The sequence below is a fragment of the Variovorax sp. M-6 genome, from assembly GCF_052114385.1.
GTDB lineage: Bacteria > Pseudomonadota > Gammaproteobacteria > Burkholderiales > Burkholderiaceae_C > Variovorax.
In genome coordinates this window covers 1-111218 of record NZ_JBFREQ010000007.1, presented here as the reverse complement: position 1 = coordinate 111218, position 111218 = coordinate 1, and the positions used below count along the sequence as shown (strand labels likewise).

Genomic DNA, 111218 nt, shown 5'->3' with positions numbered 1-111218 from the left:
GTGATCTCCGTCTGCATGTCGGCGAGCTTCTTCTGCACCAGTTGATTGGCAGCCAGCGGACGGCCGAACTGCTTGCGATCCAGCGCGTACTGGCGGGCGGCGTGCCAGCAGAACTCCGCCGCGCCCATGGAACCCCAGCAGATGCCGAAGCGCGCGTTGTTCAGGCAGGCGAACGGCGCGCCGATGCCGTGCGCATCGGGCAGCCGCTGGGCGTCGGGCACGAACACGTCGTCCATCAGGATCTGGCCGGTCGGCGATGCGCGCACGGAGAACTTGCCTTCGATCTTGCTGGTGGCGAGGCCCTTCATGCCGCGTTCGAGGATGAATCCTCGCACCACGCCCTCGTCGTCCTTGGCCCAGACGATCATCAGGTCCGCGATGGGCGCATGGGTGATCCAGGTCTTGGTGCCCGACAGGCGCCAGCCGCCCGCCACCTGCCTCGCGCGGCTTCCCATGCTGCCTGGATCGGACCCGTGGTCGGGTTCGGTCAGTCCGAAGCAGCCGAGCCTCTCGGCGCGCGCCATCGCCGGCAGATACCGCTCGCGCTGCGCCTGGCTGCCGAAGAGGTAGATCGGCGTCATGCTGAGCGTCGTCTGGACGCCGAGCGCGGAGCGAAAGCTGGTGTCGACGCGCTCGAACTCGCGCGCGATCAAGCCATAGCCGACATAGCTGATGCCCGCGCAGCCGAAGCCCTCTATGGTGGCCCCCAGAAAGCCGAGGTCGGCCATCTCGCGCATCACGTCGATGTCGAAGCTCTCGTTCCGGTTCGCCTCCAGGATGCGCGGCATCAGCCGCTCCTGGGCATAGTCCCGTGCCGTGTCGCGGATCATGACCTCCTCGGGCGTGAGCAGCGCGTCGAAACGCAAGGGGTCCTTCCAGTCGAAGGGCACCTGCCGCATGCCGGCCTTGCGCAGCACCTGCGCGTCGGGCACCGGCTCGACGGTCGCGGCGCTCATCGGCCGATTCCCGCGGGCCGGAACTTCGGGATGCCGGCGTCGTCGCTGATCGATTCGAAATGCACCTCGACACGCATGCCGACCCGAATCTCTTCCGGCGCGCAGTCCGTGACCTGCGCATACATGCGCGCGCCGTCGTCGAGATCGACCAGGCAGAGGATGACCGGCAGGTCGGCCGTCCAGCCGGGGAAGTTCATGGCCACCGAACGCGACACGGTGTGTGAATACACGGTGCCCCCCGGCTGCGCGTCGGTCCAGGCGAGCTCGCGGCTGCCACACTCGATGCACCAGGGCTTGGGATGGAAATTGAAGGTGCCGCACCGCTGGCACTTCTGGAGCACCAGGCGCCCTTCCTTCGCCGCCGTCCAGAACGGGCGCGTGAGGTCGGTGATGACCGGGAGGGGCTTGGCGTTCAATGAGGTGTCGCTCATGGTCAGGCTTCCGTTCCGAGGATGAGGGAGATGCAGCTGCGACCCGGGCGGCCGTAGGGAATGCCGCCGAAGCCGCACGCGGCCCCGACCGTGGCGCCGCGCACCTGGCGCTCGCCCGCTTCGCCACGCAGCTGCGTGACGGCTTCCACCAGCGGCATGAAGCCGCCGATGGCACCGCCGGGCTGGCCGCCGGACAGCTGGCCGCCATCGGTCGACAGCGGAAAGTCGCCGTCGAAGCGCAGGTCATGCTCTTCCACGAAACGGCCGCCCTCGCCCTTCTTGCAGAAGCCGTGGTCCTCGATGGTCATCATGGCGATGAAGGGATAGTCGTCGTACGGCTGCAGGAACTGGATGTCGCGATGCGACACGCCCGCCATGGCCATCGCGCGCGGCGCAGCTTCCGCAAAACCGGTGGTCGTGATGTCGGGCAGCGCGCGGCTGCCGTGGTAGTAGTTGTTGGCTTCGCCGAAGCCGCGCAGGTACACCGGCTTGTCGGTCAGGGTGCGCGCCGTTTCGGCCGACGTGACGATGTAGGCGAGGCCGCCGTTGACGATCGGCACGCAGTCCAGCAGGCGGATCGGGTCGGACAGCATGCGCGAGGACAGGTACTCCTCCAGCGTGAACGGCTTGCGATAGATGGCCCCCGGATGCAGCGACGCGTGGTAGCGGGCATTCACGGCGATCTTTCCGAGCTGCTCGAAGCTCAGCTTGTGTTCGTGCATGTAGCGCGTCAGCACCAGCGCGAACTGCGCGCTCGCGCCCATCACGCCAAATGGGCCCTGGAAGTCCCAGTACACCCCCCGCGTGCGTTCAGGCGACAGCGGCAGCCCGGGTGCCACGGAAGGAATGTTCAGTGGCGTGTCGGCCCCCACCACCAGCACCCGATCGACGATGCCGGCGCGGATCATCGCTGCTGCGCGGATGAGCATGGCCGAAGCGGAGGCACCGCCCTGGTCGGCACGCAGCAGCAGTTGCGGGCTGATGCCGAGGTTCTCGGCCGTGGCAGCCGACCAGTTGACCGTGTGCGCCACTTCCGCATGCGCCACGCCCAGGCCCTGTCCGTCGAAGTCGTTCTTCGACATCCCGGCTTTCTGCAGCGCGAGGTCGGCGGCCCACGCGATGTATTCGTCGACGTTGAGCTGAGGTTCGCCCGGCTTGGCCCGGCTGTAGGGCGTTCGGCCATAGCCGACGATGGCAACTTCGGATCGCATTGGATTGCTTCCTTCTTTTCTGGAGTGGGAGAGGCGCGCCAGGTCTAGCGGCCGGCGAAGATGGGGGGACGACGCTCCGCAAAGGCCTGCATGCCTTCCTTCTGGTCCGCGGTATCGAAAAGCAGTTCGAAGGCTCGGCGCTCCAGCAGCAGGCCGGTGGCCAGCGGTGCGTCCGCACCGGCCAGCGCGGCCTCCTTGAGAAGGCGCAGCGCGATCGGGGGTCGCGAGGCGATCAGCGCGGCGAGCGCCAGCGAGCGCGCCTCCAGCAGGTCGTCGTCGACCACCTCGCTGACCATGCCCATCGCCAGTGCTTCCTCCGCGCCGACGGGTTCGCCGGTGAGCATCAACTTCATCGCGCGGTACTTGCCGACGGCCTTCATCAAGCGTTGCGTCGCGCCGCCGCCCGGCATGATTCCCACGCTCACTTCCGGTTGGCCGAAGCGCGCGCTGCGTGCCGCGAGGATGATGTCGGCGTGCAGTGCGAGCTCGCAGCCGCCGCCGAGGGCCGGTCCGGCCACGGCGGCGATCAGCGGCTTGGAGAAGTCGGAGATCGCCTTCCAGTAGCGCAGCACGCCCAACCCGGACACCGCGGCCGGTCCCAGCGCGGCGATTTCCTTCAGGTCCGCGCCGGCGGCGAAATGCGTCGGGCTGCCGCGCAGCACCACGCAGCGCACCGCGGGGTCGTCGTCCAGCGCCGCGAAGGCTTCGGCCAGTTCACGCCGCAGCGCCGTGTTCAGGGCGTTGCGCGCCTCGGGTCGGTTCAGTGTCAGGCGTGCCACGCCCGTGCGTGGGTTGTCCCTCTGCAAGAGGGCCGCGGCCTCTGTCATGTGCTTGTCTCCAATCGTTCTGGAGGCATTGTGGAAGCCGCCTCAACATTCCACTACTTTCCTTATCAAATGGTGAATATTCATATTCCAAATAACATCGGGACATCGCAACGCCCATCGCCGTCCATGAATCTGCGCACCCTGGATCTGAACCTGCTGGTGGTTTTCGACGCCATCTACAACGAGCGGAGCATCTCGAAGGCCGCACTGAAGCTGCACCTGTCCCAACCGACGGTGAGCAATGCGCTGGCGCGGCTGCGCGAGCGGCTGCAGGACGCGCTGTTCGAGCGCAGTTCGCAGGGCATGCGTCCGACGCCGCGTGCGAAGACGCTGGCCGAGCCGATCCGCCAGGCGCTCGACGTGCTGGAGCGGGGCTTTCGCGGCGAGGACAACTTCGACTTCGCGCACTCCGATCGCGAGTTCGTGATCGCCGTGGAGGACTACGGCGAAACCATCATCCTGCCGCGCTTCATCGACTGGCTGGCCAAGGTCGCCCCGCGGATCCGCATCCGCATCCGTCCCGAAGCCGCCGCATTGCTCAAGGGGGAGATGCGCGACGGTGCCGTGGACCTGGCACTCGACTATTTCGCGCTCCAGGAGCCCGGCTACCGCAGCGAGTGCGTGATGACCGAAACGCTGCTGAGCCTGTCACGACGGGATCACCCGACCGTGGCCGAGCGGCTGAGCCTGGAAACCTTCCTGTCGCTGCGGCACGTGGTGCTGGCGCCGCGCACGAGCACCATGCCGATGATCGACCTGGCGCTGTCCAAGCGCGGGCTGCAGCGCCACATCTCGGTGACGGTGCCGCATTTCCTCTCGATGCCGATGATGGTGCAGACCTCCGACATGATCTGCACGCTGCCCCGTCGCATGGCGCACCTCTATGCCGATCACTTCCACCTGAAGTCGCACACCGTGCCCCTGCGCATCCCGCGTTTCCCGGTCTATGTCATCTGGCACGAATCGACGGCCGTCGACGCCAGCCACCAGTGGTTCCGCAAACACCTCATCGAGTTCTGCCAACGGCTGTGAAGGCGCTCAGACCAACGCGCCCATGCGGGCAGCCGCCGCCTTGAGCGCGTCGAGCCGGCTCAGCGCATCTTTCAGCGACATCCGCGCGGCGGGCGCATGCACCGCGATCGCCGCCCGCACTTCGCCCGCCGCATTGCGCACCGGCACCGCCACCGCCACCAGACCCGCGATGAATTCCTCGTTGTCGCAGGCGTAGCCGCGCTCGGCGATGGCGTTGCACTCCGCATGCAGTTCGGTGGCACTGACGATGCTGTTGGCCGTCATGCGCGTGAGCGTGATGCCGCCGATCACCGCTTCGCGATCCTGAGGCGACATCTGCGCCAGCATCAGCTTGCCGCTGGCCGTGCAATGCAGCGGCACGTGCGAGCCGACATCCAGCGTGAGCCGTAGCGGCCAGTGCGCCTCGACGCGGTCCAGGTACAGCACCTGCGTGCCGTCCAGCGTCGTGAAGTTGCAGGTCTCGCCGACCTGGCGGACCAGTTCGGACAGCACGTCATGGCGCAGTCCGCGCACCACGCCATGGTTGAGCGTGTCGAAGGCCAGTTGGCGAAGCGCCGGCCCGACGACGAACGAGCGCTCGTCGACGTCCCGCGCCAGAAAGCCGGCCGCCAACAGCTGCGTGCAGATGCGATGCGTCGTGCCCTTGGGCAGCGTCAGCCGCGCCGCGAGATCGGCCAGCGTGAGCGCTCTTCCCTCGGCGGCCAGCAAGGCCAGCAGGCGCAGGCTGCGCCCTGCCGACGAACTCGACGCGAATTCGCCGCTTTCCGCCTTGTCCGGGCCTGTTTCAGGGGTGTCGATGGGAACCGCGGCCGTTTTTCGCCGGGAGGTCGTCATAGGGTAAATCTCTAAAGTGGAACATTGCGTTCCGAAAATCAACACCATACGATCGGCGTCGAGACAATCGTGATTGTTCCATCGCGAGATGAACGGAATCCATGACCGATCCAGAGTTCGACTACATCGTGGTGGGCGCCGGTTCAGCCGGCTGCGTGCTGGCCAGCCGGCTGAGCGAAGACCCCGGAACGCGTGTGCTGCTGCTCGAGGCCGGACCGCGCGACACCTCGCCCTGGATCCATCTGCCGATCGGCTACGGCAAGACCATGTGGAGCCCCGCGGTCAACTGGCGCTTCGAGACCGATCCCGATCCGAACATGAACGGCCGCCGCATCTACTGGCCGCGCGGCAAGACGCTGGGGGGGTGCAGCTCGATCAACGGACTGATCTACATCCGCGGCCAGCGCGAGGACTTCGACCACTGGGCGTCGCTGGGCAACCCCGGCTGGGGCTACGAGGATGTGCTGCCCTACTTCATCAAGTCGGAAGGCAACGAGCGCGGCGCCATTCCCCTGCACGGCGGCGACGGCCCGCTGAAGGTGTCCGACATCGGCGCGAAGCACGAACTGATCGAGGCCTTCATCAGCGGCGCCGAACAGATCGGCGTGCCGCGCACCGACGACTTCAACGGCGCCCGGCAGGAAGGCGCGGGCTACTTCCAGCTCAACACGCACAAGGGCTTGCGCTGCAGCACCGCCAAGGCGTACCTCCCGCCTGCGGTGAAGCAGCGGTCCAACCTGCGCATCGAGACCGAGGCCTTCGCCGCCGGGGTGGTGCTGGAGGGCCGACGCGCCGGCGGCGTGCGCTACCGGCAGGACGGCCAGATGAAGATCGCCCGCGCACGCGCCGAGGTGCTGCTGGCGGCCGGTGCCATCCAGTCGCCGCAGTTGTTGCAGCTGTCGGGCATCGGCCATCGCGACCTGCTCGAAGCGCGCGGCGTGCCGGTGGTTCATCACCTGCCGGGCGTCGGTGAAAACCTGCAGGACCACCTGCAGATCCGCCTGGGCTACGAGTGCACGAAACCCATCACCACCAACGATCAGCTCAACTCGTGGACGGGCCGGGCGAAACTGGGCCTCGAATGGCTGCTGCACCGCACCGGCGCGCTGGCCATCGGCATCAACCAGGGCGGCTGCTTCATGCATGCGCTGCGTGACGAGCAAGGCCGGCCCGTCGCAGCCACGCCGGACACCCAGTTCCACGTCGCCACGCTGTCGGCGGACATGGCGGGTGGGAAGGTGCACCCGTACTCGGGCTTCACCATGTCGGTGTGCCAGCTTCGACCTGAATCGCGCGGCCATATCCGCATCCGTTCGACCGATCCCTTCGAGCCGCCGGAGATGCAGCCGAACTACCTGTCGACCGACCTCGACCGCCGCACAGCCGTTGCGGCCGTGAAAGCCGCACGCGCCATTGCCGAGACGCCGGCGATGCGCCCGTACGTCAGGCGCGAGGTGAAGCCCGGCGGCGCGATCCTGACGGATGCGGACCTGCTCGAGTTCTGTCGCAACAACGGCGCCACCATCTTCCACCCGAGCGGTACTTGCCGGATGGGCAACGATCCGCTGGCCGTCGTCGACGCGCGCATGCGCGTGCACGGCATCGGCGGGCTGCGCGTCATCGACTGCTCGGCCATGCCGACGCTGGTCTCCGGCAACACCAATGCAGCCGCCGTGATGATGGCCGAGAAAGCCGTCGACCTGATCCGAGAAGACGCAAGGACCCCACAGAGTCAAGCCAGGGCCAGGCCGAAGGCCCATCACAACAACACTTCATTGGAGACAACGACATGAGTGGAACGACGGTGGTAGACGAAAGAAAGATCCGTAGGGCAGTGATCTCGGCGCTGGTGGGCGCCACGATCGAGTGGTACGACTTCTTCCTGTACGGCGTGGTCGCCGGGATCGTTTTCAGCAAGCTGTACTTTCCCGGCAGCGATCCGGTGGTGTCCACGATGCTCGCGTACACGACCTTCGCGGTCGGCTTCGTCACGCGGCCGCTGGGCGGCGTGATCTTCGGCCACTTCGGCGACAAGATCGGGCGCAAGAGCATGCTGGTCATCACGCTGATGATCATGGGCGTTGCCACCTTCCTCATCGGCCTGGTGCCGACCTACGCACAGATCGGCGTCGCGGCGCCCATCCTGCTGCTGCTCCTTCGAATCGGCCAGGGCATCGGCCTGGGCGGCGAATGGGGCGGCGCGGTGCTCATGGCCTATGAATACGCGCCGAAGGAAAAGCGCGGCTTCTACGCATCGCTGCCCCAGATCGGCCTGGCCATCGGCCTGTGCCTCGCATCCGGGGTGGTGGCACTGCTGTCGTGGCTGCTCACCGACGAGCAGTTCATGTCATGGGGCTGGCGCATCGCCTTCCTCCTCTCCGGCGTGATGGTCATCGTGGGCATGTACATACGGCTGCACGTGCAGGAAACGCCGGAGTTCTCCGCCGTGAAGGCCAGGAACGCCGAACTGCGCATACCCTTCATCGACATGATCCGGCGCTATCCGGGCAACGTCCTCAAGGGCATGGGCGCGCGCTACATCGACGGCGTGTTCTTCAACATCTTCGGCGTGTTCTCCATCAACTACCTCACGAGCACGATCAAGGTCAGTCGCACCGGCGCCCTGCTGGGAGTGATGGCCGCCGCGGTGGTGATGTGCTTCTTCATTCCGTTCTTCGGCCGCATGTCCGACCGCCTCGGTCGCCCGAAGGTCTACATGTGGGGCTCGCTCATCACGGCTGCCGCGTCGTTCCCGGCCTTCTGGCTCATCACGACCAGCGGCGGCAACATGTTCCTGATCTGGCTGGCCATCATCATTCCCTTCGGCATCCTCTACGCCTCCGTGTATGGACCGGAGGCCGCGCTCTTCTGCGACCTGTTCGACGCCAAGGTGCGCTACACGGGCATCTCCTTCGTCTATCAGTTCTCGGGCATCTTCGCCTCGGGCATCACGCCCATCATCGCGACCGCACTGCTCAAGTCGGGCGCCGGCGAGCCGTGGCAGATCTGCATGTACGTGATGTTCGCGGGCGCAGTGTCGGCGTGGTGCGCCTGGCTGATCGGCCGTTCCCCGAGCGCCGACGAAACCATCGACGGAGAGTCCGGCCTCAGCGCCGGCCAGCCGGTGCGGCGAGCGGGTGCCGCCTGAGCGGGGCGGTCGCCACCCGCGGGCGGCCGCTGCCCAGCGCGGGCAGCGCCGTCACATCCGGCCCTTCCAGGGCACCAGCCGGCGCTCGAGCCACCGCATGAGAAGGTCGAAGAGGTAGGCCACGACGCCGATCACGATGATCCCCATGATCACGATGTCGGTGCGCAGGAAATTGGACGCGTTCAGCACCATCTGCCCCAGACCCATGTTGGCCGCCACCATCTCGGCCGCCACCAGCGTGGTCCAGCCGAAGCCGATGGCGATGCGCATGCCGACCAGGATGTCGGGCAGCGCCGAAGGCAGGATCACGTGACGAATCACCTGCATGTAGCTCGCGCCCATCGAGTACGCGGCGTTGATCTGCTCCTGCGATGCGCTGCGCATGCCCGAGCGGGCGGCCAGCGCCAGCGGCGCAAAGCAGCTCAGAAAGATCAGCAGCACCTTGGGCAGCTCGTCGATGCCGAACCAGATGATGATGAGCGGCAGGTAAGCCAGCGGCGGCAGCGGACGGTAGAACTCGAGCGGCGGGTCGAAGATGCCGCGCGCCCAGCGGCTCATTCCCATCGCGATGCCGACCGGAATGGCCGTCACGCAGGCGAGCAGAAACGCGGAGAACACGCGAAACATGCTCGCCAGGAAATGCTGCCACAGCGGCTTGTCGTTGGCCTGGCCGGTGACATATTCGTAGAACTGCTGGAAGACCGCCTGCGGCGACGGCAGGAACATCGGCTTGATCCAGCCGATGTTGGTGATGAGGGCCCACAGCATCAGCAGCACCAGCACGGTGACCACGCTGATCGTCCCGCTGGCGCCCTGACCCGGCACCTTGAAGGCACTGGTCTTGAGGGTGGGGCCGGTCGTCGGCGCGGCGGGTGCCGAGGGAGGGGTCACGGGTTTCACGGCAACGTGGACGGCGGCGACGGCGTCAGGCATGGGCGGGCTCGCGATCGTGGATGATGGAAAGCACTTCCTCGCGCATGCGGATGAAAGCGGGCTCGGACTTCACCCGGCGCGAGTCGCCGTGCGAGAGAAACTGGCGCGAGAACGGCACATCGTCGTAGACATGCGAGATGCGCCCCGGACTCGGGCTCATCACGACCAGGCGGGTGCCGAGGAACAACGCCTCTTCCACCGAATGGGTGATGAAGAACACCATCTTGTTCGACTTCGCCCAGGCCTTGAGCAGGATCTCCTGCACCTGCTCGCGGGTGAAGGCGTCGAGCGCGCCCATGGGCTCGTCCATCAGCAGGACGGCGGGGTCGCTGGCCAGCGCACGCGCAATGCCCACCCGCTGCTGCATGCCGCCCGAGAGTTCGTAGACGGCGCGGTCGGCGTACTGCGTCAGGCCGACCAGCCCGAGCTTTTCCTCCGCGGTGCGAACCCGCTCGGCACGCCCCACGCCGGCCATGCGCAGGCCGAGCGCCACGTTGTCGCGCACATTGAGCCAGGGCATCAAGGCATGCTTCTGGAACACAACGCCACGGTCGGCCCCGGGCCCCACGACGGGCTTTCCGTCGAGCAGGATCTCGCCGGTGGACGGCGGCAGGAAGCCCGCGATGCTGTTGAGCAGCGTGGTCTTGCCGCACCCTGAAGCGCCGAGCGCGACGACGAAATCGCCGTCCTGCATCCTGAGGTTGACGGGTGCCAGCGCCTGCAGCGTGCCGCCCTTGACCGCGTAGTTGACCGTCAGGTCGCGAATGTCGAGCGTAGGCATGGTGGTCTCCCGTCCGGTCCGCCGCCTACTTGCCCATCGCCTTGTTGACGTAGGTCGTCGTGACGAATGCGCTGTAGTCGGGCTTGACCTCCTGCACCCGGCCCTGTTCCTTCAGGAAGGCGGCCGTGCCGGCCATCGCCTTCGCGGCACCGCCGCCGAGCCAGGTCGGCGACACTTGCTCGGCCATGGTCGGGAAGCTGTAGAGGCTCATCACCGGCAGCACGTCCTTCGGGTCGGCCTTGGTCCACTTGGCCATGGCCTTCACCTGGGCCGAATCGGCAGTCCAGCCCTTGGCCGAGGCCTTGTACTCTTCGTTGGCACGGTTGAGCGCCTTCACGAAGGCGACCATGAAGGACTCGTTGGCGGCGGCCCATTTGGAATTGACGACGATGCCCTCGAAGGTCGGCGCCCCCCGCTTGCCGATGCTGCCCGAGGTGGCGACCGCCTTGCCATTGGTCTTGATCTTCGACAGCACCGGATCCCAGATGAACGTGGCGTCGATATCGCCCCGCTCCCAGGCTGCGGCGATCTCCGGCGGCCGCATGTTCATCACGTTGACGGTCTTGGCGTCCACGCCGTCCATCTTCATCACCGACATGAGCTGGTAGTGCGCGGTCGACACGAACGGCGTGGCGACCTTCTTGCCCGCCAGATCCTTGACGCTGTTGATGTTGCTGCCGTTGCGCGCGACCAGCGCCTCGGCGTCGGCGATATCGGCCGAGATCCAGAACAGCTGGATGTCCTGCCCCTGGCTGGCGGCGGCGGTGAGCGGGCTGGAGCCGGTTTCGCCCATCTGCACGTCACCGGAGGCCATGGCGCGGATCACGTCGCCGCCGCCCGCGAACATGCGCCAGTTGATCTTGTAGCCGGTCGCCTTTTCGACCTCCCCCGACTCCATGACGAGCCGCAGCGGAACCAGCATGTCCTGGTGCGCGAAAGTCAGCTCCTTGGACTGGGCCAGGACCCCGCCGCACAGCGTGGCCGCGGCCAAGGCGACGGCGCATTGAAGTTGGAAGCGCTTGGAACTGTTCATTTGGTTGCTCCTAGAAGTAGGGAGGAATGCATCGCAGGATCACGCAGAAGCACGCGATTGTTGACGCCGCCGGATGCGACTGTGCACGCAACGCACCGGGGTCGGAAGTGCCAGCGTCGCAGCGTGCATGGAGCCAGCAGCTACGGACTTACCCTCGTATGGTGCGCCCCGGTGCCCGCCCGTGCACGCACCTAGGGCCTGTTCACACTATTTCCGGGGTCGCGAAGGCCTGCCAGGACGGGCCAATCAAGGCGCGCGACGCGGCATGTGCGTTGGCACATGCGAGGAGCGCAACGCCGAGTGGCTCGTCCTGGCAGGCCTTCCCTTCGGGTTGCCGGGCGAAGGGGCCGTCTGCGGCGTTGCCCGCGCTTGCAAGGCGATAGCCTTGCTGCGCACGGGCGCCTTGCATCCAGCCCCTTCGCCCGGCAACGCGATCCCCGGAAATAGTGTGAACAGGCCCTAGTGCGCGGCGCCGCCTCAGTGCGCTCGTGTCGTCGGCGCGCGACGCTCGCCGCGCGCCGCGGCGAGCTCCTCCACGGCCTGGCCCAAGGCGCGGATGCCGGCCGGGATCTGCGACGCGGCGATCGAGGAAAGTCGCAGGCGAAACAAGGGGCACGGGTAGGGAGGCTTCGCGAAGAAGACATCGCCCGCCTCGATCAGCACACCGTGGCGACGTGCCATCAGCGCCAGTTCGGCCGCATCCACCCACGCGGGCGCCTGCACCCAGATCGACGCTCCGCCTTGCGGAAGCCGGAAATCGAAATCCGGCAGATGGTTGCGCAAGGCCTCCGCCGCCAGGGCCAGGCGCTCCTGCATCGCGGCATTCACGCGCCGGGCATGCGATTCGTGATGCCCCAGCGACAGAAAGAGCGCATAGGCGTGCTGCAGGAACGCGCTTGGATGGCGCACCATTGCATGCCGGATGGCACGCAATTCGCTGATGAGCGCGCGCGGCGCCACGATGTACCCCAGCCGAAGCGCGGGCGACAGGCTCTTGGACACCGAACCCACGTAGATCACGCGCCCGGTCTTGTCGAGGCTCTTGAGAGCCGGCATGGGCGCGCCTTCGTACAGGTTCTCGGCTTCGTAGTCGTCCTCGATGATGACGAAATCCTGCAACTCGGCCTTGCGCAACAGCCACTGGCGACGCTCCAGGGTCAGCGTCACGGTGGTCGGGCTCTGATGCGACGGCGTGATGAAGAGATAGTCGACCGCGGGCAGCGCATCGACCACCAGACCCTCCTCGTCCACCGCGACTTCCACCCACTTGGGATTGCGCATCGAGAAGCTGTTGCGCGCGTGCGGATGGCCCGGCTCTTCCAGGCCGACGGACGTCCGCTCGTCGAAAAGCGCTTCCGCCAGCAGGTAGTAGGCATGCTGCGCACCGACCGTGACGAGAATTTCCTGTTTCAGCGCGAACACGCCTCGCTTGGGCAGCAAGCGGGTGCGGATCTGCTCGATCAGATCCGGCACGTCGTCCGTTTCGAAGTCCGGCGTCCAGTGCGGCAACTGCGAACGCGCCAGGGTTCGGGCGCAGCATTCGCGGAATGTCTCGGTCGGGAACAGCTGCGGGTCGTAGGTGCCGTAGACGAAGGGGTAGGGGTAGCCGCGCCACTGGTCCGGCTTGGCCAGCGTCGGCTGGTCGACCAACGAGCGCAAGACTCTCGCCGACCATTCCGGCGGTTGCCCGGATTGGCCGCTGCGGCCGATCAGGGGTTCGGCCGCGACCGCCGTGACGGACTTGGCGTTGTGCGCCACGAACACGCCGCTGCGGGGACGGGCTTCGAGAAAACCCTCGTCCATCAACTGGAGGTAGGCCGAAGTCACCGTGTTGCGACTCATGCCGAGCAAATCAGCCAGGACGCGCGATGACGGCAGCGGCGCACCGGAGCCGAGCCGCCCATCGAGGATTGCCTGCACGACGGCTGCCCGCAGTCGCCCTTGCAGGGGCAGTCCGGATTGATCGGACAGCGCAAAGAGCTGCGCCCATTGGGTTGATCGCGAAGAAGACATGCGTGGCGCAGTCTAGGGCTTCTGCGCACCGATATGAAGTGGAAATCTCCGCTGCGTGTCTTTCTGGCTCGGTCGAATCCCTGCATCTGGCCCTACCACCTCTGCGGCCGCCTGCCTACGCTTGCAACATTCAATCAGGAGTCATCGCGTGACCGCTCATTCTTCCCCCGTCACTACCGCCACCCTCGCAGCCTTCAGCGATGCATGGAACAGGCACGACATCGATGCACTCATGAGCTTCATGACGCCGGACTGCATCTTCCAGACCGCCGCCGGACCGGACGCATGCGGCACCCGACACATCGGCACCGAAGCCGTGCGAAAGGCCTTTGCCGCCGCATGGCAGGCCGTGCCGGACGCGCAGTGGCGAGACGGCGTGCACTTCGTGCAGGGCGACTTCGGCACCTCGCAATGGACCTTCACCGGCACGGCAGCCGACGGCAGCCGGATCGAGAGCGACGGCATCGACGTCTTCACCTTCAAGGACGGAAAGATCCATCTCAAGAACGTGTTCCGCAAGGCGCGCCCGAACATTCCCGCCGCCAGGTAGCCGGAACCCTCTCATGACGATCACTGCTCGCGCCTCATTCGTCGCCCCTGGTTCGGTGCCTGCCGCCAAGCCGTACGACCCGCGCTACGACCCGCTGGTTGCGGCCAATCCGGGTGCGGGCCGCGCCTACGCGCCCACGTACTGGGTCGCCAGTGCCGGCACGCCGCCGCAAGACGATGGGCCCGTCGTGCGAGACATCGACGTCGACGTGGCGGTCATCGGCTCCGGTGCGACGGGCATGTCGACGGCGCTCTACCTGGCGCAGGAGCACGGCATTCAAGCCACGGTGCTGGAAGCCAACCAGGCGGCCTGGGGTTGCTCCAGTCGCAGCGGCGGACAGGGCCAGAACGCGAGCGGTCGACTGAAGCGTTCGCAATGGATCGCGCGCTGGGGCCTGGACACCGCCAAGCGGCTCGATATCGAAATACGCTCCGGTTTCGAGAACTTCAAGGATCTGACGACACGGATCGACTGTGACGCCTTCGACGGTGGCCACCTGTTCCTCGCCCACCGGCCTGAGAAGTTGCCKGCTCTGAACGCCGAGGCAGCGCTGATGCGCGACACCTTCGGCTACCGCACCCGCATGATGGGCGCCGAAGAAGTGCGGCGCGACTACTGCGACGAGCGGGAGACCGTCGGTGCCTTGTTCGAGGCCGAAGGCGTCGGCATCCATCCGCTCAAGTTCACCTTCGGCCTGATGCGCAAGGCGCGCGAACTGGGGGTCAAGGTGCACACCTCGAGCCCGGTGCAAGGCTGGGAAACCATCGGCGGCGTTCATCATCTGCGCACGCCGGGCGGTGTCGTCCGCGCGAAGCGGGTCGCCGTCTGCACCGGCGGCTACACCGGCCAGGCGCTGAACCCGATGCTGAAGAACCGGATCATGCCGATCCTCTCGAACTCGGTGGTGACCCGGCCGTTGACCGATGCGGAACTGGCGGCGACGAACTTCAAGTCGCTCACTTTCCTGACCGACACGCGAACGCTGCGCTTCTACTACCGGCTGCTCAAGGACAAGCGCCTGCAGCTCGGCAGCCGCAGTTCGGTGAGCGGCGCCGATGCCGAAGACCCGACGCACCTGAAACTGCTCACCGACGCCATTGCCCGCAAGTTTCCACCCCTGGCAGGCATTCAGATCGACTATTCCTGGTGGGGCTGGGTCGACGTGAGTCACGACATGATGCCGCGCATCACCCAGCCCGAGGACCACAAGACGGTCTGGTATGCCGTGGGCTACGGCGGCAACGGCGTGTCCTTCTCGACGTGGGCGGGCAAGCGCCTGGCAGAGCGGGTGGCAGGCAAGGACGGCGGACGCGAGGTCTTCGAGCTTCCGATCTATGACTCACCGCTGCCCTATCCCAACGTCCTGGGCCTGGTGGAGTCGCCGCTTTTCGCGCCGTTCCGCCGCATGGGCCAGCGCGTTCTCTACAAGTGGTACTGGCTGCGCGACGAGAAGTAGGCATTCAAAGGGGCAAGCGGGCGCCGGCGCGCCCAGCGCCGCCATCGGGGATGGAGGCGATCGGCCAGGCGCCGCATCGCGGGGATCAGGCGGCCGCCGGCGCGGCGGGCCAGCGCAGCATGTGGCCGGTGCGCTTCGCGAAGCGCTCGAGGTCTTCCGGCGTGTCGATGTCGACGCGAAAGCGCTGGTTGTCGGTGTCGAGCCAGAACACCCGCTCGGGGTGCGCCTCGCGCCAGCGGCGGCAGGCGGCATTGGCGTCGCCGGCCAGCCATTCGTCGCGCAAGCCCGCCTCGAAGATGACCGGGTTGCCGGGCTCGCCGGCCACCCGCGGCACCACCATCGACGCCTCCCCGCGCTTCTTGAAGGCGCCGATCAGCGCCGTGATGTCCTGCGCGTTGATCATCGGCTGGTCGGCCAGCGCGACGACGACGGCATCGAGCTTGCCCGTGAGCGCCTGCAGACCGATGCGCACCGACGAGGCCTGGCCGTCGTCCGGCGCCGGATTGCGTGCCAGCGTCACCGGGAAGTCGCGCACCGCGGCCTCGATCGCCTCGGCGTGGTGGCCGAGCACCACGACCACTTCGTCGACACCGGCGCCCGACAGCGCGATCAGCTGCCGCCGGATCAATGGCACGCCGCCGAGTTCGAGCAGCGACTTGGGCCGCCCGCCGAGCCGGCTGCCCGCGCCTGCGGCCAGCAGCACGGCGCCTACCACCAGGCGCGCATAGAGGCCGCCACCCCCCTTGAGAATGCAACCCATGTCAGCCTCCGCAGCAAGGCGCCCTGGCCGGCAGCGCAGCCAACGCCGGGCGAGCAATCATGGCGTCGTCCGCGGCGCGGCCCGCAGGCCGCGTGGCGGCCTGGCGCCGGTTCGACACCACCGCCGCCAGCACCGACAGCGCGATCTCCTCGGGCGTCGATGCCGAGATCGGGTAGCCGGCCGGCGCAACGATCGCGGCCACGGCCGCCGCGTCGGCCCCTGCGGTGATCAGCGAATCCTTCAGCACCTGGGCCTTGCGCGCGCTGGCGACGAAGGACACCTGCCGTGCCTTCAACGAGAGCGCCAGTCCCAGCGCCTGCAGGTCGCGGCGGCCCTGCGTCGCGATGACCACCCAGGCCCCGGCGCCGACCTGCGGCAGCACCGTGGCGGCGTCGTCGCGGTCGATGACCCGGTAGGCGTCGGGATAGTCCGCCGCCTTCGCGCCCTGGGCCACCAGCGTCACCGCGAAGCCGACGCGCGGCCCGAGTTGCACCAGGCTCGCGGCCACCGGCGAGCTGCCGACCACCACCAGCTCGGCGCGCGGCAGCAGCGGATCGACGAACAGCTCCAGCGTGCCGCCGGAGTGGCAGGCCATGCCGAACTCGAGCACGTCGCCGAGCTCGCGCTCGCGGGTCTCCTCGGCCGGCGCAATGCGGATCATCCGCGCCCGGCCGTCAGCCAGCGCCTGGCGCACCGTGCGGATGACGGCCGGCTGTGCGCAGCCGCCGCCGACCCAGCCATTCATCTCGCCGTCGGCGGTGACGATCGCCTTGTCGCCCGGATGCGCGGAGGCAGGCGGCAGCGCCTTCACGACGCTGACCAGCGCGCAGGGCGTGCCGGCCTGCTGCAGCCGGCGCGCGGCCTCGAGGACGGTGTCTGCGTTGCCCATGTCGTTCTCCTTCGTGAGGTCGCCCTGCGAATCAGCGCAGGTGCTTTGCAAGGTCGGCGAGATCGCGCAGGCTGTTGAGCCGCGAAAAGCCGTCGACCAGCATGCGTTGCCCGATCACGGCCTGCATCGACTCCGAGGCAGGCCGCGCGTCGGACGGATGGAACCAGTGCAGCCTGGCGCCGCGTGCCCGCACACGCGCCAGCTCCTCGGCCAGGCGCTGCGGCGGATCGGCATCGAAGCCGTCGGAGAGCACCCAGACGCGCGCGTTGCGCTGCAGTTGGGCGCGCGCATGCACGGCATGGAAGTCCGCCACGCTGGTGGCGATGCGGGTCCCGCCGCCGAAGCCGGCCGTCACGGCATTGACCTTCTCCTGCACCGCGACCGAGTCGCTGCGCAGCAGCGGCGTGACCTCGGCCAGCCGCGTATGGAACACGAACACCCGCGCATTCAAGGCCGCGACGAAGGCGCGCGCGATGCGCAGGAAGAGTTGCGCGTGGGTCTCCATCGACCGGCTGACGTCGACCAGGATGAAGAGCCGCGGCCACTCGCGCCGCGGCGCGCGCCACACCGGATGGATCGGCAGACCGCCGGTGCGCAGGCTGGCGCGCAGCGTGCGCCGCACGTCGAGGCGACGGCCGCGCGCGTCGTCGTGCCAGCGCCGCGTGAGGCGCTTGCGCAGGCGCCGGGCGATCTGCTCGGCCAGGCTCTGCAGCAGCGCGAGGTCCTGCGGCAGCCATTGCGACAGCGAGCGGTCGTGCAGCGCGTCGGTGCGGCTGGCGCCGCCCTGGGCGCGCTGCAGCGCGGCCTCGTCCTCGATCACGGGCGGCGCGTCCAGCGCGGCGTCCGCCGGGCCGGAGCGGGCCGAAGGCGCGGCGCCGTCCATGCGTTCGTGCAGGCTCTGCACCACCTGTTGCAGGCTTCGGCTCGGCCGCGTCTGGCCACCGACCTTGGCACGCCCCTTGACGCGCTGCGGATGCCAAAAGCTGTCGAACAGCTCGGGCCAGCGCTGCCAGTCGCGCGCGTCGTGGCAGGCGATGGCACGCCAGGCCGGATCGAGCCGGGCCGCGCGCTCCAGCGGCAGGCGCAATGCCGCCTGCACGAAGGCCTGCTGCTCGGCGATGCCGACCTTCATGCCATGGTCGCGCAGCAGCGCGGCGAATCCCGCGATGCTTTCGAGCGGGCGTGCGACGGTGTTCATGGACGTGCCGCCGCCGGTTGCGGCGCCTTCTCTGCGACGCCGACCGCGCGCCGCCCTTCGATCAGCTGGCGCAGGCGCTCCTCGCCGAGCTGGAAGCGGTCTTCGCGCGTCTTGACCAGGCAAGCCAGCGTGGCCGCGAGCGCATGCGGATCCTCGGGCAGCGCCTTGAAAGACAGGCGGTGCAGGGCGCGCACCCAGTCGAGCGTCTCGGCCACGCCGGGCGTCTTGGTCAGGTCCTCGCGCCGCAGCCGCTGCACGAAGGCGACCGCCTGTTCGACCAGCGCACCCTCGGCGTGCGGCAGGGTCGTGCGCACGATCGCGATCTCGCGCGCCAGGCTCGGATAGTCGAGGTAGTGGTACAGGCAGCGCCGGCGCAGCGCATCCGACAGCTCGCGCGTGCCGTTGCTGGTCAGCACCACCTGCGGGATGTGCCTCGCACGCAGGGTGCCGAGCTCGGGCACGGTGATCTGGTAGTCGGCCAGCACTTCGAGCAGGAAGGCCTCGAAGGCCTCGTCGGCGCGATCGATCTCGTCGATCAGCAGCACGCAGGGTTGCTCGCTCGAGATGGCCTGCAGCAGCGGCCGCTCCAGCAGGTAGTCGCGCCCGAACAGGTCGGACTCCTTCAGGCCCTGGGCCTGGGTCTCGCCAAGGCGGATCGCGAGCAGCTGGCGACCGTAGTTCCACTCGTAGGCGGCCTGCGACAGGTCCAGCCCTTCGTGGCATTGGAGCCGTACCAGCGCCTGTGCGCGAGCCCGCGCCAGCGCGCCGGCCAGCGCGGTCTTGCCGACGCCTGCGTCGCCCTCGATCAGCAGCGGACGCTCCAGCTCGCCGGCCAGCCACAGCGTGGTCGCGAGGCTCTCGTCGGCGATGTAGCCGGCCCGGTGGAGCGACTCTCGCAGCTCGGCGTCGGTCATGGCGGGCTCAGGCGCGCCTGCCGAACAGACCGGCCACCCAGCCCTTGACCAGGTGCCAGAAGATCGCGAGCGCATTGATCTCGTGGGCCTTGACGGGTACCGACGCAGGCGCGGAGGCGTCCGCCGCCTGCACCGGCGCCGCGGCGGCGGGCTCGACCGCGGGCGCCGCCTGCGGCACCGGCAAGGCCGCCGCCGCCACGCGGAAGTTGTCGACGAACTGCCCGAGCAGCATGTCCGACACCTGCACCATCAGCCGCCCGCCGAACTGCGCGAACTTGCCGTTGACGATGACCTCGGCATGGCCCACCAGCACCGAGGTCTCGGCTGTCTCCCCGGCCTCGATGGTGGCCGTGAGGTTCATCGAGGCCGACGATCCGCTCCGGTCCGAACCCTTGCCCAGCAGTTGCAGGGTCTTGCTCGCCTCGTCGAGCGCGAGCACCTCGATGTCGCCCGCGAAGGCCGCGTTGGCCGGCCCGACCTTGACCTTGACGCTGCCCTTGTAGTGGGTGTCGTCTATCTTCTCGGTGATGGCCGCGCCGGGCATGCAGCCGGCCGTGGCCGGCACATCGGCGAGCAGCTGCCAGGCGCGCCGGGCGTCGACGTCGAGCGGATAGCGTTTGTCGAGTTTGACTTCCATGTGTCTTCGGCCCGGTGCAGCGCCTCAGAGCGCGACGCCGCTTTCCTTGAGTTGCTGCCAGACGCGGTACGCGCTGTGCGGCATGACCATGTGCTTGACGCCGAGGTGCGCGAAGGCGTCGACCACCGCCGAGGTGAAGGTCGGGATCGACCCGACGTGCGGCGATTCGGCCACGCCCTTGGCGCCCAGCGGGTGGTGCGGCGACGGCGTCACGGTGTGGTCGGTCTCCCACCTGGGCGTCTCGACCGCGGTCGGCAGGAAGTAGTCCATCAGCGTGTTGCCCAGCAGGTTGCCCTGGGCATCGAAGGGCATCTGCTGGCCCATCGCAACCGCATAGCCCTCGGTCAGGCCGCCGTGGATCTGGCCCTCGATGATCATCGGGTTGATGCGCGTGCCGCAGTCGTCGAGCGCGTAAAAGCGCCGTACCTTCGTCTCGCCGGTGCCGCGGTCGATGTCGACCACGCACAGGTAGACGCCGAACGGGAAGGTGAAGTTTGGCGGGTCGTAGTAGTGCACCGCTTCCAGCCCCGGTTCGAGCCCCGGCGGCGCCTGGTGATAGGCCGCCCAGGCGATGTCCTTCATCGACTTGAAGCGCGCATCGTCGCCCTTGACCTTGAAGCGGTCGATTTCCCAGTCGAGGTCGTTCTCGCCGACCTCGAGCAGGTGGGCCGCGATCTTGCGCGCCTTGGCATGGATCTTCCGCGAGGCCATCGCGATGGCCGCGCCCGCCACCGGCGTCGAGCGCGAGCCATAGGTGCCGAGCCCGTAGGGCGCGGTGCTGGTGTCGCCCTCCTCGACCTGGATCACTTCCGACGGGATGCCGAGTTCGGTCGCGATGATCTGCGCGTAGGTGGTCTGGTGGCCCTGGCCCTGCGTGATCGTGCCCATCCGCGCGATCGCGCTGCCGGTCGGATGGATGCGGATCTCGCAGCTGTCGAACATGCCGACGCCGAGGATGTCGCACATCTTGCTGGGCCCGGCGCCCACCACTTCGGTGAAGGCGACCAGTCCGATGCCCATCAGGGTCGGACAGGCCGGATCGGCCCGCTTGGCCGCCTGCTCGGCACGCAGCCCCTTGTAGTCGCAGGCGGCCAGCACCTTGTCGAGCGCGGTCTGGTAGTCGCCCGAGTCGTACTCGAAGCCGAAGGCCGAGGTGTAGGGGAACTGCTCCTTGCGGATGAAGTTCTTCGCGCGGATCTCGGCCTTGTCCATGCCGAGCCGCTGCGCCAGGATGTCGACCATGCGCTCGATCACATAGACCGCCTCGGTCACGCGGAACGAGCAGCGGTAGGCCACGCCGCCGGGCGCCTTGTTGGTGTAGACGCCTTTCACGCTGCACCAGGCCGCCGGGATGTCGTAGGAGCCCGAGCAGATGTGGAACATGCCCGCCGGGTACTTGGTCGGATCGGCGCAGGCGTCGAAGGCGCCGTGGTCGGCGACCACCTCGACGCGCAGGCCGAGGATCTTGCCGTCGGCCGTCGCGGCGATCTCGCCGTCCATGTGGTAGTCGCGGGCAAAGGCCGTGCTCGAGATGTTCTCGATCCGGTCCTCGATCCACTTCACCGGCTTGCCGAGCACGATGCTGGCAACGATGGCGCACACGTAGCCCGGGTACACGCCGACCTTGTTGCCGAAGCCGCCGCCGATGTCGGGCGAGACGATCCGCACCTTCGACTCCGGGATGCCCGACAGCAGCGACACCACGGTGCGCACCACGTGCGGCGCCTGCGAGGTCATCCAGGTCGTGAGCTCGCCGCGGATCGGATCGAACGAGGCCACGCAGCCGCAGGTCTCGAGCGGGCACGGATGCACGCGCGGATAGAAGATGCGCTCCTTCACCGTGACCGGCGCGGCGTCGAAGGCGGCGTCGGCGGCGGCCTTGTCGCCCGCCTCCCAGGTGAAGATGTGGTTCGGATGGTCGCGCTTGCCGTGCGCGCCCTCGGTCTTGCCGGCCAGGTCTTCGCGCAGCACCGGCGCATCGGGCGCCAGCGCGGCGTAAGGGTCGAGCACCACCGGCAACTCGTCGTACTCGACGATCACCGCCTCGACGCCGTCGGCGGCCGCGTAGCGGTCCTCGGCGATCACGACCGCGACTTCCTGCATCTGGAAGTGCACCTTCTCGTCGGCCAGCACGGCCTGCACGTCGCCGGCCAGGGTCGGCATCCAGTGCAGCTTGAGCGGCTTCAGGTCTTCGGCCGTGAGCACCGCGATCACGCCGGGCACCTTGAGCGCCTCGGACTTGTCGATCTTCCTGATGCGCGCATGGGCGACCGGCGAACGCACGATGTCCATGTGCAGCATGCCGGGCATCTGGATGTCGTCGACGTAGTGGCCCTTGCCCTGGATGAAGCGGGCATCCTCCTTGCGCAGACGGCTGTCGCCCATGCCCTGCAGTGCGGCCGTGCGTTCGAGCAGTTCGGGGTGGATCGGGGCGTTCATGCGGCCACCTTTTCAGTTTGCTGCAGCTTCGCCGCCGCATACAAAACGGCCTTCACGATGTTCTGGTAGCCGGTGCAGCGGCACAGGTTGCCGCCGATGCCGGCACGCACTTCCTCTTCGGTCGGATTCGGGTTCTCCTGCAGGAAGCGGTAGCTGCGCATCAGCATGCCGGGCGTGCAGAAGCCGCATTGCAGGCCGTGCTCCTTGTAGAAGCCTTCCTGCACCGCGTGCAGCAGCGGGCCCTGGGCCAGGCCCTCGACGGTCAGCACTTCCGAACCGTCGCACTGGATCGCCAGGTGGGTGCAGCTCTTGACCGACTGGCCGTCGAGATCGACGGTGCAGGCGCCGCAATGGCTGGTCTCGCAGCCGATGTGTGCGCCGGTCAGGTGGCAGTCCTCGCGCAGGAAATGGATCAGCAGCGTGCGCGGCTCGACCGCCTTTTCCACGCGCTTGCCGTTGATGGTGAGACTGATGATCTGCTTGCCCATGGGTCGGCTCCTCGTTGTACTTATTTGCAGCGCGACAGTGCCAGGCGCAGCGCGCGCTGCACCATCTGTCCGGCCATCGCGGTCTTGTAGTCGCGGTCGCCGCGCAGGTCCTCGGCGGGATCGCAGATCGCCATCGCACGCGCGGCGGCATCGGCGATCGCGGCATCGGTCAGCGGCTTGCCGAGCAGCGCGGCTTCGGCGTCGGTGGCCCGCAGGGCCGTCGGCGCCAGGTTGGTCAGGGCAATGCGGATGTGGCTCACGTTGCCGCCATCGATCCGCAGCACCACCGCCGCGGCCGCGGTGGCCCAGTCGCCGGTCTTGCGCTTGAGCTTCTGGTAGGCGTAGCCGGTGCCGGGCGCGAAGGCCGGCATGCGGATCGCGGTCATCACCTCGTCCTCGGCCATGTCGGTCATGTAGGTGCCCTGGAAGAAGCCGTCGGCAGCGACCTGGCGCGTGCCGCCCGGCCCTTCGAGCACGAACACGGCGTCCAGCGCGATCGACAGCGCCGGGTGGTCGTTGCCGGGGTCGCCATGCGCGATGTCGCCGCCGATGGTGCCGCGGTTGCGCACCTGCGGGTCGCCGATCTGCCTGGCGGCCTCGGGCAGCAGCGGCAGCTTCTGCTGCAGCAGCGCCGAGCGGATCAAGTCGTTCTCGACGGTCATCGCACCGATGACGATCGTCCCGCCCTCCTCGCGGATGCCGCGCAGGCTCTCGATGCGATTCAGGTCGATCAGGTGCGCCGGCTGCGCGAAGCGAAGCTTCATCATCGGCAGCAGGCTGTGGCCGCCGGCCAGCAGCTTGGCGTCGCCGCCGTACTGCCCGAGCAGGGCGATCGCGTCGCCGACCGAGCGGGGCGCGTGATAGTCGAATCCGGATGGGATCATTGTTCTTGTCTCCAGTCGAAGGGGTCGCCTGCAGAACTTAGAACGAGACGCGTCCGCCGGACGGGCCGGACGCACGAACGACCGCTTCGGACGCACGAATTGCAGCGCTGCGCGCATGAACGGCGTGCACCGGATCGCCGCTTCGGGTTATCCCCAATCCGCGGCGTGGCGCGCGGCCGGTCAGTTTCTCATCGTGTCGGCCTCGCCGATGCCGAGCTGTTCGAGCAGTCCGGCCACGCTGGTGCGCGCCACCGGCAGCGCAGTGGGTTCGCCGCGCAGCTTCAGACTGACCTTGCCTTCATCGCGCAGGATCTGCTCGGCGAAATCGAGGTTCGCGAGATAGCTGCGATGAATGCGAAAGAAGGACGCACCGTCGAGCCGCTCCGCCAGGTCGCTGATGTTGAGATTGCAGAAGCTCGAACCCTGTGCCGTGCTGACCCAGGTGTAGTGCCCTTCCGAGCGGATGTACGTCACCGCCTCGACGTCGACCAGCACGATGCGGTTCTGCGAAACGGTCGGGATCTTGTGCAGCTGCCGCTTGGCGGGCGGGGGGTTCTCCGCGGTGAGGCTCGCCGGCGTCATCGCGAGCGCCGGCTCCTTGTCGCTCACCTGGTCGGTGATGTCGTAGAAGATCAGCGTGTAGCCGGTGGTGTCGCCGCGCAGGTCGGACAGCTTGGTCACCTTGATCAGCAACACCCGTTCCGGGATGTTGATGATCATGGTCATCGGCGGCGGGTTGCTGACCGGGCACTCGGCCTGGTCGAGCAGGAACTTCACCTTGGCCACGGAGCGCTCGGGGTGGAACGACAGCACCACCTTCTCGAACGGCTGCTTGTCCTCGACCGGCAGCAGCCGCCGGGCCAGGCTGTTCATGGCGATGACCCGAAGCTCGCTGTCGAGCTGGACCACGCCGGGATCGAATCGTTCCAACAGATAGAGCGGGCTGCGCACGGGCATCTGAGTCTCCAGCGGCGTGTGGTCCGCCCTGGCACGATTGGATCACTGTTTGGTGCACGACGCATTGGAATCCCAGCCGACCGGCGAAGAGGCCTCAGGGCGAGGTCACCAGGATCGCGGTGGCCTGGCTCGAAAAAAGGACGCCGCCGTGGCCGTGCACCAGCGCGCGCTTTCCAAACACTTTGTGGCGGCTGAAACGCACCGATTCCACGAGCAACCGCTGGTGGGTGGTCCACGTCCGGTCCCAAGGCGTAGAGTGTCTGGGTTGGACTTCCTGTGCGCCTCTCAAGGCAAGCGTGACCTCACGTCAGGCATACGCGGCATGAAGGAAGTCCGGGCCCAGCGGCGAACCACCGCTGGGCCTCGTGACTTGCCACCGGGCGCTGGCGGGAGTTGACCTTTGGCCGGGGCGGCTCGGAACGAGAAGAAACACCGGAGGCTCGCCATGCCCATGGACTATCTGCGCACGATCGAGAACGCGGAATTTCCGTTGGTCGTCACCGACATCAAGGACATCGGGTGCGTCGCGATCCTCAAGACGGCCGGCCTCGTGGAAGCGATGGTTCCTCTCCCGTATCGAGACAAGGACGGCACCTCCGTTCAAGAGCCGGCAATCATCTCCGAGATCACCCAGAAAGGGCGCGAGGAACTGGCGCAACTCGGCGACAGGCCGCCGCTTCCGTAGTTGCCTGCCTCCGGAATCCGCGCCGGAGCCATCCCCGTTCGAAGCGGTCGTCGAACGGTCGTCGGGGCTCGGGCGCGGCGTGCTTCATCGGTCAGACGGTCACGCAGCAAATCCTCCATGTGCGCATGCGTGACACCGAAGGCCAGTGCGAGCCTGACCAACGGACGGTGGCAACGCCCCGTTACCAACTGGACAGCAACATGCGCCACTGTCTTACAAAGCAAGTGCACATCGCCATAGGACAAGAGTACGATGGATGTGACGTTTTCACATCTGCCGCACTTCCAAAGGGGAAAGAGATGTCAAAGCCAGTCACACGCAGAAGAAAGCCGGCGGCGCGGAGGAGCAAGCGCCCGACGGGTGCCTTGCGGCGGTGCAAGAGCGCGCCCGCGCGAGCTCCGATCGGCCTTCGAAAAATGAGCGCGCAAGCAGCCTGGGCAGCCGCGGGGCACGCCAGGAAGGCCGTGCAGGACCGCATCGTGCGCGCCTTTCGAAATCAGCTTCACGGTTCGGGCCCCGGACCTTCGGACGCGGAGTTGCTGATGTTCGCTAGGCTCGCTGTCGCAGAGCAACGATTGGGGCGCAGGCTCGCCCAAACCAAAGTGGCGTGGCGCTGCAGCAAACCGCAGACGCCCCATGGTCCTGCATCAGTCCTTCGCCAAGGAGCGCACCCATGACCGCCGTTTCAATTGCCTTCGCCGAGCCTTCGGATTCCTCTTCGGGGATCGCGTTCGGGAGCCTCATCGATCTTGCAAGACTGCAAACGGGCACGCCCGAGGGCGAGATCTGCGAGGCCTGCAGCACCATCAACATCGGCTCCGCACGACTTTGCAAAGGCTGTTCGCACAAGCTGCCGGCCTTCTATGCAGCCGGGAGTTCCGGGGAATCCATGCCATCGGCCGCGCAGCCGCGGGTCGGGTCGCAACGGGCGTCGGCATTGGACTTTGCGTTCTTCTGGTTCGTGATCATTTCATTGGTGGTCATCACGAGGTTCATTCCCATCGGGTAGCACGCCTGCGCCGACCGGGCGGCCGGCCGCGCTCCGGACGGTGCCCACGGCCGCGATCTCCTTCGTTCGCGATCGACTGCAAGGGCGCGTTCGATCAGCGGCGCCGCGCGACTATGTCAGCTTGTCGATGCGATGTCTGGCTTCGGCCGCGGCCTCTGTCACCGCGGCGGCCTCAAGCCTGTGGCCAGGCTGAAGTTGTTCAGCGAACACCAACTGTTCGTCGATTTCAAATCGCCATCGCCAAGTCCCGGTTGCCCGGGTCGTGGTGATCGCCACCGCATGGCCTTTGTACTCAAAGCGTTTTTTCAACGTCTGCATCTGAGTCATCCCTGCTTCAGGGAAACAGTATGACGGTGGGCGCAATCCCTTCTCGGCAGCGATGATTCGCGGCGAAAAGCGGCAGCATGCTCCTCGGGAGGCCTCGACGTCTTGCCCCCGTGCGGGTTTCACCCCCCGAGCGCGATGACCGCGGCCACCAGAGCGGTGCCAAGCCCGGCCATCATGAAACCCACCCTCCAGCTGCCGTAGCCCGCGTAGCGTCCGAGAGCGACACCTCCGACGAACAGCATCGCCAGCGCGATGGCGCGAGACAAGGCCTTGGCGAATCCGACGTCCTGGATCAGCATGAAGGGCAACACCACCGGAAAGGTCGACGCGACCACGATCAGGAAGATCCCCAGCGCGGCGAGCAGGTCGCCCCGAAGCAGCTTCGGGCGCGCCGGCACGGACGCCAGCGCGAGGATGCGCCCGCGAATGGCTTCGAGTTCCGCAGACATCACGAACCTCGCTCCGACCCGCGACAAGTCGCCCGCGATGAGCCGGCGACCGCTTTCCGCGTCCGCGGCCGCGCGAACGGAGCGCACCAGCGTGAGCCACCTGCCGCGATCGGTGACCGTGCGCACCAGGTACATGACCGCGTCGACGAGGCCCCAGGCGAGATTGCATCCCAGGGCGGCGACGAACAGCTTCCGGATGTCTTCGCGCCCGGACTCCGCGACCGACACCGCGCCCACGAAGGTGAGCGCCATGAACAGGCCGAACAGCGACTCCGACACTCGGTCCACGGGACTCAGCACCGGCGTGCGCGCCGCACCGGCGTCCTTTTCGCTTTGCTCGCTCACCGTCCGTCTCCACCCGGCGCCTGGACCAGCAGCACCCGGACATTCACGGCCCGCATGACCTGCTCGGCATCGCTGCCCCACAGGATCCGCTCGATGCCTCGACGACCGTGCGTCCCGATCACGATGAGGTCGGCGTGCCAGTCGGCGGCCTCGTCCGCGATCATTTCCGACAGTCCGCCGGTCAGCGAACTGAGGAGCTTGGTCTCGGCCTTGGCGCCGCCGCGTTCCGCGCGCTCGCGGGCCTCTCGCAGCAGCTGTTCGCCCTCTTCCTTCATGCCCGGCAGCAGTTCGGAGTACGAGGCGTGGGAGGCGAAGCCGGTCGTTCGCCGGAACTTGTTGAGGACATGGACGAGGCGCAGTGTCGCGCCGTCTCGCAAGGCCATGCGAACGGCCTCGTCCAGCCCCTGCAACGAGGTTTCGCTTCCGTCCAGTGGAACAAGAATGCGTTGGTACATGGCAGCCCCTTCCGTCGGTTGAAGCAGGTCGCCCGACGTTTCCGCGCGCGACCGATGTTCGAAATGACGCGCCTCAATGCGGGCGTACCGAATCCGCGATGCTCAGCAGATTGTCCGGCTTCACCCGAATGACGCCGGCGCGCGGGCTGTCGATATCCGCAATGAGAAGAAAGGAAATGGACATCACCAGCGGCAGCACGAGCAGCAGGCTGCGCTCCGCCCTCGGATCCCGAACGCCATAGCCGACGAGCACGTGGCAACAGACGGCGATCGCGATCATGAGGACCCACGCCGCCGGAGGAATCCGGTTCCACCACGCGGCCTGGGTGTAGCCCTGGGCGTTGAGGACGTCGTTCATTCCGATGACCACCACGGCCATCGTCGGCGACGGCGCCGCGGCCGCCGGCACGGCGACCGCCGACCACAGCGCGGCCTGCAACTGCGCGGTGCGGGCATTGACCTGCTTGAGTTTCTCTTCGTCGCGGACCGTGTAGAACAGCACGCGCTGGTCGAAGTAGTCGCGCAGCAGCGCGCGAACCTTGGCGGCATCCGCGGCGGGCAGCAGATCGGCCCTCAGGAACTCGGTGCCGATCGCATTGGCCTCCGCTTCCTCGAGGTTCTTGCGCTGGTCGTAGCGGTTGATGGCCATCGAGAAGGTGAACCCGATGATGAGTCCCAGCAGCGTCAGCGCCGCGGCCTGGATGACGCCGAAGTCTTCCCGCATGCTCTCCTGGGGCTTCCACCGTCTCCTGAGGATGCTGACCCCTGTCCATACCGAGAGCAACAGGAGCGCCAAGGACACCACGAAGACGATCAGCGGATAGTCCGTCAGCCTGATCATTGCACCTGCGGCGAGGCCGTCATTTCGCTTCTCGCGTGCGGCCGTGCCGCATTGCCGATGTCAATGCGATTCCGCATAGGCGATGCCATCGGCATCCGCGGAGATCGTCGTTCCCGCCTCGCCGGCGATGATGCGGCCGAGGTCGGCGAGCTCGCCGATGGCGGCGCGCCTGCCGGTCGCCCGCGCGAAGCGGCATGCGGCCTGGACCTTGGGTCCCATCGAGCCGGCCGCGAACGGCAGGGCCGCCAGCGCTTCCGGGGCAGCCCTGCGGATCGCCCGCTGGGTCGGCTGCCCCCAGTCCATGTAGACCGCGTCCGCGTCGGTGAGCATGACATAGAGGTCGGCACCCAGTTCGCGCGCCAGCAATTCGGTCGCGAAGTCCTTGTCGATCACGCACTCGATGCCGGCCAGCTTGCGCTCCGCGCCCGGCCCGTACGCGGCCGGAATGCCGCCGCCACCCGCGGCGATCACGATGGTGTTGTGCTCGAGCAGCCACTTGATCGGACGCAGCTCGAAGATGCGCCTGGGTTCGGGCGACGCCACCACGCGGCGCCACTTGTCGCCGTCCTGCTTGAAGACCCAGCCCTTCGCCAGGGCGATCCGGTCGGCCTCGTCCTTTGCGTAGACCGGGCCGATGAACTTGGTCGGATTCGCAAAGGCCGGGTCCTTCGGATCGACCTCGATCATGGTCAGCAGCGTGGCGAACGGGCGCTCGAAGGGCAGCAGGTTGCCGAGTTCCTGCTCGATCATGTAGCCGATCATTCCTTCGGTCTCCGCGCCCAGCACATCGAGAGGGTAGGTCTCGACCTCCGCGTACGCCGAGCCCTGCAGCGCCAGCAGGCCGACCTGCGGCCCGTTGCCGTGTCCGATCACCAGGTCGTGCTGCCGCGCGACAGGCGCCAGCGATCGTGCGGCGACGCGCACGTTCTCGCGCTGGTTCTCCGCGGTCATCGGCTGACCGCGCCGCAGCAGCGCGTTGCCTCCCAGGGCGGTGACGATCAGCACGGTCAGTCTCCCAGCGTCGCGACCAGGATCGCCTTGATGGTGTGCATCCGGTTCTCGGCCTGCTCGAAGGCGATGTTCCATTCGGATTCGAAGACCTCGTCGGTCACTTCGAGCCCGTCGGAGATGCCGTAGGTCTCGGCGATCTGCTTTCCCAGCGTGGTCTCCGTGTCATGGAAGGCGGGCAGGCAATGCATGAACTTGACGTGCGGATTGCCGCTCGCCTTCATCAGCGCCGCGTTGACCTGGTACTTCATCAGGAGTCCGATGCGCTCCTTCCAGACCTCCTTCGGTTCGCCCATCGACACCCACACATCCGTGTGGATGAAGTCGACGCCGGCCACCGCCTCGGCGGGATCGTCGGTGATGGTCAGCCTGGCGCCGTAGCGCGCCGCCAGGTCGCGCGCGATCGATGTGAACTCCTCCGCGGGCCACAGCGTCTTCGGGCCGCAGATGCGCACATCCATCCCCATCAGGCAGCCGACGATCATCAGCGAATGGCCCATGTTGTTGCGGGTGTCGCCGAGGAAGGCGTACTTGATCTCGGTCGGCGGCTTGTCGCAATGCTCGCGCATCGTCAACACGTCGGCGAGCATCTGCGTCGGGTGGTACTCGTCGGTCAGGCCATTGAAGACCGGCACGCCGGCGTACTTCGCAAGGGTCTCGACACCGCCCTGGCTGGCGCCGCGATACTCGATCGCGTCGTACATGCGCCCGAGCACCCGCGCCGTGTCCTTGAACGACTCCTTGTGGCCGATCTGCGAGCCCGCCGGGTCGAGATAGGTCACGTTCGCGCCCTGGTCGTGGCAGGCGACCTCGAACGAGCAGCGGGTGCGCGTGGAGGTCTTCTCGAAGATCAGGCAGATCTCCTTGTCCTGCAGGTGCTTCTGCTCGGTGCGGGCGTACTTGGCGCGCTTGAGATCGCGCGCCAGGTCGAGCAGGTAGCGGAATTCGCGCTGGGTGTAGTCCTGTACCGTCAGCAGGGAGCGGTTGCGAAGATTGAAGCTCATGTCGTTCTCTCCAGGAAAAGGTCGGGTCAATCGGCCGGGTCGCGCGAGATCGGGCAGGTCATGCAATGCCCGCCGCCTCGCCCGCGTCCCAGTTCGGAGCCGTGCACGGTGATGACCTCGACACCGGCCTTGCGCAGCAGCGTGTTGGTGTGGGGATTGCGGTCATAGGCGACGACGACGCCGGGTTCGAGCGCGACCACGTTGTTGCCGTCGTCCCATTGCTCGCGCTGCGACTGCCAGGCGTTGCCGCCGGTCTCCACCACGCGCAGTTCCTTCAGGCCGAGCGCATCCCGCACCACCTCGAACAGGTGACCCGGGTCCTGGCGGACTTCGATGCCGCCCTTGCCGTCCGGGCGCGCGCTGTAGCAGCGCACCTGATCGACGACCTCCCTGAAGGAGGTCACCAGGTCGCGGTCGCAGAAGCTGAACACCGTGTCCAGGTGCATTGCCGCACGGCTCTTCGGCATCAGGCAGCCGATCACGCGCGTCGCGCCGTTCTGCTTGAACAATTGCTCGGCAAGCTGGTAGACGGCCTGGCGTGTGGTGCGCTCTCCCATGCCGACCAGCACCACGCCCTTCCCGATCGGCATCACGTCGCCGCCCTCGATCGTTGCCGCGCCGAAAGGCTCATCGGAATCGCCCCACCAGATGGTGAAGTCGGCGCCCTTGAATCGCGGGTGGAACTTGTAGATCACGCGCTGCAGCAGGGTCTCGGGCTGGCGCGCCGGCCAGAACATCGGGTTGCAGGTCACGCCCTTGTAGATCCAGCACGACGGGTCGCGCTGGAACAGCGTGTTGGGCACCGGCGGCGTGACGAAGTCCGTTTCGCCGAAGGCCTCGATCATCATCGTGGACACCTCGCTCTTGGGCAGGTCGAGCAGCGCGATGCCGCCGATCAGGTGTTCGGCCAGCTTCGCAGCCGCCATCTCGTCCAGCCAGGGCCGGATCGCGCTGCGCACGCCGAGGCCGACGTCGTTGACGGTGATTCGCCGGTCGAGCACCCAGTCGCGGGCCGCCTTGTCCTGCAGCGTCTCGGCCAGCATCTCGTGCAGGTCGATCACTTCGGTCCCGCGCTCGCGCATCTTGAGAACGAAGTCGTAGTGGTCCTTCTGCGCCTCCTGAACCCACAGCACGTCGTCGAACAGCAGTTCGGCGGCGTTGCCGGGCGTCAAACGCTGATGGGCCAGGCCCGGCCGGCAGACCATCACGGTCCTCAGCTTGCCGACTTCACTGTGAACGCCTAGGGCTTGCATGCGATGTCTCCTGTGGTTGAACCGGAACCCGTCCGGTCATTCCGGCAATGCCAACGCCTGGAAGAACTCGAGCGTGTCGGCATCGGGCCGGCCGAAGAAGCTGGTGTAGAACGCTGCGAACTCCTTCGAGCGGAACAGCCGGCTCAAGCTGCGATCCACCACCAGCCGGAACGGGGCGTCGCCGCGGGCCATGGCCAGCGCCAGCGGCTCCCGCGTGAGAGCGCGATCGAGCACGGTGAGTTCGCTGAAGGAGGCGCCGTTTCTGGCCGCGTCGAGCAGCACCGGCCGGTCGCCGAACAAGGCCGTGGCGCGGCGGTCGACGACCATCTGCAGGCCGGTCGGGTAGTCGGGCGCCGGCACCACGCTGACCTCGATGCGCCGCGCCTTCAGCCCGTCGATCAGCGAACGCTCGATGGTGGTCCCGCCGACCACCGCCAGCGTCGCCCTTTCGGTCATGAGTCCCGGCGAGCCGCGCCAGATCGGCTGGGTGGGGTCCGGCCGGTTGGCCAGCGCATCGCGCAGGCGGCGCGACACATCCTCGCGCACGATCGCGCCGATGCCCGCGTAGAAGATGGGGATCGAGAAGTCGACCTTCGCGCGCCGCGCGAGCGTCGGGGTGGCCGTGCCGCACAGCAGGTCGATCTTTCCCTGTTCCACGGCATCGAACCGGTTCTCGGCCGTGACCGGCACGAAGTCGACCGCCAAAGCGGGCAGCTTGAGTTCTTCCTTCACCGCATCGGCGATCCTGCGGCACAGCGCGACGGAAAACCCGTTCGGCTTGCCCGATTCGTCGGCATAGGAGAACGGGCGCGCGTCGGCGCGGTAGCCGAAAGTCAACTTGCCGCTCTCGCGGGCCTTGTCGAGCGTGCCGGCGGCCAGTGCCGGCATGGCGACGGCCACGCACAGCAGCGGGCCGATCAGCACCCTGCGAAGGCGCGCAGCGAAGGGATGATCGTCGAGCGCATCGAGGTAGGTCATGGGTTTCCTTTCGCGTCCGGATTCAGGCCGGGCGGTCGGTGGAGGCGCGCATCTCGCGGAAGCGCGGCGCGATGAAGCCACAGACGATGTAGCCGATGGCCATCACCAGCATGCCGCCCATCACCGCGTCCTTGCCGGCGGCATAGAGCGCATAGACCGAGTACAGCATCGCAACGACGGCGACGATGCCGTTGCGCCGGTACACGGCCGGCTCCACCTTGGCATTGCGCATCATCACGAACAGCGCCGACAGCGAGATGATGTAGGGCACCACGTTGGTGACGACGGCCAGGTTCACCAGCGCCGCGAACTGCTTGCTCAGGTCGGGCGAGATGGTCGACAGCGCCATCACCGACTGCACCACGCCCATGATCACCATGCCCGCGATCGGCGCGCCCATCGAATTGGCCTTGCCGAAAATGGCCGGGAACATCCGCGTGTCGGCCGCGTCCTTGGCCGTTTGCGAGAGCGTGAACTGCCAGCCGAGCAGCGAGCCCACGCAAGCCATGGCGGCGAGGGCCATGACGATCGAGCCGATCGCCGGCGTGAACATCTTCGCGTAGGCCAGGCCGAAGGGGCCGGTCGACGCCGCCAGTTCGGCATTGGGCACGATGCCCTGGATCACGGTCGTCGACAGGATGTAGACCAGCGCAGCGCCGGCCGTGCCGAACATGCAGGCCAGCGGCACGTCGCGCTTGGGGTTCTCCACGGCCGATGCGTTCTGAGAGGCCGACTCCATGCCCAGAAAGGCCCACAGCGTGAGCGAGATGCTCGAACCCATGCCTTCGAAGAGGCTCAGGCCCTTGGGATTCCAGGCCGCGGTGAAGGTCTGGCCGCTGAACCAGATCCAGCCTGCGACCGAGATGAAGCCGACCGGCAGGATCACCCCCCACACCGTGATCGAGCCGATCTTCCCGGTCAGGCTCGGCCCGCCGAAGTTGGCCACCGTGGTCAGCCAGAGCAGCGCGATCACGCTCACGCAGCTGATGGCCGGCGTGGACGACAGCACCGGGAAGAATGCCGCCAGGTAGCCCAGCGCCGAACTCGCGACCGCCACGTTGGCAATGGCGAGCGAGATGAAGTACAGGAAGAAGACCTGGAAGTAGCCGTCCTTGCCATAGGCCTCCTCGGCATAGGCGGCCAGACCGCCGGTGCGCTGGTTGAAGATCCCCGCCTGCGCGAACCCGTAGGCGATGGCCAGCGAGCCGATCGCCGTCACGATCCACGACAGCAGCGAGATCGCGCCGACCTGCGCCATGTTGGCGGGCAGCATGATGATGCCGGAGCCCATCATGTTCACCGTGACGATGAACGTCAGCTGCGTCACGCTCATCTTCTTCTTCGGGTCTGCCATGGCGTTGTCTCCTGGGTTGAGAGATGGCGCAGTCACTCGCGCACCACGTAGGTGTGGAACCGGATGCGGCCCTCGACCTTCTCCTGGAACACGCCCTGGACTTCGTAGTTGAAGCCCGGAAAGCGGTTGAACGATTCCTCGAAGGCCAGGAAGTAGTCGAGCATCGGCTGCGCGCGCTCGTCCCAGCGCTCGCCCGGCACCACGACGCCGATGCCGGGCGGATAGATCAGCGCCAGCGTGGCCGAGATGCGGCCCCTGACCTGGTCGAGCGGGAGGTAGTCCACGTTGTTGTCCACCAGCGCCTCGTAGGCGTCCTTGGGCGACATCGCGAGTTCGGGGAAGCACTCGCCGCGGAAGCAGCGACCTTGCAGGTCCTTGACCCGGCGCGTGCGATAGAAGTCGTGCATCTCGTTGCAGGCCTGCCGCAGGCTGTAGCCGGCGTAGCGCTGGCTGTGCGCGGCATACAGCGTGGGCAGCACCTCCGAAAGCGGTGCGTCCTCGTCCCACAGGTTCTTGAACTTGACCAGCTTGGCGATCAGCGTGTTGAGCTTGCTTTCGTCCTCCGCCGGCGTCATCAGGAACAGGATGCTGTTCAGGTCGCACTTCTCGGGCACGATGCGCTGTTCGCGCAGGAAGTTGGCCACCACGGTGGCCGGCACGCCGAAGTCGAGGTAGTCCCCGGTGGCGCGGTCGATGCCGGGTGTCAGCAAGGTCAGCTTGTTCGGATCGACCATCACGTAGCCCGGCGCATAGCCCTGGTAGCCATGCCAACGGCCTTCGGGGTGGAAGTTCCAGCACTGCTGCTCGTGCTTGATCAGCTCGGTGGGCAGGTCTTCCCAGGCGACGTCGTTGGCATCGGCGGCGAAGCGCGAGCGGCTCACCGTGACGCGGTCGGGTACGAAGGGATCGAAGAACCACTGCTCCTGCGCGCCGCGGCCGACCTTCTCGTAGTGACGGCCGAACTCGCGCAACTTCTTGCGCACCTCGATGCCGAGGTCGATGCAGCGGTCCCACAGCATCTCGCCGGCCTTGCCCGCGTGCAGCCGGGCGTTGACATCGAGCGACGCAAACAGCGGGTAGAACGGCGAGGTCGAGGCATGCATCAGGAACGACTCGTTGAATCGCTTGTGCTCGATGTACCGGCGCTGGCCGTGGATGTGCTCGTCGCGCTTGTGGATCTGCGAGGCCTGCGAGAACCCCGCGCCCTGCTTGTGCACCGACTGGGTCGAGAACAGCCCCGGCATCTGCGGCCCGAGGTCGGTCACTCGCATCGGGCTGTGGTCCTCGAACAGCGGATGGAAGGCGTTGTAGCCGATCCAGGCCTCGTCCCACAGCACGTAGTCGCACAGGTGGCCGATCTTCTCGAGCACCTTGCGCACGTTGTAGATGGTGCCGTCGTAGGTGGCGAGCTGAATGCAGGCCAGGCGGAAGGGCCGCTCGGCCTTGTGCAGCTCCGGGTCCTTGACCAGCGGGTTCTGGCGGATCCGCTCACGCAGGTAGGCCTCGTCCCAGGCCTCCCAGTCCACCGCGCCGATCATGCCGAAGGCATTGCGCGCCGTCGGGAGGAAGACCGGAATGGCGCCTGCACCGACCAGTGCGCCCTGGTGCAGCGACTTGTGGTTGTTGCGATCGAACAGCACCAGGTCGCCGCGCTTGAGGACCGCGTTGGTCACCACCTTGTTCGAGGTGCTGGTGCCGTTGAGGACGAAGTAGGTGCGGTCGGCGCCGAACACCTTGGCCGCCTCCTTCTGCGCCTGCAGCGCGGCGCCCTCGTGGATCAGCAGGTCGCCCAGGTCGACGTCGGCGTTGCACAGGTCGTTGCGGAAGATGCTCTCGCCGAAGTACTTGAAGAAGATCTGCCCGGTCGGCGACTTCTGGAAGAACTGCCCGCCCTGGTGCCCGGGGCAGTCGAAGGCAATGTTGGCCGCCGAGTCGTAGGCCATCAGCCCACCAAAGAACGGAGGCAGCAGCGACATGCCGTAGTCGACCAGGCTGGCGATCACCTGCTTGGCGTAGAAGGCCGGCGTCTGCTGGCCGAGGTAGATGTAGCCGTCGACCTCCCCCGTCATGCCGAACACGGCGACATCGGCGATGCGGTGCGAGTCCGCCAGCGCCCACAGCGGCGTGCGAAAGCCCAGCGCGCGCACCGCCTGCGCCGCCGAACGCGCCGCGTCGCGATGCTCGCCGTCGACCAGGGCGATGTAGGCGCCGACCGAGGCGTCCTCGGAGAGATCGCGCTCGAAGCTGTCGCAGACCTCGACTTCGTAGTTCTCGGCCCGGATGTGGTCGATCAGCTGCTGCGTCTGCGGGCTGTGGCGATCGACGACCGCCACCACTTTCAGCAGCCGGTGGAACGGAATCGGGATCGTGGGTGCCTTGACGGAACGCGGGATCATGGCGGGCCCCTTCCTATTCCTTGACGCAATCGACGAGCCAGCGCTTGTGGCCGGCCTTGTCGATCTCGTAGCGCGGCCCGTGGATGTCGGCCTCGAAGCCGGGGAAGCGGTCGTCGGTGTCGCGCGCGAACTTCAGGTACTCGATGATCGAGTCGGTCACGAAGCGCTCGCCGGGCATGATCAGCGGGATGCCCGGCGGATAGGGCACCACCATCACCGCGGCGATGCGGCCCTTGAGCGCCTCGATCGGCACCGGCTCCACGCCGCCGTGGACCAGCCGGTCGTAGGCATCGGACGGCTTCATCGCCGGCTCCGGCAGCTCGGTGTACATCGCGTTCATGGCGATCGCGGTGTCGTTGTCGCGGTAGCAGGTGTGCAGGGCCTCGCACAGGTCTCGCAGGCCCCAGCCGGCGTACGCATGGCCACCTGCCGCGGCGACGCTCGGCAGCGTCTTCGCCAGCGCCGCATTGCGGTCGTAGTCGCTCTTGAAGTCGGCCAGCGCGTCAACCATCGTGCTCCACTTGCCGCGCGTGATGCCCAGCGAGAACAGGATCAGGAAGCTGTAGAGCCCGGTCTTCTCGACCACCAGGCCGCGCTCCCACAGGTACTTGCTGACCACCGCGGCCGGAATGCCGGTCTTGCCGAGCTTGGCGCCCTTGCCCAGGCCGGGCGTGAGCAGCGTGACCTTGATCGGGTCCAGCATCACGTAGTCGCGGGCCAGGTTGCCGAAGCCGTGCCAGGAGGCCTTGGGCTCGAGCACCCAGTCGTCCGTCTGCGGCGACTTGTCCAGATCGAGGCCTTCGGGCTGCCAGACCTTGAACCACCAGTCCGGGTGCTTGAAGTTCTCGCCGATCGCCGCCAGCGCATGACGGAAGTGCATCGCCTCGTCATGCGTTTCCTGCACGATGGAGCGTCCGCTCGCGCCTTCCATCATCGCGGAGCTGACGTCGAGCGAGGCGATGATCCCGTAGTGCGGCGAGGTCGAGCCGTGCATCATGAAGGCATCGTTGAAGCGCGTCGTGTCGATCTTCCGCTTGTCCGATTCCTGGATATGGATCATCGAAGCCTGCGAGAACGCAGCCAGCAGCTTGTGCGTCGACTGGGTGGCGAACACCAGCGTGTGGTCGGCCCGCGGATGGCCGCGCGGCACGCCCATCGCGTGCCGGCCGGCATAGAACTCGTGGAAGGCCGCGTAGGCGTACCAGGCCTCGTCGAAATGCAGCGCGTCGACCTGGTCGGAGACCTCGGCCTTGATCTTCTCGGCGTTGTAGCAAAGGCCGTCGTAGGTCGAGTTGGTGACCACGGCGATGCGCACGTTGCCCTTGGCGCCGCGCGCGATCGGGCTGGCGGCGATCTTCTTGCGGATCGATTCGGGCGAGAACTGGTCCAGGCCGATCGGGCCGATGATCCCGTAGTCGTTGCGCGCCGGCGTGAAGTAGATCGGCGTCGCGCCGGTCATGATCAGCGAGTGCAGCAGCGACTTGTGGCAGTTGCGGTCGACGATCACCAGGTCGTCGCGCCCCGCCATGGAATGCCAGACGATCTTGTTGGCGGTCGACGTGCCGTTGGTCACGAAGTAGGTGTGGTCGGCGCCGAAGACCTGCGCCGCGTAGGCCTCGGCCTCCTTGACCGGCCCGGTGTGGTCGAGCAGCGAACCGAGTTCGGGCACCGAGATCGACAGGTCGGAGCGCACCGTGTTCTCGCCGAAGAATTCGTGCAGCGCGTAGCCCACCGGCGTCTTCAGGAATCCGACCCCACCGGCGTGTCCGGGCGTGTGCCACGAGTACGCCGAGCGCTCCGCATGGCGTGTCAGCGCCTTGAAGAACGGCGGCAGCAGGTTCTCGAGATAGTCCTCGGCGGCACGCATGATCTGGCGAGCCAGGAAGGACACCGTGTCCTCGTACAGGTAGAGGATGCTGTGGAGGTTGCGCAGCGCCTGCACCACCTTCGGCGATTTGCCCTCGAAGGTGGCCGTCTCGCCCAGCGCGATGATCGGCAGGGCCGATGCGCGCTGGTGCACCGCTTCCATGAGCTCGATGAGCCGCTTGCCCGCGGCCGGATCTCCCTTCGTCGCATCGACACGGAAGACGATCGCCGACAGCCCGCGATGCGCGCCGGCGACGATGCCGGCATCGGACTCGTTGTTGACCGCGATTGTCTTCCAGCCACCCTGTTCGAGCTCATGCTGAATCTGCCGCAGGCGCACACCTGCAACGCTCTGCGCGCCGACATCGCGATGTGCAATCAGGATCGGAAAGGTCGATTTGAACTGCATGGGCTTGTCCGTTGAGTGGGTGGGAAAGGGGTCAGAAGGTGACCTTCGTCGAGAACTGCAGGCGGTAGTCGTCCGCCGCCAGTCCGGCCTTGTTCTCGAGCCGGCCCCACACGAACTCGGTGCCGATCAGGAGGTTCTTCTCGAGCGCGTAGAGCAGGTTGACCGACGAGTAGCTGCCCTTGCGGAAGGCCGTGGCGAGCTGTCCGCCGGTGTTGTTCTGGCGGTGTTCGCTGTAGCCGACGGAGCTGCTCCACTTGTCGTTCCAGTAGTGGTTGTAGAAGACCAGCCATCCCACCGACGGCACGGTCTCGGCGCGCAGATCGGTTCCCGGCGCCAGGTCGACGCCGCCGTCGTTCATGTAGCTGGCGATCGCCCTGCCGCCGACCAGTTGCCAGCTCAGCCGATCCTTGCCGAAGGCGTTGAGGGCACCGCTGAGGTTCAGGCCGTATCCGGTCTTCGTGCCCGAGGGGTTGCCGTCCGGTGCGGCCGGGTTCTGGAAGCCGACCTGGCGCACGATGGCGGCGGAGCGCACGTGGCCCCAGTCGCGTTCGAGCTTGAGCGAGGCGACCGCGTCCGGCGCGCGGTTCCAGCCCGTGATGCTGGCGCCGAGCGCCGGGTCGATCCGGTTGATCCTGCCGGTATCGAGTGCCGAGTTGGGCGCTTCGAGCGAGAACGCCGCGCGCAGGCCGTCCTTGTCGTAGGGCGAGATGCGCAATTGAGGATTGCGCACGAAGACCATCCCGTTCGGTCCCCAGTAGTCGATGGTGTTCGGGAACACGTCGATGTCCATGAAGTTCGAGTAGGTCTGGCCGGCGCCGTACATGCCCAGCTCGGCCCAGGCGTTGAGCCAGTGGACCTGGGTGCTGCCGTTGGTGCCGAAGAGGTCGAAGCTCAGGTCGGTCTTGATCTGTCCGTACGACGTGGGGATGAACGACTTGAAGCCGAGGCTCGACTGGCGGATGCTGAGGACGGTTGCGCCGTCCTTTCCGCAGCCGGGCGAGCCCGGGCAGATGACCGGAATCTGCGACGGCCGCATCGTGGCGTTCCAGTCGGGATTCATGCGCTTGAAGTCATAGATGGCGTCGAACATCGCCTGGCCGTAGAACTCGACGCGCGCCTTGTCCGCGTCCGGCGCGCCGTCCATGCCGCGCGTGCCCACCGAGACCACCGGCGCCCATGCGGCGGGCGCGGAGGGCGCGGAAGGTGCGGAAGGTGCGCCCGCCACGGCCGGCGCACTGGCAGCGGGGGCCGGCTCCTTCTTCTGTTCCAGGGCCGTCACTCGACCCTGCAGATCCTGGATCGTCCTCATCGCCTGTTCCAGCAGGCCCTTGAGTTCCTCGTTGGACTGGGCGTGCGCCGGGCCGCACAGTGCGAATGCGAGAGTAGCGACGGCCGTGGGTCGATTCATGTCGTCTCCTTGCTCTCAGTGGGAGGCACTTCGAGACAAGTTTCCGCTTCGTGGCCGACGTTCCGATTGACATCAATCAATCGCCGCGCATTTTTTTTCCTCGCCGGCACTTGATATTTCTCAATTGGAGGTGTCGCGACTTCTCTAGCATTTGCTGCATCGCCGCGGCGCAGGTCGACCTCGCCTCGCACAGGAGCCAGCCATGCATTCCGCGCCAAGACAAGCCGAAGGGACGCCGAAGCGCCGAACCCCGGGACTGGTGTCCGCCTGGATCGGCGGGATCGGGCTCGCAGCGCCCTTCGAGGCGAGCGCTTCGTTCCTCCCGCACGACATGATGACTTCCGCGGCGACGGGCCTGGCGTGGTTCATCATCGTCGTGGTCCCCATTGCCGGGATCGTGCTGTTCTGGCTGGTGCACGTCATGCCGGAGAAGATCGCCCACAAGCGGCATCATCCCCAGCGGGACGCCATCAAGACACTGTGTCTTCTGTCGCTGGTCTTCGGCGGCATGCTGTGGCCAATCGCCTGGCTCTGGGCCTTCGTGAAGCCGATCGGCTACCAGTCGGCGTACGGCACCGAGAAGCACGAGGACTACTTCCATGAACAGGGCCGCAGGGCCCTCAATGGCGAACTGCTCGCGTACGAAATTGCGCACCTGCGCGAGGAACTCGACGCGATGGATGCCAAGGGAACGCTGACGTCCGACCTCAAGCTGCTGCGCGGCAGCCTCGCCGCCGCGACGCCAAGGCTCGAAGGCGACACCGTCGCCGCAAGAAATGCGAGTGCCTGATGGAAGCACTGCTGCTCGGCATCTACGCCTTCTTCGTCTGGCTCTTCTTCATCAAGCTGAAGTGGCTGCCCTGGAACACCACGACGCAAGTCACGGTGGTGATCATTCCGATCGTCGCCCTGACCGCGCTGGTCCTGACGCTCAACGTCGTCGCCCCATCCTCTGCCGATGTGCGGGTCATCAAGTATGTGGTGCAGGTGGTGCCGCAGGTGCGGGGGCGCGTGCTCGAGGTGCCGGTCGAGCCCAATCGCCTGGTCCGCAAGGGTGAGCTGCTGTTCCGGATCGACCCGACCCAGTACCAGAACGAACTGGATGCGGCCAAGGGGAGGCTGGCCGCGGACGAAGCCAAGTTCGCGCAGGCGGGTGCGGGCCTGGTCGACGCTTCGGCCGGCGCCCGGCAACTGCAGGAGCAACTCAAGGCCAGCACCGGACAGGTCAGGGCGCTGCAGCCGAAACTCGAGCTTGCACGAATGAGGGTCCGGCAAAACCGGGAACTGGTGGCGACCGGGGCCGGCGACCGCTTCGCGCTGGAGCAGGCAGAGTCGACGCTGGCCGAGTTGCAGGGCCAGTTCGCGACGGCCGCGGCCAACGAGGCACAGGTGTCGCAAAAGCTCTCCGGGCAGGTCAACGGCGAGCAAGCCTCCGTCGCGGCGGCGCGCGCCCAGCTCGCAACCGCCAAGGCGCAGGTCGACATCAGCCGCGCGGACCTCGGGAATGCACAGTGGAACCTCGACCAGACCGCCGTCTTCGCGCCGGCCGACGGCTATGCCATCAACGTCCAGTTGCGGCCGGGCTCCTACGTGGTGGCGGTACCGCTGGTGCCGGCGATGAGTTTCGTCGAGGAGACCTACCAGGTCATCGCGCTCTACGCCCAGAACGAACTGCGGCTGGTCGAGCCCGGCAACCTGGCGGAGTTCACGCTCGGGACCTACCCCGGCCGCGTGATTGCGGCCAAGGTCGACTCCATCGTCTGGGCCCAGGGCCAGGGGCAGGTGCCGCAGTCGGGCACGCTGCCGCAGACCGGCGCCTACCCCCAGGTGCCCGGGCGCTTCCCGGTCAAGCTGCTCGTCGATGAAAAAGACAGCGCGCTGTTCCTTGCCGCCGGCGCGGACGGCCAGGGCGCGATCTACACGGAGCACGGCGCCGCGATCCACATCGTGCGCATGGTGATTCTTCGTGTCGGCGCGATCGCCAACTACCTTGTCCTGAAATTGCACTGATGCGCACTCCGTCGCTTCATCGAGGGATCCTCTTTACGGCCTTGGCAGCCGCGGTGGCCGGCTGTGCACTCAAGGCCCCGCCGACGACAGCCGATCTCCAGAAGGAGGTGCTGCCCCAGGCGCCGGCACCCGCTGCATTCAGGGCGGGCGGGGGCGTCGCGGCGCCGGTGGCCGATGGCTGGCTCGCGGCTTTCGAGGAACCTGCGCTGACGGCGCTCGTCAACGAAGCCCTGGCCTACAACGCGGACCTGAGGGTGGCCGCGGCTCGGGTCGAGCAAGCCGCCGGCTACGTGAAGGTGGCGTCGGCCGCCTTGCTTCCTTCGGTGGGGGTGCTCGGCCTGGGAGGCGGCAAGTCGGGCGGTGGCGGGGGTCTGGACGGGATCTTCCTGAACGCCTCGCTGGAACTCGACGTCTGGGGCCGCCTGCGCTACGGACGGGCGGCGAGCCGCGAACAGTCCGCGGCCGCCGAGGCCGACTACGCGTACGCGCGGCAATCGTTGGCGGCGATGGTGGCCAAGGCCTGGTTCCTGGCGGTCGAGGCCGAGATGCAGCGCGTGATCGCGCAGGATGCCCTGAGCTCGTCGGAGACCCTGCTTCGGATGGCCGACGATCGATTGCGGGTCGGCAACGGCAACGCGCAGGCAGTTGCGCAGGGACGCGCGAACGTGGGCACCTATCGCGACACGCTGAAGCAGGTCGAGCTCGCGCGCGAGCAGGCGGGCCGTTCGCTCGAACTCCTGCTCGGCCGCTATCCGGCGGCCGAGATCGCGGTCGCGGACCGCCTGTCGCCGACGCCCGCACCACTGCCCGTGGGCATGCCGTCGGAGCTGCTGGAGCGACGGCCCGACGTGGTGGCGGCGGAGCGCCGCGTCGCCGCCGCCTTCGACCGTGTCGGCGAGGCCAAGGCGGCACAGCTTCCCAGGATCAGCCTGACGGCGGGCGGCAGCAACGTGTCCAGCGATCTGATCGTCCTGAAGGACGTCAGCAGCCCGGTCTGGAGCCTCGGCGCCAACCTGATCGCGCCGCTCTACCAGGGCGGCGCGTTGCGCGCGCAGGTCGAGATCCGATCGGCCGAGCAGAAGCAGGCAGTTGCCGAGTACGCGCGCGCCGGGCAGAAGGCCTTCGGCGAAGTCGAGAACGCCCTGGGCGCGGAGTCGGTCTTGCGCGAACGCGACGCCATCCTCGCGGCGACCGTTCGCGACAGTGCAGAGGCGCTCGAACTGGCCCGGGTCCAGTACCGCGTCGGCACCGTCGACTTGCGTGCGGTCGAGCAGAGTCAGCTCGCGCTCTATGCGGTGCGGACCTCGCGACTGCGTGTTCAGGCCGAGCAGTTGGCACAACGCGCCAACCTCGTTCTGGCCTTGGGCGGCGGATTCGACCTGCCGGCCATGGCAGTGGCAGCTCCGCCATGCTGTACCGAATGATGAGTCGGAGCGAGCGTTCAACGACTCCTATGGAGGTGAATGATGACCAAGAGACTGAGTTTGAGTTGGCACCTGACGATCGTCCCGGTGCTCCTCGCGGCGGTGCTGGCAGGCGGCAATGTCCGCGCGCAGGAGGTGCCCCTGATCACGGGTGAGCACTGGACCCGATCGAACGAGCAACTGAAGAAGGTCTACCTGATCGGCGTCGCCAACGTGATCCAGATAGAGAGCGCCTACAACGCCGGCAATGCGCCGCCTGACAGCCAGACCATCATCCCGAGGGCAGTCAAGGGGCTCAAGGGACAGACGCTCGACACCGTGCGCGACGGACTCGACCGCTGGTATGCCGCGCATCCGGACCGGCTGCAACGCCCGGTCATCGAAACCATCTGGTTCGAGATGGTCGTGCCCGGTCTCAAGAACTAGGCCTCAAGGAGAAAGCCATGAAGCACATCGGACTCATCGTGTCGATCGGAGCCGCCGTGATCGCGATCGGCTGCACGAACATGACACCACAGCAACAGGGAACGGCAAGCGGCGCGGCCATCGGTGCCGCGGCGGGCGCCGGCATCGCGGCCATCTCCGGCGGCAGTGGCTGGACCGGTGCGGCCATCGGTGCCGTGGCCGGCGGTGTCGCCGGCAACATCAAGGGCAGCAAGCAGCAGCAATGAAGCTGCCCGACAGTTTGCAACAACGTCGTCCCTGACGGCACCCACCGAGGAGATCGCGATGAACACGACCCGCAGAAACTTTTCGTTCGCTGTCGGCACACTGACCCTGGCCGCAGTGCTCGGCAGCCTGCCGGCCCGGGCAGCCGATGACGCCGACGCCAAGGCGCTCGTCCAGAAGGCGCAGGCCACGGTCAACGCCTTCTCGAAGAGCAAGGACTTCACCGAGTTCGGCGCTGCCCTCGGCAAGGCCAGGGGCGTGCTGATCTTCCCGCAGATTCTCAAGGCGGGCTTCGTGCTCGGCGGCTCGGGAGGCTCCGGGGTCCTGATGGTGCGCGATGAAAAAACCGGAAGCTGGAGCGGCCCGGCCTTCTACACGATGGGCTCGGCCAGCTTCGGGTTCCAGGCCGGCGCGTCGTCGGCAGAAATGGTGATGCTGGTGCACAGCCAGAAGGCGCTCGACTCGCTGTATACGAGCAAGGTCAAGCTCGGCGGCGATGCGTCGGTGGCGGTCTGGAAGTCGGGCATGGGCGCCAGCGCCGCACTCAACACCGACTTCGTCGCCTTCTCGATGGTCAAGGGCGCATTCGCGGGTCTGGCGGTGGATGGCTCGGTGATCGACGTGCGCGATTCGCTCAATGCCGCCTACTACGGAAAGCCGGTCACGCCGCTGGAGATCCTGGCAAAGCACGAGGTCAGCAGCCCGGCATCCGCGGGCCTGCGGGCGGCGTTGAAGAAGGCCGCGAAGTAGTGCCGCCGGCTCGCCCTCGGGCGACATGTTGAACGTCAGCGGCGGCGTTCACATCTTGGCGTAGCAAAGTCAGTCCGCAAGGAGATTCGAAATGGCACGGCTGTTGTTGGGAAATATCGAAGCGGGCACGACCGATGACGAGGTCAAGGCCTTCCTGGTGAAGTACGGCTTTCCGGAGTTCGACGAGATCCAGCATGTCGAGGGCGACGGCTCGCGGCCTGCGGTGCTGCTCACCTTCCGTGGTGTCCATCCCGACGGGCTTCACAAGCTGAAGGAAAGGATCCACGACATGTTCTGGAGAAAGGGACGGATCAGCGCGCAGATCCTGAGCGACGACTTCGCCTGATCCTCCAGGAGGAGCCCGCCATGGGAATCATCGGCCGCCTTTTTGGCGACAAACGCAAGCACGCGCCGCGGGACGAGGAAGTCGAACGGATGGTGGCGCGCGTCGTCGGCCTGAGCCCACGCCTGCGACTGGCGCAGGGCCACGAAGCGCGCTTGACATCGGCAATCGCGAAGGCGGCGGCTCACCTGCGCGAACTCGTGGCGGCATTCCCCTCGCCACGCGCCTTGAGCCCGGCGAGTTGGGCTGCCGACTCCTACGTCCGGGCGTTCTTCGGGGCTGCGGACGATGTCGGGCCCGCGCTCGGCCGTTCGACGGAGCTCTACACCTTCTTCGAACAGCAGCCGGGCCTGAACGAGGCCTTTGCCGTGCTCGGCATGGCAATGAACGAACGCCGCACGCTGGGCGTTGCACAGGAAGGCGATGTCACGCGCTCGGATGTTGCGCAAACGACTTTGAGCTTCAGCGATCACCAGATCAGGATCTGCGCACCTTCGGACGCCGAACTCAGGCAGGAGATCGGGCGCCGGATGGTCGACCAGCTGGCGATCGAAGGGCTCGCGCGGATGGCCGCGGACACCTCCCGCCGGGACGATCTGGAGCAGGAGCGCGCGCTGGTCGCGGCCCGCTTGCGGCTGCTCGAGCGGCAAGGCGTGGGAATGCAATCGGTGCTTGGCGGCGGCGGCGAGGTCGACACCGGCGAACTGGCACGCCTTCGCGTCCAGCTGGAAGAGAACGACAAGGAACTCCAGAACCTGGGCTCGCGTTCCGAGGCGCTGGACCGCCAGCTCGATCGGGTGTGCGAGGTGTTCGCGGACGCGGGCGCGCTGATCCACGTCAGCGCCAGGAGCCTGCGCCTGAGCCGGATGAATGTCGTGCTCCCGGAGCAGGGTGCGGACGATGGCCACACGCTCGATCTGGAGATCGCCAGGGTCCCGGGCGACCCGCCGCGCGAGCGCGCGTTCGCGCTGGTGCGGGTGGCCCGGGTCGATGTGCCGAAGCCGAGGAACCTGCTGGACGAAGCCGCGCGGCTTCTGTGAGACGAGGCCGCCAGCGCAGGCGCCGACTGGATTTCAATCAACCGATGGAGGCAGCGATGTCGAAGAGCGAAAAGAAGCACAACCACGGAAAGCCGACCCACAAGGAAGAAGCCCAGGCGCAGGAAGCGCAAGGACACGAAGGCGACGCGAAGCCTGCGCCGGACGAGCCGATGTCGAGAAAGGAATACGACAAGGCGCTGCGGGACCTCCACGTCGAACTGGTCAAGCTGCAGGAGTGGGTGCAGCATGCGGGCCTCAAGGTCTGCGTGATCTTCGAGGGGCGCGACGGTGCGGGCAAGGGGGGCACCATCAAGGCCATCACCGAGCGTGTCAGCCCCCGGGTGTTTCGCGTCGTGGCACTGCCGGCGCCGACCGAGCGCCAGAAGTCGCAGATGTACCTGCAGCGCTACATCAGCTATCTGCCGGCCGCGGGCGAGGTCGTGATCTTCGATCGCAGCTGGTACAACCGCGCCGGCGTGGAACGCGTCATGGGGTTCTGCACCGAGGCGCAGGCGAAGGCGTTCCTCGCTGCGGTTCCCCCGGTGGAGCGGGCGATCATCGATTCCGGCGTCATCCTGCTGAAGTACTGGCTCGAAGTCAGCCCCGAAGAGCAGACCCGCCGTCTGGAAGCGCGCATCGAGGACGGGCGCAAGATCTGGAAGCTGTCGCCCATGGACCTCAAGTCCTACAGCCGCTGGTTCGACTATTCGCGCGCCCGCGACGAGATGTTCACGGCCACCGACCTGCCGACGGCCCCGTGGTTCGTGCTGCGCTCCGACGACAAGAAGCGCGGGCGCCTGAATCTGATCAAGCACCTGCTGGCGCACGTGCCCCATGAATCCGCGCCGCGCGAAAAGGTCAAGCTGCCGAAGCGGCAGGGGCGCGGCGACTACCAAGAGGTGGATCACCCGATCAGGTACGTCCCCGAGGTGTACTAGCCGTGCAGGACCCGGCCGATCTCCCGCCGCCGCCCGCCCTTCCGGCGACGCTGCCATTGCGCGACGGCCGGCGCGTGACCGTGCGCGAGATCCTGCCCGAGGACAAGGAGGCCCTCCAGGCCGCCATCGGCCACATGTCGACGGACTCGCGCTACACGCGCTTCATGGGCACGGTACGGGACCTTCCGGACACCATGCTCGAAGCGGCGACCCACCCGGTTCCCGAGCGGGAATTCGCGCTGGTCGCCGTCGCCGCAGAGGGCTCGGGCGAGTCCATCATCGGCGGCGCGCGCTACGCCTCGGCCGCCGGCAGCGACACCTGCGAGTTCGCCATCGCGATCGTCGACGGCTGGCAAGGCCAGGGCCTGGCGCCGCGACTGATGGAGACACTGGTGGCGGCGGCCGAGGCGCACGGCTTCCGCTGCATGGAGGGCTATGTCCTGTCGACCAATGCGCCGATGCGCGGACTCGCCAAGCGACTCGGGTTCCAGGAATCGCAGGTTCCCGGCGACGCCACCGTGCGGATGGTGAGGCGCGTGCTCGGGCAAGGCCATGAAGCAGCACCGGGTTGAGCCTCGCAGTGCGCGTCGTTCGCACGGCCGCCTGCACCTTCCCCTGCCCGACTGGATGCTCGGCTACCAGGGCGCCTGGCTCACGGCGGACGTCGTCGCCGGCCTGATCGCCGCGGCGGTCGTGATTCCCAAGGCGCTCGCCTACGGGACGATCGCCGGACTCCCGGTGCAGGTCGGGCTGTACACGGTGTTCGTCCCGATGACGATCTACGCCCTGCTCGGGACTTCGCGTCCTCTCAGCGTCAGCACCACCACGACGCTGGCCATCCTGACGGCGACCGCGCTCGGGGCCGTCGCCGCGGACGGCAACCCGGCCGATCTCGCCACGGCCGCCGCCACGCTGACCCTGCTGACAGGCGTCATCCTGGTGCTGGCGAGCGTGCTCAAGCTGGGTTTCGTCGCCAACTTCATCTCGGAGCCGGTGCTCGTCGGGTTCAAGGCCGGCATCGGGATCGTCATCGTGGTGGACCAGCTTCCCAAGCTGCTCGGCATCCACATCCAGAAGGGCGGGTTCTTCGAGAACCTGCTGTCCATCGTGCAGGCCAGTCCGGAAACGTCCGTGCCGACCTTGGCCGTCGGTGCGATCACGGTGCTGGTCCTCGTGGCGATGGAGCATTTCACGCCGCGCGCGCCCGCTCCGCTGATCGCCGTGGCGGGCGGGATCGCCGCCATGAAGTTCCTGGGCCTCGAGCGCTACGGGGTCTCGGCCGTCGGCACCGTGCCGACGGGCCTGCCGCCGTTCACGGCGCCGAGCCTGCACCTGCTGGTGCAGCTGTGGCCGGCGGCGATGGGCATCGCGCTGATGAGCTTCACCGAGACGGTCGCGGCAGGGCGTGCCTTCCTCCGCGGCGGAGAGGCCGTACCGCAGCCCAATCGGGAGCTGTTGGCGACGGGCCTCGCGAACGTCGGCGGCGCGCTGCTGGGCGCGATGCCGGCCGGCGGCGGCACCACGCAGACGGCCGTCAACCGCCTGGCGGGCGCACGCACCCAGCTGGCGTCCCTGGTCACGGCGGCGGCGGCGTTGGGCACGGCGCTCTTCCTCGCGCCCTTCATCGGGCTGATGCCGAACGCCACGCTGGCGGCGGTGGTGATCGTCTACTCGGTCGGCCTGATCAAGCCGGTGGAGTTCCGGGACATCATCAGGGTGCGGCGCACGGAGTTCGTCTGGGCGCTGGTGGCGCTGGTGGGCGTGGTCCTGCTCGGGACGCTGCAAGGCATCGTCGCCGCGATCATCGTGTCGCTCGTGGCGCTGGCCTATCAGATGTCCGATCCACCCCTCTATGTGCTGGGGCGCAAGCCCGGCACGAACGTGCTGCGGCCCCGCAGCGACGCGCATCCGGAAGACGAGACCTTTCCCGGCCTGCTGCTGCTTCGGCCCGAGGGGCGCATCTACTTCGCCAACGCGCAGCGCATCGGACACAAGCTGCAGGCGCTGATCGAGACGGCCCGGCCGAAGGTCGTGGTCCTGGACATGGGGGGCGTGTTCGATCTCGAGTACACCGCGCTCAAGATGCTGACCGAGGGCGAGAAGAAGCTGCGCGGCGACGGCATCGTGCTGTGGCTCGCACGTCTCAACCCGGGCGTGCTGGCGATGGTGCAGCGCTCGCCGCTCGGGGAGACGCTGGGCCGCGAACGGATGTTCATGGGCGTGGACCAGGCCATAGCCCGGTATCAAGCCTCCGTCTGACCCGGCCGCGGGGTTTCGCCTTCCCGCTCTTCCCGATCGACAGGGTGGCTGCGCAAGTAGGCCCGCACGGCCTCTTCGAGCGTCGGGTAGAAGCTCTCGGCGCCCAGGCGCGCGAAGAGTCCGAAGCGCTTGAGCTTGTCCTTGACCGGATCCTTCATTTCCGCGAAACACAGTTCGATGTCCTCGGCGAGCAGGCTGTCGTCGAGTTCCGCCACGATGTCGGCGGCGGTCACGTCGACGCTCGTCACCGGCTCGGCCGCGACGACGACCCAGCGCACCGGCGTCGGCGAACTCGCCACCGCCGCACGCACACGGTCGCGAAAGAGCTCCGCGTTCGCGAAGAAGAGCGGCGCATCCCAGCGGAACATCACCAGGCCCGGAATGCGGCTGGCCTGCGGATAGCGGCTGGTGTCGTGATAGCCCTCGACGCTGTCGACCCGCCCCAGCACGGCGGAATGAGGGCGCCAGCCGTCCCAGAGGAATTCAATCACCGCGATGACGACCGCGATGCCGATGCCGGGGATCGCGCCGAACAGTGCAACGCCGGCGAAGCAGACCATCGACAGCCAGAATTCCCACTGCTGGATGCGATAGATGCGACGCAGATCGGCGACTTCGATGAGACCGATGGCCGCCGCGATCACGACGGCCGCAAGGGCCGCACTGGGCAGATCCTGCAACAGGTTCGGTGCCACCAGCAGCAGCGCCGTGATGGCAAGGGCGCCGACCACGCCGGTGAGCTGGGTGCGCGCACCGGCGGCTTCGGCCACCGGTGTGCGCGACGCGCTGCTGCTGATCGGCAAGCCCTGGAAGAAGCCGGCCGCCAGGTTGGCGACGCCGAGGCCGATCATTTCCTGGTTCGGTGCCGGCGTCGTGCGCATCCTCGCCGCGTACACGCGCGAGAGCACGCTCGTATCCGCGAAGGACACCAGCGCCACGGCCAGGCCCCCGAGCAGAACCGGTGCGATGTCGTCCATGCCGATGATCGGCAGGGTCGGCGTCGGCAGGCCCCGCGGCATGGCGCCGAGCACCGAAATGCCGGCGCGGGTGGCGAGGTCGAGCACACCGGCGGCCACCGTGGCGCCCACGACCGCGAGCAGAACGGCCGGTACGCGCGGCAGCCGCTGCAGGACAAGAATGGCCGCCAGCGTGCCGGCGCCGATCACGAGGGCGGTCGGATTCGGCTTGCCGGACAGCAGGCCTTGCACGAACTCCCAGGCTTGCCGATGCGGACCTTCGCCCTCGACGGAGAAACCGAACAGCTTCGGCATCTGGCTGACGATCACCGTGAGCGCGATACCGTTCATGTAGCCATAGCGGATCGGCTTCGACAGCAGCTCGGTCACGAAGCCGAGCCGCGCCAGGCCGGCGCAGATGCAGACGACGCCGGAGACGATCGCCATCGCGCTCGCGAGTGCGATCGCGCGCAGCGGGTCGCCGCCGGAGAGCGGCGCCACGACGGCGAGGATCAAGGCCGCGAGTGCGGAATCCGGGCCCAGCACCAGGATGCGACTGGGCCCGAACAACGCATAGGCAAGCAGGGGAACGATGGTCGCGTAGAGGCCGTAGATGCCGCCCACGCCCGACGCTTCGGCGTAGGCGATGCCGACGGGCACCAGCATCGTGGTCAGCACGAGCCCGGCGGTCAGGTCGTGGCGCAACCAGGCAAGCTCGTAGGAGCGCAGCGTGCGCCAGCCCGGAAGCCAGCGAAGCGGCGATGCGCCTTCACTGTCGCCGGGAGCGGGATTCACCTCAGTGTCCAGGCACGCTCACCTTGCGCCAGCTCGAATCCGGATTGAAGCGCGCCAGCGCGCGCGCGGCGGCCTCGCTGCCCGGCCCCAGGTCCTTCTCGTACACGGTGCCGTCGTGGCTGACCAGGAAGCTCATCACACCCGTTTCTCCGTAGCGCACGGGCCATGCGACGAGCGCGAATCCGCCTCGCATCCGGCCGCCGATCACGTAGTCGTAGGCACCGCCCGGCGCATCCTTGCCTTGTGCCTTGAGGATCTTGAAGTGATAGCCGTGGTAGCCCTCGCCGGACTTCTGGCCCGCATAGAGCGGCCCGAGCGGACTCTGGTCCTGCCCGCTCGCGTCCGGCCAGTACAGGCCATCGTGCTTGCCGGGCGAACTCGCGAACTTCTGCGCGTACTCGAGCACGCCGTTGCCGTCCCGGTCCTTCGATGCGTATTCCTTCTGGGCGTCGAAGTACGCCAGTGCGGCCTGCATGGCGGCGAGTTCGTTGCGCCCGATGCGCCTGCTGCGCATGGCTTCGGCGCCGGCGCGCGGGTCGAATCGCCAGCCGGCGGCGCTCTTCACGATCGGCACCGGCAAGGTCCAGTCGCCCTCGCCGGCCGCGAGCACCGCCTTGCCCGGCGCCTCCAGGATGACCTGGTGCCGCTTGGCCCAGGCGCCGAGAAAGTCGTAGACGTCTTCCGCGTCGACGCCGGCGGCCGGAACGAAGCGCCTCCAGTCGGGGCCGAGCACGGTGCTCAAGGCGTTGCTGTCGACGCGCGAAATGGCATCGACGAGCGCCTCCGCGGCCGCATCGGGGGTCGGGTAGGCGCGCTGCGCGAACGACGCTCCGGAGGCGAGCGAGAGCGATATCGCCATGGCCGCCGCGAAGGTCTTGAAGGATGTGGCGTTCAGGAACGTGGTCCCGATGCGCTGGAGTGGTGTCGATTGCGCCATGTGTGTCTCCTGTCAGCGACCCCGGCCCCCGCCCCCGCCGCCGCGGCCACCGCCTCCACCCATTCGGGCACCGCCGCCACCGCCCGCGCTCGGGCGTGCACCTCCTGCGCCGGCACTCGGGCGCGCACCGCCGGCTCCACCCGCGCTCGGGCGAGGCGAGCCTCCGCCTGCATTCGCGCGCGCTGCGCCGCCATGACCGGCGCCGTGGCTCTGCGCCATCGACTGGCGACTGGCATCGCCGCGACTCGCCTGCTGGCGCGCCTGGTTTCCGGCATCGCCGGCGCCTCGCAGTGCGTTGTCGCCACCGCCTCGTCCGCCGGCGCCGGCACCCGCGCCGCCGGGCCCGCGGTCACCCGAGCCGAGGCCGCCACCGCCCGGGCCCTGCCCGCCGCGGTCGCGACCCGCGCCGCCTTGCGCCGCCGACTGCGCGCGCTCCCGCGTCGCCGGATCGTTGCGAAGCTGGTCGCGGCCCTGGCCCGGATCCATGCCGCGTTGCTGCAGCTGGGCCTGGGCCTGCTGGCGCTGCGCATCGCGCGCTCCACCTTGCGCCGCCGTCTCGCGTCCGCGATAGTCGGCGCGCTGATTGGCGCCGGCCACGTTCTTCCCGAACTGCTGCTGGCTCGCCGAATCCCGGTACGGAACGCCGCGCCGATTGGCCGCGTTGTGCTGGAAGTTCGTCTGGCTGGCGTTGAGCTGCCGGTTCGTGTTGACGCTGTTGTAGCGGTTGACGTTGACGTTGACGTTGCCGCCCCCCCAATTGGTGTTGCCCCAGAGCGCGGCCGTGGCGGCCACCCCGACGCCGAATGCGATGCCGGTCGCGAGCGCGGCGCCGGGGTAGTAGTAAGGCGCCGGCGGGTAGTAGTACGGCGGATACGCCGGGTAAGGCCAGGTGCCGTACACCACCGCGGGGTTGTAGGCCGGCACATACACGACCTCGGGATTCGCCGGCTCGATCTTGATGACGGTCTGCTGCGTCTGCGGCTCCTGCTCGACGATGACCTTCTGCTGCTCGGAGCTCTTCAGGCTGCCCGCCTTCTGCGCCTGGCTGCGCAGCCGCTGCGCCGAGTCGAGCACGTCCTTGGACGAGGCGAGGAAGGCGTCGCCCAGGTTCTGTACCCAGTCGGGCTGGTCGCCCATCATCTGCAGCGCCTGCGGGAAGGCCACCAGCGACTGGACGCTCGGGTCCCAGGGCTGGTTCGCGACGGCCTTCAGGGCCGCATCCCCCTTCTGGTTCGGATTCGCCTTCGACCACTTGGCGGCATCGGCCACGTCCGCGGGATAGGTCGCGGCCATCAGCACCTGCGACAGCAGCGAATCGGGGTACAGCGCGATGGGCGCCATCATCTGGTCGAGCTGTTCCCTGGAAAAGGTCTGCGCCTGCTGCGCACCCACCAGCACCGAGAACAGGGAGGCGGCGAGCACGAGGACGCGCGTCAGTCGGACGGCTAGGGCACGCATGTCGCCTCCTTTCATCGAGGGCAGAAGTTCAATGGCGATCCGATCCTGGCGGACGGCTAGGGGTGAACCTGAAGGCACGCAGGACCGTCGATGCGGTTTTCCAGCGCGTAGCGTATCAGTTCGGCCGTGCTTGAAACATGTAGTTTCTCCTGAATGCGCGTCTTGTGCGTGCTGACGGTCTTGACCGACAGGTGGAGCGCCTCGCCGATCTCGGTGAGGCGCTGCCCGGCCGCGATGCGTTGCAGCACCTCGATTTCGCGGTCCGTCAGCAGCATGTGCCGCGGAGCTTCGGACGACCCGTTGAGCTGCCGCACCACCACCTCGGCGAGGCTGGCGGTGACGTAGGCGCCGCCTGCGGCCACCCTGCGCACCGCCCCGACCAGCTCCGTCGCGGCGACGTCCTTGGTGACATAGCCGTCGGCGCCCGCCTTGAACGCGCGCAGCGCATATTGCTCTTCCGCATGCATGCTCAGCACCAGCACGCGCACCCCCGCGAACTCGGCCTTGATGCGCCGGACCAGTTCCAGGCCGGTCATTCCCGGCATCGACAGGTCGACCAGGGCCAGGTCGCAAGCGTTCTCCCGCAGGAGTTCAAGCGCCTGGAAACCCGTGACCGCCTCGATCAATTCCCAGCCATTGGCCAGCGGATCGAGCACGCGCTTAAGCCCTTCCCGAACGATCGTGTGATCGTCCACCAGAAGCATTCGAAGTGCCGGCCTGGGTGGCCGAAGCGGCGCCGTCACCGGCGCCACCCGGCATCTGGCGTTCGTCCCCAAGGCGTCGTTTCATGCATTCCATGTCCTGTTCGGAGGCGGCGTATGGGGCCATGGTCGCCTTTCCTTCGGCGAAGATCAAGCCGTCGACGATACGAAGGCGCTGGAGCAGTCAACGAGCGACCTCTCCGTCGAGACTCGGACTATTCCTAAATTGGCGCAGGAAAAGTCCCAGGCTTCAACGAAGAATCCGCCCCATCAGGAAGTGTCGATCCTATGTTCAAGCAGCACGGATCGGGCGCAAGCTTCGCTCGGCCGCTGACGCCTGTCCGTCGTCTCGAACCTGGAGCATCTCGATGCATACCGTTCCCGTGCCTGATGTGCAGTCCTGTATCGCGGCCCATCCCACGCGGCTTGCCGGCATCGAGCGAAGCGAGCACGCCGCCCTGCACGAAATGCTCGATCTCCTCGGCGTCCCCATCGGCGAGGGCCAGCAACCGCCGGACACCCCGCTGACCGTGCGCCGTCTGCGCGCCGGCGGGTCGCTGTTCTTCGAAGGAGCCCCGGCGACGTCCATCTACGTGGTGCGCGCCGGCACCTTCAAGGCCTTTCATACCGCCCAGGACGGCTACGAGCAGGTCATCGGATTCGCGCGTCGCGGCGACTTGCTGGGCTGCGACGCCCTGTCCGGGGATTGCCACCTCATGGCCGCGGTCGCGTTGGAAGACGCGAGCGTGTATGCCATCGCATTGCCCGACTTCTATGCGCTGGCGCAGAGTCTGCCGGCGTTCTATCGCGGCGTGATGCGTGCCGTGGGCAGCGCGATGCACGATCTGACGCAGTTGGCCGACATGATGGCGGCCGTGGCGGCCGAAGTGCGGCTGGCGAGATTCCTGATGCATCTGTCGCAGCGCATGGCGACGTCCGGCCAATCCGCCAGATCCCTCCGCTTGCTGATGACGCGTCGCGACATCGGAAGCTACCTGGGCGTCGCGCACGAAACCATCAGCCGTTCGTTCGCGGCATTGGCGGCCTTGCGCCTGGTCAAGGTGGAACAACGCCGGGTGGAGATTCTCGACTTCGGCGCATTGCAGCGCTTCGCCCAAGGCACGCGGGCGCCCGCCAAGGCGAGGACTCACGGCTTCGGACTGGAGGCCTGTGCGGCCTGAGAGAGCGAAAGCGCCGCGATGCAGTCCCTCGCTTGCCGGAACTCGGTCGCCTTGTCGAAGTAGGCGAGAGCGCCGGCGTCGATGTAGCGCTTGCGCATGGAAGCCCAGTTGAACTGGGAAAGCACGACGACCTTGATGTCCGGGTAATGCCGCCTGACGTGATGCAGCACATCGATGCCTCGATCGTGCCCGCGCAGTTTGGCGTCCAGAACAATGAGATCCGGCCGGTTCGAAGCCAGCGCCGCCAAGGCCGTGGCGGCGTCCTCCGCGCAGCCGACGACCTCGACTTCCGGCGCGTTCGCCAACAGCGCACCGAAGCTCTGCCGTATTGCCACGGAATCATCGACCAGCAGCACTCTCACCTCTGCACCTCGCTCGCGTTTCCTCATGGAGGTGGACTCATGTTGCACGGGATCGAAGCCCTGCGAGATGCGCATGCTCAATGATTGCGTCGAATGGGCCGGATTTCTGCAGCGTCGCGCTTCCGCTGCCGCTCGCCTTCAGAAATAGGAGAATGCGTCGGAAAACGACCCAGTGAACCCCGCGGGCCGACGGTGGTTGTGCAGTCCACCCGAGATCCGCGACCTGGCAAGAGATCCAATGGCCTCGTGGTTCGAGAACCTGTCGCTTCGCAGCCGCATCGTCCTGCTGACAGGCGGGGTCATGCTCGCGTTCACAGCGCTGGTGGCATCGGTCCTGGCCGCCGAAGCGCGCCGGATCCACGATGCCGCCCAAGAAAAGGTCCGTATCCTCGCCATCGGGTCGGCCGCGGACGTGCAGCGCGTGCTCGATCAGTTCGAGTCCGTTCTCGATCGGTTGTCCAGGCAGCCTCTGGTCAAGGCCATGGATCCGGAGCACTGCGACCCGCTCGGTGAAGCGAGCCTGCGGCAGATCCCCGCGTCGCTCGGGTACGCGATCCGGGACGCACGCGGCAACACCGTCTGCGCCTTCGGATCGGGTCCGGTCCCGCGGGCCCCGGTTGCGGAGGCCGCCGGCGTGTTCGCGGCAAGCAATGTGTTCGTCGACGAGCGCAGCGGGAGAAAGTTCGCGGCCCTGAGCTATCCGATTCGTGACGGGAACGCAGCGCAGACAGGCCTGCTGGTGATGACCGTGGATTTGTTGACGCTCAGCGAGCAATTGTTCGGCTCGACGCCGAAGAGCGCCCTCGTGACGGTCGTGGATCGAACGCGAGCCATTCTTCTGCGCTCGACCGCCGCGGCGGAGTTCATCGGCTCGCGCCCCAGGGACGGCGAGGCGGATCCGTTGGGGGGTGCGCGCGAAGGCCATTTCGCCGGGGTCGGGCGAGACGGCGTTCCGCGGCTGTTTGCGCTGCTGACGCTGCCCGGCGTGGACTGGCGGGTGATCGCCAGCCTCCCGCAGGCCGATGTCCTTTCGGAGTACGACTCGGCCCTGCGCCGCACCGTCGCCGTCGGCCTGGGGCTTTGCCTGCTCGCGCTTGGCCTGGCATGGCGCCTGAGCGCCGCCATCGCCAATCCCATTGCGCGCCGCGAGGCGACGGCCGCGCAGATCACGGCGGGCAGGGACAGGGTCCGCGCCGACGTCACCGACGGCAAGCAGGCCGAGGAAGCGCTTCGGGCCGGCGCCTCGACGCTCCAGGCAGCGCTGTCGAGCATGAGCGATGCGGTCTTCATCTCCGACACCGAGGGACGTTTCATCGAGTTCAACGACGCCTTCGCGTCGTTTCACCGGTTTGCGGACAAGTCCGCCTGCCCGCGAACGGTCGCGCAATATCCGGAGATCCTGGAGCTGCGCATGCCCGACGGCGATCCGGCGCCGCTCGCGCAATGGGCGGTGTCCAGGGCACTGCGGGGGGAAGTGGCGACCAACGTCGAGTACAGGCTGCGGCGCAAGGACACCGGCGAAACGTGGACAGGAAGCTACGGCTTTGCGCCCATCTGCTCGAAGGACGGCACGATCGTCGGCGCCGTTGTCACGAGCCGGGACGTCACCGCGATCAGGGAGGTGCAGGAAGACCTGGAGTCTTCCCACGTCGCGATGCAACGGCTCATTGCATCGCGCGACCAGGTCCAGGAAGAAGAGCGCAAGCGGATCGCGCGTGAATTGCATGACGACCTGCAGCAGACGCTGGCTGCGATCCGCATGGATCTGCGCGGCATCGGTGAACGCTTCGGCGCCCAGGCGCCGGAACTGCTGCCGCATGTCGCCGAAGTGGACGGCCTGGCCGAGAAGGCCGTCGTGTCGACGCGCCGCATCGTGAACGACCTGCGTCCGCCGATGCTCGACGACCTCGGCCTGATGCCGGCCCTCGAAATGCTGGTCGCCCAGTTCAGCCAGCAGGCCGGTGTGGCCTGCAAGATCGACGCGCCGGAAGAAGCATCCGACGCGTTGATGGAAATGCCGGCGATCGCGCTCTGCCTGTACCGCGTCGTGCAGGAAGCGCTCAACAATGTCGCCAAGCATTCGCACGCCAGCGAGGTGCACATTCAGCTGGCGTTGGCGACCGCCGGGTCGATATCGGTCCGAGTCAGCGACAACGGCCGGGGCATCGACGCAGCCGACAGGCGCAAGTCCGAAGCGTTCGGGATCCTGGGTATTCAAGAGAGGGTGCGCGCGCTGGGCGGGAGCATGGGCATCGACAGCAGGCCCGGGGGCGGCACCGTGCTGGACATCGGCATCCCGCTTGCGGGCGCGCCGGCCGCGTTCGCCCCCATGACCGATCTGGTGCGATCGCCCGACGGCCCGGACGAAGACCCGGCACATGCAAGACTCGACGATACCCACGCGCTGCCGAGGCTCTTGAGCCGCGCGACCCACAAGACACTGCAGGACGTGATCGACGCGCTCGCGGGGGTCGTGGCGGTCGTCGACCGGCGCGGCGTGATTCGCTTCGTCAACCGTGCGTGGATCGAATTCGCCGAGCGCAATGGGAACCCCGGGGTCGGCTCGATCGGCCCTGGCGTGAACTACCTCGAGGTCTGTCGCCGCAGTGCCGCCGCCGACGATTCGGCGCTGCGCATCCTCCAGGGGCTCGACGAAGTGATGCGCGGCGATCGACAGGTCTTCACCTGCGAGTACCCGTGCCATTCGCCCGACGAGCTCCGCTGGTTCCAGATGCACGCCACGCCGATGGCCACCGGCGACGTCATGGTCGCGCATTTCCTGGTCAGCCGCGAAAGCCATGTTCACGTGGTCTTCGGAATGGAAGCGAGCCGCAATTAGGAGCGCCAAAATTGAGCCGATTGCAGGGCCTCGTGGGTCTACTCGAGCTCGACCTTCCGGTACTCAGCCAACATCGTGCGTTGAAATTCGCCCACTGGTATGAGCTTGTCGCCCAACGCTGGAAAGCGTGCGCGAATGTTGGCTTGTTCGCGAACCCAACATCCGCGATAAATCCCGCCATCCCACGCCGTAAGGTAGCAAACCCGATGGGGTGCGGGGCATTCCTCCTGCGCATCGGTCAACTGCAGCATTTGGAACAGCGTTCCGTTCGCCACGAACAAGACACTTGGCTGCAAGTCGCAGCCAAGAACGAATGTGCAACCAGCGACCGCTGCCACGACTGAAGACGTCTTCATGTCGCCCCCAGATGATGTAGGGAAAAGCGTTCATTGAGCGCTTTGGTGTTGCGACCGTCAAGCCTCGGGTTGATGACCTTTGCTTTTCAGGAACGCTCTGTCACTGGCCGAAGCGGTGCAGGAAGCACGGATATAGCCTTGTCTCATAAGTAGGTGTGTAGGTGTTTCCATGGTTGCAGCAGGAATGCGCCTTTAGTCTCATTCAGAAGCCAAGCACATCAAACTGTAGGAAAGAACGCTCTGCAGAATCTGGCCACGACCGACTCTCTCGACCTTGAAACGGATGCAATCATTGAAACGACGATGAACAGAACAATCCACGACTCGGCGGCCGAAGTCATGCAGGAGCTTTCCATCCTCGAGGGCAGCATGGACCGTCTCCGCGCGCTCTTGAACAATCGAACCTTCGACAAGAACAGGCCTAACGCGTCTGGCCTCACGCCTTTGATGGCCGCTGTCCTCAGAGGTGGCAAGGAGCACGTGGGCCTGCTGGTCGAGAACGGTGCGAATCCAACCGCCGACGAAATAGCGGCGGCGGCGACGCTTCACGTCATGGCAGAAGACGATTTCCTGTCGGCTCAGAGAAATTGGGCCGACAAGATGTCGAACGCAATACGGTCAGAGCTTCACACGTCGCTCGAAGTGATAGAGAAAAATCGCGCTGAGCCGGGCATCGTATGAGCAGACCGTGGGGTCTCCGAGATGCTCAGCGGAACTGCTTGCGCAGCAAGGGCTTGTGCCTGGCGATGTGCGCGAGCTGCGCCTCGGCAACGAGGCCGCCCAGATCCACGCCGTCGCCGTTGAGGACCGCGTTGGCGTGCCCCAGCGCGCGGGCCACCACCTCGTCCTCGCTCACGCCAAGCTGCGCAGCCAGGTCCAGCGCCACGCGTTTCATCGCGCGCTGGGACAGCAACCACATGGCGCCGAAGGCGTCCCACGCGGCGGCCGATTCCTTGAAGCGTTCGCGATCCGCCAGAATCTGATTGAGCGGCTTGGCCAACAACTCGTTGATCGCGTCGAGCTGCTCGGCCAGCGCCGCGTGCTGCGCCTGCGCGTCGCGCAGAGCGTCGGCCGCGCTATCGGCCGGCGCAGGCACCGGCGCGGCAAAGCTGCCGTCGGCGCTCGCCGTAGGGATCTGAAGCTTTTCGGATAGAGACATGGCGATTTTTTGCGTCGGGCAGCGTGCGGGCTCTGACGGCAATGGGCGCGCGGCAGGCGTCGCGCGTCGTCGGCGATACCGACGAGTGTAGCGACCGCGCGGCATGGAGCCACGCCAAGCTTGCGTTGCGACTTGCTTCGGCAGCAGCACCTTGTCGACCACGTGGAGAATGCCGTTCGACTGGGACACGTCGGCAGTGGTCACGGTCGCCGCGTATCAGTTCGTCTCAATGCTCTCGGCGTGTGACGACTGGCAGCGGCTGTGCCTTTGCCGACATACCATCGGTCCATAAGGGAGGCCTCGACCGATGCCGACTCTGATCGTGACGAAGAACGGTGTAGCACTGCGCAACGTGCGGCTCCTTGAAGGCGAGTTCAGGATCGGTCGCAGCACGAGCAACCACCTCGTGCTCGCGAGCGCCACCGTCAGCAAGGCTCACGTCGTCCTTACGCGGCACGGCCATTTCGTCACCCTTCACGACCTTCACAGCACCAACGGCACGCTGGTCAATGGCGATGAAGTATCGGTGCGAGCGTTGCTGGACCGGGACATCATCCAGATCAGCAACTTCGAGATGATGTATCTCGATCGGGACTTTGCTTCGGCCGAAATCCTGGAAGATCCGCCGCCTGAACGCGACCTGGAAGCCTTCGAAACGGAGCGGGCGTCGCTGGAACCCGAAAGGATCGTGGATGCAAGTGGCCATCGCGTCGGCGGTTCGCGCGGCGCGCACTGGGTCGGAAACGGCGTTGCCTTTGCGCTTCCCGTGCAAGGCCGCGAGATTCAAGCGCTGATCACCAACGACGCGCTCGCGTCCCAATTCGGTGCCTACGTACACGCCTCGGATGGCCCCAGCCGGGCCGTAAGTGCGTACGAAGAGCACTACGTGGCGATCAACGTAGCTGCGTGGTCGCGCTATGACGCCACGCACCGTGAACCGATCATCCTCCGGGCTTCCGATTTCCGAGCCCCGCCGTGACGCGAAGTGAACCCATCCGCACACCAATCCGTCATCCCTCCCTTGCTTCGGCAACCTCCCGGCCTGCCCAATTCCCCCTCCTGGACAGCGGCCAGGCAAGCTTGCGAGGTTTCCGCCATAAGGCAAGCTGACAGCAGTTGCGTTGTCAAGGACGAAAACGGGCTCGACAAGCGCCAGTCGCGTCGCCTCCGGTAACTAGAAGCAGCGATCGCGACGGCTGGCTCCGCTTGGTCGTACCATCGGGCCCTCGCATCCTCCGGAGGCGGCCATGCCTGACGAAAACGCGAAGTTCGACAAGGAAGCCCTTTCCCTGATCGAGTCCCTCCAAGGCCGGCGCAAGCCGGCCAAGCGCGCTCTTCGGAAGTCGCCGGCGCCACAAGGCGAAAAGCCACCGGCCAAGGCGACGGTCGTCGTTCGACGGGCTGCGCGTCGCTTCTAAGTCTCCCCCTATCTGAAAGGTGTGCAAAAAGAACTCGCCTGTGGACCCGTTTGCGACTTTGTTGGCAAGAATAATTCGAAATCCGCCCCGGCGGGCACAATTTGGCTATTTTTGCCATAATGGCAACTCCATAGCCGGAGCTTGCCATGATCACCGCCCTGCCCGCCCTCCACGACCTGCCGCGCCAGAACGCCTCCCAGGTGAAGAACAAGTGGGGCGACGTCGTGCGCCAGGTTCGCCAGAGCGGCAGCGTGGCCATCACGAACCATGCCGCGGTCGAGATGGTGCTGCTGGATGCCGCCACCTACCAGCAGCTCACCGAGGACCTGCTGGCCCTCAGCGCCCGCGAACAGTCGGTGCTGGAAGAACTGGCCGGCCGCTTCGACAGGCGCCTGGCCGTGCTGCAGCAGCCTGACGCCGCCCAGCGGGTCGGCGCCCTGTTCGAGGCCCGGGGCAAGCTGGCCCGGCGGCCGAAAGCCGGCGCTTCGTTCTGATGGCCGCGGCTGGCGCTGCGCGGCCCTTCATCTTCGTGCTGGCCGGCGTCAACGGCGCCGGCAAGAGCTCCGTCGGCGGCGCCCTGCTCGCCGAGCACGGCCTGGCCTGGTACAACCCCGACAGCCATGCGCGCGAGCTGGTCGCGCAGCTTGGCCTCGACGTCGAGGACGCCAACGGCCGCGCCTGGGAATACGGCCGCGCCCGGCTCGCCGCCGCGCTCGCCGAGCGACGCAACCACGCCTTCGAGACCACGCTGGGCGCCAGCACCATTCCCGAACTGCTGGCCAAGGCCTCGCGCACCCACGATGTCGTGATGATCTTCTGCGGCCTCGCCTCGGCCGAGATGCACCTGCGGCGGGTCCGGGCCCGGGTCGCGAGCGGCGGCCACGACATTCCCGTCGCCAAGATCCGCGAGCGCTGGATCAGCTCGCGCCTGAACCTGATCCGCCTGATGCCGCTGCTGGCGCGCCTGCAGGTGTTCGACAACAGCGCCGAGGCGGCGCCTGGCGAGGAGATTCCCGACCCGGTGCTGCTGCTCGAGATGGTCGGCGGCCGGCTGGTCTTCCCGGCGGCCGACGACACCGCGGCCCTGGAGGCCACACCCGAATGGGCGCGGCCGATCGTGCAGGCCGCGATCGAACAGCAGGCCTGAGGCGCAGAGCCGGCCCGTCGGCGCCGCCTCGAGCGCGAAAAGAAGACTTCACGCCACCGGTTCGGCATACTGCAGCCGGCTCCTCGAACGCAGTCTCCGGTGAAAGGGTTCTGTGCACAGAAGACGTCTCCTGCAGCTGGCCTCCGCGGCTCCGATCGGCTACGGCAACCTGCTGTGGATGCTCGCGCCGTTGCGCGCCTCGGCGGCGTCCGCCGCGGGCTCGCGCGTGCGCCCCGGCGATCCGGACTGGCCCTCCGACGCGCGCTGGAAGCAGTTCGGCGAGCAGTTGGGCGGCGATGCGCTGGTCAAGGTGCAGTCGCCGTTCTCGCCCTGCCTCGATGCGCCCGCCGGACCGGCCTGCACGCAGTTCTTCAAGGCGGTCAGGAACCCCTACTTCCTCGGCGACGAGATCGGCCTGACCCAGACCCTGGGCTGGGTCGATGCCTGGACCTCGAGCCCCAGCGTCTATGCGGTGTCCGCACGCAGCACCGGCGACGTGGCGGCCGCGGTCGACTTCGCGCGCCGCAACAGCTTGCGTCTGGTCGTCAAGGGCGGCGGCCACAGCTACCAGGGCACCTCCAATGCCCCCGATTCCCTGCTGGTCTGGACGCGCAGGATGAACGAGGTCACGCTGCACGACGCGTTCGTCGCCAGGGGCTGCGCGGGGCGTACCGCCCCGACGCGCGCCGTCTCGGTCGGCGCCGGCGCGATCTGGGCCCATGTCTACGACGCGGTCAGCACCCGGGGCGGCGGCTACGTGCAGGGGGGCGGATGCATGACGGTCGGCGTCGCCGGGCTGGTGCAGAGCGGCGGCTTCGGCAGCTTCTCCAAGGCCTACGGGCTGGCCTCGGGCAGCCTGCTCGAGGCCGAGGTGGTGACCGCCGACGGCCAGGTACGCATCGCCAGCGCCTGCAGCGAACCGGAGCTGTTCTGGGGCCTCAAGGGCGGCGGCGGAGGCAGCCTGGGCGTGGTCACCCGCCTCACGCTGCGGGTGCACGCGCTGCCGGAATCTTTCGGTGCGGTCAACATGGCGATCAAGGCGTCCTCCGCGCCCGCCTTCCGCCGCCTGATCGGCCTGGTCGTCGACTTCTACGCCAAGAGCCTGCACAACCCGCACTGGGGCGAACAGATTCGCCTGCGACCGGACCACACGCTGCGCATCGCGATGGTGTTCCAGGGCCTGAGCCGGAGCCAGGCGCAGGCGGTCTGGGAGCCCTTCCTGGCCGCGGTCGAGGCGGCGCCCGACGAGTTCAGGATCGAGTTCTCTCCACTCAAGATCGTCTCCACCCCGGCCCGCGACTTCTGGGCGCCGACCCTGGTCAAACGCGTGCTCGGCTTCATCAGCACCGACGACCGGCCCGATGCGCCGGAGGGCAATGTGTTCTGGCCCGGCGACCAGGGCCAGGCAGGCCAGGTGCTGCACGGCTACCAGTCGGCCTGGCTGCCCGCGGCCCTGCTGCACCCGGACCGCCGCCAGGCGCTGGGCGATGCGCTGTTCGCCGCCAGCCGGCACTGGGGGGTGTCGATGCACGTCAACAAGGGCCTCGCCGGTGCGCCTGCCGAGGCCATCGCCGCGGCCCGTGACACCGCGATGAATCCAGCCGTGCTGGACGCCTTCGCCCTCGTGATCTGCGGCGCCGACGGCCCGCCGGCCTTTCCCGGGGTGGCCGGGCACGAGCCCGACGCCGGGCTGGCGCAGCGCCAGGCGGCTGCGATCGGCCGCGCGGTGGACGAGCTGCGCCGGCTGGTCCCGCGGCCGGGTTCCTACCTCGCGGAGAGCAACTACTTCGAGCCCGACTGGCAGCAATCCTTCTGGGGCGCCAACTATCCGCGGCTGCTGGCGGCCAAGGAGCGCTACGACCCGGAGGGCCTGTTCTTCGTCCACCACGGCGTCGGCAGCGAGCGCTGGAGCGCCGACGGCTTCACCCGGATCGCATGATCATGGAAACCACCGCCTTGCGCCGCATCGACGACCTCCCGGGCCCGCGCGGCGCCCCGCTGCTCGGCAACCTGCTGCAGATCGATGCGCCGCGCATGCACCAGCAGCTGGAGCAGTGGTGCCACGAATTCGGCCCCTTCTTCAAGCTGCGGATGGGCCGGCGCCGGCTGCTCGTCGTCGGCGACCACGAGGCCGTGGCCGCCACGCTGCGCGACCGGCCCGAAGGCTTCAAACGCTCCGACCGCCAAGGGGCCGTGGCCAGAGAGATGGGCCTCAGTCCCGGCCTCTTCCGCGCCAACGGCGAGGACTGGCGACGGCAGCGGCGCATGGTGATGGCGAGCTTCGACCCGGCCCATGTCCGGAGCTACTTCCCGTCGCTGCAGAAGGTCGCCGAGCGGCTCGGCCGCCGATGGCAGGCCGCCGCGCGGCGCGGCGAGGCGATCGATCTCCAGGCCGACCTGATGCGCTACACGGTCGACACCATCGCCGGACTCGCGTTCGGCGCCGAGGTCAACACGCTGGAGTCCGATGGCGACGTGATCCAGCAGCATCTCGACAAGATCTTCCCGGCCCTGGTCAGGCGCATGCTGGCGCCGCTGCCGATCTGGCGGCTGGTGCCGACCCAGGCCGACCGCGAACTGAAGCTCAGTGTGCAGGCGGTCAACGAAGCGGTGGCGCGGTTCATCGCCGAAGCACGCAGCCGCATGGAAGCCGACCCCGGGCTGCGCGCGCATCCGCGCAACCTGCTCGAGGCGATGATCGCGGCCGCCGACCAGCCCGGCAGCGGCATCACCGACCTGCAGGTGGCCGGCAACGTGCTCACGATGCTGCTGGCCGGCGAAGACACGACCGCCAACACCATCGCCTGGATGATCGACCTGCTGTGGCGCCATCCGGCGGCATTGCAGCGCGCGAGCGACGAGGTGCGCCGCGTGGTCGGCGACTCGGCGCTGCCGAGCTTGGAGCAGTTGGCGCAGCTGGACTTCGTCGAGGCCTGCACGCACGAGACCATGCGGCTCAAGCCGGTGGCGCCGATCCTCGCGCTGCAGGCCGAGCGCGACACGCAGGTGGGCGACGTGCAGGTGCCCGCGGGGACGGTGGTCATCGACCTGATGCGCCGCGACAGCGTGAGCGACAGCCACCTGCCGCGCGCCGCGGCCTTCGAGCCCGAGCGCTGGCTGGCCGACGGGCCGGCCGGCGCCACGGCCGCCAGCGCGAAGCGCATCTCGATGCCCTTCGGGGCCGGCCCGCGCATGTGCCCCGGACGTTACCTCGCGCTGCTCGAAATGAAGATGGCGATGGCGCAGCTGCTGAACCGCTTCGACATCGCCGGCGTCGACACGCCCGACGGCCAGCCGGCGCGCGAGCACCTCGCCTTCACGATGACCCCGATCGGTCTTCGCATGCGGCTGCGCGAACGCGCCTGAGCCTGTCGCGCTGGCTCAGGGCTTCTGGCGTTCCGGCGCGTCGCTGTTGCCGCCGCGCGGCAACTGGCCCGCCTTGTTGGACGCAGTGTTCGCGGCCCGACGCTTGGACGCCGCCGCACGGCGCTCGGCACGCGGTTGAGAAGGCGCAGCCACGGGATTGGCCTGGCCTTCGCCCATCTGCGGCCCGCGGGCCGCCTTGTGGCCCGTGGCGCGGCGCTCGGTACGCGCCTCGGAACGCTCCGTCGGCGTGGTCCGCGCCGTCGGCGGCGCCTTGGCTTGCGCCGGATCGGCCTCGCCGCTGCTTTGCGCGAATGCCGCGCCGGCCATCACTTGAATCAGAGCTGCGCCCAGTAGCGGGACGATTTTTCTCATGCGAACCTTTTTCTGCAGTTGAACAATGCCTGCCATTCGCAGGCGGCCCCATGTTGCCAAGTCCTACAAAATGTGTCCACAAGTTGTGGCGGTTGACAGACGATCCACCGGCGCCCCGCAATTCGACGCGAGAGAAAGGTCTTCGATGTGTTTGACACACGTCGAAACCCAAGCGCAACATCCGCCGGCGACTCGATGCAAACGACCTATCGATGGAGAAGGCGATGACAATGAAACTGCAGATGCGCACAGCCGTGATCGCGGCGTGCATGACGCTGGCGATGGCTGCCATGCCGGCCCGGGCCGCCGAAGTTCCCCTGGTCACGGGGGAACAATGGACCACCTCGAGCGAGGCCGTCAAGAAGGCGTACCTCGTCGGTATCGCCAACCTGGTCCAGGTTCAGACCGCCTACTTCGCGGCGAACCCGCCGACGGATGCCCAGAATTTCGTGCCCCGCCTGGCCAAGGGCATGCAGGGCCAGACGCTGGACAGCGTGCGTGAAGGCCTCGACCGCTGGTACGCGGCCAATCCGACCAAGCTGAAGCGGCCGGTGCTGGACACGCTGTGGTTCGAGATGGCCGTGCCCGGCCTGCAGAAGAACAAGTGACGGAGAGCGATCATGAAACGACTGGAATGGATGGCGATCGTGGCGGCCATGACGCTCATGGCGGGCTGCACGGACATGACGCCGCGGCAGCAGGGAACGATGAGCGGCGCGGCCATGGGTGCCGCGGGCGGAGCCGGCATCGCGGCGATCTCCGGCGGCGACGCCTGGACGGGAGCGGCCATCGGCGGCCTCGCGGGTGGTGTCGCCGGCAACATCCGGGGCGGCAGGCAGCAGCAATCGGGATGGTAGGGGCGACGAGGCCGGCCGGCTAGTCGGCCTCGCGGCTGCCGATCAGCGTGCGCTCGCCGTCGGGGCGGTGCATGTCGAGGAAGGCGCCGCTGAAGGTCCAGGTCGTGGTCGACTTCAGGGCCGCGATGAACTCCCGCTCCTGCTGCATCACGCCCTCCGCGGGGCAGGCCCTGCGCGTGGCCGCCACGGGCCCCACGGCAATGCGGTCGCCGTCGGCGGTGTAGCTGGCGCGGAAGGTATTGCAGCCGCCAAAGCCCTTCACGATGCCCTCGCCGAAAGACAGCGAGAGCGTGGTGCCGAGCAGCGGACTCACGACCGCCTGCCGGCCGTTGTTGAAGCCGGTGATGTTCGAGCGCAGCCCGGCGAGCGCCGGTGCCGGCTCGGCCTTGAATGCGAGCATGGCCTCGCCGCCCTCGGACAGCAGGCTCAGGCGATCGCCGGCGAGCATGGGGCGGAACGCGCCCGACAGCGCCCGCGTCACTGCCTTCTCCACCGCCATCGACGCGTCGTCACAGGCCATCATGGACCCGGCCAGCGGGCCGATGGCCAGCCGGCCATCCTTGAAGGTGTAGGAGCCGAAATACCGGTTGCAGCCCGAGAAGCCGTCGACCCGCCCCCCCTTGAAACGCGCAGTGACCGATCGCGGCCCGACGGGGAGCGCCGCGGCATCGAATCCCCGGACGTCCGTGAGGCGCCAGGTCGGCCCCTCGATCGCTGCGGGCGCGCCCTGTGACGCCGAGGCCGGCCCCCGAAGCGGCTCGGCAGCGCCCGCGGCACCTGCGGCGACGACCCCTGCCGCCATCATCATCAGCATCGGTCCTGTCTTCATTCCACATTCCTCTCGCAACTCGGGCCCGCCATCTTAGTCATTCGCCCCGGGGCCTCCCGCGCGTTGCCGAAGGCACAATGCGAGCCCCGTTCGGGTCAATCTGGAAAAGGAATTTCGACACCATGGAAGCAGCCCACGAATGCGATGTACTGGTCGTTGGCGGCGGACCGGCCGGCTCGACCATCGCCACGCTGCTCGCGCGCGAGGGGCGGCGCGTGGTGCTGCTGGAGAAGGAGCATCACCCGCGCTTCCACATCGGCGAGTCGCTGCTGCCGGGCAACGTCGAGCTGTTCAGAAGGCTCGGGGTGCTCGATCAGGTCGAGAAGATCGGCATGCCCAAGTTCGGCATCGAGTTCGTTCCGCCGGATCTCGACTACCGCAGCTATGTGGATTTCTCCGAGGGCTGGGACCCGTCCAAGGATTCGGCCTGGCAGGTTCGACGCTCGGAACTGGACGAACTTCTGTTCCGCCACGCCGCCCGCGAGGGCGCGATGACGATCGAAGGGGCGAAGGTACGGCAGGTGGACTTCGACGACGCGGGTGCGACGGTGCACGCCGCCCTGGACGACGGCGGCGCTCGCAGCTGGCGCGCGCGCTTCGTGGTCGATGCCAGCGGCCGCGACACGCTGCTGGCAAGCAAGTTCAAGTCCAAGCAGAAGAACCCGGAGCACAACAGCACGGCACTGTTCGGCCATTTCCGCAATGCGCGGCGCCTCGAGGGCCGGCGCGAGGGCAACATCAGCATCTGCTGGTTCGAGCATGGCTGGTTCTGGTTCATCCCGCTGGCCGACGGCAGCACCAGCGTCGGCGCGGTGTGCTGGGCCTACTACCTGAAGGCGCGCGACAAGCCGCTCAAGGAGTACTTCCACGACACCATCGCGATGTGCCCCGAGCTGCACGATCGCCTGAAGGACGCGACGCTGATCGACGACGTGGTGCACGCGACAGGCAATTTCTCCTATTCGAGCACGCATGCCACGGGCGAGCACTACCTGATGGTCGGCGACGCCTTCACGTTCATCGACCCGATGTTCTCGTCGGGCGTGTTCCTGGCGATGCAAAGCGCCTTCGACGGCGCCGAAGTGGTGGCGACGGCCCTCGACCGGCCGGCCGAGCTGCCGGCGGCGCGGCAGGCGCTCGAAAAGCGCATGCGCGTCGGGCCCCGGGACTATTCGTGGTTCATCTACCGGGTCACCAACCCGACGATCCGCGACATGTTCATGCACCCCAACAACCTCTTCAAGGCCAAGCAGGGCCTGATGTCGCTGCTGGCGGCCGACATCCACCACGGGCCGGCATACCGGCGCTCGCTATGGATGTTCAAGGTGCTGTACTACTTCATCTCGGTCGTGAACCTGCGGCGCACCTATGCCGGCTGGAAGCAGCGGCGCCACAACATCCGCGACTGGGGCCAGCTCAAGGGCGAGACCATCCTGAAGGCCGACTGAAGGCGCCGCGCAGGCGGACGCGCTAGCCCCCGGGTCGCGGCTTCAGGGTCGTGAAGTCCAGGAACGCCGTCGCTTCGAAGGACTCCTCGGGCGCTTCGGCCGGCTTGGCGAAGTCCATGAAGTCGGTCGGCTCGAAGCTGGTGTCGCGCCGGACCGGCGCCACGATCCGCGCGTGGCGCTCCTTCGCGCTCTGGCGCAGCCGGGCCAGATCGGCCCGGACCTCCTCGAGCGAACGCATCGTCCGGGCGGGCGCGGAGGGCTGTGCGGCGGCCGGGACCGGGAACGCAGCGGGCGCGGGTCGCGCCGCGGCGACCACGGCCCGCATCGGCGCAGCGGACGGCGTCGGCGCCTGGGGGGTGCTCGGAATCGGCCTCGGCGCCGCGACCCGGGGGAACGGTGCCAGGGGCCCGGGCGGCACGGACGTCACCGCGCGCGTCGGCCAGCCGACCAGACGCTGAAGGCGACTGCGGATTCGATTCAGCGTTCCGAGGAAGAGTGGTGCTTTCATGGGTGGGGAGCGAGGCTTGGCGCGATTGTGGAGGGCTCGCGATGAGGCCGAATGGATTACAGCGCGCTGTAAATCGCGAATTGCGCACAAATGCACGGAACCGTTCAATGCCGGCGCCGGGATCGGCTGACCTTGCCTCCGTGCGGCCGATGGGACCAAGGTCCAATACCGCAGGCCCCGTGCTTGCGGCACCGTGTACGGCTACAAAGGATCGCTTCTTCATGGTGAAAGCCGCAGCCGACCTGGTCGTCCATGTGGTCGACGACGACGCGTCGATCCGAACGGGGTTGGCGCGCCTGATGCGCGCCGCGGGCCGTCGCACGATGGCCTTCGAGAGCGTGGAGGCGTTCCTGGCGTACGTGGAGGCGGGTGGCGCCGGCTGCGCCGTGCTGGACATCTCGATGCCCGGGCTCGACGGTCTGCAGGTGCGGGAGCGCTTGATGCGAGCCGCGGCCGCCCTCCCGACGATCGCCCTGTCGACGCACGACGACGACGAGGCACGGCGCCTCGCGCGAAAGCTCGGCGCCCAGTTCTTCCTGCACAAACCGGTGGACGACCAGGCCTTGCTGGACGCGATCGACTGGGTCACGGGCGGCGGCGCGGCCCGCGCGGGAAGCTGACCGATCAGCCCGACGCTGCCGCTTCGTGCTGCGGCGGCGACGCGCGAGCCACGATGTCGGCGCCGCAAAGCCGCACCAGCTCGGCGACCGACCGCACGCCCATCTTCTCCATGACCCGCGCACGATGCACCTTGACGGTCTTTTCGGCGATCCCCATGTCGCCGGCGATCTGCTTGTTCAGGCGTCCGCGCAGCACACCGTCGAGCACCTGGCGTTCACGCGGCGACAGTCGGTCGAGCTGGGTCTGCACGCTGCGGCGTTGCGCTTCGCGCTCGCGCTGCGCGGCATGGCGTTCGAGCGCGCGACCCAGCGCCTCGAGCAGCAGCTCGTCGTCGACCGGCTTGAGCAGGAAGTCCACCGCGCCTTTCTTCATGCTTTGCGCGCAGGTCGGGACGTCGCCTTGCCCGGTCAGGAACACGACCGGCAATTTCCGCTCGTTCTCGCACATCAGGTCCTGCAAACCGGTGCCGCTGGTTCCGGGCATCTGCACATCGAGCAGCAGGCAGCAGGTGCCAGAGGACGGCGGGCGTTCGAGAAACAGGTCCGCCGAGGCGAAGGTCTCGGCCTTCCAGCCCACCGAACGAATCAGGCGCTCCATGCTGGTACGGACCGCCGCATCGTCATCGACGACGAACACTGTGGGGCTGCCCGGATTCATGCGGCGAGTCTTTCTCCAGCGACAGTCTGGCGTTGTTTCTTGTGGGGCCGGTCCCGGCCCGGCGCATTATTTGCCGCCCGGCAGGGGAGTGCAACCAGCGAGAAGGCGTATGTCGAGCCGGCGCCACGCCGAGATGCCGTCCTGACCGCCCGCGGCTAAGCTCCCGGCGATGAGCGAGTTCCTGGTCCTGACCCTTTGCGCCCTGACGGGAGTCATCGCCTATGCCACGCTGCACAACGGCCTCATCGGCCTGCAGCGGCCGGTCCATCGCACGCACCTGCTGTTCGCCTGCCTCTGCGCCACGCTCACGGTCTACGTCGGCGCCAAGACCGGCGCCTATCGCTCCGAATCGGCCGAGGGGCTGGTCGCCATGCGGCGGCTGGAGCTGGGTGCCAGCCTCGTCTTCGCAGGTGTCATGCCCTGGTTCGTGGGTGCCTACCTGGCGATCCGGCGATGGCGCCTGCAGGCGGCGATGAGCCTCGGCTGCGTGATCTTCTTCATCGCAAATCTCGTGCAGCCCTGGGGCGCGGCCTTTCCCGAGATGCCAGAGGCGACCCGGATCACCCTCCCGTGGGGCGAACAGGTCACCGACCTGCGCGTCCACCGCGCCAGCGCCTGGTTCGTGTTCGGCGCGCTGTGGTTCTATGTCATCTTCGGCTGGTGCACCTACGCGGCATTGCGCGAGCACCTGGCCGGCAGGCACCGGCGCGGCAGCCTGACCCTGGCGGCCTGCCTCGCCATCCTGCTTCTGGGCATGCTCTACAACCATCTGGTGAACCTCCAGCTGGCGCCCGGGGTGCACGCGGCCGAGTTCAGCTTCGTCGCCCTGATCGTGATGCTGGACTTCGATCTGTCACGCGAGCGGCGCCAGAGCCGGGACCGGGTGCGCGGCATCCTGGACAACATGCCCGCGGCGGTCTACGTCAAGCTCCGGGACGGCCGCTACCTGATGACCAACCGGCTGTTCGAGGATCTGTTCGGCCTTGTCGGCGGCTCGGTGACCGGCAAGACCGACCTCGACCTGTTCCCCGCGCCGCGGGCCGAAGCCATGCGCGCCAGCGACCAGCGCGTGCTGGCGGAGCGGGAGCCGCTGCGGCGCGAGGAGCAGATCGGGAGCAACGAGCGCGGCGATCCGCGCCTCTTCGCGTCGCTCAAGTTTCCGCTGCTGAACCCCGACGGCAGCGCCGATGCGATGTGCGGGGTCTTCACCGACGTCACCGACCTGCGCCAGGCCGAGCGCGAGACGTACCTGCTGCGCCGGCAGGTGTGGCATGCCGACCGGGTGGCGCGCACCGCCGTGCTCGCGGCCTCGCTGGCGCACGAGCTGTCGCAGCCGCTGACCGCGATCCTGAGCAATGCCCAGGCCGGCCTGCGCTTCCTGGCCCAGGAACACCCGGACCTCGCCGAACTGCGCGAGATCCTGCACGACGTGGTGCGCGACGACAAGCGCGCCAGCGCGGTCATCAACGGCCTGCGCACCATGCTGCGGCGGCAGGAGACCGAGCGCGACCGGATCGACGTCGGCGCCTGCGTGCAGGAGGTCGTCGACCTGATGCACAGCGACTTCCTGGAGCGCGGCATCGCGGTGACCCCATCGATGGCCCCGGGCTGCATGGTCCTCGGAGACAAGGGGCAGTTGCAACAGGTGGTGCTGAACCTGGCGATGAATGCCAACGAGGCCATGGCCGAGCAGCCACGAGGATCGCGCTCGCTGCGCGTGTCGGTGAGCGCAAGCGCCGAAGGGCGGGTTCGCGTGGCGATCGCGGACACCGGTCCGGGCATCGACGAAGAGAACCTCGAGCGGGTGTTCGATCATTTCTACACGACCAAGGCGAAAGGCCTGGGCATGGGGCTGGCCATGTGCCGCTCGATCCTGGAATCGCACGGCGGCAGCCTCTCTGTCGAACGCAACGAAGGCCGGGGCGTGACCTTCTACTTCCTGCTGCCGAGCGAAAGCGCTGCCTAGGCAGCTGCCTTCGGCGGGGGCAGGTGGCGCGCGATTTCCTCCTGCATGATGCGCACGATCTCCGCCTGCCGAGGCTGGACCCTGAACACCGGTCCGGCCACCAGCAGCGCCAGGTGCCTCTGTTCGACCTGCAGTGGCATGGCGATGCCGCCCAGGTCGGGCGTGAACTCGCCGGCGCCTTCGAACCAGCCGCGGCGCGTCGAGCGTTCGATCTCGGCTTCGACCGCCTCCACGCTCATCAGCGTGGTGGGCGTATGGCGTTCGTACACGGCCTTGCGCAGGAAGGCCGCGCGTTCGGACTCGGGCAGCTGGGACAGCAGCGCCCGGCCGGTGGCGGTGAGGTGCAGCGGCACCATCTTGCCCACCGCGGCCGCGTAGCGAACCGCCTGCTCCGGCTCCACCGTCGCGATGAACAGCGCATGCGAGCCGCTGATGCCCGCCAGCACCGCGGTTTCGTTGGTGCGCGCGCAGAGGGCCTTCAGCACGGTCTGGAGTTCGCTCGGCGTGGGCGCGGCGCGATCGATCTTGTCGAACATCAGGCGCCAGTTGGGCGAGGGATAGAAGCCTTCGCGCGCCTTGGGTTCATAGAGATAGCCGCGGCTGGCGAGCGTTCCGAGCAGGTTGAAGGTGCTGGACCGGGGCCAGCCGAAATGCTTGGAGATTTCAGCCAGGGTCGCCGGCCGCCCATGGGCGGCGAAGAACTCCATCAGCTCGAGGGCATTGACTACCTGCTTGACATCCACGATTGAACCTTTGACCGCTTGCAACGGCCATCCCGGCCACGCGCTTTGGCGGCAGTTTAGTCGCTGGGCCCGGCGCCCACGGCGATACCGGCCAGCGCCAGAATGCGCTGGGCCTGGATCACATGAGGGCGGTCGATCATTCGGCCGTCGAGCACCGCGACTCCGGCGCCCGGCGCAGCGGCGACGGCGTCCAGGATCGCGCGGGCCCGGCGCTGCTCGGCCTCGGACGGCATGAAGGCCTGGTGAACGACATCGCAATGCAGCGGATGGATGAGCGCCTTGCCGGTGAAGCCGTCGATGCGGGCCTGCTCGGCTTCGTCGCGCAGTCCCTCGAGGTCCGCGGTGTCCGTCCAGACCGCATCGATCGGCATCACGCCGGCGGCGGCAGCGGCCAGCAGGCACAACTGCCGCGCGAGATCGAAAGGCGCCCGGTAGCGACCCGCCCCGCGGTTGGCGCTCGCGCCCAGCGCGCTGGCCAGGTCCTCCGCGCCCCACATCAGGCCGAGCAGCCGGGCACTGCAGCCGGCGTAGCTGCCGAGGTTCAGCACCGCGCCGGGCGTTTCGGTCGCCACCGGAATGATGCGGCTGCCGCCCACCGGCAATCGCAGCGCGGCCTCCATGCCGTCGAGCACCTGGTGCAGCTGCGCGACGTCCTTGCCGCCGCCGCACTTCGGCAGCACGATCCCGTCCGGGCGGCCGGGCATCACCTCGGCCAGGTCGTCAAGGGCGAGCCCCGTGTCCAGCGCATTGATCCGGATGAACACCTTCTTGCCCTGCCGCGGCTGCTGCAGTGCCTCGCGCGCGGCCTGCCTGGCCACCGGCTTGCGATCCATCGCCACCGCGTCCTCGAGGTCGAGGATCAGGGCGTCGGCACTGCAGCCGAAGGACTTGGCGATCTTGCGGGGGCTGTCGGCCGGAACGAAAAGAAGCGAACGCATCAGTCATCCTCCCCGGTCGCGCCAGCGGTCGCGACGATCTGCCGGGATTGCAATTGGCGCAGGCGCGCGGCATCGATGCCCCAGGCCTGCGCCGTCGCGTGCCCACCCTCCCCCCTCGCGGGCGGCGGACCGCGGAGAGCGCCCGGCGTCCGGGACAGGCGCGGCGCGGGGGCGGGCTGCGCGATGCCGTCCTGCACGGGGAAGCTGTGGCGGGCCGCGTTGTGCGGGTGCGCGCCCACCGATCCGCGCTCGAGCACCGGCGTCACGCAGGCGTCGCTGTCTTCGAGCAGCTCGCACCACGCGCGCTGGCTGCGCGTCGCGAACAGCCGGCACAGCATGTCCTTCGCTTCCGGCCAGGTCCGGGGGTCGTCCAGCTGCGCCAGCGCATCGGCCGGAAGGCCGGCGCGCTCGGCGAAGACCGCGCGAAACCTGGGCTCGATCGCCGCGAAGGCGACGTACTCGCCATCCGCGCATCGATAGGCATCGTAGAAGGGCGCGCCGCTGTCGAGCGTGTTGCGGCCGCGCGGCTGGTCGTGCAGACCGGCCGCGGACAGGCCGAAGAAGGAGGTCATCAGCAACGCCGCGCCTTCGACCATCGAAGCGTCGATGACCTGCCCGAGGCCCGACTGCCTGCGCTCCACCAGCGCGCACGCGATGCCGAACGCCAGGCTCAGGGCGCCGCCGGCATAGTCGCCCACCAGGTTCAGCGGCGGCGTGGGCGGCTGGCCGTCCCGGCCGGTGGCATGCAGCACACCGGCCAGCGCGATGTAGTTGAGGTCGTGTCCCGCGGCCTGGCTCAGCGGCCCGCTCTGTCCGTACCCCGTCATGCGGCCGTAGACCAGACCGGGCCGGCGCGCCATGCAGGCGTCGGGGCCGAGCCCCAGGCGCTCCATCGTGCCGGGCCGGAAGCCCTCGACCAGCACGTCGGCGGCCGCCACCAGGTCGGCCGCCAGCGCCACGCCGTCGGGGTGCTTGAGATCCACGCCGAGCGATCGCTTGCCGCGGTGCACCAGTTCGAAACGGCGCGGCCGCGGCAGCCCGACGTCCGCGGGCGCCATCCGCTCCAGCAGCAGCACCTCGGCGCCCATGTCGGCCAGGAGCATGCCGCACATCGGGCCGGGGCCGATGCCGGCGAACTCGACGACCCGGATGCCCGCCAGCGGGCCTTGCTTCAGTGCCATGTCCGGCGCCCCCAGGTGGACTGGCGCCAGGCCTGGGCCAGCGGGTCTCGAAACGCGGGCGCGGCGACGGCGATCAGGCGCTGGGCCCGCTGGTCGAGCGTGGCGTTGCGCAGTTCGGCGACGCCGAATTCCGTCACCACGACATCGGCGTCGGCCCGGCCGATGGTCGCCGGGTTGCCTTCGAGGCTGAACACGATGCGGCTGCGCGTGCCGCCGCCGGCCGTGGCCGGCAGCACGACGATGGATCGCCCGCCGCGCGTCGAATGGCGCGCGGCACGGCAGAAATCGATCAGGCCACCGATGCCGCCGCGCTGGCGGCCGTCGACGGCCTCGCAGTTGGCCTGCCCCGACAGGTCGACCTCGAGCGCGGAGTTGATGGCGCAGAGCCGGTCGAGCCTCGAGAGGACCGAGGCCGCGTGCGTATAGGACGCAGGCCGGACCTCGACCGTCCGGTTCGAATCCACCCACCGGTACAGCGAGGCGCTGCCGACCACCGTGTTGGTCACCGTGATGCCGGCGTCCAGGCCCTTGCGCTCGTTCGTGACCGCGCCCTCCTCGACCAGCTTCGCGGCCGCGTCGCCGAGCACGCCCGAATGGATCCCCAGGTGCCGGTGCCGGCCCAGCTGCGCCAGCGCGGCGTCGGGCAGGCTGCCGATGCCGGCCTGCAGGGTGGCGCCCTCGGGGATCAGGCCGGCCAGGTGCGCGGCGATCGCCTGGCCCACGGGTCCGGCGGCCGGGCCGCCCGCTTCCAGGGGCGCGCAGTCGGCTTCGACCCAGTGGTCGATGCGCAGCGCGTCGGGCAGCTCGGCGCCGTGGGTCCATGGCGCCGCCGGGTTCAGTTCGGCGATGACGACGCGGGCCCGGCGGGCGGCCGCCAGCGTGTAGTCGTTGGCCAGCCCGAGGCTCGGCGGCCGGCCGTCGCGCCCGGGCGCCAGCTGCAGCAGCACCACATCGGCACCCTGGGCCCCGCTCTCGAACAGCCCCGCCAGGGCGCTGTAGGGCTCCGCGACCACGTCCAGCAGGCCCCGGTCCGCCAGCGAGGCGGTGCCGGCCAGCGCACCGTAGGAGACGAAGCGCATGGCGGACGGCAGACGCCCTGCGAAGGTGTCCGACATCGTGGCGCCCAGGAACATCGTCAGGGGCATCGCGTCGTCGGCCTGCTGCAGGAGCTTGCGGGTCAGGGTGCGAGGCTCGGCCGTCACCTGTCCGCAGACGATGCGGTCGCCGGCGCGCAACAGTCCGCGAAAGTCGAAGTCGCGCGCCGACCGCACGGGGGCGCCGCGCGTCATGCGGCGACGGTCTGCTCTGGCAGGCACAGCATGAAGGCCGCGCGATGGCAGATGCAGACCATCTCGCCGCGCTGGTTGTAGCCGCGGTGCTCGAGATCCACGATGCCGGCGGTCGGACGCGATTTGGACAGGCGCTTGCTCCGGACGGTGGTTTCGACGCGCAGCGTGTCGCCCGCGAAGACCGGCTTCGGGAAGTTGACCTCCCGCATGCCGAGGTTCCCGATGGTCGTGCCCAGCGTGGTTTCCTGCACCGACAGGCCGATCACCAGCGCCAGCGTGAACAGGCTGTTGACCAGCGGCTTGCCGAACTCCGTCCGGGCCGCGAACTCGGCATCCAGGTGCAGGGGCTGCGGATTCATGCTCATGACCGTGGCCAGCAGGTTGTCGGTTTCGGTGACCGTGCGCGTCGTGGCGTGGTGGAAGGTGTGGCCGATCTGGAATTGCTCGAAATAGAGTCCCGCCATGGTGAGGTGCCTTTCTTGAAAAGAGGGAGGTGGCGCAGCGACAGCCCGTCGGGCGGTCAGCCTTCGCCGGCCGGGCAGCGCCCGTCGAGGGTGACGCCGCTCGCCAGCAGCGCGTCGATCTCGGCCGCGCTGTAGCCGGCGTCGCGCAGCACTTCGACGCTCTGCTCGCCGATGCGCGGCGGATGCCTGCGGATGGACACGTCGGCGGAGCTCCACTGCGTGCTGGGCCGCATCTGTCGGATGCGGCCTTCGGTCGGGTGCTCGCCCTCCTCGAAGAAGTCGACGGCCTGCAGGTGCGGGTCGTCCAGCAGGTCGTCGATCGAGTTGACGCGGGCGCACGGCACCTCGTGGGCGCGGCAGAGGGCGATCCATTCGTCGGTCGTCCGGGTGGCGATGATCTGCGCCAGCTCGGCGTAGGTCGCGTGGTAGTTCCGGGCGCGCGCGCTCTGCGTCGCCAGCAACGCGTTGCCGTCGAACGCCTCGGCCCGTCCGATCGCGGTGTAGAAGGCGCGGAATTGCTTGTCGTTGTAGGGCGTGGCCGCGATGTAGCCGTCGAGCGTCTTGTAGGGACGCCGGTGCGGCGTCAGCAGCCTGCCGTAGCCCGAGTCGTCGATGGCCGGCAGGAACGCCTTGCCGTTCAGGTGGTCACCCAGCACGGCCTGGACCAGCGTCTCGAACATCGGCACCTCGATCGCCTGGCCGAGCCCGGTGCGCTCGCGCCGCAGCAGGCCGGCGATCGCGGCGTGGGCCGCGGTCGTGCCGGTGAGGCGGTCCGCCATCGTCAGCGGCACGAAGACCGGCTCGTCCAGGCCGGCCCGGACGAACAGGCCGCAGACCCCGGCGCCGGCCTGGATGATGTCGTCGAGCGCCGGCTGGTTCGCATACGGGCCGCGCTCGCCGTAGCCGACCAGCGAGACGTAGACGATCGAGGGGTTGACGGCGCGCAGGTCGTCGTAGCCCAGCCCGGCACGCTGCATCGCGGCCGGCCGGACGTTGTGGATGAACAGGTCCGCGCTTTCGCAGAGCCTCAGGAGCGCCCGCTTGCCCTCGGGCTGCTTGATGTCCAGCACGATGCTGCGCTTGTTGCGGCCGTTGGCCAGGTACATCGCGCCCATCCGGGAGGTTCGGGCGGCGCCCGCGTGCCGCATCACGTCGCCGTCGGGCGGCTCCACCTTGATCACGTCCGCGCCGTAGTCGCCGAGCACCTGGGTGGCGACCGGGCCCATGAGCACGGTGCTCATGTCGACGACTTTGTAGCCCGCGAGCGGCGGCGCGGTAGACGGCGAAAGGCTCGCGTCGGGCGGATGGGGTGAGTTCATGGGAGAGCGGCAGCAGCGTCTTGAATGGATGCCGCATTCTGGCGACGAGGCCTCGTGATCGGCCATAGGTGTTCACACCTATGCATGATTTGATCACATAGGTGAATGATGTCGAACTTTCAAGCACGACACACAGCGACCATGAATTTCCAGATCACCGCCGAACAGGCCTCCATCCGCGAATCCATCCAGAAGATCTGCAGCCAGTTCGACGACGCCTACTGGCTGCGCAAGGACCGGGACGGCGGCTTTCCGGAAGAGTTCGCCGCCAGCCTCGGCAGGGACGGCTGGCTGGGCATCTGCATCCCCGAGCAGTACGGCGGCGCGGGCCTCGGCATCGCGGATGCGGCCGTGATGATGCAGACCATCGCGCGCTCGGGCGCCGGCATGTCGGGGGCCTCGGCGGTCCACATCAACGTCTTCGGGCTGAACCCGGTGGTGGTGTTCGGCAGCGAGGCGCAGAAGGAACGCATGCTGCCGCCCATGGCGCGCGGCGAGGTCAAGACCTGCTTCGCGGTGACCGAGCCGAACACGGGGCTCAACACCACCCAGCTGCGAACGCGGGCGGTGCGCCAGGGCGACAAGTACGTCGTGAATGGCAGCAAGGTCTGGATCTCGACCGCGCAGGTGGCCCAGAAGGTGCTGCTGCTGGCGCGCACGACGCCGCTGGAAGACGTGAAGAAGCCCACGCACGGGCTCACGCTGTTCTATACGGATCTCGATCGGACGCGGGTGCAGGTCCGCGAGATCGAGAAGATGGGACGCAAGTGCGTCGACTCGAACGAGCTGTTCATCGAGAACTTCGAGGTGCCGGTCGCGGACCGCATCGGCGAGGAAGGACGCGGCTTCGAATACATCCTGCACGGCATGAACCCCGAGCGCGTGCTGATCGCCGCCGAGGCCGTGGGCCTGGGGCAGCTGGCGCTGCAGCGGGCCACGGCCTATGCCGGCGAGCGCGTGGTCTTCGATCGCCCGATCGGCCAGAACCAGGGCATCCAGCACCCGCTGGCGCGCAACTGGATCGAGCTCGAAGCCGCCTGGCTGATGGTGATGCAGGCCGCCTGGCAGTACGACAGCGGCCTGAACTGCGGCGCCGCCGCCAACGCGGCCAAGTACCTGGCGGGCGAGGCCGGCTTCAGCGCCTGCCAGCAAGCGGTGATGACGCACGGCGGCTTCGGCTACGCGAAGGAATACCACGTCGAGCGCTACCTGCGCGAGAGCCTCATTCCGCGCATCGCGCCGATCAGCCCGGAGCTGATTCTGTGCTTCATCGCCGAGCGGGTGCTGGGCCTGCCCAAATCCTATTGACCGATTGACTTCCCCCGACCGCGCCGACCGCGCCGACCACAGGAGACACCCAATGCCCGACTTCGCTTCGACTCTCAAGCAGTGCCTGCTGCCCCTGGCGATCGCCTTGTGCAGCACGGCATCGCTGGCCCAGGCCTATCCCTCCAAGCCGATCCGCGTGGTCGTGCCTTTCGCTGCCGGCAGCGGCACCGACGTCATGACGCGCATCCTGATGGAAGACGTGCAAAAGGAGCTCGGCGTGCCGATGGTGATCGACAACAAGCCGGGCGCCAACGGCGCCGTGGCCGCGGAGATCGTGAGCAAGGCCCCGGCCGACGGCTACGCCCTGCTGCTCGGCACCAGCTCCGCCCATTCGGCCAATCCCTGGCTCTACAAGAAGCTGAACTACGAGCCGATCAAGGACTTCACCCCGGTGGCCCGGACCACCAACTTTCCGTTCATCCTCGTGGTCGCCGCCAACTCGCCGGCGACCAACGTGGCCGAGTTCCTGAAGGGCGTGCGCGCGCCATCGCGCAACAACACCATGGGCTATGGCAACGCGACCGGCCAGGTGGCGGGCGCGCACCTGATGCATGCCGCCAAGTTCAGCGCGGTCGCGGTGCCCTATCGCAGCACGCCGCCCGCGCTGGTGGACCTGGTGGGCGGCCAGTTCGACTTCATGTTCGTCGATCTCGCCTCCTCGCAGGGCCTGGTCAAGGACGGCAAGGTGAAGCCGCTGGCCATGATGGCGGACAAGAGCTCCTCGCTGATGCCGGGACTGCCCGCGCTGGGCGAGACCTTCCCGGGCTTCTCGTACGTCGCCTGGGGCGGGCTGCTCGGCCCGGCGCGCCTGCCGCCGGGCGTCGTCGCCACATTGAGCGCGGCGGTGATCAAGTCGCTCAACAAGCCCGCCGTCAAGGAGCGATTCGCATCGCTGGGCCTGGAACCCTATCCGGGTGCGCCCGAAGAGTTCGCCGCCTTCATGGTCGAGCAGGAGGCCGCCTGGGGCGCGCGGATCAAGGCCGCCGGCATCCAGGCGGAGTGAGGTGGACGACCCGACCCAGACACCCGCAGCCGTCCTGAGGCGGTTGCTGGGGCAACGCCACAGCTGCCGCGCCTTCAGGCCGCACAGCGTCCCGGACCCGGTCGTCGACAGCATTCTGGAGACGGCGCAACGCACGGCGTCATGGTGCAACACGCAGCCATGGCAATTGGTCATGACCCGCGGCGAAGGCACCCGGCGCCTGCGCGACGCCCTGCAGCAGGCGGCGCGAACGCGCCCGCCCGTGCGGGACATCGCGTTCCCGTCCGCGTATGCCGGGGAGCACCTGGCGCGCCGGCGCGCGTCGGGCCTGCAGCTGTACCGGGCCGTGGGCATCGAGAAGGAAGACCGCGCGGCTTCGTCGAGGCAGGCGCTGCGCAACTACGACCTCTTCGACGCACCGCACGTGCTGATCGTGTCGATCCCGCGCAGCCTGGGCAGCTATGCCCTGCTGGACTGCGGCGGCTGGATCGCGAACTTCCTGCTGGCGGCCGAGGCGCACGGCGTGAGCGCGATCGCCCAGGCCGCCCTGGCCAACCACTGCGACGTGATCCGCGAATGCCTGGGCCTGCCGGCCGAGGAGGCGGTGGTCTGCGGCATTTCCTTCGGCTACGCGGAACGCGAGCATCCCGCGAACGGCTACCGCACCTCGCGGGCGCCGCTGCCGCAGGTGCTCAGGCGGATCGACCGCTGAGGCGCGGGCATTCTTGGGTACGATGCGATCCCGCCCGCGATGGCATGCCTCCCGGGTGCCTTGTTCGCCCCGCACTCCGTTCCCTGCCATGACCGCCGCCAGAAGATCCGATTCCTCCACCCCCTGCCTGCGGGTGTCGCCCAGCGGCGTGCACGGTCTGGGCGCATTCGCCACCCGGCCACTGCCTGCCCACGCCTTCCTGGGTCTCTACGAAGGCCGCCGCTACACGGCCGAGCAGGTCGCCGGCCGGAAGTGGGACGGCCAGCTGACCTATCTGTTCAAGCTCTCCAACGAAGAGATCATCGACGCCGGCAAGGGCGGCAACGCCACCCGCCACCTGAACCATTCCTGCGATCCGAACTGCGAGGCGGTCGAGGAGTACGACGCCGCCGGCCGCCTGGAGCTCAGGTTCCAGACGCTGGTGCCGGTCGAGGCCGGCGACGAACTCTTCATCGACTACGGCCTCACGGCCGACGACGGCTCGGCGCCGTCCGACTATCCGTGCCATTGCGGCGCAGCGAACTGCCGCGGCACCCTGCTGGACGTCGAGCCGAGGACCGAGCCGCAGCCCGGCATGCTCGCCTAGGACCCTCGACGTTCAGCGCAGCGGCAGCTCGAGGGTCGCGGCCAGCGCGGGCAGGTCGATGCGCTCGCCGCTGGCCACCACCACGGCCTGCTGCAACCCCCGCGCCTTCTCGGCCAGTGCGCGCCAGAGGCAGCGGATCGACGCGGCATCGAGTCCGCCCGTCGGCTCGTCGAGCAGGATCAGCGGCCGTCCGGAAGCCAGCGCGGCGGCCAGCCAGACCTTGCGCTTCGAACCGGTGGACAGCATGTACATCGACTTGTCCATATGCGGCGCCAGCCCGAAACCCTCGGCCAGCGACTGCCACGCGGCCTCGTCGAAGCGCGCGTCGCCGACGCGCAGCGCCGCGGTGCAGGCGTGCACGGTGAGCGGATCGAATGCATCGGTGGCCGGGTCGACGAAGAAGACGCCGCTCTCGTAGATCGACGCGTCTTCGTGGAGGCGCGCACCCGCCAGCGCCAACTCGCCCTCAGCAGCCAGGGCACCGGCCAGCACGCGCAGCAGGGTCGACTTGCCGCTGCCCGTGTCGCCATGCAGCAGCGTCACGCCCGGGCCGATGGAAGCGCTCCAGCCGGAAGCCAGCGGCGGCTCCCCCGGGTAGGCGAAATTCAGATTCCGGACCTGCAGCACGGGGGACAGGGCAGCCTGCGCGCCCATCACACCTTGGCAAGACGCCGGCGCGCCTCGACCGCGGAGGCCAGCCCCTCGAGCACCGGCACCGTCTGCGAGAAGCCGATGCAGGCATCGGTGATCGAGACGCCGTGCCTGAGCGCCACTCCCGGCAACAGGTCCTGCCGCCCCTCCTCGAGGTGGCTCTCGATCATCACGCCGGTGATGCGCGCTTCGCCGGCCGCGATCTGCGCCGCCACGTCGGCCGCGACCACGATCTGGCGCTGGTGCTGCTTGCTGCTGTTGCCGTGCGAGACGTCGATCATGACCTGGGGCCTGAGGCCGTTGGCGGCCAGCGCGTCGCTGCTCGCCGCCACGTCCGCGGCGGAGTAGTTGGGTGCCTTGCCGCCGCGCAGGATCACGTGGCAGTCGTCGTTGCCGCGGGTCTCGAAGATCGCCGCCATGCCCATCTTGGTCATGCCCATGAAGGCGTGCGGCGCACGGGCCGCGAGGATCGCGTCGGCCGCGACCTTGACGCTGCCGTCGGTGCCGTTCTTGAAGCCGACCGGACAGCTCAGGCCCGAGGCCAGCTGCCGATGGCTCTGGCTCTCGGTGGTGCGCGCGCCGATGGCGCCCCAGGCGATCAGGTCGGCGATGAACTGCGGGCTCAGCAGGTCGAGGAACTCGGTGCCGGTCGGCAGCCCCAGCGTGGTCAGCTCCAGCAGCAGGCGCCGCGCGCGCTCCAGCCCCTCGTTGATCGCGAAGCTGCCGTCGAGGTGCGGATCGTTGATGTAGCCCTTCCAGCCCACGGTGGTGCGCGGCTTCTCGAAATAGGCGCGCATCACGATCAGCAGGTCGTCCTGCAGCCGGTCGGCGACCGGCTTCAGGCGCTGCGCATACTCGATCGCCTGGTCGTGGTCGTGGATCGAGCAGGGCCCGACCACCACCACCAGGCGGTCGTCGCGGCCGTGCAGCACGTCGGCGATCGCGGCGCGGCTGCTTTCCACCAGCGCCAGCGTGTTGTCGCGCACCGGCACGCGCTCCTGCAGCAGCGCGGGCGTCAGGAGCGGGCGGACCGCGCCGATGCGCACGTCGTCGATCCGGGTGGTATCGAGGGTGCTGTCGCGGGAGCCGACCTCGGCATCGTGGAAGGGGTCGTCGAGTGGGGGCATGTTCGGGGTTCAGGGTTCGAGCGGGAGAATCCCCGATTGTCCTCCGGACGGCGGGGGCCCCCGTCCGGCCGGGATCGGGGCAAATAGGACTCCCCGGCGTGATCTATTTCCTTGGCGCACCCGCGCGCCTTCGATTCAATGCCGGCTCAGCACATGAGTTTGAAACTCGCAGCACATGAAGCCTGACCTGAGCCTCGTCATCGAAGAACCCATTGCGGGCCACTATTACTGGATGATCGTCCGACCCGGCGGCTGGCTGCGGCTGGGCCCCTGCCAGGTGATCGATTCGGCCAGCGGCCCGCTGCCCTCCTACCAGGCCGCGCAGGCGGCGGGCAGCCAGGTGCTGGCCAGCTTCCAGCCCGTGGTCGAACGCCCGACGCCGAGCGGCTTCGGCGGCGCCTGGGACATCATGACGATCCCTGGCGCCCTGGTCTGAACCGACCTTCCACGTGCGCGGCGTGCAGCGCATTGACCGTCTGCCTCCACGCCTGCACCGCGGCGCGCTGCTCGGCGTCGGCGTCCCGTTCCTCCTGCGGCACCCTGGCGGGCGTGTGCAAATGACGCTCCTGCAGCGGCAGGCGGCGGGCCGGGAACGGCGGCACGGCGATGCCGGCCTTGCGAAGGATCTTTTCTTTCCGACTGAGAGTGAGCATGGGTCGACCGAGGATTCCTGGCCACAGTCTCACGGCTGCGCCCGGTCGCCCGAATAGTGCATTTGCACTATTGCGCAACACGGACCATGCAGCCCCTCAGGCGAACACATCCGACACGTAGCGCCCGTGCTCGTGCTCCATGCGGTCGACCCAGGCCTCGGCCGCGGCATCGTCGCTGCCGGTCGCGCTCTGGTAGATGTGGATGAAGGTCTCGCGCACCGCCGGCGCCATGTGCCTGCCGTCGCCGCAGACATAGAACTGCGCGCCCTGGCGAAAGAACGCGCCGATGTCGGCCCGGTCCCGCCAGACTCGGTGTTGCACGAACATGACATCGACCTCGGGCCGGGCCGAGAACGCGGCCCGCAGTTCGACCACGCCCGCCGCCTCCCAGGCCGCGAACTCCTCGCGGTACAGGTAGTCGACCTCCGGATCGTCGACGCCGAAGAAGAGCAGCGCCGGGCCGACCTCGCGGCCGGCCGCCTTCTGCCAGGCGCGCTCCTGAAGAAAGCCGCGGAAGGGCGCGACGCCGGTGCCGGCGCACACCATCACGATCGGGGTCTTCGGATCGGCCGGCGGACGGAAGCCGGACTGCGAGGGCCGCACCGCGACCGACACCCGGTCGCCGGCCTGCAGGCGCGCCAGGTAGGTCGAGGCCACGCCCTGGAACGTGCCCTGCCCCGACAGCGCGGGCGCATCGACCACCGCGAAGGTCAGGCTGGCCTCGGCTTCGTCGGCCAGCGGTGAGGAGGAGATCGAGTACTGGCGCGCCCTGAGCGTGGGCAGCATGCCGAGAAAGCCCGCCAGTCCGATGCCGCACGACGGCGTGCGCTCGAGCAGGTCGAGCACGCTGACGCGCCTGGCCAGCACTTCCTCGGCGTAGGCCTGCTCGCCCGCCAATCGTTCCAGCGCCTGGCGCTCGGGCGGGCACGGTGTCGCCTCGGCGAGCTGCCCGACCTGCGCGCGGGTCGCTGGCTGCGCCAGCTCGACGTAGCCCGCCAGCACTTCGGCGGCGCCGATCGGGTAGTCGCCGGGCAGCGCCGAAGCGGTGCCCGCCTGCTTCCGGATCACGATCTGCGTATCGCCGGCGAGGCCGAAGCGCGCCAGCACGCGCGCCACGCTGGCGTCCGGATTGCGCGGCAGCACCGCGAGGTAGTCGCCGCTGCGGTAGCGCATGCCGGCCGGCAGCGCGATCTGCAGATGGCGCTTGGAGCGCGCGCCGGCGGCGCCCATGTTCACCAGCTCGCGGTTCTCGACCACGGTGCCGGGTTCGAGTTCGTTGAGTGCCAGCGCGCGCTCGCGGGCCGACTTGAGGACCTCCACATCGAAGCTCGGCACCGACGGCTTGTCGGCCACCGTGCGCCCGAGCGCCACGCCCAGGCCGTCCCACAGCGCGCCGGACCACTCGTCGAAGGCGCCGAAGAAGTCGCCGCCGGCATCGGCCTCGCCGCGCGGCCCAAGGCGGACGGCACCGGCCGCGGCGAGCGCCGCGTCGACCCGCTTGGGCACCGCCTGGTAGGTCCGCGCCCATTGCCGGTTGCCGCAGCCCAGCACCGCGAAGCGGACGCCGTCCAGCGTGCCCGGCGCGCAGCCCTCGAGCCACAACAGGAACTTCTTCGCGTTGTCCGGCGCCTGGCCCTCGTAGGAGGCCGTGACCACCACCACCGGCGCGCCGGCCTTCAACGCCCCGGCGTACTCGTCGAGCGTGGCGACCGTGGCGGCGTAGCCCTGCCGCGACGCCTCGGCCGCGATGCGGCGGGCGAACATCTCGCAGGAGCCGGTGTTGCTGCCGTACAGCACCAGCAGCGCCGGCGCGTCGGCCGGCAGCGCGACCTCGTCCATCGGTTCCTTCACCAGCCGCTGCGGCACCGACGGGATGGCGCTGCGCAGCGCGAAGCCATCGGCGCTCCGGCTGCGGGCGCGGATCTTGAGGCCGTGCGGCTTGATGGTCAGCGTCTCGGCGATCTCGAGCTGGTAGGACGGGTCCTCCATCACGATGTCAAAGCGCTGCAGCAGCATCGCGATCACCAGTTGCGCCTCCTGCATCGCGAAGGGCCGGCCGATGCAGGCCCGGGCGCCGTTGCCGAAGGGCTTCCACGCATTCGGCGGCAGCTTCTCGGCCGTGTCGGGCTCGAAGCGGTCGGGGCGGAAGGCCTCGGCATCCTCGCCCCAGACCGCCGGGTCGCGGTGCAGCGCCGGCTGCAGGACCAGCACCGTGTCCTTGGTCGTGAGCGGGTAGCGGCCCGCCAGCAGGGTGTCGGCGATCGGCTTGACGCCGAAGGCGGGCGCGGTCGGCCACAGGCGCAGCGACTCCATCAGGATCTGCTCGATGTAGCGCAGCTGCGCGAGATGCTCGACCCTCGGCATCTGGTCGCCAAGCACCTCGTCGACGATGGCGCGCGCCTTCAGCATCGCCTCGGGGTTCTTCAGCAGCAGGTAGCAGGCGAAGGACAGCAGGCCGCTGGTGGTCTCGTGGCCGGCGATCAGGAAGGTGACCATCTGGAAGCGGATGTTCTCGTCCGAGAGCTTCTCGCCGCTCACCGGATCGACGCCGTGGAGCATCACGTTGAGCAGGTCGTTCTTGCCCGCGCCCTGCGGGTCGCTGCGGCGCTCGGCGATCAATTGCTCGGCCACGCGCGCCAGCATCTGCTGGTCGGCCTCGTAGCGGCGCCGGGTGCCGACCATCAGGTTGGACACCATCGCCGGCCGCCGCCCGCGCTGGCCGGCCTCGTCGAGCGCGTCGACCATCGCCGCGACGAAGGGATGCATCTCGTTCTGGTAGAAGCTGTTGAAGCGGTAGTCGAAGGCGCACAGCGCGATGGTGTCGAGCGTCAGCCGCGTCATGTTGTCGGCCACGTCGATCACCGCCGACGAGCCGAAGCGCTCCCACTTCACGAACATCTGGTGCGCGATGTCGACCATGCGGTCGAACATCGAGCGCACGCCCAGCGGGCCAAAGGCCGGCATCAGGAGCCGGTGCGCCTTGGCCCAGTTGGGCTCGCTGTTGTAGGCGGTGAAGAGGCCGTCGCCGGCGAAGGCACGGATCTCCTGCAGCGGGCCGTGCACGCGCTTGTTGAAGCGCGTTTCGTCGCAGAGCTCGTTGACCAGCGCCTGCGAGCTCACCACGTAGACGTCGCGGCCCAGCAGCGTGAGCTTGAAGATCGGCCCGTAGATGCCGGCCAGCCGCATCATGCTCTGGATCGGCGCCTTCGAATCGAGCTCGCCGAGATTGCCGACGATCGGCTTCAGCGGCGGCTGGGGAACCCGGGGCCGGTCGGCAGGATGAGCGTTCATGGGGGTCCTTGGAAAGACGGCCGATTATCCCGAGCTGCGGCCGCGATGGAAGCGCCCGCGCGCCGCCTTCGTGATGGCGACCACGCAGGGATGGGTGATGCGGCGCTCGACCGAGATCGCGAAGAATTCCTCGATCAGCTCGGCGGCGCGGCCGATCACCTCGACCCCGTACTGCGCGCAGGTCTCCTCCTCGAGCACCGTGGGCGTCATGAAGACGCCGCGGCCCTCGCCGCCGAAGGCCTTCAGCAGCGCGGCGTCGTCGAACTCGCCGATCGGCCGCGGCCTGAGCCGATGCTCCGCCAGCCACAGGTCGAGCCGCTGCCGCGCCGCCGAGGACGCGCCCTGGATCAGCATCGGCGCACGGTCGAGGCAGGCTGGGAACTCGCCCCTGAGCGTCTGCTTCAGCGCCGCGGTGGCGAAAAAGCTCATCGCAGTGGTGCCCAGCGTGTGGTTGAAGGCCTTGACGCCAATCTGCCGGCCCATCGGCTCGTCGGCGATGACGAGGTCGATGCGCTGCACCGAGAGCTGGCCGAGCAGGTCGCGGAAATTGCCCTCGTGGCAGATCAGCCGCACCGGCTCCGGGATGCCGAGCGCCGGTTCGAGCAGCCGGTAGGCGATCGACTTCGGCACGGCGTCGGCGATGCCGACCCGGAAGTCGAGCGCGCGGGCGCCCTCCCCGCGGCTGCCCAGGGCCGCCTCGAGTTCGGAGCCGAGCGCGAAGATCTGGTCGGCATAGCTCAATGCGGTGCGGCCCTCGGGCGTCAGCTCGAGCCCCCGGCCGCGCTTCTGGAACAGGGGGCAGCCCAGGCTTTCTTCGAGCAGCTTGATCTGGCCCGACAGCGTCTGCGGCGTGATGTGCAGCTGCTCGCTGGCGCGCACGATGCCGCCGGCCTTGGCGGCGGCCCAGAAGTAATGCAGGTGCTTGAAGTTCATTCAGCACCCAATCCTACGCAAAACCCGAATGAATGGTGTCAAAAATTCGACTTATCTCGAAGGCTATCGCCGCTTTCGGTCACCAGCCAATAGTCGACCTAAGGCTCTGGGGCGCACCAACTATGACCCGTGTGCTCTTCGGCTACTTCAAGATTACTGCGCCACTGCGGCGCCTTTCTCGAGGCTCTTGAGCCTCGATGCCCGCCGGCGTGATGTCAATCCGCTAGCTGTTCAGCAAATATGGCTCAAGAAGCAAACGTGAAAGGCTATTGCGACCACGACTGTTGCTCGCTCGGCCGAGGCTGGGAGCGGTTCTACAACCCGACGCGTCGTTACTCGACGCTCGGCACGTCAGTCCGATAGAGTTCGAGAAAGCTCAAAAAGCGTAGGCCGGTGTCCACGAAAACCGGTAGCAGCCCAATCTGCTGTTTGTGCTCTACGGTATTGGGAAGGATATTCTTCGCTGCTCTCGAGATCGCTCCAAGGTGAACCTTGGGCGGCTCCGTAGGGGGCAGCTTTCCACGAAACGCATGCAGTGAGTCGAAAGTGAGTTCGTTGATAAGCGATCTTGACGTTGTCGGGCTTCCCATCCTGGAATGTGGCTCGGCTGCATCCCTAGGGCGACCCCGCTCTCGCAAAGTCCGACGACCGCTTTCTTGCCTGTGCAATTGGGCCTCGGGGCCCGTTGCTGAATCTCAACGACTGCAATACCCGTTAACCGCCACTACCCTCCTCGCTCGTGCGCGAGTGCCTCGGGCCTGCTCCGCAGTGTTGAACATAATTGTCCTTTCGATCCTCAGCGAGTGTGGGAGCAAAGTTGTAGTGTCGCGTTCCAGCAAAGTTCAGATGTCGCATATTCGGTCGCCCCGAGCTTCGAGGCATGGCCATAGCGACTGCTGCAGCGACGGTCACAATGACCATGCGCGAGGCCGATCGATTCAAGACAGTCCAAGCGGTGGTCGACCGTTCGCTTCGGGTCGGTCAGGCCGCGCAGGCGCTGGGAATCAGCGGACGCCAGGTTGAGCGGCTCTGCCCGGCGCCCACCGCCAGCGTTGAAGGTCGGCGTGGCAGAGCGACAATGCACCCACACACAAGGACACAATGGCAACAACTCACCCGGTCACGCTCGAGGAATTGAGCGAATGGATCACCGACAAGGCTCGCAGGACCTCCGGCTGCACGGGCCTCAAGGTGAGCGTTCAGTACAAGCTGGCCAAGGCCGATCACGCCGGAAAGAACTGGTCCGATTCCCTCGTGATCAACACGGGCGACTGCGGCATCGACGATGCGTTTGCTGCGATCTCGAATGCGCAGCGCGACGCCATCGGCCGCTTCCACATCTCGTAGCAAAGCCTTCGGCCGAGACGGGACAGAACGTGGAGCGCGCAGCCTCCAGTCTCAAGCTCCGGCCCGTGCCAGGGCCAGCGCATCCTGCGAATTCGCAGATTCGATCGCGATGGCCTGTATGACTTTCAGGGTGTCGGCGTCGATGCGCAGTTGTCCTTGCCACAGTGCGGACTTGACCATGCTGATGTCGTTAGGCCGGCCCTTGTGGCTGGGCGCGCACAGTTCGAAGGCCTCGAGTCGACCGCGAATGTCGAGATCGTTGGGGATCTCCTTCAGACGCTCGATTGCCTGCAAAATGGTCATGGACATGAAGTGCCTTTCAGGCGATGAGGGAGCGTGGAGTGTGCGGCATTCGCAAGAGGGCGTTGTTTTGAATGCCCTTATTTCGCTGCCCATCGCCGGACCACACGGCCAATGCACTACGATGGCAGCGACTTTGGCGCCTGCTGCCAGGGCCGCAAGCGGTTCTTCAATTGTGTGACGCGCCACGTTCGATCGAACGCGAGCCGCCCTCTGGATCGATGACTTTCGTCTTCACCCGAAAGCCTAGTTCTTGACCAACAAATCGACATTTCATGAATCGTCGGGCACTGTCCGTTTCTGGGTTCTGATCGGCGAGCAGCATGTCGGTGCGAGCGTCGGCAAAGAGACCTCCACTATCGCTTTCACCCGACTGGACGTGACGACACGCCCCTGTCAACCTTCGTCGACCATCTTCAGGAAATCCATGCAGCGGTGCGGCGCCGGGTCGCCAGCGGCTCGGCCGAGCCTGTCATGCTCCGTGATGCGGATTTCCGCGCCTTGCCGACGGCGCCATAGTCGATGACGCTCGACAAGAACTCCCTCATTCTCTCCCTCCTTCGCGACCGCTCACCGCAGTTCGATTCCGAACTCGCCGAAGCCGGCTCCATCTCGAGTGGAACGCTACAGGCGCGCCTGGCAATCCTTCAAGATCAGGGACTCGTGTCCCGCGTCAACGTCGACGCTCCCGACGCAGGCGCAAACTCGATCGCCTCCTCACGGCTCTGCTGTGCTCCGAGGTTTCCCGCGCGTCCGAAGGCTTCTTTGCGGATCCATCGGGCCGTCACGACCCAGGCACCGGGGGTGCAACCCGCTGGAACACCAGACTGCCGTTGTGCAGTTCCTCTGACGGTTGCTGTGGATCCTTCGATTCCTGCACGAGAACCATGCGCAGCTCGACCTGGTCTCGGCCACTGAAGCCGGGGACCTTGATCGTCATGCCCGCCGTGCGGTCGTCGACCACCCGCAGCAGTTGCTCGTTGTTCCACAGGACGTAGCCCGGCAGCGCCATCAACTCGTCGATGCGGCCGACGGTCGGCCCGAGCACCTTTGTCAGCGACTCCGGGGATTCGTTGACACAAACCCATCGGCTGCCGATGCGCGCTCGCCACGCGTCGGGCAGTGGCGCATCCAGCGGCGGCAGCCGCTCGCCCATGGGGACGTCACGCCAGTACAGCTGGTTGGCCGAGAGATTGCGCCAGATCATGTAGCGATGCGATTGCACGCTCTGGAAGAGAAAGCACGCAGCGGACTGGCCGTCGGCCCACCAACAGCCATCGCTTCGCACGCGCAGCTTCTCCAGTACGGTGTCCCAGTGGCCATCCGCGGACCAGCGACTCAGCGTCAGCGAGCCGTCACCTGCGGCCAGTACCTGGTAAGGGCCTGCGTCGTTGGCATAGACACCCACCAGGTCTGCAGTGCCCGCCGCCGGCGACACGGCTGGCGGCACGGTAGAGACGAGGGCAGCGGGCAGCGCCCGGATCGCGCCGCGTTCCTGCGCCGCGCGCAGCAGCAGGCCCTCTGCCAGCGTGAGCGCGCCGTAGTCGGATCCGCTGCCGATGATCAGCATGGCCAGACGCGCCTCGGGCAGCACGAAGAACCTGGACGAGAAGAAGAAGGTGTCGCCGCCCTTCTCCCAGGCCCGCAGGCCCGCGGCCGCCAGGCCCTGATTTTGGACCGCGTCCCAGCCCAGCCCCCAGGACCACGACGCAGCAACGGGGTTGATGCGCACGTAGGAGCCCTGGTCCATGCCCATTTCCCGAATCGCTTCGGCCGAGACGATTCGCCGGCCCTGGTAGACGCCTTGGTCCAGCAACAGGCGCGCGAGCTTCATCATGTCGGTGGGCGTGGTGAAGACGCCCCCGGTCGCATAGGCGGCCGGCATCTCCTGCGGGAGTCGCTGCCCCTTGTAGTAAGGGTGCACGAAGGTGCCCTCGGGCAAGGGCACGATCGGATAGCCGGACAGACTCATGCCCAGGGGCTCAAAGATCTCTTGTTGAACGAAGTCGGTGAAGGTCTTGCCGGTGAGCGCGCGCACCAGCGGCTCCACCAGGGTGAAGCCATCGTTGCAATACACCGCGAGTTCACCCGGCTCGTGCTTCAGGTGCGACTGCGACAGCGCGTACAGGGTGTCCTGCGCATAGTCCAGGATCGGGACGAAGTCGAAGATGTTCCGGTTGTTGGTGCCCGGCACCCCCGACGCATGGGAGACCATGTGACGCACCGTGATGCGGGTGAAGCCAGGCGAGAGCATGCTGAAGGCGGGCAGCAACTCGACCAGCGGCTGATCGAGGGCGAGCTGCCCCCGGTCGCGCAGGATCATCACGGCCAGGGTCGCAACGAGCTTGGCCACCGAACCGATGTTGAATCGCGTGTCGGGGGTGGCCAGCAGCCCGTTCTCACGGTCGGCATGACCGAAGGCTTCGCGCCAGACCACGCGGTCGTCGGCCAGCAGCGCCACGGAGATGGCGGTGGTGGCGCTGTCGCTTCGGTTGAGCGTCTTGAGAATGGTCTCTCGGCACCAACGCACCGATTCAGGGTCGCCTTGTGGCAACAGCGATGCAGCGGAGGGGCCGGAACTGCCACCGCCACAGGCCTGCAGCAGCGGTACGGCCAGGCCCGCGGTCGCCCAACCCAGGCAGTCGCGGCGCGACAGGCGGTGGAACGGTGGCGCGCCCGGGTCGAGCGTGGTGTATGGCGACTTCAATGTGATGGGGGATATGTTTTCTAGCCTGCGCGATGGAATACCAGGCTGCCGGAGTGCAGTTCCTCCTGGTCTTTCCCCTGCACCATGCTCAGCTCGAACAGGTCGCGGCCGGCGTTGTAAGGAATCTTGATCGTCATGCCGGCCTCTTGGTCATTCACCACACGCAGCAACTGCGCGCACTCCACGAATGAAAAGTCGGGCGGCTGGACCGTGCTCAGGAAGAGATAGCCGGGCAGCTCCGGCAAGGTTTCGATCCGCCAGACCAGCGGCCAGAGCCGACTCTTGACCGAGTCCGGGGAATCATTGACACAACGCCACTGGCTACCGATGCGGGCTTGCCAGGCAGGCGGCAGGGGCGTGGCTTGTGGCGGCAGCCATTCGCCATCGGCCACCTCCTCCCAGTACAGCTTGTTGACGGACAGAGCGCGAAGCATCAGGTAGCGATGCCCGCTCACTTCCTGGAAGCGAATACACAGGTCGGGCTTTCCATCGGCCCACCAGCAGCCATCGCTGCGCGCGCGCAACTGCGCGCGAGGAGCGTCGCCCCATCGGTTGGCCTGCGGATCCCAGGTGCGCAGTGTCAGCGAACCGTCGCTCTCGGCGCGCACATGGTAGGGGTGGTTGTAGTTGGCATAGATGCCGGCCACGGCGCTGTTGTCCGGTGCAGGCGACACCGGCGGCGGCACCACGGCGACGATGGCGGGCGGGAGCGACCGGATCACCTGGCGTTCTGCGGCAACGCGCTGCAACAGGCCTTCCGCCAGTTGGACCGGCCCGTAGTCGTACCCGCAGCCGGTGATCATCATGGCCAGCCGGGCTTCGGGCAACACGAAGAAGTCGCTCGAGAAGAAATCGGTGCCACCGCTCTTGTTCCAGGCTTTGAGCCCGGCCGCGTTCATGCCCGGCTGCCGCACCGAGTCCCAGCCCAAGCCCCCCAGCGTCTTCGTCGACGCGGGATCGATGCGCCGGATCTGTGCGCTGCCCATCTCCCGCACCGCGTCGGCCGAGACGATGCGACGGCCGTCGAACATCCCTTCATCCAGGAATAGGCGCGCCAGCTTCAGCAGGTCGGTGGGCGTGGTGAGGATGCCGCCGGTCGCAAAGGGCGCGCCCATTTCCTGCGGCATGCGCTGACCCTTGTGGTACGGATGGATGAAGCTGCCTTCGGCCGCGTAGTCCACCGGGTAGGCGGACAGGCTCATGCCGAGGGGGTCGAAGATTTCGCGTTGAGCGAAGGCCGGAAAGGACAGGCCAGTGAGCTGCAGCACCAGCGGCTCCACCAGCGTGAAGCCGTCGTTGCAATAGACCGCGAGTTCGCCCGGCTCGTGCTTCAGGTGCGACTGTGCCAACGCCTTCAAGGTGTCCTGCGCATAGTCCAGGATGGGCGCGAAGTTGAACAGATTGCGGTAGTTGGCGCCCGGCACGCCGGAGGAGTGGGAGACCATGTGGCGCACCGTGATCTGCTTGAACGCGGGCGAGCGCATGCTGAATGTGGGCAGCAGCTCGACCAGCGGCTGGTCCAGGGATAGCTTTCCGCGGTCGCGCAGGATCATCACGGCCAGGGTCGCGAACAACTTGCCGATCGAGGCGACATTGAAGCGCATGTCGGGCGTGGCCAGCAGCCCGGTCTCGCGGTTGGCGTAGCCGAAGGCTTCGCGCCAGACCACGCGGTCGTCGGCCAGCAGCGCCACGGACACGGCGGTGGTGGTGTTGTCGCTTCGGTTCAGCGTCGCTTGAATGGCGTCGCGGCACCAGCGCACTGCCGCCGAGTCGTACAAGATAGGCGTTGGGTCACCGGAGCCGCCCCCCCCGCAGGCCTGCAGCAGCGGGGCCGCCAGGGCTGCCGCGGCCAGGCCCAGGCACTGACGGCGGGACGTTGAGGGAGTGAGGGGCTCGCGGGTAGTAGTGGCTGAAGTCATGGCAGGGGCCCCTGAATGAGTTGATCGTCAAGCTGTGATTCGGCGGAACTCAAGGCTGCCCACATGCAGTCTTTCTGAATCGCCGCCTTGCTCCACCACCAGCTCATGCAGGTCGCGGCCATTGTTTCCGGGCACCTTGATCGTCATCCCGGCCGTGTTGTCATCGACCACGCGCAGCAGCTGCCCGTTGTTCCAGAAAACATAGCCGGGCAGGTCGACCAGCTCGTCGATGCGAAAGACGATCGGGCCGTTGCGCATCAGCACGGAATCGGGAGATTCGTTGTCCAGCCGCCATTGGCTGCCCACGCGAGCGCGCCAGGCAGGCGACAGCGACACTCCGATCGGCGGCAGCCACTCGCCGAGGGTTCCTTCCGCCCAATGCGTGCGGTCGGCCGAAAGGGCGCGCTGGATCAGGTAGCGGTGCCCATCCACGGTGGCGAAGCGGTAGCAGTTGGCGGGCTGTCCGTCGACCCACCAGGCGCCGTCGCCGCGGGCGCGCAGCTTCAGTTGCAGCGGCGCCCATTTCGCCAGGTCTTCGTCCCAAAGATTCAGCGTCAACGAGCCATCGTTTTCTGCGACCACCTGGTAAGGGGCGCTGAAAGTGGCATAGACACCGATCAGCGCGGCCCTCTCGGGCACAGAAGGCGCCGCGGGCGGCACCGAAGACTCGATGGCGCGGGGCAAGGTGCCGATCGCGCTGCGCTCCACCGCCATGCGTTGAAGAACGCCTTCGGCCAGCATGACCCCACCATAGTCGAAGCCGTTGCCGCTGATCAACAGCGCCAGCCGCGCCTCGGGCAATACGAAGAACTCGGTGTAGAAAAGGAGTGTGCCACCGTTCTTTTGCCAGCACCGCAGACCGGCCGCCGCCATGCCTGGCTGTTGTACCGAATCCCAGCCCAGTCCGCGGTGCGCCGAGATCGGCGTTGGGTTGATGAGGGTACGCAGGTCCTGATTCATGCCCATTTCCCGCACAGCATCCGCCGACACGATGCGCCGGCCTTCGTACACGCCCTGGTCGATCAACAGGCGCGCGAGTTTCATCATGTCGGTTGGCGTGGTGATCGCGCCGCCGCTCGCATAGTTGGCAGGCATCTCCTGGCGCAAGCTGTGACCCGCCTCGTAGGGGTGCACGAAGGTACCTTCGGCCGCCGACGCGGTCGCGTAACCCGATAGGCTCATGCCCAGCGGCCCGAAAATCTCTCGCTGAACGAACTCGGGGAACGAGATGCCGGTGAGTTGATGCACCAGGGGTTCGATCAGCGTGAAACCGTCGTTGCAATAGACCGAGAGCTCGCCTGGCTCGTGCTTGAGATGCGATCGGGCCAGCATCTCCACCGTGTCCTGCGCAAAGCCCGGGGACGGCGAAAAATTGAACAGGTTGTGTTCATTGGAGCCCGGAACGCCCGAGGCATGAGACAACAGATGGCGAACGGTGATGCGGGTGTAGCCCGGCGAGAGCATGCTGAAGGCTGGCAACAGCTCGACCAGGGGTTGATCCAGCGTCAACTGACCGCGGTCAAGCAGGATCATCGCGACCAGGGCCGTGATGACCTTGGACACCGAGGCGATGTTGAACCGCGTGTCGGGTGTTGCCAGCAATCCGGTCTCTCGCTTGGCGTATCCGAAGGCTTCGCGCCAGACCACGCGGTCGTCGGCCAGCAGGGCCACGGACACGGCGGTGGTCTTGCTGTCGCTGCGGTCGAGCGCGGTGCGGATGACATCCCGGCACCAGCGCACCGATTCCGGTTCGGACTGCGCCGGCCACGTGATTGGAAGAAGCGCTGGCGAACCGGAGCCCCCACCGCCGCAGGCCTGCAACAGCGGCGCAGCCAGCCCCGCCGTGGCCAAGCTCAGGCATTGGCGGCGCGAAAGGAGGGGTGAAGAGACGGCGGAAGAGAGGGTGGAGGAGTCAGTGGGCGCAGAGGTCATGCTGATGGGGCTATCTGTGTAGTGATGTCGTGGGTCGCTCGCCAGCCGATCCGATCTTCGGCGACAGAATCGCGTTTAACTTTGTTGCCGCATTAACCTTTTGCATTAATATAATACGTATTATGTCCCCAATCAAGGCGGAGTCTTGTCCAACGAGGTGTGAGCCTGGAACCCTGGCCGGGATCCCAATGAGGACTGAGCGCACGGCCCGGAACGTGTACCCGACCCGGGAACAGGCCCGCGCCGATGTGTTCGACTACATCGAGCGGTTCTACAACCCGACGCGTCGTCACTCGACGCTCGGCTACGTCAGTCCGATACAGTTCGAGAAAGCTCAAAAAGCTTAGGTCGGTGTCCACGAAACCGGCAGCAGCCCAGATGATGTGGTTCTGGGGCTAGAGCGGCTCACGGCGTTCTTGAGCACGCGTTCGAGTTGGATCTCCCGGATGGCCGGCACGATGAGGCTGGCGTTCATGCCCTGCAGGCCTTTCAGTGCAGACGCTACCGACCGCACCATCCAATCCACCGGTACGGACGCCAGCCGCGACGACGACCGGGTTGAACCGGACTTGGCCGGCACCCCCATCTCCTGGTATCTCGCGTGCAGCTTGCGCGTCAGCGAGGTGATGAGTTCCGTCGACGAGAAGAGCCCCGACGGGCATCGGAGTTCGATTGCTCACTCCTTGAGGCTGCAGGCCGCTTGCGGCAGGGAGATGGGTTTGTCGAGCTCGGCCAGACTGCCCCACTGGGGCGGTAGCCCGAATTCCGCCGCGGCAGACCGACCATGCATCGCCGGGGAGTTCACAGCACCTTGGCCCAGAAATAGTGCAGGCCTGCAATCCATCCGGCCCCAACACTACGAAAAACTCGAACGAATCGTGTAAAAAATTCGACTTTTTTCGAAGGCTATATCACTTTAGAGTGGGCGTCATACGCGCAAGTTGGATCGAGGATCAAGTTTCATTGGAGTTAAGGACCTCTTTGTCACGCTAGAGGGTTGGCCGGTTAAAGCGACTTTGTCAGGCCGAAAGCAGCGATTCAAAAATCTGGCGCTATTTGCACGAAGCGCCAGTTAAGAGGTCATTTGTCTCGAAACAACACGCGCGGTTTTTCAACCTGACAAGGAATTCGAATGAACGACAACGTCCAGATCTACGGCTCGCCGCATGCGGCACTGCCGGCTGCCGCGCAGCGCAACCAGGTGCTGCGCAACACCTACTGGCTGCTGGCCCTCTCGATGGTGCCCACCGTGCTGGGCGCCTGGCTCGGCCTCTCGACCGGTCTCGCGCGCGCGATGTCGCCCGGCATCTCGATGGTGGTCTTCCTGGGCGGCGCCTTCGGCTTCATGTTCGCGATCGAGAAGACCAAGAACTCGGCCGCAGGCGTGCCGGTGCTGCTGGGCTTCACCTTCTTCATGGGCCTGATGCTCTCGCGCATGCTGGGCGTGGTGCTCGGCATGCAGAACGGCGCCAGCCTGGTGATGACCGCCTTCGCCGGCACCGGCGCGATCTTCCTCGGCATGGCGAGCCTGTCGTCGATCATCAAGCGCGACCTGTCGGCGATGGGCAAGTGGCTCTTCATCGGCGCCATTCTGCTGCTGGTGGCGGGCATCGCCAACTTCTTCATCCAGTCGGGTGCCCTGATGATCACGCTCGCGGTGCTCGCCATCGGCATCTTCTCGGCCTTCATCCTGCATGACCTGAAGCGCGTGAAGGACGGCCACGAGACCAACTACATCACGGCCACGCTCGGCGTGTACCTGAGCCTGTACAACGTGTTCCAGTCGCTGCTGATGCTGCTCGGCCTGGGTGGAAGCCGCGAGGAATGAACATGTCGCCACAGGATTCCCGCGCCATCGTCACGCTGAGCCTGATGGCGGCCTTCGTCGACGGCGAGAAACACGAGCGCGAGCGCGAGGAGATCAAGCGCATCGCCGAAGGCTTCTCGCAGGCCGAAGGCATGCACCTGCCCACGCTCTACCAGGACGTGCTGATGAAGCGCGTCTCGATGGCCGAGGCCGGCGCGCAGCTCGGCAGCAGCGGCGCCAGGCAGCTGGCCTACGAGATGGCGGTCTGCGTCTGCGACGCCGACGGCGCGCACTCGGAGGCCGAGCGCGCCTTCCTCGCCGACCTGCGCACCTCGCTCGGCCTCGATGCGGCGGCCGCCGGCCGGTTCACGGAGCAGGCGCAGGCGATCGCGGCCGTGCCGCTGGCTGCTGCGGCGGCGGCACCCGCAGCGGCTGCGCCCGACCAGGCCGAACTCGACCAGGCGATCCTCAACGCCGCGATCCTGAACGGCGCGCTCGAACTGCTGCCCGAGACGCTCTCGACCATGGCGATCATTCCGCTGCAGATGAAGCTGGTCTATCGCATCGGCAAGGCCCATGGTTTCGAGCTCGACAGCGGCCACGTGAAGGACTTCATCGCCACGGTCGGCGTCGGCCTGACCTCCCAGTACCTGGAGCAGGCCGGCCGCAAGCTGCTCGGCGGCCTGCTGGGCAAGGTCGGTGGCGGCCTGCTCGGCGGCCTCGGCAAGCAGGCCGTGAGCTCCGGCATGAGCTTTGCCACCACCTACGCGCTGGGCCACGTCGCCAAGCGCTACTACGCGGGCGGGCGCAAGCTGTCGACGCAGATGCTCAAGGACGCCTACGCGGGCGTGATGCAGGAGGCACAAGGCCTGCAGACCCGCTATCTGCCGGCCATGCAGGACAAGGCCCGGACGCTGGACGCGCGGCAGGTTCTGTCGATGGTGCGCGGGGCCTGACTCAGCGAGCGGAGAGCGGGACGTTCTTTTCGCCCCAGAACTTCCACCAGGGGCGCGCCGCCGGTGGCGGTTCGGGCGGCAGCTGGTGCAACTGGCTGGTGCGCAGGCGACGCCGGCACTCGACCTCGAGCGCGTGGGCGACGCCGAAGGCCTCGCGGTCGCCGCGCGAGGCCTGCGCGCGCCAACTCACGGCGAGGCGCACGAGTTCGTCGTCGTCGATAGGGGCAAGTTCAGACTGCGTCGGTACGCTGGAACTCATGGCAGGTCGCGCCGGGATGCGCTTTTCGCGAGATGCATGAGGGCGATTATTGCGCATCCTCCCAGGCACCGCCCGCAGGACGGCGCCGACACGGATGGCAGACTCAAGAGACGACCTGGTAGTAGAGGTTCTGCGGGTGCCTGGCCTGCGCGAAAAACATCCACCGATCCGCGACGAGCCCCGGAACCTGCACCGCCCAGGCCAGCACGAAAGCCATGCCCGACGCCGCCGCAAGACCCCACAGAAGCAAGGCCACGGGCAGGGCGAAGCCGAGCACGATCAGCGCCCGCTTCACATGCTTCATCGATGCCGGTCCGGCGCGATGAAAGAACTCCCGCGTGTTGAAGGAGCCGGCCGACATGCCCATCGACTTCTGCGCCAGCTGGGGCGCGCGGATGCCGGTGGCGGACTGCAGGGTCGACTTGTGCTTCAGCAGCGCATTGCGGCGCAGCGCCAGCGAGCGCGTGATGCCGGCCACGGCGGTCACGGCCGCGGCCGCCGGGCCGAAGGCCTGGAGCAGTTGCGGCTGCCCCCCCAGGACGGCGAGCGCGCAGGTCAGGACCAGGCCGGACGACAGGCCGGTGAGCGCGAAGTTCACGAGGGTCAGCGGCTGCGCCCACTCCTCGATGAAGCGCAGGCAGGCGTAGATCATCGCGGTGCAATACCAGAGCAGCGCCGCCATGACGATCGCCGCGGCAGGCAGCAGCATGCCGTTGTCGATGCCGAGGTACAGCGCCAGCCACCAGAGCCCGACGACGCCGATGAAGGCAGGCAGCACGATCACCTCGCGCGAGAGCCAGGAGGTGCGCCACATCAGGACGGCGCGCCACGCGCGTCCGGGCCGGCCCAGGTGGGCAAAGGAAGCGCCGAGGCCGACCAGCAGCAGGGCCTCGGCCACGAACAGCGCCGTGCACAGGAACGAGGGCGCGAGTGCGAGTCCTGCCAAGGAGGCCAGCGCCAATGCGACCACCATGCCCTGCGCAGCCCCGGCGACGACGGTGAAGATGACGACGGAGAAAGCCGGATTCACAGCGGTCCTCCAAGGGTCGGCTGCACCTTCGACACGCCGCCCGCGACCTCGGTCACGCGCCGCGGCAGGTACTGGTTGGCCGGGCTGGTCTCCCACTCGGGCATCAGCGAATAGCCGCCGCGCTCGCGGATCGCGATCGAGGCCTCGGAGTTCGGGTCCTTCACGTCGCCGAAGATGCGCGCGCCGGTCGGGCAGGCCTTGACGCAAGCGGGCTTGCGGTCTTCCTTGGGCAGCTTCTCGTCGTAGATGCGGTCGACGCACAGCGTGCACTTGGTCATGACCTGGCGCTCTTCGTCAAGCTCGCGTGCACCGTAGGGACAGGCCCACGCGCAGTACTTGCAGCCGATGCACTTGTCGTAGTCGACCAGCACGATGCCGTCCTCCTTGCGCTTGTAGCTGGCGCCCGTCGGGCACACGGGCACGCACGGCGGATCCTCGCAATGCAGGCAGCTCTTGGGGAAATGGATGGTCTCGGTGACCGGGTACGCGCCGGCCTCGTAGGTCTGGACGCGATTGAAGAAGGTGCCGGTGGGGTCGGCGCCGTAGGGCTTCTCGTCGGCCAGCGGGCCTGCGCTGCCGGAAGTGTTCCATTGCTTGCACGAGGTCACGCAGGCGTGACAGCCGACGCACACATTGAGGTCGATCACCAGCGCCAGTTGCTTGGCCAGCGTTTCGCCCGGGTCGGCGCGCACGCGCACTTCGCCGCTGCGCGAGATCGACACGGGCCGCACGCCCTCTTCCACCAGCGCCATCGGTTGCGAGGCGCCCTTCATCAGGTCCTTGAGCCATTGGATCATTTCCGGCGCCCCGCGAAATAGGTCAGCACGCTCGCGGCCTTGCCCACCACGCCCGGCGTGGAAGGCATGCTCGCCATCTGCGGGAAGCTCTCCTTCGCCTCCCCCGGATCCGCGGGCCGTATGCGCACCCGCACGTCGTACCAGCCGGCTTGGCCCGTGATCGGGTCGGAGTTGCTGATGGTGGTGCCGCCGTGCGAATTGGCGAAGGGCAGCTCTTCAGTGATCAGGTGGTTCAACAGGAATCCCTTGCGCGCCTCGTCGGCGCCGGGCGCCAGCTGCCAGGCGCCGTCGGCCTTGCCGATCGCGTTCCAGGTCCACACGGTGCCGGGCTCGACCGTCTCGCTGTAGCGCAGCATGCAGCGCACCTTGCCCCACTGGCTTTCGACCCAGCACCAGCCGCCGTCCTCGATGCCCGCCGCCTTCGCGGTGATCGGATTGACGTGCAGGTAGTTGTGGCTGTGGATCTGCCTCAGCCACGCATTCTGCGAATCCCACGAGTGGTACATCGCCATCGGACGCTGGGTCAGCGCATTGAGCGGATAGGCCTCGCGATCGGTCACGCCGTCTTCCAGCGGCGGATACCAGAACGGCAGCGGGTCGAAGTAGGTGTCGATGCGCTCGCGCAGTTCCTCGGGCGGCTGTCGGCCCTTCGTCTTGCCCTGGGCAGCCAGCCTGAAGCTCTGCAGCGTGTCGGAATACAAGGCGAGCTGCACGGGATCGTTGCGTTGGCGCCAGCCCTTGTCCTTGGCGAAGTCCAGGTACTCCCGGTTCCAGTTGCGCATGTAGTGCATGGTCTCGGGCATGTGGTAGCGGAACACGCAGTTGTTCTTCGCGTAGGCCTCCCACTGCTTCGGATTGGGCTCGCCCTTGAGGTGTTCGGTGCCGTCCTTGCCGCGCCATCCCATCAGGAAGCCGATCCCGGGCGACGGCTGGAAGTTGACGACGAAGTCGGGATAGCCGCTGAACTTGCGCCCGCCTTCGGGCGTGGTGAAGGCAGGGAACTTGAGGCGCGAGGCCAGCTCGATCAGCACCTCCTGGAACGGCTTGCATTCGCCGGTCGGCGGCACGACCGGGACGCGCACCGAGTCGACCGGCCCGTCGAACTCCGAGATCGGCCGGTCGAGCATGCCCATCACGTCGTGGCGTTCGAGGTAGGTGGTGTCGGGCAGCACGAGGTCGGCGAAAGCCACGGTCTCGCTCTGGAAGGCATCGCACACCACCAGGAAGGGGATCATGTACTCGCCCTTGTCGTCCTTGCGGTTGAGCATCTCGCGCACGCCCATGGTGTTCATGCTCGAGTTCCACGCCATGTTGGCCATGAAGATCAGCAGCGTGTCGATGCGGTAGGGATCGCCCTTCACCGCATTGGTGATGACGTTGTGCATCAACCCATGGGCCGACAGCGGATGCTCCCACGAGAAGGCGTGGTCGATGCGGATCGGCGAGCCGTCGGGGTTGATGGCCAGCTCGTCGGGATTGGCCGGGAAGCCCAGCGGCGCCGCGTTGAGCGGCGTGTTGGGCTGGATCATCTCCGGCGAATTGAAGGCCCGGTAGTTGGGCACGATGTGGCGCGGGTACGGCGCCTTGTGGCGAAAGCCCCCGGGCGCATCGATGGTGCCCAGCACGCTCATCAGCACCGCCAGCGCGCGCACCGTCTGAAAGCCGTTGGAATGCGCGGCCAGCCCGCGCATCGCATGGAAGGCCACCGGGCGCCCCTGCGTGGTCGGATGCTTCTTGCCCCAGGCGTCGGTCCACGGGATCGGCAGTTCCAAGGCCTGCTTCAGCGCCGTCTCGCCCATCTCGCGCGCGAGCAGGCGGATGCGCGCGGCCGGGATGCCGGTGATGGCTTCCGCCCATTCGGGCGTGCAGTCCGCGACGCGCTCGCGCAGCAGCTGGAACGAAGGCGCCACGCGGGTGCCGTCGGCCAGCGTGTAGCGGCCCTCGAGCGCCGGCTCGCAGCCGTCGGCGATGCCTTCGGGATAGGCGGGCCGCACGCAGCCGCCGGCCGTATCCCAGACCAGCTTGTTGTGCGGATGGCGCCCGTCGCCCGGCGGCCCGCGCTCCGGGTCGAAGGCGAACAGGCCCTCGCGCTCGCCCTCGTCCAGCACCACCAGCTGCGGCGCATTGGTGAACCGCCGAAGGAAGGCGTGGTCGATCAGGTCGCTCGCGATCAGCTCGTGCAGCAACGCCATGAAGAGTGCGCCGTCGGTCCCCGGCTTGATCGGGATCCACTCGTCGGCGATGGCCGAATAGCCGGTGCGCACCGGATTGATCGAGATGAAGCGGCCGCCGTTGCGCTTGAACTTCGACAGCGCGACCTTCATCGGATTGCTGTGGTGGTCTTCGGCGGTGCCGATCATCACGAACAGCTTGGCACGGTCGAGGTCGGGGCCGCCGAATTCCCAGAAGCTGCCGCCGATGGTGTAGATCATGCCGGCGGCCATGTTGACCGAGCAGAAGCCGCCGTGCGCCGCATAGTTGGGCGTGCCGAACTGGCGTGCGAACAGGCCGGTGAGCGCCTGCATCTGGTCGCGGCCGGTGAAGAGCGCGAACTTCTTCGGGTCGGTGGCGCGAATCTTCGAGAGCCGCTCGGTCAGGATGTCGAACGCACGCTCCCAGCTGATGGGCTCGAACTCGCCGGCGCCGCGTTCGCTGCCGGCCTTGCGCAAGAGCGGACGCGTGAGCCGCGCCGGCGAGACCTGCTTCATGATCCCCGACGAACCCTTGGCGCAGATCACGCCCTGGTTCAGCGGATGGTCCGGGTTGCCGTCGATGTAGCGCACCTCGCCGTCGCGCAGGTGCACGCGGATGCCGCAGCGGCAGGCGCACATGTAGCAGGTGGTGGTCTTGACCTCGGTCTGCGCGACCGGCGTCGGCGACGCCAGCGGATCGTGAAGCGGTTCGCGGGATAGGAATTTGAACACGGCGGGTCTCATCGTTGGCGTTGTGGCGGCCGGCGTCGGGCTCGCGCCGGCTTCTCTCGCGCGTCGATGTTAGGCACTGGCGCTAAAAAGAAAAAGCGCACAATAACGATCATTGTGATCGGAAAAACAGATCAACCAATGGAGCAAGGCACGCCCTCGGCCGCCGCCGCACGGCTGCGCCTGAACCTGCGGCATCTGGAGGTCTTCGTGGCCACGGCGCGCGGCGGATCGACCCGCGCCGCGGCCGAGCGCATTGCGCGCTCGCAGTCGGCGGCCAGCACGGCGCTGGCCGATCTGGAGGCCGCGCTTGGCGTCGTCCTCTTCGACCGCGTGGGCCGGCGGCTGGTGCTCAACGAGAACGGACGCGCGCTGCTGCCGCGCGCCGCGTCGCTGCTCGACCAGGCCGGCGAACTGCAGCACCTGTTCTCGGGCGATCACGCCACGCCGCTGCGCGTCGCGGCCAGCCTCACCATCGGCGAATACATCCTGCCCGAGCTGGTCGGGCAGTGGAAGACGCGCCATCCGGCGAGCCCGGTGCGACTGGTGATCGCCAACACCACCGAGGTCATCGCGGCGGTCGCCGCCTTCGATGTCGATGTCGGCTTCATCGAAGGCCCGCAGACGCATCCGGACCTCATCGTGCGGCCCTGGCTGAACGACGAGATGGTCATCGTGGCGGCGCCCACGCATCCGCTGGCGGGGCGCCCGGTGGGCCTGCGCATGCTGCGCGAGGCCTCCTGGGCCTTGCGCGAGACGGGGTCCGGAACACGCGAAGCCGCGGACCGCTGGCTGCTCGAGCATCTGGGCGAGATCGACGTCGGGTTCGAGCTCGGCAGCCCGGAGGCGATCAAGCGCCTGGTCGCGGCAGGCACCGCGCTCGGCTGCCTCTCGCGCCAGGCCGTCGCGCAGGCCCTGGCCCAGGGCACACTGGTCGAACTGCGGACACGCCTGCCGCCCGCCGTGCGGCGCCTGGCCATGGTCCTTCACCGCGACAAGCAACTGGGCCGCGGGGCCCAGGATTTCGTCAGCCAATGCGCCGCCTTCCGCAGGGAGCGCCCGCCGCCGGCCGCCGTGCCGAGGGGGCGCGCACTCCTATAATTCCAACATGTGAATACGCCGGGATTCCGCGAGCATGAAAACAACAACGCCCGTGCGATCGACCGCCGCACGCAAGAAGACATCCAAACCGGTTGCCGCCGTCAAAAAGCCGAAGACCGCGGCCAAGACCGCCAGGGCCACCAACGCCACCCATCCGCGGGGCACGCAGACCATCCACCGTGCCGTCGCGATGCTGCGCGAGATCGCGGCCTTCCAGAAGGGCATGCGCCTGGTCGACATCGCGAGCGCCATGGAGCTCGAGCGGCCGACCGCGCATCGCATCGTGAAGGGACTGGTGTCGCAGGGCATGGTCATGCAGGACCCGGTCACCAAGTGCTATCGGCTGGGCCACGTGGTCTACGAACTCGGACTGGCCGCGTCGCCCTACTTCAACCTCAAGGAGGTGTGCCAGCCGACGCTCGAACGCATCGGGCAAAGCACGCAGGATACGGTCTACCTCGTCGTGCGAAGCGGCTTCGACACGGTCTGCCTGGCGCTCGTCGAAGGCAGCTACCCCATTCGCACCCGCACCATGGAAGTCGGCACCCGCCGGCCGCTGGGCGTCGGCGCCGCCAGCGTCGCGCTGATGCTCAGCCTGAGCGACGACGAAGTGGGCCGCATCATCGCGGTCAACAGCCCCCGACTGCAGTCGTTCGGACGGATCACGGGCGAGCGCCTGCGCGAGGTCATCGCCGAATCGCGCGCCGCCGGCTTCTCGATCAACGAGGAGAACGTCCTGCCCGGCGTGGGTGCGCTCGGCGCCGCGATCCACACGCGCGGCGGGCCGCCCTACGCCGCGATCAGCATCGCCGGCATCCGGGAGCGCTTCGAGGGACCGCGACGGGAAGAACTCGCGCGCATGCTGCTGAAGGAAACGCGAGCGCTCGCGCGCAAGCTCGATGACCTCAGCGTCTCATGGGCCTGAGGGCGGCAGCGCCGGGTGCGCCGCCGGCACACCGTAGGCGCCCCCCGCATACAGCAGCGGCACCTTGTCGCTGTGACCGAAGTTGAGCACCTCGCCCACGAAGATGACGTGGTCGCCACCCTCGTAGCGGTGCACGCTGGCGCATTCGAACCACGCCACGCAGCCTTCGAACAGCGGCACGCCGGTCGGTCCGCGATGCCACTCGACCCCCTCGAAGCGATCGTCGATCGGTGATGCGAACCGGGCCGCCAGCGGCATCTGGTCGGCGCACAACACGCTCACGGCGTAGTGCTCCGCCTCCATGAAGATCGGCAGGCTTCGCGCGTGCTTGTTGAGGCTCCACAACACGAGCGGCGGCGTCAGCGAGACCGAGTTGAAGGAGTTGGCGGTCAACCCCACCGGCGTGTGCTCGGTGTCGCGCGTGGTGATGATCGTCACGCCGGTGGCGAAGCGCCGCATGGCGTCGCGGAAGCGTCGGGTGTCGAGTTCGGCGCTCATCGGGCGGCCTCCGCGCCAGACGCGGGTTTTGCGGCGGCTTTGAAAGTGCGGATCCTCACAGGCGGTCTCCCGTGTCGAAGCTCTGGCCCAGGTGGTACTTGCCGATGGTCGCGGCGGACTTGTCAACGTTGGAATGCAGCGTGTGGATGCGCAGGTCGCGCATCATTCGCTGGAACGGGCCTTGCCCCGTCAGTGCGTGCGAACCCGCGATCTGCGCGGCCTTGTCCATCACCGATGTCGCGCACAGCGTGGCCTGGTGCCGGGCGACGAGCGAGAACAGTTCGGCCTGCTGCAGGTCGCCCTGCGTCCAGAGCCAGGCCGCGCGGTAGACCAGCCAGCGCACCGAGTCGATCGCGACGCGGATCTCGCCGAGCCGCAACTGCGTGAAGCTGTCGCCCGCGGTGCCGCGCCGCGGCAGGTATTCGCTCAGGCTGTCGAAGAGCCCTTCGCAGGCGCCGAGGTACTGCGCCGAGAGCGACAGGTAGTGCCGCGCCTGCCATCGCTCGCGCGGATAGGTGCCGGGCGAACCGATGAGACGGTCGCCGGGCACGAAGCATTGCTCGAGCAGCACGTCGGGGCTGATGGCGGCCCGCATGCCGACCGGATCCCAGCTGTCGTCCACGACGCAGAAGCCGTCGGCGCCGCGCGGCACCGCGATGGCGACATTGCCCTCGGCCGGCTCGGAACCGCGAAGGGTCGCGAACACGATCAGGTTCGAGGCCACGGTCGCCAGCGTCGCGTAGTTCTTCCGGCCATTGAGCACGTAGCCGTCGCGCAAGGGCTGCGCGACGGTGTTGAACATGTTCATGCCGCGCGCCGTCCGGCCGGGCTCGCTGCCGACGGCACCGATCAGTTCGCCGGCCTCCAGCACGGGGCGCAGCAGCATCCGACGCTGCTCGGGCGTGCCGGTCTGGTCGATGAAATGACAGGCGTGCAGGTGGATGTGAAGGCAATGCGCCGTCGACAGGTCGACCCGCGCAGTCTGCTCGATGGCGAGCAGATAGAGCACCGGGTCCTCGCCCATGACGCCGCTGCCCTTGCCGCCGTGCTCGCGCGCGATGGTGAGCCCGAGCAGTCCGTGCGCCTGGAAATCCTTCAGGTTCTGGAGCGGCAGCGACTGGGTCGCCTCGGCTTCAGCGGCACGGGCCGCGAAGTGCTCGCGCGCCAGATAGCCCACGAGCTCGTAGAGATCCTGCTGCGATTGACTGAAGTTGAAGTTCATCTTTGCCTCTCTGTGGAATCGACGGAAGGAGGGACCGGGGGCTCTTGCGCCGCCGACGGCTGCGCAAGCAGTTTTTCCCAGTCGATGTAGTCGCGCATCGCCTGCTCGCCGCGTTCGTACGGCGCCAGCAGTTCGTCATCCTGCGGCCCGAGCTCGGCGGTGGCGAGCGCATGTCCGGCGGCGGCCCAGGCGCGCGTGCCGCCGGCCAGGCACGCGACCCGCTCATAGCCCATCCGCCGCAGGGCGGCGGCGGCCAGCGGCGCCTGCAGGCCCGAGGCGCAGGTCAGCAGCAGCCAGCGCCCGGTCGACGGCGCCAGCGCCCCGATGCGCAGTTCGAGCCAGCCTCGCGGAAGCCACTGCGCGCCGGGCAGGTGGCCGCGGCCGAAGCTCCGGCTCGTATCGACATCGAGCACCAGCCCATCCGCATGCGTCTGGCGCCACGCCAGGCAGTCCTCGACCGACAGCGGCGCGGTTGCTGCGGTGCGGCCGGCGTGGAGCGCGCCGCCGCGCCCGCGGCCGGCCGCCAGCGGCCTGCCCGACGCTCGCCACGCGCGAAGCCCTCCGGCCAGCACCGCGACCTCCGGGAAGCCCATCCGGCGCAGCCAGGTGCCGGTGAGGTTCGCGCGGGCCTCGTCCTCGTCCACCAGCACGATCGGCGCCGAACGCACCGGCATGAAATCGTCGGCGCGCTGGACGGCCTGGCCGCCGGGCAGCGCGATCGATCCTTCGATGTGCCCGGACTCGAATTCGCTCACGCCGCGGACGTCGAACACATAGCGATTGACTCCGGTGCCGGCAAGCAGCGCCGCCAGGGCGTTGGCGTCGATGCGCCGCACGCCGGCGCCGAGCGCGAGCGCCGCGGACTTCCGCTCGGCGAAGGCGCGGCTCTTGGCCGATGGCGGACGGCGCGCGCCGCGCGACCCGTGCTCGAGCGCCAGCCCCGCCAGCGCCCAGCCCATCGTGCCGTTCTCGAGCGCGACCACGTGGTCGATGCCCATCTCGCGCAGGCTCTGGGTGGCGATGATGCTGCGCGTGCGGCCGGCGCAATGCAGCACGACCGTGTCGGCGCCCTCGGCCAGATCGGCCGCGTGCAATGCGATGTCGAAACTGGGGACCGACTCCGCCTGCGGAATGCAGGCCTGCACATGCTCCTGCGGCGTGCGCACATCGCAGACGGCGATGCGTCGCCCTTCGGCTTGCCAGCGGCTCAAGGTGCCGGCATCGATGGCCGGGACGGCGCGCTCGTGCTGCACCTGCTCGCCGAAGCGCTTGCTGGGCACATTGCTCCCGCTCGCGACCGCGCGACCCGCCGCGCGCCACGCCGGGAGGCCACCGTCGAGCCAGTGAACGCAGCCATAGCCCAGCGACGCCAGCGTGTCGGCCGCCAGCGCGGCCCGCGCGTCGGCATCGCCATAGATCCCGATCGGCGTGGCGCGGTCCGGCACGAGCTCGGCAATGCGAAACTCGATGCGACGGCGCGGCAGCGAGGTGGCCCCCGGGATGTGTCCGCGCTCGAACTCGACCGGGTCGCGGACGTCGAGCACGGCGAAGTCGCCCACGCCGCTCGCGCGTGCATCCCATTCGGCGATGGAACAGCCCGTTGCCGTCATGCCGCCGCCTCCAGCGTGGCCTGAGCCCTGGCCTTGAGCTCCAGCTTGCGGATCTTCTGGCTGCCCGTCAGCGGCCAGCTCGTCACGAACTCCACGTACCTCGGCACCTTGTAGCTCGCGATCGACGCCTTGCAGTACGCCTGCAGCTGCGACGCCTCCAGCCAG

106 protein-coding genes and 2 pseudogenes (1 of these 108 running past the window's edge) are annotated in these 111218 nt (G+C 67.7%); 44 read left to right on the top strand and 64 right to left on the bottom strand.

What is annotated here, in order from left to right:
* The 4 genes in view from AB4Z46_RS10440 to AB4Z46_RS10425 are tightly spaced (at most 53 nt apart) and all read right to left on the bottom strand, a layout consistent with a single transcriptional unit that may run on beyond the window.
* A protein-coding gene (locus AB4Z46_RS10440) for an acyl-CoA dehydrogenase (protein WP_442283546.1) crosses the window boundary here: on the bottom strand, positions 1-899 show its 5' portion. It extends 277 nt beyond the left edge of the window; the window shows 899 of its 1176 coding nt (coding positions 1-899); its start codon is at positions 897-899; the stop codon falls past the left edge of the window.
* 53 nt (positions 900-952) lie between these two features.
* Positions 953-1387: a Zn-ribbon domain-containing OB-fold protein gene (locus tag AB4Z46_RS10435; RefSeq protein WP_442283418.1), complete on the bottom strand. Its 435-nt coding sequence runs from the start codon at positions 1385-1387 to the stop codon at positions 953-955.
* A gap of 2 nt (positions 1388-1389) precedes the next feature.
* Positions 1390-2598, bottom strand: a complete 1209-nt coding sequence (locus AB4Z46_RS10430; RefSeq protein ID WP_442283417.1) for a thiolase family protein — start codon at positions 2596-2598, stop codon at positions 1390-1392.
* Between the two features lie 44 nt (positions 2599-2642).
* Entirely contained in the window at positions 2643-3425 is a 783-nt protein-coding gene (locus AB4Z46_RS10425; RefSeq protein WP_442283416.1) for an enoyl-CoA hydratase-related protein, read from the bottom strand.
* Positions 3426-3551: 126 nt separating this feature from the next.
* Between AB4Z46_RS10425 and AB4Z46_RS10420 the strand changes: the two genes are divergently transcribed.
* Positions 3552-4457 (top strand): LysR family transcriptional regulator, encoded by a 906-nt coding sequence (locus AB4Z46_RS10420; protein WP_442283415.1) that lies wholly within the window; start codon positions 3552-3554, stop codon positions 4455-4457.
* A 6-nt stretch (positions 4458-4463) separates the two neighbouring features.
* On the opposite strand, the gene AB4Z46_RS10415 is transcribed toward AB4Z46_RS10420, so the two are convergent.
* Positions 4464-5291 carry an IclR family transcriptional regulator gene (locus AB4Z46_RS10415; protein ID WP_442283414.1) on the bottom strand — a complete coding sequence of 276 codons (828 nt, stop codon included), beginning with the start codon at positions 5289-5291 and terminating at the stop codon, positions 4464-4466.
* Between the two features lie 101 nt (positions 5292-5392).
* Between AB4Z46_RS10415 and AB4Z46_RS10410 the strand changes: the two genes are divergently transcribed.
* Positions 5393-7084, top strand: a complete 1692-nt coding sequence (locus AB4Z46_RS10410) for a GMC family oxidoreductase (RefSeq protein WP_442283413.1) — start codon at positions 5393-5395, stop codon at positions 7082-7084.
* Positions 7081-8439: an MFS transporter gene (locus AB4Z46_RS10405; RefSeq protein ID WP_442283412.1), complete on the top strand. Its 1359-nt coding sequence runs from the start codon at positions 7081-7083 to the stop codon at positions 8437-8439. Before AB4Z46_RS10410 ends, AB4Z46_RS10405 begins: the two co-directional genes overlap by 4 nt.
* A 51-nt stretch (positions 8440-8490) precedes the next feature.
* On the opposite strand, the gene AB4Z46_RS10400 is transcribed toward AB4Z46_RS10405, so the two are convergent.
* The 4 genes from AB4Z46_RS10400 to pdxR form a co-directional block, all read right to left on the bottom strand.
* Positions 8491-9372: an ABC transporter permease subunit gene (locus AB4Z46_RS10400; protein WP_442283411.1), complete on the bottom strand. Its 882-nt coding sequence runs from the start codon at positions 9370-9372 to the stop codon at positions 8491-8493.
* Entirely contained in the window at positions 9365-10153 is a 789-nt protein-coding gene (locus AB4Z46_RS10395; protein WP_442283410.1) for a taurine ABC transporter ATP-binding protein, read from the bottom strand. Before AB4Z46_RS10395 ends, AB4Z46_RS10400 begins: the two co-directional genes overlap by 8 nt.
* A 25-nt stretch (positions 10154-10178) precedes the next feature.
* Positions 10179-11186 carry a taurine ABC transporter substrate-binding protein gene (gene tauA, locus AB4Z46_RS10390; protein ID WP_442283409.1) on the bottom strand — a complete coding sequence of 336 codons (1008 nt, stop codon included), beginning with the start codon at positions 11184-11186 and terminating at the stop codon, positions 10179-10181.
* Positions 11187-11663: 477 nt separating this feature from the next.
* Positions 11664-13199, bottom strand: a complete 1536-nt coding sequence (gene pdxR / locus AB4Z46_RS10385; protein WP_442283408.1) for a MocR-like pyridoxine biosynthesis transcription factor PdxR — start codon at positions 13197-13199, stop codon at positions 11664-11666.
* Positions 13200-13347: 148 nt separating this feature from the next.
* Between pdxR and AB4Z46_RS10380 the strand changes: the two genes are divergently transcribed.
* Together AB4Z46_RS10380 and AB4Z46_RS10375 are read left to right on the top strand one after the other, a co-directional pair.
* The gene (locus AB4Z46_RS10380) at positions 13348-13749 is read left to right on the top strand and encodes a nuclear transport factor 2 family protein (protein ID WP_442283407.1); all 402 of its coding nucleotides are present in this window, start codon (positions 13348-13350) and stop codon (positions 13747-13749) included.
* A gap of 13 nt (positions 13750-13762) precedes the next feature.
* Complete coding sequence (locus tag AB4Z46_RS10375; protein WP_442283406.1) at positions 13763-15205, top strand: NAD(P)/FAD-dependent oxidoreductase; 1443 nt, start codon at positions 13763-13765, stop codon at positions 15203-15205.
* 85 nt (positions 15206-15290) lie between these two features.
* Here AB4Z46_RS10375 and AB4Z46_RS10370 read toward each other — a convergent pair whose 3' ends face one another.
* The 9 genes from AB4Z46_RS10370 to AB4Z46_RS10330 all read right to left on the bottom strand — a co-directional run bounded on the left by AB4Z46_RS10370 (position 15291) and on the right by AB4Z46_RS10330 (position 24371).
* Positions 15291-15965, bottom strand: a complete 675-nt coding sequence (locus AB4Z46_RS10370) for a nucleotidyltransferase family protein (protein WP_442283405.1) — start codon at positions 15963-15965, stop codon at positions 15291-15293.
* 1 nt (position 15966) lies between these two features.
* Positions 15967-16854 (bottom strand): XdhC family protein, encoded by an 888-nt coding sequence (locus AB4Z46_RS10365; protein WP_442283404.1) that lies wholly within the window; start codon positions 16852-16854, stop codon positions 15967-15969.
* Between the two features lie 31 nt (positions 16855-16885).
* Positions 16886-18052 carry a vWA domain-containing protein gene (locus AB4Z46_RS10360; protein ID WP_442283403.1) on the bottom strand — a complete coding sequence of 389 codons (1167 nt, stop codon included), beginning with the start codon at positions 18050-18052 and terminating at the stop codon, positions 16886-16888.
* Positions 18049-18966, bottom strand: a complete 918-nt coding sequence (locus tag AB4Z46_RS10355; protein ID WP_442283402.1) for an AAA family ATPase — start codon at positions 18964-18966, stop codon at positions 18049-18051. Before AB4Z46_RS10355 ends, AB4Z46_RS10360 begins: the two co-directional genes overlap by 4 nt.
* A 7-nt stretch (positions 18967-18973) precedes the next feature.
* Positions 18974-19603, bottom strand: a complete 630-nt coding sequence (locus tag AB4Z46_RS10350; RefSeq protein ID WP_442283401.1) for an SRPBCC family protein — start codon at positions 19601-19603, stop codon at positions 18974-18976.
* A gap of 24 nt (positions 19604-19627) precedes the next feature.
* A complete protein-coding gene (locus AB4Z46_RS10345) occupies positions 19628-22042 on the bottom strand; it encodes an aerobic carbon-monoxide dehydrogenase large subunit (RefSeq protein ID WP_442283400.1) in 2415 nt (804 codons plus the stop codon).
* On the bottom strand, positions 22039-22530 hold the full coding sequence (locus AB4Z46_RS10340) for a (2Fe-2S)-binding protein (RefSeq protein WP_442283399.1): 492 nt from the start codon (positions 22528-22530) through the stop codon (positions 22039-22041). Before AB4Z46_RS10340 ends, AB4Z46_RS10345 begins: the two co-directional genes overlap by 4 nt.
* A 20-nt stretch (positions 22531-22550) precedes the next feature.
* Positions 22551-23414, bottom strand: coding sequence for an FAD binding domain-containing protein (locus tag AB4Z46_RS10335; RefSeq protein WP_442283398.1), 864 nt, complete (start codon positions 23412-23414; stop codon positions 22551-22553).
* A gap of 180 nt (positions 23415-23594) precedes the next feature.
* Positions 23595-24371 (bottom strand): LytTR family transcriptional regulator DNA-binding domain-containing protein, encoded by a 777-nt coding sequence (locus tag AB4Z46_RS10330; RefSeq protein WP_442283397.1) that lies wholly within the window; start codon positions 24369-24371, stop codon positions 23595-23597.
* 451 nt (positions 24372-24822) lie between these two features.
* Between AB4Z46_RS10330 and AB4Z46_RS10325 the strand changes: the two genes are divergently transcribed.
* Both AB4Z46_RS10325 and AB4Z46_RS10320 read left to right on the top strand, forming a co-directional pair.
* Entirely contained in the window at positions 24823-25056 is a 234-nt protein-coding gene (locus tag AB4Z46_RS10325) for a hypothetical protein (RefSeq protein WP_442283396.1), read from the top strand.
* Positions 25057-25663: 607 nt separating this feature from the next.
* Positions 25664-26065 carry a hypothetical protein gene (locus AB4Z46_RS10320; RefSeq protein WP_442283395.1) on the top strand — a complete coding sequence of 134 codons (402 nt, stop codon included), beginning with the start codon at positions 25664-25666 and terminating at the stop codon, positions 26063-26065.
* Between the two features lie 111 nt (positions 26066-26176).
* On the opposite strand, the gene AB4Z46_RS10315 is transcribed toward AB4Z46_RS10320, so the two are convergent.
* The 12 genes from AB4Z46_RS10315 to AB4Z46_RS10260 form a co-directional block, all read right to left on the bottom strand.
* Positions 26177-26383 carry a hypothetical protein gene (locus tag AB4Z46_RS10315; protein ID WP_442283394.1) on the bottom strand — a complete coding sequence of 69 codons (207 nt, stop codon included), beginning with the start codon at positions 26381-26383 and terminating at the stop codon, positions 26177-26179.
* 128 nt (positions 26384-26511) lie between these two features.
* Positions 26512-27186 carry a hypothetical protein gene (locus AB4Z46_RS10310; RefSeq protein WP_442283393.1) on the bottom strand — a complete coding sequence of 225 codons (675 nt, stop codon included), beginning with the start codon at positions 27184-27186 and terminating at the stop codon, positions 26512-26514.
* Positions 27183-27641: a universal stress protein gene (locus AB4Z46_RS10305; protein ID WP_442283392.1), complete on the bottom strand. Its 459-nt coding sequence runs from the start codon at positions 27639-27641 to the stop codon at positions 27183-27185. Before AB4Z46_RS10305 ends, AB4Z46_RS10310 begins: the two co-directional genes overlap by 4 nt.
* Before the next feature lie 73 nt (positions 27642-27714).
* Positions 27715-28482, bottom strand: a complete 768-nt coding sequence (locus AB4Z46_RS10300) for a bestrophin-like domain (protein WP_442283391.1) — start codon at positions 28480-28482, stop codon at positions 27715-27717.
* A 60-nt stretch (positions 28483-28542) separates the two neighbouring features.
* Positions 28543-29487 (bottom strand): carbamate kinase, encoded by a 945-nt coding sequence (arcC, locus tag AB4Z46_RS10295; RefSeq protein WP_442283390.1) that lies wholly within the window; start codon positions 29485-29487, stop codon positions 28543-28545.
* A gap of 2 nt (positions 29488-29489) precedes the next feature.
* The gene (locus tag AB4Z46_RS10290) at positions 29490-30494 is read right to left on the bottom strand and encodes an ornithine carbamoyltransferase (protein WP_442283389.1); all 1005 of its coding nucleotides are present in this window, start codon (positions 30492-30494) and stop codon (positions 29490-29492) included.
* A 26-nt stretch (positions 30495-30520) separates the two neighbouring features.
* Entirely contained in the window at positions 30521-31747 is a 1227-nt protein-coding gene (arcA, locus tag AB4Z46_RS10285) for an arginine deiminase (RefSeq protein WP_442283388.1), read from the bottom strand.
* Positions 31748-31783: 36 nt separating this feature from the next.
* On the bottom strand, positions 31784-32725 hold the full coding sequence (locus AB4Z46_RS10280) for an amino acid ABC transporter substrate-binding protein (protein ID WP_442283387.1): 942 nt from the start codon (positions 32723-32725) through the stop codon (positions 31784-31786).
* Between the two features lie 22 nt (positions 32726-32747).
* A complete protein-coding gene (gene potE / locus AB4Z46_RS10275) occupies positions 32748-34079 on the bottom strand; it encodes a putrescine-ornithine antiporter (RefSeq protein ID WP_442283386.1) in 1332 nt (443 codons plus the stop codon).
* Positions 34080-34111: 32 nt separating this feature from the next.
* The gene (gene speC / locus AB4Z46_RS10270; RefSeq protein ID WP_442283385.1) at positions 34112-36475 is read right to left on the bottom strand and encodes an ornithine decarboxylase; all 2364 of its coding nucleotides are present in this window, start codon (positions 36473-36475) and stop codon (positions 34112-34114) included.
* A 13-nt stretch (positions 36476-36488) separates the two neighbouring features.
* Positions 36489-38750 carry an Orn/Lys/Arg decarboxylase N-terminal domain-containing protein gene (locus AB4Z46_RS10265; protein ID WP_442283384.1) on the bottom strand — a complete coding sequence of 754 codons (2262 nt, stop codon included), beginning with the start codon at positions 38748-38750 and terminating at the stop codon, positions 36489-36491.
* A 31-nt stretch (positions 38751-38781) separates the two neighbouring features.
* The gene (locus AB4Z46_RS10260; protein ID WP_442283383.1) at positions 38782-40158 is read right to left on the bottom strand and encodes a DcaP family trimeric outer membrane transporter; all 1377 of its coding nucleotides are present in this window, start codon (positions 40156-40158) and stop codon (positions 38782-38784) included.
* A gap of 202 nt (positions 40159-40360) precedes the next feature.
* On the opposite strand from AB4Z46_RS10260, the gene AB4Z46_RS10255 reads away from it, so the two are divergent.
* The 11 genes from AB4Z46_RS10255 to AB4Z46_RS10205 all read left to right on the top strand — a co-directional run bounded on the left by AB4Z46_RS10255 (position 40361) and on the right by AB4Z46_RS10205 (position 49591).
* Entirely contained in the window at positions 40361-40948 is a 588-nt protein-coding gene (locus tag AB4Z46_RS10255) for a DUF3302 domain-containing protein (RefSeq protein ID WP_442283382.1), read from the top strand.
* Positions 40948-42168, top strand: a complete 1221-nt coding sequence (locus AB4Z46_RS10250; RefSeq protein ID WP_442283381.1) for an HlyD family secretion protein — start codon at positions 40948-40950, stop codon at positions 42166-42168. Before AB4Z46_RS10255 ends, AB4Z46_RS10250 begins: the two co-directional genes overlap by 1 nt.
* A complete protein-coding gene (locus AB4Z46_RS10245; RefSeq protein WP_442283380.1) occupies positions 42168-43592 on the top strand; it encodes a TolC family protein in 1425 nt (474 codons plus the stop codon). The genes AB4Z46_RS10250 and AB4Z46_RS10245 overlap by 1 nt, the downstream gene beginning before the upstream one ends.
* A gap of 42 nt (positions 43593-43634) precedes the next feature.
* A complete protein-coding gene (locus AB4Z46_RS10240) occupies positions 43635-44018 on the top strand; it encodes a hypothetical protein (RefSeq protein WP_442283379.1) in 384 nt (127 codons plus the stop codon).
* A 17-nt stretch (positions 44019-44035) separates the two neighbouring features.
* Positions 44036-44263, top strand: coding sequence for a YMGG-like glycine zipper-containing protein (locus AB4Z46_RS10235; protein ID WP_442283378.1), 228 nt, complete (start codon positions 44036-44038; stop codon positions 44261-44263).
* Between the two features lie 58 nt (positions 44264-44321).
* Complete coding sequence (locus tag AB4Z46_RS10230) at positions 44322-45011, top strand: lipid-binding SYLF domain-containing protein (RefSeq protein WP_442283377.1); 690 nt, start codon at positions 44322-44324, stop codon at positions 45009-45011.
* A gap of 91 nt (positions 45012-45102) precedes the next feature.
* Positions 45103-45357: an RNA-binding protein gene (locus tag AB4Z46_RS10225; RefSeq protein ID WP_442283376.1), complete on the top strand. Its 255-nt coding sequence runs from the start codon at positions 45103-45105 to the stop codon at positions 45355-45357.
* 20 nt (positions 45358-45377) lie between these two features.
* A complete protein-coding gene (locus AB4Z46_RS10220; RefSeq protein WP_442283375.1) occupies positions 45378-46394 on the top strand; it encodes a hypothetical protein in 1017 nt (338 codons plus the stop codon).
* Between the two features lie 56 nt (positions 46395-46450).
* Positions 46451-47332 carry a polyphosphate kinase 2 gene (ppk2, locus tag AB4Z46_RS10215; RefSeq protein WP_442283374.1) on the top strand — a complete coding sequence of 294 codons (882 nt, stop codon included), beginning with the start codon at positions 46451-46453 and terminating at the stop codon, positions 47330-47332.
* A gap of 2 nt (positions 47333-47334) precedes the next feature.
* Positions 47335-47904 carry a GNAT family N-acetyltransferase gene (locus tag AB4Z46_RS10210; RefSeq protein ID WP_442283373.1) on the top strand — a complete coding sequence of 190 codons (570 nt, stop codon included), beginning with the start codon at positions 47335-47337 and terminating at the stop codon, positions 47902-47904.
* On the top strand, positions 47885-49591 hold the full coding sequence (locus tag AB4Z46_RS10205) for a SulP family inorganic anion transporter (protein ID WP_442283372.1): 1707 nt from the start codon (positions 47885-47887) through the stop codon (positions 49589-49591). The genes AB4Z46_RS10210 and AB4Z46_RS10205 overlap by 20 nt, the downstream gene beginning before the upstream one ends.
* On the opposite strand, the gene AB4Z46_RS10200 is transcribed toward AB4Z46_RS10205, so the two are convergent.
* The 4 genes from AB4Z46_RS10200 to AB4Z46_RS10185 are packed head-to-tail and all read right to left on the bottom strand — an operon-like array spanning position 49576 to position 54441.
* Positions 49576-51342: a SulP family inorganic anion transporter gene (locus tag AB4Z46_RS10200; protein WP_442283371.1), complete on the bottom strand. Its 1767-nt coding sequence runs from the start codon at positions 51340-51342 to the stop codon at positions 49576-49578. The genes AB4Z46_RS10205 and AB4Z46_RS10200 overlap by 16 nt on opposite strands.
* A gap of 1 nt (position 51343) precedes the next feature.
* The gene (locus AB4Z46_RS10195; protein WP_442283370.1) at positions 51344-52279 is read right to left on the bottom strand and encodes a DUF2950 domain-containing protein; all 936 of its coding nucleotides are present in this window, start codon (positions 52277-52279) and stop codon (positions 51344-51346) included.
* Between the two features lie 12 nt (positions 52280-52291).
* Positions 52292-53737 (bottom strand): DUF3300 domain-containing protein, encoded by a 1446-nt coding sequence (locus AB4Z46_RS10190; protein ID WP_442283369.1) that lies wholly within the window; start codon positions 53735-53737, stop codon positions 52292-52294.
* Positions 53738-53793: 56 nt separating this feature from the next.
* Positions 53794-54441, bottom strand: coding sequence for a response regulator (locus tag AB4Z46_RS10185; RefSeq protein ID WP_442283368.1), 648 nt, complete (start codon positions 54439-54441; stop codon positions 53794-53796).
* Positions 54442-54806: 365 nt separating this feature from the next.
* Between AB4Z46_RS10185 and AB4Z46_RS10180 the strand changes: the two genes are divergently transcribed.
* Positions 54807-55619, top strand: a complete 813-nt coding sequence (locus tag AB4Z46_RS10180; protein ID WP_442283367.1) for a Crp/Fnr family transcriptional regulator — start codon at positions 54807-54809, stop codon at positions 55617-55619.
* On the opposite strand, the gene AB4Z46_RS10175 is transcribed toward AB4Z46_RS10180, so the two are convergent.
* Positions 55586-56056: a response regulator gene (locus tag AB4Z46_RS10175; protein ID WP_442283366.1), complete on the bottom strand. Its 471-nt coding sequence runs from the start codon at positions 56054-56056 to the stop codon at positions 55586-55588. The two genes, AB4Z46_RS10180 and AB4Z46_RS10175, sit on opposite strands and share 34 nt — an antisense overlap.
* Positions 56057-56219: 163 nt before the next feature.
* Between AB4Z46_RS10175 and AB4Z46_RS10170 the strand changes: the two genes are divergently transcribed.
* Positions 56220-58820: a PAS domain-containing protein gene (locus AB4Z46_RS10170; RefSeq protein ID WP_442283365.1), complete on the top strand. Its 2601-nt coding sequence runs from the start codon at positions 56220-56222 to the stop codon at positions 58818-58820.
* A gap of 38 nt (positions 58821-58858) precedes the next feature.
* Here AB4Z46_RS10170 and AB4Z46_RS10165 read toward each other — a convergent pair whose 3' ends face one another.
* Positions 58859-59176 (bottom strand): hypothetical protein, encoded by a 318-nt coding sequence (locus tag AB4Z46_RS10165; protein WP_442283364.1) that lies wholly within the window; start codon positions 59174-59176, stop codon positions 58859-58861.
* 303 nt (positions 59177-59479) lie between these two features.
* On the opposite strand from AB4Z46_RS10165, the gene AB4Z46_RS10160 reads away from it, so the two are divergent.
* Positions 59480-59857 carry a hypothetical protein gene (locus AB4Z46_RS10160; RefSeq protein WP_442283363.1) on the top strand — a complete coding sequence of 126 codons (378 nt, stop codon included), beginning with the start codon at positions 59480-59482 and terminating at the stop codon, positions 59855-59857.
* A gap of 25 nt (positions 59858-59882) precedes the next feature.
* Here AB4Z46_RS10160 and AB4Z46_RS10155 read toward each other — a convergent pair whose 3' ends face one another.
* A complete protein-coding gene (locus tag AB4Z46_RS10155) occupies positions 59883-60335 on the bottom strand; it encodes a hypothetical protein (RefSeq protein WP_442283545.1) in 453 nt (150 codons plus the stop codon).
* A 307-nt stretch (positions 60336-60642) separates the two neighbouring features.
* Between AB4Z46_RS10155 and AB4Z46_RS10150 the strand changes: the two genes are divergently transcribed.
* The 6 genes from AB4Z46_RS10150 (at position 60643) to AB4Z46_RS10125 (ending at position 66266) form a co-directional block, all read left to right on the top strand.
* Complete coding sequence (locus tag AB4Z46_RS10150) at positions 60643-61314, top strand: DUF1488 family protein (RefSeq protein ID WP_442283362.1); 672 nt, start codon at positions 60643-60645, stop codon at positions 61312-61314.
* A gap of 268 nt (positions 61315-61582) precedes the next feature.
* Entirely contained in the window at positions 61583-61753 is a 171-nt protein-coding gene (locus AB4Z46_RS10145; protein ID WP_442283361.1) for a hypothetical protein, read from the top strand.
* A gap of 146 nt (positions 61754-61899) precedes the next feature.
* The gene (locus AB4Z46_RS10140; RefSeq protein ID WP_442283360.1) at positions 61900-62247 is read left to right on the top strand and encodes a type II toxin-antitoxin system prevent-host-death family antitoxin; all 348 of its coding nucleotides are present in this window, start codon (positions 61900-61902) and stop codon (positions 62245-62247) included.
* Positions 62247-62900, top strand: coding sequence for a hypothetical protein (locus AB4Z46_RS10135; RefSeq protein WP_442283359.1), 654 nt, complete (start codon positions 62247-62249; stop codon positions 62898-62900). The genes AB4Z46_RS10140 and AB4Z46_RS10135 overlap by 1 nt, the downstream gene beginning before the upstream one ends.
* 112 nt (positions 62901-63012) lie before the next feature.
* Positions 63013-64839: an FAD-binding protein gene (locus AB4Z46_RS10130; protein WP_442283358.1), complete on the top strand. Its 1827-nt coding sequence runs from the start codon at positions 63013-63015 to the stop codon at positions 64837-64839.
* Positions 64840-64841: 2 nt separating this feature from the next.
* Complete coding sequence (locus AB4Z46_RS10125; protein WP_442283357.1) at positions 64842-66266, top strand: cytochrome P450; 1425 nt, start codon at positions 64842-64844, stop codon at positions 66264-66266.
* A gap of 15 nt (positions 66267-66281) precedes the next feature.
* Here AB4Z46_RS10125 and AB4Z46_RS10120 read toward each other — a convergent pair whose 3' ends face one another.
* Complete coding sequence (locus AB4Z46_RS10120) at positions 66282-66674, bottom strand: hypothetical protein (protein ID WP_442283356.1); 393 nt, start codon at positions 66672-66674, stop codon at positions 66282-66284.
* 188 nt (positions 66675-66862) lie between these two features.
* On the opposite strand from AB4Z46_RS10120, the gene AB4Z46_RS10115 reads away from it, so the two are divergent.
* Positions 66863-67246, top strand: a complete 384-nt coding sequence (locus AB4Z46_RS10115) for a hypothetical protein (protein WP_442283355.1) — start codon at positions 66863-66865, stop codon at positions 67244-67246.
* A 12-nt stretch (positions 67247-67258) separates the two neighbouring features.
* Positions 67259-67495 (top strand): hypothetical protein, encoded by a 237-nt coding sequence (locus tag AB4Z46_RS10110; RefSeq protein WP_442283354.1) that lies wholly within the window; start codon positions 67259-67261, stop codon positions 67493-67495.
* A 19-nt stretch (positions 67496-67514) separates the two neighbouring features.
* Here the strand turns inward: AB4Z46_RS10110 and AB4Z46_RS10105 are convergent, their stop codons facing one another.
* Positions 67515-68324 carry an META domain-containing protein gene (locus AB4Z46_RS10105; protein ID WP_442283353.1) on the bottom strand — a complete coding sequence of 270 codons (810 nt, stop codon included), beginning with the start codon at positions 68322-68324 and terminating at the stop codon, positions 67515-67517.
* Between the two features lie 122 nt (positions 68325-68446).
* Here AB4Z46_RS10105 and AB4Z46_RS10100 point away from each other — a divergent pair, with 122 nt between their 5' ends.
* On the top strand, positions 68447-69772 hold the full coding sequence (locus AB4Z46_RS10100; RefSeq protein ID WP_442283352.1) for an NAD(P)/FAD-dependent oxidoreductase: 1326 nt from the start codon (positions 68447-68449) through the stop codon (positions 69770-69772).
* A 22-nt stretch (positions 69773-69794) separates the two neighbouring features.
* On the opposite strand, the gene AB4Z46_RS10095 is transcribed toward AB4Z46_RS10100, so the two are convergent.
* Complete coding sequence (locus tag AB4Z46_RS10095) at positions 69795-70280, bottom strand: hypothetical protein (RefSeq protein ID WP_442283351.1); 486 nt, start codon at positions 70278-70280, stop codon at positions 69795-69797.
* Between the two features lie 221 nt (positions 70281-70501).
* Here AB4Z46_RS10095 and AB4Z46_RS10090 point away from each other — a divergent pair, with 221 nt between their 5' ends.
* Positions 70502-70900 carry a response regulator transcription factor gene (locus AB4Z46_RS10090; protein WP_442283350.1) on the top strand — a complete coding sequence of 133 codons (399 nt, stop codon included), beginning with the start codon at positions 70502-70504 and terminating at the stop codon, positions 70898-70900.
* Between the two features lie 4 nt (positions 70901-70904).
* Here AB4Z46_RS10090 and AB4Z46_RS10085 read toward each other — a convergent pair whose 3' ends face one another.
* A complete protein-coding gene (locus AB4Z46_RS10085; RefSeq protein ID WP_442283349.1) occupies positions 70905-71558 on the bottom strand; it encodes a response regulator transcription factor in 654 nt (217 codons plus the stop codon).
* A 169-nt stretch (positions 71559-71727) separates the two neighbouring features.
* Between AB4Z46_RS10085 and AB4Z46_RS10080 the strand changes: the two genes are divergently transcribed.
* Positions 71728-73524, top strand: a complete 1797-nt coding sequence (locus AB4Z46_RS10080) for a sensor histidine kinase (RefSeq protein WP_442283348.1) — start codon at positions 71728-71730, stop codon at positions 73522-73524.
* Here the strand turns inward: AB4Z46_RS10080 and AB4Z46_RS10075 are convergent.
* The 6 genes from AB4Z46_RS10075 to AB4Z46_RS10050 are packed head-to-tail and all read right to left on the bottom strand — an operon-like array spanning position 73521 to position 79458.
* Positions 73521-74267, bottom strand: coding sequence for an IclR family transcriptional regulator (locus tag AB4Z46_RS10075; protein ID WP_442283347.1), 747 nt, complete (start codon positions 74265-74267; stop codon positions 73521-73523). The two genes, AB4Z46_RS10080 and AB4Z46_RS10075, sit on opposite strands and share 4 nt — an antisense overlap.
* A gap of 56 nt (positions 74268-74323) precedes the next feature.
* Positions 74324-75205: an HpcH/HpaI aldolase/citrate lyase family protein gene (locus tag AB4Z46_RS10070; protein ID WP_442283346.1), complete on the bottom strand. Its 882-nt coding sequence runs from the start codon at positions 75203-75205 to the stop codon at positions 74324-74326.
* A complete protein-coding gene (locus AB4Z46_RS10065) occupies positions 75205-76386 on the bottom strand; it encodes a CaiB/BaiF CoA transferase family protein (RefSeq protein ID WP_442283345.1) in 1182 nt (393 codons plus the stop codon). The genes AB4Z46_RS10070 and AB4Z46_RS10065 overlap by 1 nt, the downstream gene beginning before the upstream one ends.
* Positions 76377-77675 (bottom strand): acetyl-CoA hydrolase/transferase family protein, encoded by a 1299-nt coding sequence (locus AB4Z46_RS10060; RefSeq protein ID WP_442283344.1) that lies wholly within the window; start codon positions 77673-77675, stop codon positions 76377-76379. Before AB4Z46_RS10060 ends, AB4Z46_RS10065 begins: the two co-directional genes overlap by 10 nt.
* Positions 77672-78139 (bottom strand): MaoC family dehydratase, encoded by a 468-nt coding sequence (locus tag AB4Z46_RS10055; protein ID WP_442283343.1) that lies wholly within the window; start codon positions 78137-78139, stop codon positions 77672-77674. The genes AB4Z46_RS10060 and AB4Z46_RS10055 overlap by 4 nt, the downstream gene beginning before the upstream one ends.
* 56 nt (positions 78140-78195) lie before the next feature.
* Positions 78196-79458, bottom strand: a complete 1263-nt coding sequence (locus AB4Z46_RS10050) for a CaiB/BaiF CoA transferase family protein (protein WP_442283342.1) — start codon at positions 79456-79458, stop codon at positions 78196-78198.
* 141 nt (positions 79459-79599) lie between these two features.
* Here AB4Z46_RS10050 and AB4Z46_RS10045 point away from each other — a divergent pair, with 141 nt between their 5' ends.
* The 4 genes from AB4Z46_RS10045 to AB4Z46_RS10030 all read left to right on the top strand — a co-directional run bounded on the left by AB4Z46_RS10045 (position 79600) and on the right by AB4Z46_RS10030 (position 83067).
* Positions 79600-80766, top strand: a complete 1167-nt coding sequence (locus tag AB4Z46_RS10045; RefSeq protein ID WP_442283341.1) for an acyl-CoA dehydrogenase family protein — start codon at positions 79600-79602, stop codon at positions 80764-80766.
* 52 nt (positions 80767-80818) lie between these two features.
* Positions 80819-81790 carry a Bug family tripartite tricarboxylate transporter substrate binding protein gene (locus AB4Z46_RS10040; protein WP_442283340.1) on the top strand — a complete coding sequence of 324 codons (972 nt, stop codon included), beginning with the start codon at positions 80819-80821 and terminating at the stop codon, positions 81788-81790.
* A 1-nt stretch (position 81791) separates the two neighbouring features.
* A complete protein-coding gene (locus tag AB4Z46_RS10035) occupies positions 81792-82481 on the top strand; it encodes a nitroreductase (protein WP_442283339.1) in 690 nt (229 codons plus the stop codon).
* An 88-nt stretch (positions 82482-82569) separates the two neighbouring features.
* The gene (locus AB4Z46_RS10030) at positions 82570-83067 is read left to right on the top strand and encodes an SET domain-containing protein (protein ID WP_442283338.1); all 498 of its coding nucleotides are present in this window, start codon (positions 82570-82572) and stop codon (positions 83065-83067) included.
* 12 nt (positions 83068-83079) lie between these two features.
* Here the strand turns inward: AB4Z46_RS10030 and AB4Z46_RS10025 are convergent, their stop codons facing one another.
* Together AB4Z46_RS10025 and AB4Z46_RS10020 are read right to left on the bottom strand one after the other, a co-directional pair.
* Complete coding sequence (locus AB4Z46_RS10025) at positions 83080-83721, bottom strand: ABC transporter ATP-binding protein (protein WP_442283337.1); 642 nt, start codon at positions 83719-83721, stop codon at positions 83080-83082.
* Entirely contained in the window at positions 83721-84845 is a 1125-nt protein-coding gene (locus AB4Z46_RS10020) for a 3-deoxy-7-phosphoheptulonate synthase (RefSeq protein WP_442283336.1), read from the bottom strand. Before AB4Z46_RS10020 ends, AB4Z46_RS10025 begins: the two co-directional genes overlap by 1 nt.
* Before the next feature lie 175 nt (positions 84846-85020).
* Between AB4Z46_RS10020 and AB4Z46_RS10015 the strand changes: the two genes are divergently transcribed.
* Positions 85021-85281: a hypothetical protein gene (locus AB4Z46_RS10015; RefSeq protein WP_442283335.1), complete on the top strand. Its 261-nt coding sequence runs from the start codon at positions 85021-85023 to the stop codon at positions 85279-85281.
* Here AB4Z46_RS10015 and AB4Z46_RS10010 read toward each other — a convergent pair.
* The 3 genes from AB4Z46_RS10010 to nhaR all read right to left on the bottom strand — a co-directional run bounded on the left by AB4Z46_RS10010 (position 85253) and on the right by nhaR (position 89722).
* The gene (locus AB4Z46_RS10010) at positions 85253-85498 is read right to left on the bottom strand and encodes a hypothetical protein (RefSeq protein ID WP_442283334.1); all 246 of its coding nucleotides are present in this window, start codon (positions 85496-85498) and stop codon (positions 85253-85255) included. The two genes, AB4Z46_RS10015 and AB4Z46_RS10010, sit on opposite strands and share 29 nt — an antisense overlap.
* A 96-nt stretch (positions 85499-85594) precedes the next feature.
* The gene (locus AB4Z46_RS10005; protein WP_442283333.1) at positions 85595-88789 is read right to left on the bottom strand and encodes a bifunctional cytochrome P450/NADPH--P450 reductase; all 3195 of its coding nucleotides are present in this window, start codon (positions 88787-88789) and stop codon (positions 85595-85597) included.
* Between the two features lie 24 nt (positions 88790-88813).
* On the bottom strand, positions 88814-89722 hold the full coding sequence (nhaR, locus tag AB4Z46_RS10000) for a transcriptional activator NhaR (protein WP_442283332.1): 909 nt from the start codon (positions 89720-89722) through the stop codon (positions 88814-88816).
* A 1101-nt stretch (positions 89723-90823) separates the two neighbouring features.
* On the opposite strand from nhaR, the gene AB4Z46_RS09995 reads away from it, so the two are divergent.
* Entirely contained in the window at positions 90824-91069 is a 246-nt protein-coding gene (locus AB4Z46_RS09995) for a hypothetical protein (RefSeq protein WP_442283331.1), read from the top strand.
* A gap of 51 nt (positions 91070-91120) precedes the next feature.
* Here the strand turns inward: AB4Z46_RS09995 and AB4Z46_RS09990 are convergent, their stop codons facing one another.
* Positions 91121-91378 carry a hypothetical protein gene (locus AB4Z46_RS09990; RefSeq protein ID WP_442283330.1) on the bottom strand — a complete coding sequence of 86 codons (258 nt, stop codon included), beginning with the start codon at positions 91376-91378 and terminating at the stop codon, positions 91121-91123.
* Between the two features lie 407 nt (positions 91379-91785).
* On the bottom strand, positions 91786-91917 hold the full coding sequence (locus tag AB4Z46_RS09985; RefSeq protein WP_442283554.1) for a hypothetical protein: 132 nt from the start codon (positions 91915-91917) through the stop codon (positions 91786-91788).
* On the opposite strand from AB4Z46_RS09985, the pseudogene AB4Z46_RS09980 reads away from it, so the two are divergent.
* Positions 91892-91981 (top strand): annotated as a pseudogene (locus AB4Z46_RS09980) (hypothetical protein); the annotation flags it as partial. The gene AB4Z46_RS09985 and the pseudogene AB4Z46_RS09980 overlap by 26 nt on opposite strands.
* A 172-nt stretch (positions 91982-92153) precedes the next feature.
* Here AB4Z46_RS09980 and AB4Z46_RS09975 read toward each other — a convergent pair.
* From AB4Z46_RS09975 to AB4Z46_RS09965, 3 genes are all read right to left on the bottom strand, one after another.
* The gene (locus AB4Z46_RS09975) at positions 92154-94076 is read right to left on the bottom strand and encodes a serine hydrolase domain-containing protein (protein ID WP_442283329.1); all 1923 of its coding nucleotides are present in this window, start codon (positions 94074-94076) and stop codon (positions 92154-92156) included.
* 20 nt (positions 94077-94096) lie between these two features.
* Positions 94097-95854, bottom strand: a complete 1758-nt coding sequence (locus AB4Z46_RS09970; protein ID WP_442283328.1) for a serine hydrolase domain-containing protein — start codon at positions 95852-95854, stop codon at positions 94097-94099.
* A gap of 168 nt (positions 95855-96022) precedes the next feature.
* Positions 96023-97927 carry a serine hydrolase domain-containing protein gene (locus AB4Z46_RS09965; protein ID WP_442283327.1) on the bottom strand — a complete coding sequence of 635 codons (1905 nt, stop codon included), beginning with the start codon at positions 97925-97927 and terminating at the stop codon, positions 96023-96025.
* A gap of 188 nt (positions 97928-98115) precedes the next feature.
* Between AB4Z46_RS09965 and AB4Z46_RS09960 the strand changes: the two are divergent.
* From AB4Z46_RS09960 to AB4Z46_RS09950, 3 genes and pseudogenes are all read left to right on the top strand, one after another.
* Positions 98116-98274, top strand: a pseudogene (locus tag AB4Z46_RS09960) (IS3 family transposase); the annotation flags it as partial.
* Between the two features lie 785 nt (positions 98275-99059).
* The gene (locus AB4Z46_RS09955; protein ID WP_442283326.1) at positions 99060-99755 is read left to right on the top strand and encodes a Bax inhibitor-1 family protein; all 696 of its coding nucleotides are present in this window, start codon (positions 99060-99062) and stop codon (positions 99753-99755) included.
* A gap of 2 nt (positions 99756-99757) precedes the next feature.
* Positions 99758-100690, top strand: a complete 933-nt coding sequence (locus AB4Z46_RS09950) for a TerB family tellurite resistance protein (RefSeq protein WP_442283325.1) — start codon at positions 99758-99760, stop codon at positions 100688-100690.
* A 1-nt stretch (position 100691) separates the two neighbouring features.
* On the opposite strand, the gene AB4Z46_RS09945 is transcribed toward AB4Z46_RS09950, so the two are convergent.
* The 4 genes from AB4Z46_RS09945 to AB4Z46_RS09930 all read right to left on the bottom strand — a co-directional run bounded on the left by AB4Z46_RS09945 (position 100692) and on the right by AB4Z46_RS09930 (position 105700).
* Complete coding sequence (locus AB4Z46_RS09945; RefSeq protein ID WP_442283324.1) at positions 100692-100949, bottom strand: hypothetical protein; 258 nt, start codon at positions 100947-100949, stop codon at positions 100692-100694.
* 103 nt (positions 100950-101052) lie between these two features.
* Positions 101053-101979: a dimethyl sulfoxide reductase anchor subunit family protein gene (locus AB4Z46_RS09940; protein WP_442283323.1), complete on the bottom strand. Its 927-nt coding sequence runs from the start codon at positions 101977-101979 to the stop codon at positions 101053-101055.
* A complete protein-coding gene (locus AB4Z46_RS09935) occupies positions 101976-102776 on the bottom strand; it encodes a 4Fe-4S dicluster domain-containing protein (protein ID WP_442283322.1) in 801 nt (266 codons plus the stop codon). Before AB4Z46_RS09935 ends, AB4Z46_RS09940 begins: the two co-directional genes overlap by 4 nt.
* The gene (locus tag AB4Z46_RS09930; protein ID WP_442283321.1) at positions 102773-105700 is read right to left on the bottom strand and encodes a molybdopterin-dependent oxidoreductase; all 2928 of its coding nucleotides are present in this window, start codon (positions 105698-105700) and stop codon (positions 102773-102775) included. The genes AB4Z46_RS09935 and AB4Z46_RS09930 overlap by 4 nt, the downstream gene beginning before the upstream one ends.
* Before the next feature lie 138 nt (positions 105701-105838).
* Between AB4Z46_RS09930 and AB4Z46_RS09925 the strand changes: the two genes are divergently transcribed.
* Together AB4Z46_RS09925 and AB4Z46_RS09920 are read left to right on the top strand one after the other, a co-directional pair.
* Positions 105839-106798, top strand: coding sequence for a LysR family transcriptional regulator (locus tag AB4Z46_RS09925; RefSeq protein ID WP_442283320.1), 960 nt, complete (start codon positions 105839-105841; stop codon positions 106796-106798).
* Between the two features lie 34 nt (positions 106799-106832).
* A complete protein-coding gene (locus AB4Z46_RS09920; protein ID WP_442283319.1) occupies positions 106833-107723 on the top strand; it encodes an IclR family transcriptional regulator in 891 nt (296 codons plus the stop codon).
* Here AB4Z46_RS09920 and AB4Z46_RS09915 read toward each other — a convergent pair.
* The 3 genes from AB4Z46_RS09915 to AB4Z46_RS09905 are packed head-to-tail and all read right to left on the bottom strand — an operon-like array spanning position 107712 to position 111053.
* Entirely contained in the window at positions 107712-108221 is a 510-nt protein-coding gene (locus AB4Z46_RS09915) for a flavin reductase family protein (protein WP_442283318.1), read from the bottom strand. The genes AB4Z46_RS09920 and AB4Z46_RS09915 overlap by 12 nt on opposite strands.
* Positions 108222-108276: 55 nt before the next feature.
* Positions 108277-109443 (bottom strand): acyl-CoA dehydrogenase family protein, encoded by a 1167-nt coding sequence (locus tag AB4Z46_RS09910; protein ID WP_442283317.1) that lies wholly within the window; start codon positions 109441-109443, stop codon positions 108277-108279.
* Complete coding sequence (locus AB4Z46_RS09905; RefSeq protein WP_442283316.1) at positions 109440-111053, bottom strand: rhodanese-like domain-containing protein; 1614 nt, start codon at positions 111051-111053, stop codon at positions 109440-109442. The genes AB4Z46_RS09910 and AB4Z46_RS09905 overlap by 4 nt, the downstream gene beginning before the upstream one ends.
* Between the last annotated feature and the right edge of the window lie 165 nt (positions 111054-111218).

Excerpts from the sequence above, each read along its gene's own strand:
- AB4Z46_RS10055 (WP_442283343.1), bottom strand. The coding sequence starts at position 78,139 with ATGGCGGGACTCTATTTCGAGCAATTCCAGATCGGCCACACCTTCCAC.
- AB4Z46_RS10365 (WP_442283404.1), bottom strand. The coding sequence starts at position 16,854 with ATGGGCAACGCAGACACCGTCCTCGAGGCCGCGCGCCGGCTGCAGCAG.
- AB4Z46_RS10065 (WP_442283345.1), bottom strand. The coding sequence starts at position 76,386 with ATGGCACTGAAGCAAGGCCCGCTGGCGGGCATCCGGGTCGTCGAGTTC.
- AB4Z46_RS10370 (WP_442283405.1), bottom strand. The coding sequence starts at position 15,965 with ATGGGTTGCATTCTCAAGGGGGGTGGCGGCCTCTATGCGCGCCTGGTG.
- AB4Z46_RS10235 (WP_442283378.1), top strand. The coding sequence starts at position 44,036 with ATGAAGCACATCGGACTCATCGTGTCGATCGGAGCCGCCGTGATCGCG.
- nhaR (WP_442283332.1), bottom strand. The coding sequence starts at position 89,722 with ATGAACTTCAAGCACCTGCATTACTTCTGGGCCGCCGCCAAGGCCGGC.
- AB4Z46_RS09950 (WP_442283325.1), top strand. The coding sequence starts at position 99,758 with ATGTCGCCACAGGATTCCCGCGCCATCGTCACGCTGAGCCTGATGGCG.
- AB4Z46_RS10145 (WP_442283361.1), top strand. The coding sequence starts at position 61,583 with ATGCCTGACGAAAACGCGAAGTTCGACAAGGAAGCCCTTTCCCTGATC.
- AB4Z46_RS10325 (WP_442283396.1), top strand. The coding sequence starts at position 24,823 with ATGGACTATCTGCGCACGATCGAGAACGCGGAATTTCCGTTGGTCGTC.
- AB4Z46_RS10150 (WP_442283362.1), top strand. The coding sequence starts at position 60,643 with ATGCCGACTCTGATCGTGACGAAGAACGGTGTAGCACTGCGCAACGTG.
- AB4Z46_RS10180 (WP_442283367.1), top strand. The coding sequence starts at position 54,807 with ATGCATACCGTTCCCGTGCCTGATGTGCAGTCCTGTATCGCGGCCCAT.
- AB4Z46_RS10410 (WP_442283413.1), top strand. The coding sequence starts at position 5,393 with ATGACCGATCCAGAGTTCGACTACATCGTGGTGGGCGCCGGTTCAGCC.
- AB4Z46_RS10115 (WP_442283355.1), top strand. The coding sequence starts at position 66,863 with ATGACAATGAAACTGCAGATGCGCACAGCCGTGATCGCGGCGTGCATG.
- AB4Z46_RS10230 (WP_442283377.1), top strand. The coding sequence starts at position 44,322 with ATGAACACGACCCGCAGAAACTTTTCGTTCGCTGTCGGCACACTGACC.
- AB4Z46_RS10110 (WP_442283354.1), top strand. The coding sequence starts at position 67,259 with ATGAAACGACTGGAATGGATGGCGATCGTGGCGGCCATGACGCTCATG.
- AB4Z46_RS10080 (WP_442283348.1), top strand. The coding sequence starts at position 71,728 with ATGAGCGAGTTCCTGGTCCTGACCCTTTGCGCCCTGACGGGAGTCATC.
- potE (WP_442283386.1), bottom strand. The coding sequence starts at position 34,079 with ATGGCAGACCCGAAGAAGAAGATGAGCGTGACGCAGCTGACGTTCATC.
- AB4Z46_RS10010 (WP_442283334.1), bottom strand. The coding sequence starts at position 85,498 with ATGCTCACTCTCAGTCGGAAAGAAAAGATCCTTCGCAAGGCCGGCATC.
- speC (WP_442283385.1), bottom strand. The coding sequence starts at position 36,475 with ATGATCCCGCGTTCCGTCAAGGCACCCACGATCCCGATTCCGTTCCAC.
- AB4Z46_RS10260 (WP_442283383.1), bottom strand. The coding sequence starts at position 40,158 with ATGAATCGACCCACGGCCGTCGCTACTCTCGCATTCGCACTGTGCGGC.
- AB4Z46_RS10085 (WP_442283349.1), bottom strand. The coding sequence starts at position 71,558 with ATGAATCCGGGCAGCCCCACAGTGTTCGTCGTCGATGACGATGCGGCG.
- AB4Z46_RS10070 (WP_442283346.1), bottom strand. The coding sequence starts at position 75,205 with ATGCGTTCGCTTCTTTTCGTTCCGGCCGACAGCCCCCGCAAGATCGCC.
- AB4Z46_RS10340 (WP_442283399.1), bottom strand. The coding sequence starts at position 22,530 with ATGGGCAAGCAGATCATCAGTCTCACCATCAACGGCAAGCGCGTGGAA.
- AB4Z46_RS10425 (WP_442283416.1), bottom strand. The coding sequence starts at position 3,425 with ATGACAGAGGCCGCGGCCCTCTTGCAGAGGGACAACCCACGCACGGGC.
- tauA (WP_442283409.1), bottom strand. The coding sequence starts at position 11,186 with ATGAACAGTTCCAAGCGCTTCCAACTTCAATGCGCCGTCGCCTTGGCC.
- AB4Z46_RS10415 (WP_442283414.1), bottom strand. The coding sequence starts at position 5,291 with ATGACGACCTCCCGGCGAAAAACGGCCGCGGTTCCCATCGACACCCCT.
- AB4Z46_RS10435 (WP_442283418.1), bottom strand. The coding sequence starts at position 1,387 with ATGAGCGACACCTCATTGAACGCCAAGCCCCTCCCGGTCATCACCGAC.
- AB4Z46_RS10395 (WP_442283410.1), bottom strand. The coding sequence starts at position 10,153 with ATGCCTACGCTCGACATTCGCGACCTGACGGTCAACTACGCGGTCAAG.
- AB4Z46_RS10160 (WP_442283363.1), top strand. The coding sequence starts at position 59,480 with ATGAACAGAACAATCCACGACTCGGCGGCCGAAGTCATGCAGGAGCTT.
- AB4Z46_RS10140 (WP_442283360.1), top strand. The coding sequence starts at position 61,900 with ATGATCACCGCCCTGCCCGCCCTCCACGACCTGCCGCGCCAGAACGCC.
- AB4Z46_RS10245 (WP_442283380.1), top strand. The coding sequence starts at position 42,168 with ATGCGCACTCCGTCGCTTCATCGAGGGATCCTCTTTACGGCCTTGGCA.
- AB4Z46_RS10265 (WP_442283384.1), bottom strand. The coding sequence starts at position 38,750 with ATGCAGTTCAAATCGACCTTTCCGATCCTGATTGCACATCGCGATGTC.
- pdxR (WP_442283408.1), bottom strand. The coding sequence starts at position 13,199 with ATGTCTTCTTCGCGATCAACCCAATGGGCGCAGCTCTTTGCGCTGTCC.
- AB4Z46_RS10335 (WP_442283398.1), bottom strand. The coding sequence starts at position 23,414 with ATGATCCCATCCGGATTCGACTATCACGCGCCCCGCTCGGTCGGCGAC.
- AB4Z46_RS10400 (WP_442283411.1), bottom strand. The coding sequence starts at position 9,372 with ATGCCTGACGCCGTCGCCGCCGTCCACGTTGCCGTGAAACCCGTGACC.
- AB4Z46_RS10120 (WP_442283356.1), bottom strand. The coding sequence starts at position 66,674 with ATGGCAGGCATTGTTCAACTGCAGAAAAAGGTTCGCATGAGAAAAATC.
- AB4Z46_RS10290 (WP_442283389.1), bottom strand. The coding sequence starts at position 30,494 with ATGAGCTTCAATCTTCGCAACCGCTCCCTGCTGACGGTACAGGACTAC.
- AB4Z46_RS10355 (WP_442283402.1), bottom strand. The coding sequence starts at position 18,966 with ATGACCGACGCCGAGCTGCGAGAGTCGCTCCACCGGGCCGGCTACATC.
- AB4Z46_RS10300 (WP_442283391.1), bottom strand. The coding sequence starts at position 28,482 with ATGATCAGGCTGACGGACTATCCGCTGATCGTCTTCGTGGTGTCCTTG.
- AB4Z46_RS10405 (WP_442283412.1), top strand. The coding sequence starts at position 7,081 with ATGAGTGGAACGACGGTGGTAGACGAAAGAAAGATCCGTAGGGCAGTG.
- AB4Z46_RS10315 (WP_442283394.1), bottom strand. The coding sequence starts at position 26,383 with ATGCAGACGTTGAAAAAACGCTTTGAGTACAAAGGCCATGCGGTGGCG.
- AB4Z46_RS10040 (WP_442283340.1), top strand. The coding sequence starts at position 80,819 with ATGCCCGACTTCGCTTCGACTCTCAAGCAGTGCCTGCTGCCCCTGGCG.
- AB4Z46_RS10020 (WP_442283336.1), bottom strand. The coding sequence starts at position 84,845 with ATGCCCCCACTCGACGACCCCTTCCACGATGCCGAGGTCGGCTCCCGC.
- AB4Z46_RS10280 (WP_442283387.1), bottom strand. The coding sequence starts at position 32,725 with ATGACCTACCTCGATGCGCTCGACGATCATCCCTTCGCTGCGCGCCTT.
- AB4Z46_RS10330 (WP_442283397.1), bottom strand. The coding sequence starts at position 24,371 with ATGCCCGTGCGCAGCCCGCTCTATCTGTTGGAACGATTCGATCCCGGC.
- AB4Z46_RS10155 (WP_442283545.1), bottom strand. The coding sequence starts at position 60,335 with ATGTCTCTATCCGAAAAGCTTCAGATCCCTACGGCGAGCGCCGACGGC.
- AB4Z46_RS10185 (WP_442283368.1), bottom strand. The coding sequence starts at position 54,441 with ATGCTTCTGGTGGACGATCACACGATCGTTCGGGAAGGGCTTAAGCGC.
- AB4Z46_RS09955 (WP_442283326.1), top strand. The coding sequence starts at position 99,060 with ATGAACGACAACGTCCAGATCTACGGCTCGCCGCATGCGGCACTGCCG.
- AB4Z46_RS10420 (WP_442283415.1), top strand. The coding sequence starts at position 3,552 with ATGAATCTGCGCACCCTGGATCTGAACCTGCTGGTGGTTTTCGACGCC.
- AB4Z46_RS10165 (WP_442283364.1), bottom strand. The coding sequence starts at position 59,176 with ATGAAGACGTCTTCAGTCGTGGCAGCGGTCGCTGGTTGCACATTCGTT.
- AB4Z46_RS10430 (WP_442283417.1), bottom strand. The coding sequence starts at position 2,598 with ATGCGATCCGAAGTTGCCATCGTCGGCTATGGCCGAACGCCCTACAGC.
- AB4Z46_RS10190 (WP_442283369.1), bottom strand. The coding sequence starts at position 53,737 with ATGCGTGCCCTAGCCGTCCGACTGACGCGCGTCCTCGTGCTCGCCGCC.
- AB4Z46_RS10005 (WP_442283333.1), bottom strand. The coding sequence starts at position 88,789 with ATGAACGCTCATCCTGCCGACCGGCCCCGGGTTCCCCAGCCGCCGCTG.
- AB4Z46_RS10350 (WP_442283401.1), bottom strand. The coding sequence starts at position 19,603 with ATGGAAGTCAAACTCGACAAACGCTATCCGCTCGACGTCGACGCCCGG.
- AB4Z46_RS10025 (WP_442283337.1), bottom strand. The coding sequence starts at position 83,721 with ATGGGCGCGCAGGCTGCCCTGTCCCCCGTGCTGCAGGTCCGGAATCTG.
- arcA (WP_442283388.1), bottom strand. The coding sequence starts at position 31,747 with ATGCAAGCCCTAGGCGTTCACAGTGAAGTCGGCAAGCTGAGGACCGTG.
- AB4Z46_RS09995 (WP_442283331.1), top strand. The coding sequence starts at position 90,824 with ATGGCAACAACTCACCCGGTCACGCTCGAGGAATTGAGCGAATGGATC.
- AB4Z46_RS10195 (WP_442283370.1), bottom strand. The coding sequence starts at position 52,279 with ATGGCGCAATCGACACCACTCCAGCGCATCGGGACCACGTTCCTGAAC.
- AB4Z46_RS10175 (WP_442283366.1), bottom strand. The coding sequence starts at position 56,056 with ATGCGCATCTCGCAGGGCTTCGATCCCGTGCAACATGAGTCCACCTCC.
- AB4Z46_RS09925 (WP_442283320.1), top strand. The coding sequence starts at position 105,839 with ATGGAGCAAGGCACGCCCTCGGCCGCCGCCGCACGGCTGCGCCTGAAC.
- AB4Z46_RS10220 (WP_442283375.1), top strand. The coding sequence starts at position 45,378 with ATGGGAATCATCGGCCGCCTTTTTGGCGACAAACGCAAGCACGCGCCG.
- AB4Z46_RS10240 (WP_442283379.1), top strand. The coding sequence starts at position 43,635 with ATGACCAAGAGACTGAGTTTGAGTTGGCACCTGACGATCGTCCCGGTG.
- AB4Z46_RS09905 (WP_442283316.1), bottom strand. The coding sequence starts at position 111,053 with ATGACGGCAACGGGCTGTTCCATCGCCGAATGGGATGCACGCGCGAGC.
- AB4Z46_RS10105 (WP_442283353.1), bottom strand. The coding sequence starts at position 68,324 with ATGAAGACAGGACCGATGCTGATGATGATGGCGGCAGGGGTCGTCGCC.
- AB4Z46_RS10060 (WP_442283344.1), bottom strand. The coding sequence starts at position 77,675 with ATGACGCGCGGCGCCCCCGTGCGGTCGGCGCGCGACTTCGACTTTCGC.
- AB4Z46_RS09985 (WP_442283554.1), bottom strand. The coding sequence starts at position 91,917 with ATGAGGGAGTTCTTGTCGAGCGTCATCGACTATGGCGCCGTCGGCAAG.
- AB4Z46_RS09965 (WP_442283327.1), bottom strand. The coding sequence starts at position 97,927 with ATGACCTCTGCGCCCACTGACTCCTCCACCCTCTCTTCCGCCGTCTCT.
- ppk2 (WP_442283374.1), top strand. The coding sequence starts at position 46,451 with ATGTCGAAGAGCGAAAAGAAGCACAACCACGGAAAGCCGACCCACAAG.
- AB4Z46_RS10360 (WP_442283403.1), bottom strand. The coding sequence starts at position 18,052 with ATGAACACCGTCGCACGCCCGCTCGAAAGCATCGCGGGATTCGCCGCG.
- AB4Z46_RS09945 (WP_442283324.1), bottom strand. The coding sequence starts at position 100,949 with ATGAGTTCCAGCGTACCGACGCAGTCTGAACTTGCCCCTATCGACGAC.
- AB4Z46_RS10345 (WP_442283400.1), bottom strand. The coding sequence starts at position 22,042 with ATGAACGCCCCGATCCACCCCGAACTGCTCGAACGCACGGCCGCACTG.
- AB4Z46_RS10100 (WP_442283352.1), top strand. The coding sequence starts at position 68,447 with ATGGAAGCAGCCCACGAATGCGATGTACTGGTCGTTGGCGGCGGACCG.
- AB4Z46_RS10225 (WP_442283376.1), top strand. The coding sequence starts at position 45,103 with ATGGCACGGCTGTTGTTGGGAAATATCGAAGCGGGCACGACCGATGAC.
- AB4Z46_RS10125 (WP_442283357.1), top strand. The coding sequence starts at position 64,842 with ATGGAAACCACCGCCTTGCGCCGCATCGACGACCTCCCGGGCCCGCGC.
- AB4Z46_RS10095 (WP_442283351.1), bottom strand. The coding sequence starts at position 70,280 with ATGAAAGCACCACTCTTCCTCGGAACGCTGAATCGAATCCGCAGTCGC.
- AB4Z46_RS10030 (WP_442283338.1), top strand. The coding sequence starts at position 82,570 with ATGACCGCCGCCAGAAGATCCGATTCCTCCACCCCCTGCCTGCGGGTG.
- AB4Z46_RS09935 (WP_442283322.1), bottom strand. The coding sequence starts at position 102,776 with ATGATCCAATGGCTCAAGGACCTGATGAAGGGCGCCTCGCAACCGATG.
- AB4Z46_RS10045 (WP_442283341.1), top strand. The coding sequence starts at position 79,600 with ATGAATTTCCAGATCACCGCCGAACAGGCCTCCATCCGCGAATCCATC.
- AB4Z46_RS10205 (WP_442283372.1), top strand. The coding sequence starts at position 47,885 with ATGAAGCAGCACCGGGTTGAGCCTCGCAGTGCGCGTCGTTCGCACGGC.
- AB4Z46_RS10015 (WP_442283335.1), top strand. The coding sequence starts at position 85,021 with ATGAAGCCTGACCTGAGCCTCGTCATCGAAGAACCCATTGCGGGCCAC.
- AB4Z46_RS09990 (WP_442283330.1), bottom strand. The coding sequence starts at position 91,378 with ATGTCCATGACCATTTTGCAGGCAATCGAGCGTCTGAAGGAGATCCCC.
- AB4Z46_RS10170 (WP_442283365.1), top strand. The coding sequence starts at position 56,220 with ATGGCCTCGTGGTTCGAGAACCTGTCGCTTCGCAGCCGCATCGTCCTG.
- AB4Z46_RS10135 (WP_442283359.1), top strand. The coding sequence starts at position 62,247 with ATGGCCGCGGCTGGCGCTGCGCGGCCCTTCATCTTCGTGCTGGCCGGC.
- AB4Z46_RS10255 (WP_442283382.1), top strand. The coding sequence starts at position 40,361 with ATGCATTCCGCGCCAAGACAAGCCGAAGGGACGCCGAAGCGCCGAACC.
- AB4Z46_RS09910 (WP_442283317.1), bottom strand. The coding sequence starts at position 109,443 with ATGAACTTCAACTTCAGTCAATCGCAGCAGGATCTCTACGAGCTCGTG.
- AB4Z46_RS10250 (WP_442283381.1), top strand. The coding sequence starts at position 40,948 with ATGGAAGCACTGCTGCTCGGCATCTACGCCTTCTTCGTCTGGCTCTTC.
- AB4Z46_RS10305 (WP_442283392.1), bottom strand. The coding sequence starts at position 27,641 with ATGTACCAACGCATTCTTGTTCCACTGGACGGAAGCGAAACCTCGTTG.
- AB4Z46_RS10090 (WP_442283350.1), top strand. The coding sequence starts at position 70,502 with ATGGTGAAAGCCGCAGCCGACCTGGTCGTCCATGTGGTCGACGACGAC.
- AB4Z46_RS10050 (WP_442283342.1), bottom strand. The coding sequence starts at position 79,458 with ATGAACTCACCCCATCCGCCCGACGCGAGCCTTTCGCCGTCTACCGCG.
- AB4Z46_RS09915 (WP_442283318.1), bottom strand. The coding sequence starts at position 108,221 with ATGAGCGCCGAACTCGACACCCGACGCTTCCGCGACGCCATGCGGCGC.
- AB4Z46_RS09920 (WP_442283319.1), top strand. The coding sequence starts at position 106,833 with ATGAAAACAACAACGCCCGTGCGATCGACCGCCGCACGCAAGAAGACA.